A 115,343-nucleotide genomic window follows, 5' to 3' on the forward strand; every position below is an offset into this window, starting at 1 on the left:
TTTCACGCGCCGTGTTGTTGGCGGAGTCGATAGAAAACATACGTACAGGGCGGGTAAATCCCATGCCGACATGAAAATATTGTACGTCCAGCCGGCGATTTTCCAGCGAGTTCCAGAGCGAATGCCCGGCGTCATAGCGGATATCGTTGTAAGCCTGCGGCGTCAGCTTGGCCAGCGTGGGAGGAAGCGCCGCTGACTGGCCGTTATAAGGTTGCCTGGCGCGATCCGCCGCCATTTTCTTGAGCAGGGAAAAACTGAAAGGCGTCGCATTGCCGTCCGCGATTTGCTCTCCCGCGGCCAGGGCCGCGCGGGGAAAGACCGTGGCCAGCGCCGGAATGCCACAGCCGGCGGCCAGCGCCATGGAGGCTTTGAGAAATAATCTTCGATTCATAGCAGCATTACTTTCCTTAAGTTGCAGAAACCCCTTTGCGATGGCGAAACTTGCTGGAATAACCAACCGGCAGCAGTGTAACAAGGGTGCTAAGCATGGGCGATGCCGATATGTGCGCATGAAAAACATATTCATCTATTGTTATAAAAAACAGCAAAAACTCTTATTATCCTGAACTTTTTTTACTTTTCTTCACAATAGGGCCTGATTTTGGGGGCGCGGGGAAGGTATTGGCGGCGGTCATCGGGCTGCGAGGGGCGGCCACCGCTGTTGATACGCGGTGGCCCTCGCCTTTACGCCGGGGATTAAGGGATCAACCGCGGCAGAAATGTTGAATCAACTGCGATATCAGCGCCCGCGTGGGTTTGATAAAGGCGGTATCAAGGAATTCGTCCGGCTGATGCGCCTGATCGATGGAGCCGGGTCCCAGCACCAGCGTGGGGCAGAGCTGCTGAATAAACGGCGCTTCGGTACAGTAATTGACCACCTCCGTCGGCGTGCCCAATAATTTTTCCACCACCGACACCAAATGGTGATCCGCCGGGCATTCATAACCGGGGATCGGCGGGTGCAGTTCGGCAATATTCAACCGGCCGGGCCAGCGTTCGCTCACCGGCGCCAGCGCTTCGGACAACAGGCCGTTTAGATCGCCGAGCGTCAGCCCCGGCAGCGGGCGGATATCCATATGCAGTTCGCAGCAGCCGCAGATGCGGTTGGCGGCGTCGCCGCCGTGAATATGGCCGAGATTTATCGTCGGGTAGGGAATATGGAACGCCGGGTTGTGATAGCGCTCCTGCAGGGTATTGCGCAGCACCAGCAGATGGGAGACGGCCTCATGCATCAGCTCGATGGCGTTAACGCCGCGGGAGGGATCGCTGGAGTGCCCGGACTGCCCCTGAATCCGAATGGCGCTGGACATATGGCCCTTGTGGGCGCGCACCGGCTGTAGCGAGGTGGGTTCGCCGATAATGGCGCAGTCCGGTCTGACCTGCGTGGACCCGGCGAAATATTGGGCGCCGGCCATGGTGGTTTCTTCATCGGCGGTGGCGAGCACATAGAGCGGCTTGCTCAGCCGCGCCGGGTCGATATCGCGCAGAGTATCGAGAATAAAGGCGAAAAAGCCTTTCATATCGGCGGTGCCCAGGCCGTACAGCTTATTGTCGTGCTCGGTCAGCGTGAAGGGATCGCGCGTCCAGCGTCCGTCGTCGAACGGCACGGTATCCGTGTGCCCGGCCAGCAATAGTCCCCCTTTGCCTTCGCCTATTCTGGCCAGCATGTTAAATTTATGTTGCGTTCCGGGAACGGGCTGCACTTCGACATGAAAGCCCAAATCGCTGAACCAGCCGGACAGCAGGTTGATTAACGCCTGATTACTTTGATCGAGCGCGCTGTCGGTCGCGCTGATCGACGGCGTGGCGATCAACGCCCGGTATAGCTCAAGAAAAGGGGGTAAATTCATCTTCACTGTTGACAGCCTCTGGTTAGGATAGTATCAATATTCATGCATTTATTTTGAATAAAAATACAATAACGCCAGGCGAAAGGAAACCTCAAGGTCATCCGCGACGAGCAATCGTCATTTCGTCCGGCTTCGCGGGTGAACGGCGTGATGGCGCCGGTGAGCCCTGTAGCCTGGTCCGCAGATAAGTAAGAAGGTACGCAGAATCCCATGCTGAATACGCTGATTGTTGGTGCAAGCGGTTATACCGGCGCCGAACTTGCACTTTACCTGAACCGTCACCCACAGATGAACATAACCGCTTTAGCCGTTTCAGCGCAAAGCGTAGATGCGGGAAAATCAATATCCGATTTGCATCCGCAGCTGAAAGGCATCATTGACTTGCCGGTCCGGCCGTTGACCGATGTCGCTGAAGCCGCCAAAGGCGCGGACGTGGTCTTTCTGGCGACGGATCACAAGGTCAGTCACGATCTGGCGCCCGAGTTTCTGGCCGCGGGTTGCACCGTCTTCGATTTATCAGGCGCGTTTCGCGTTAACGATGCGGAATTTTACCGCCGCTATTATGGTTTTGAACACCAGCACGCCGACTGGCTGGCGCAGGCGGTCTACGGCCTGGCCGAATGGCGGGCCGAGGGCATCAAGCAGGCGCGGCTGATTGCCGTGCCGGGATGTTACCCCACCGCGTCGCAGCTGGCGCTGAAGCCGCTGGTGGACGGCCAGTTGCTGAACGCCGCGCAATGGCCGGTGATTAACGCCGTCAGCGGCGTCAGCGGCGCGGGACGCAAAGCCTCGATGACCAACAGTTTCTGTGAGGTCAGCCTGCAGCCTTACGGCATTTTCAACCATCGCCATGAGCCGGAAATTTCAACCCACCTCGGCACGCCGGTCATCTTTACGCCGCATCTGGGCAACTTCGCCCGTGGTATACTGGCGACCATCACCTGTCGGCTACGGCCGGGCGTCACGCAGCAGGACGTCGCCGAGGCTTATCACAACGCCTACCACGACAAACCGCTGGTGCGCCTGTATGAGAAGGGCGTGCCGGCGTTGAAATCCGTGGTGGGGCTGCCGTTCTGCGATATCGGTTTTTCCGTGCAGGGCGAACACCTGATCGCGGTCGCCGCGGAGGATAATCTGCTGAAAGGCGCGGCGGCGCAGGCCGTACAGTGTATGAATATTCGTTTTGGTTTCCCGGAAACCCAGTCTTTACTTTGATCGCAATTTACCATTCTGAGGCGCGAAGAAAACAATGAATCCGTTAATTATCAAGCTAGGCGGCGTTTTACTGGATAGCGAAGAGGCGCTGGAGCGCCTGTTTGGCGCGCTGGTGGCCTATCGCCGGCAACACCAGCGCCCGCTGTTGATCGTGCACGGCGGCGGCTGCCTGGTTGACGAACTGATGAAAAAACTGTCGTTGCCGGTGGTGAAGAAAAACGGCCTGCGGGTTACGCCGGCCGATCAGATCGACATCATTGTCGGGGCGCTGGCCGGTTCGGCGAATAAAACGCTGCTCTCGTGGGCTAAGAAGCACGGCATCGACGCCGTCGGCCTATGTCTGGCGGACGGCGGCAGCACCAGCGTGACGCAGTTGGATGAGGAGCTGGGATTCGTCGGTAAAGCGCAGGCGGGTTCACCGGCGTTGTTGAATACGCTATTGTCGTCCGGATATTTGCCGGTGGTCAGCTCTATCGGCATTACCGACGGCGGCGACCTGATGAATGTGAACGCCGACCAGGCGGCGACGGCGCTGGCGCAGACGCTGGGGGCGGATTTGATCCTGCTTTCCGACGTGAGCGGCATTCTGGACGGCAAAGGTCAGCGCATTGCGGAAATGACGGCGCAAAAAGCGCGGCAGCTCATTGAGCAGGGCATCATTACCGACGGTATGATCGTCAAGGTCAACGCGGCGCTGGACGCGGCTCGCACCCTGGGGCGGCCGGTGGATATCGCCAGTTGGCGCCATGCCGATCAACTTCCCGCGCTGTTCAACGGCGTGGCGATCGGCACGCGTATTTTAGCGTAAGCGGTTTGCGGGTATGGCATGATGCCATCCCGGTGTTTATTTGAATTTTGGGAGTAAGGGTTATGGCTTTGTGGGGCGGTCGGTTTAGTCAGGCGGCAGATCAACGTTTTAAACAGTTCAACGACTCGCTGCGGTTTGATTACCGTCTGGCGGAGCAGGATATCAGCGGCTCGATTGGCTGGTCGAAAGCATTGGTTACCGTCAATGTGCTCAGCGAGCATGAGCAGCAGCAACTGGAGCAGGCGCTGAACGCGCTGCTGGCCGAGGTACAGGCGGATCCCGAAGTGATTCTGCAAAGCGACGCGGAGGATATCCACAGCTGGGTCGAGCAACGTCTGATCGACAAAGTCGGCGATCTGGGGAAAAAACTGCACACCGGGCGCAGCCGTAACGATCAGGTCGCCACCGATCTGAAACTGTGGTGCAAGGCGCAGATTGGCGAACTGCTGCTGGCGGTGCGTCAGCTGCGTCAGGCGTTGGTCGCCACGGCGGAGGCCAATCAGGACGCCGTGATGCCGGGTTATACCCATCTGCAGCGCGCCCAGCCGGTGACTTTCGCCCACTGGTGTCTGGCCTATCACGAAATGCTGGTGCGTGACGAAAGCCGTCTGCAAGACACGCTGAAACGTCTGGACGTCAGCCCGCTGGGCTGCGGCGCATTGGCCGGCACCGCCTATCCTATCGATCGCGAACAGCTGGCCGGCTGGCTGGGGTTCGCCTCCGCCACGCGCAACAGCCTGGACACGGTATCCGACCGCGATCACGTGCTGGAACTGCTGTCTGACGCCTCGATCGGCATGATCCATTTATCCCGTTTCGCCGAAGATCTGATTTTCTTCAACAGCGGCGAGGCGGCGTTCGTGGAGCTTTCCGATCGGGTGACCTCAGGCTCCTCGCTGATGCCGCAGAAAAAAAACCCCGACGCGCTGGAGCTGATCCGCGGCAAGTGCGGCCGGGTTCAGGGGGCGTTGAGCGGCATGATGGTGACGCTGAAAGGGTTGCCGCTGGCGTATAACAAAGATATGCAGGAAGACAAGGAAGGGCTGTTCGACGCGCTGGATACGTGGCACGACTGCCTGATGATGGCCGGTCTGGTGCTGGAAGGGATTCAGGTGAAACGTCCGCGCTGCCGGGAAGCGGCGGAACAGGGTTACGCCAACGCCACGGAGCTGGCGGACTATCTGGTGGACAAAGGCATCCCGTTCCGCGAGGCGCACCATATCGTCGGCGAAGCGGTGGTGGAGGCCATCCGTCAGGGGAAAGCGCTGGAGGCGCTGTCGCTGGCCGATTTGCAGAAATTCAGCCCTATTATCGCCGAGGATGTGTATCCGATCCTGTCGCTGCAATCCTGCCTGGATAAACGCGCCGCGCAGGGCGGGGTTTCGCCGCAGCAGGTGGCGCAGGCCATTCGCGACGCGAAACGGCGTCTGGCGTAATTAATCGCGCCATCCCGCTCTCAGGCCGCTGAACCGGTCGGCCTGAGATAGCGGCGATTATCTTGAATGCCGCGCGCATTTTTCATCTTTTTCCCCGTAATTGTCCGCCAAACGCCCGCGTAACCCGAATTCTCTCTGGACATCCATACAGTATCATCTTACCTTGACGGGCAGCAGCGACGGTCAGCGGAGGCGGAGTGGATATCAGCATATTTTATGGATTGGGCGGCGGCGTCGTCGGCCTGTTGGTCGGCTGGCTGGTGAGCAGCGTAGCGCACCAGCGGCGGCAGGCGCGCCATGAAACCGAGTTGCGTCTACTTGAGCAGACGGCGCAGCAGACTCGGCAACTGCTGAGCGAGAGCCAGCAGAGCAACAAACAGTATGAACAGCGGCAGCGCGACCATGAACTGGCGCTGCGCGACCTTCACGCCCAACTGGCCGCCGGCCAGGAGAAGTTGCAGCAACTGGCGCAACTGCGTGAGGAGTGCGTTCAACTGAATCAGGAACTGCGCGCCCTGCGCGAGGTTAACAGCGCTCAGGAGGCGGAACTGCGCGAGGTGACCATCCGGCTGGAAGAGACGCGCATGGCGGCCGAAGAGAAGCAGCGCCTGCTGATGAACAGCGAGCAGCGGCTGACCACCCAGTTTGAAAATCTGGCCAACCGTATTTTTGAACACAGCGGGCGCAAGGTGGATGAGCAGAATAAACAGAGTCTGGATCGCCTGCTGATGCCGCTGCGCGAACAGCTTGATGGGTTCCGGCGTCAGGTGCAGGATAGCTTCGGCGCGGAAGCCCGTGAGCGCCACACCCTGACCCATGAAATCCGTAGTCTGCAACAGCTCAACGCCCAGATGGCCCGGGAAGCGATTAATCTCACCAAAGCGCTGAAAGGGGACAACAAGACGCAGGGTAACTGGGGCGAGGTGGTTCTCAGCCGGGTGCTGGAAGCCTCCGGGCTGCGCGAAGGGTATGAATACCAGACGCAGGTCAGCGTCCAGACCGGCGCCAACAACCGTCTGCAGCCCGACGTGATCGTCCGTCTGCCGCAGGGAAAGGACGTGGTTATCGACGCCAAAATGTCGCTGGTCGCCTATGAGCGCTATTTCAATAGCGAAGACGAAGCGGAGCGGTTAGCCGCCCTGAATGAACACCTGCTTTCCGTCCGCGGTCATATTCGTCAGTTGGGCGGCAAAGACTACCAGCAGCTGCCGGGGCTGCGCTCGCTGGATTACGTGCTGATGTTTATTCCCGTCGAACCGGCGTTTCTGGTGGCGATCGATCGCCAGCCGGAGTTGATCGGCGAAGCGCTGAAGCACAATATTATGCTGGTCAGCCCCACCACCTTGCTGGTGGCGCTGCGCACCATCAACAATCTGTGGCGCTATGAGCAACAGAGCCGCAACGCGCAGCAGATCGCCGAGCGGGCGGCGCGGTTGTACGATAAACTGCGGCTGTTCGTCGATGATATGGAAGCGCTGGGCCAGGGGCTGGATAAAGCCCACGGCAGCTACCGGCAGGCGATGAACAAACTCGTTTCCGGGCGGGGGAACCTTATCGGTCAGGCGGAGGGGTTCCGCGCGTTGGGCGTGGAGGTAAAGCGCCCGATCAGTCCAGCGCTGGCGGAGCAGGCCACCCGGCATGAAAGCGCCGCTCAGGATGCGCTGACCGAGACGCCCGCGGCGGCGGAACCCGGGAGCGACCCGGAAAAATCAGCGGCGGAAAAAGGCTAGATCGTTCCCCTGGCGCCGGCTTTACCCGGTTATCTCTATCCTGAAACGATCGGCATTAGGACGGTGGGCTTTTTATCCGGGTCTGTTACACTCTTTCCATTAAATGGCTAGACCCGATAGTTGACTAAAATAGTAGGCGGATAACATGGCAAATGAGCCGGAGAAAACAACCGATTTTGGTTTTCGCACTGTCGCCAAGGATGAAAAAGAAGTCATGGTGGCTGACGTCTTCCATTCTGTAGCAGCAAAATACGATCTGATGAATGACCTGATGTCGCTCGGCATTCACCGTATCTGGAAAAGATTCACCATTGAGTGCAGCGGCGTGCGGCGCGGTCAGCGGGTGCTGGACGTCGCCGGCGGCACCGGCGACCTGACGGCGAAATTCTCCCGCATTGTCGGCGATGAGGGGGAAGTGGTGCTGGCCGATATCAATGCCTCCATGCTGAAGGTCGGCCGCGAGAAACTGCGCAACAAAGGCATTATCAATAATGTCAGCTACGTGCAGGCGAACGCGGAAGAGTTGCCCTTTCCGGATGATTTCTTTGACTGCATCACCATCTCTTTCGGTTTGCGCAACGTTACCGATAAAAACAAGGCGCTGCGCTCCATGTACCGGGTACTGAAGCCGGGCGGCCGCCTGCTGGTGCTGGAATTCTCCAAACCGACGCTGAAACCGTTAAGCAAGGTTTACGATTTGTACTCGTTCCACGTCCTGCCGCGCATCGGCGAGATGGTGGCGCGCGATGCCGGCAGCTATCGCTATCTGGCGGAGTCAATCCGTATGCACCCCGATCAGGAAACCCTGAAGGGGATGATGAGCGAGGCCGGTTTCGACAGCGTCAATTATTTCAATCTTACCGGCGGCATTGTCGCGTTGCATCGTGGTTTTAAATTCTGATTGGATATGCCAATGCTGATAACCTCTGTGCTGACCGCCTCGCTGGAGACGGCGCTGAATCAGCTGCTTTTTCGCGACCGCGGTATGAAGGCGGCGCGTCAGCGCCTGCACGGGAAAACGCTGCAGGTCGAACTGTCTGAGCTGAGCGCGCCGCTGGTGTTGATCTTCAGCGAGCAGCAGCTCGACGTGGTAAGCCGGTGGGAGGAGCGCGCGGATTGCCGACTGAAAACGCGTTTATCCGTGTTGCTGAAGTTACGCGATCGGCAACAGCTTTCTTCACTGATACGCAGCGGCGATCTGATCGTCGAAGGCGATATTCAGGTGGCGCAGCAGTTTATCGCGCTGCTTGATTTGGCCGAATTCGACCCGGCGGAATGGCTGGCGCCCTATCTGGGGGATGTGGTCGCCCAGGGTCTGAGCCAGACGGCGCAAAAAACGCTGGGCGCAGTAAGCCGCATGGTGCGCGGCCAGCGGCGCGCCCTGTCCGAAGCGCTGACCGAAGAGTGGCGGCTGGCGCCGGGAAAACTCGAAAATGTCTGGTTCCAGGAGGAAATCGCCGCCGTGGAGAAATCAGCGGAAAGTCTGTCTGAACGCCTGGCGAAGTTGGAGACCCTGAGATGATGCCCGGTGAACTGCTCCGCCTTTACTGTATCGTCCGTGTGTTGCTGAGCTACGGTCTGGATGAGCTGATCCCTAAAATACGGTTGACCATCCCGCTGCGCTTTGGCCGCCGGCTGCTATTCTGGCTGCCGAATCGCCATGCCGACAGGCCGCTGGGGGAACGTATACGTCTGGCTTTGCAGGAACTTGGTCCGGTATGGATCAAGTTCGGTCAAATGATGTCGACGCGGCGCGACCTATTCCCGCCGGCGATCGCCGATCAACTGGCCATGCTGCAGGATCGGGTCGCCCCCTTTGACGGGCGGCTGGCGCGCAGGCAAATCGAGCTGTCGATGGGGGGGATCCCGCTGGAGAACTGGTTTGATGATTTCGATGTCAAGCCGCTGGCATCGGCGTCGATTGCGCAAGTACATACCGCCCGCCTGAAGGCGACGGGTAAGGAGATCGTCATCAAGGTCATCCGGCCGGATATTTTGCCGGTGATTAAAGCCGATATGCGCCTGATGCATCGCCTGGCCGGCTGGCTGCCGCGGCTGCTGCCGGACGGCCGGCGCCTGCGCCCGCGCGAAGTGGTGCGCGAATATGAAAAAACGCTGCTTGATGAGCTGAACCTGCTGCGAGAGGCGGCAAACGCCATTCAACTGCGGCGTAATTTTGAAAATAGCCGCATGCTGTACATTCCCGAGGTGTATTCGGATTACTGTAGTGAGAGTATGCTGGTGATGGAGCGTATCTACGGTATTCCGGTTTCCGATATTGAGGCGTTGAAAGCCAACGGCACCAATCTTCAACTGCTGGCGGAACGCGGCGTTCAGGTCTTTTTTACCCAGGTGTTCCGCGACAGTTTTTTCCATGCCGATATGCACCCCGGCAATATCTTTATTAACGACCAACACCCGGACGATCCGCAATACATCGGGATAGACTGCGGGATAGTCGGTTCGCTGAACAAAGAAGATAAACGCTATCTGGCGGAGAATTTTATCGCCTTCTTTAATCGTGACTATCGTAAAGTGGCCGAGTTGCATGTGGACTCAGGCTGGGTGCCGGCGGATACCAACGTCGAGGACTTCGAGTTCGCCATCCGCACCGTATGCGAGCCTATTTTTGAAAAGCCGTTGGCGGAAATTTCATTCGGCCATGTGCTATTGAATCTTTTTAACACCGCCCGCCGTTTTAATATGGAAGTACAGCCTCAGCTTGTCCTGTTGCAAAAAACGCTGCTGTATATCGAAGGCATCGGCCGCCAGCTCTATCCGCAACTGGACCTGTGGAAAACGGCGAAACCGTTTTTGGAAAACTGGCTGAAAGAGCAGGTCGGCCTGCCGGCGGTGATACGGGCCTTGAAAGAAAAGGCGCCGTTTTGGGCGGAAAAGCTGCCGGAGATCCCCGAATTGTTTTACGACGGTCTGCGCCAGCACAAGATGCTGCGCCAGAGCGTAGACCGGCTGGCGGAGGAGTTGCGCACCCAGCATGTTCGTCAGGGACAATCCCGTTATCTGTTGGGAATTGGCGCAACGCTATTGATAAGTGGTACGGTGTTACTGGTTAGCCACGCGGAGGCGGATATCGTACCTTCCGGACTGATGGCCGCGGGGGTTGTCGCCTGGATTATCGGTTGGCGGCGAACTCGTTGAAACAGATCGTGATGCATAGCAGGATTACCCTATATAATAGGGGTAATTTTGGTGACCCCCCTTTTGAAAGAGGTAAACGTTATGGGCGGTATTAGTATTTGGAACTTGTTGATTATCGCAGTCATCGTCGTATTACTGTTTGGTACCAACAAGCTGAGAACATTGGGTTCGGATCTGGGCGCTTCCATTAAGGGTTTTAAAAAAGCCATGGGCGATGATGCGTCGTCAGCCGACAAGGCGGATAAAACGCAGCAGGATGCTGATTTTGCAACCAAGTCGATTGCCGAGCCGCAGCCGGAAGTTAAACCGGATGAAACAAAGAGCCAGCATAAAGAGCAGGTATAAGCGGTGTTCGATATCGGGTTTAGCGAGCTGCTATTGGTAATGGTGATCGGCCTGGTGGTTCTTGGGCCGGAACGGTTGCCCGTAGCGGTAAAGACGGTGGTCGGTTGGATTAGAACGCTGCGCTCGCTGGCGTCTACGGTTCAGAATGAGCTGTCGCAGGAGTTGAAGCTGCAGGAGTTACAGGACAGCCTGAAGAAAGTGGAAAAAGCCAGCCTGCAAAATTTGTCGCCGGAATTGAAAGCCTCCATGGATGAGCTGAAAGAGGCGGCGGAGGCTATGAAGCGCGGCTATGCCGAAAAATCGCCTTCGGGCGAGGGCGATGCGCAGGAACCTCTGTCTTATCAGCCGCTAAACGACCCCGAGGCGGTTCATGACGGAGTGATTGATACCGAAAAAGCGCCGCCGCCGGCCGTGGCCAATCAACAGCCCGAGAGCGAGGGGATGGCAAGCGCTCCGCGCGCCGACAACAAAATCAAACCTGAACCGGCGCCTGCGATTTCTCCCCATCAACCAAGTGACGATCGTTAGTTTATGGCCGCTGAAGATACCCAACCGCTGATCAGTCACCTGATCGAACTGCGTAAGCGGTTGCTGAACAGTATTATTTGTGTGCTGGTGGTGTTCTTTTGTCTGGTGTATTTCGCCAACGATATCTACCAGATGGTTTCCGCGCCGCTGATCGCACAACTCCCGGCGGGCGCCAGTATGATCGCTACCGACGTGGCGTCACCGTTTTTTACGCCGATAAAGCTGACGATGATCGTATCGGTGTTCGTCTCCGCGCCGCTGATCCTGTACCAGGTTTGGGCGTTTGTCGCCCCGGCGCTGTACAAACATGAGCGCCGGTTGATGATGCCTTTGCTGGTTTCCAGCAGCCTGTTGTTCTACGCCGGGATGGCGTTCGCCTACTTCGTGGTTTTCCCGCTGGCGTTTGGCTTCTTTGCCAAAACAGCCCCCGAAGGGGTTTTGATTGCCACCGATATCAACAACTACCTCGATTTCGTCATGGCGCTGTTTATGGCGTTCGGCGTGTCGTTTGAAGTGCCGATTGCGATAGTATTGCTCTGCTGGAGCGGCGTGGTGACCCCGGAAGACCTGAAAAAGAAACGGCCTTATATGCTGGTCGGCGCTTTCGTGGTCGGCATGCTGTTGACGCCGCCGGATGTGTTCTCGCAGACGCTGCTGGCGCTTCCCATGTATCTGCTGTTTGAAATCGGCGTATTCTGCTCCCGGTTTTATGTTGGTAAAGGCCGCCGCGCTGAAACGGAAGAGCCGGCGCCGTAAGGCGCGGCTATCTGTCTTTGGGAAAGGAAATAGCCTCTCTTTGAGAGGTTTGAGGTTGCTGACAAAGTCGCCTGTAAATCGGCGATACCCGGGCCTACCGTACCGAGGGGCGCTCCGGCGGCTTATGCCGCTACGGCCCCTCGCCACGCTCTCCCTAATAACGAGCTTTGTCAATGGTCTGTAGCCTCTCTTGAGAGGTTTTGTTTTTTGCGCGTCCTGGCGGCGGCGTCACTGTAGCGATAGGCGGGTAAGTAGCCAATGTTCGATATCGGAGTCAATTTAACCAGCTCCCAGTTTGCCAAAGACCGGGAACAGGTGGTCGTGCGCGCAAAACAGGCTGGCGTCAGCGGGATGCTGATTACCGGGACCGGCGTTGCGGAAAGTCGGCAGGCATTGGCGCTGGCGCAACAGTACCCGGCTTACTGCTGGTCGACGGCGGGGGTTCATCCCCACGACGCCAGCCGCTGGGATGAGTCCGCCGCCGAGCAGATTTATCGCCTGGCGCAGTCGGACTCCGTGGCGGCGATCGGCGAATGCGGGCTTGATTTCAACCGCAACTTTTCCACTCCGCAACAGCAGGAACAGGCATTCAGCGCCCAACTGGCGCTGGCCGCCGAGCTGGCTTTGCCCGTTTTTCTGCACTGCCGCGATGCCCATGCCCGCTTTATCGCCTTGCTGCGCCCCTGGCTCGACAAACTTCCGACCGCGGTGGTCCATTGCTTTACCGGCGGCCGGGACGAGCTTGACGACTGCCTGGCCGCGGGTCTGATGGTCGGCATTACCGGCTGGGTGTGCGATGAACGACGCGGCCTGGCGCTGCGCGCCTTGCTGAAACATATCCCCGCCGATAGGCTGCTGCTGGAAACCGACGCCCCCTATCTACTGCCGCGGGATTTAACGCCCAAACCCGTATCCCGCCGTAACGAACCCTGTTTCCTGCCCTATATCGTCAATCAGGTTGCGGGCTGGCGCGACGAAGACGCCGCCTGGCTGGGGCAAAAAACAGATGAAAACGCCCGCCGGGTTTTCCGGCTGGTCTGATTCAGGAGATCAATGATATGAGCCATGCCTTTCCCGGTACTTTCCCCGGCCGACGTATGCGGCGTATTCGCCGCCACGATTTCAGCCGCCGTCTGGTGGCTGAAAACCAGCTGACGGTCAACGATCTGATCTATCCGGTTTTTGTTATGGAAGGGGAAAACCGCCGGCAGGAAGTTCCTTCCATGCCGGGGGTATACCGCATGACCATCGATGTGCTGTTGCGCGAGGCCGAAGAGAGCGCCAGGCTTGGCATCCCGGTGCTGTCGCTGTTTCCGGTCATCGAGGGCGACAAGAAATCGTTGAACGCCGAGGAAGCCTATAACTCGGACGGTCTGGTGCAGCGCACCGTCCGCGCCCTTAAGGACGCGGTGCCGGAACTGGGATTGCTGACGGATGTGGCGCTCGATCCCTACACCACGCACGGGCAGGACGGCATCATTGATGAAGACGGCTACGTGGTTAACGACGTCACCAAAGAGATTTTGGTGCGTCAGGCGCTGTCGCACGCCGAGGCCGGCGCGGAAATCGTGGCGCCCAGCGATATGATGGACGGGCGCATCGGCGCGATCCGCGAGACGCTGGAAGCGCGGAACCTGATTAATACGCAGATTATGGCGTATTCGGCGAAATACGCCTCTTGTTACTATGGTCCTTTCCGCGACGCGGTGGGTTCCGCCGGCAATCTGAAGGGCGGGGATAAAAAGACCTATCAGATGGACCCCGCCAACGGCGACGAAGCCCTACAGGAGATTGCGCAGGATCTGCAGGAAGGCGCCGATATGGTGATGGTCAAACCGGGTATGCCGTATCTGGACGTGGTCAGGCGCGTGAAGGAGACGTTCGGCGTGCCGACTTTCGCCTATCAGGTTTCCGGCGAGTACGCCATGCATATGGCGGCGATCCAGAACGGCTGGCTGCAGGAACAGCCGGTTATCATGGAGTCGCTGCTGTGCTTTAAACGCGCCGGGGCCGATGGCGTGCTGACCTACTTCGCCAAGCGCGTGGCGCAATGGCTGCACGACGGGCATTTACGGCGTTGATCGCCTTTCGTCAGGGCGGCTGGCGCCGTTTCTGACGATTACATTTTCTGAAACTGCCGGTTATCAATGCTCTGGCGAACCTGTTTATTCAACAAATTCAGCAGCAGCATTGAGCGGGCTTCCCCATCCGGCTCGGTATAGATAGCCTGCAGGCCGGTGAAAATCCCATCGGTAATCAGCACTTCATCACCCGGCTGCGGGGTTTGCGGATCGATAATGCCCTGCGTCGGACGCAGCGACAGGTCATCGATCACCTGCTGGGGGATGACGGCGGGCAGATTGCCGAAGCGCACGAAGTTACTGACCCCGCGCGTCGCGCTGACGGTGGTGGTATGGATGTGTTCCGGATCGAACTCCACAAACAGATAGTTCGGAAACAGCGGTTCACAAACCTCGGTACGTTTACCCCGTACAATTTTATCCAGTGTGATCATCGGGCTAAGACAGGTAACATCCTGACGCTCAAGATGCTCCTTAGCCCGCAGTAGTTGACCACGTTTACAATAGAGTAAGTACCAGGCTTCCATAATTTTGCAGACTTATGATTTCGGTCGATCAGCATATCAAATGCCGGCGTGGATAAAAAATTTTCGTGAGAAATTTTTAACGCCGGGTGGCAACGGCCTGCCGGCAGGATAAATAGCCGCACTAAGAAGCGACAGGTCGGTGAAGAGACTTTATAATAGCCAGTTCCACAGACTGCCCCGATGATCAGCATGAAATATCGTGACTTACGCGAATTCCTCTCTCTGCTGGAAGAGAGGGGTGAATTGAAACGCATCAGCCAGCCCATTGATCCCTATCTTGAAATGACGGAAATAGCCGACCGCACCCTGCGTGCCGACGGTCCGGCGCTGCTGTTTGAAAACCCGAAGGGTTACGAGATGCCGGTACTGTGCAATTTGTTCGGTACGGCGAAGCGCGTCGCCATGGGCATGGGGCAGGAGGATGTCGGCGCGTTGCGCGATGTCGGCAAACTGCTGGCCTTTCTTAAAGAGCCTGAACCGCCGAAGGGATTCCGCGATCTGGTGGATAAAATGCCTAAATTCCGCCAGGTGCTGAATATGCCGACCAAACGGCTGACTTCCGCGCCCTGTCAGGAACAGGTATGGCAGGGCGACGACGTCGACTTAAGCCGGATACCGGTGATGCATTGCTGGCCGGAAGACGCCGCGCCGCTGATTACCTGGGGACTGACGGTGACCCGCGGGCCGCATAAAGAGCGCCAGAATCTGGGAATTTACCGGCAGCAGGTGCTGGGGAAAAACCAGCTGATTATGCGCTGGCTGTCGCATCGCGGCGGCGCGTTGGATTTTCAGGAGTGGCGCCAGCAAAATCCGGGGCAGCGCTTCCCGGTTTCCGTCGCGCTGGGCGCCGACCCGGCCACGATTCTGGCCGCCGTCACGCCGGTTCCCGACTCGTTATCCGAATATGCCTTCGCCGGGCTGCTGCGCGGGCACAAAACCGAAGTGGTGAAATGCCTGTCCAACGATCTGGAAGTGCCGGCGGGTGCGGAAATCGTGCTGGAAGGCTATATTGAACCGGATGAGATGGCGGCGGAAGGGCCGTACGGCGACCACACCGGGTACTACAATGAAGTCGATAACTTCCCGGTTTTCACGGTGACGCATATTACCCAGCGGCGCGACGCGATTTATCACTCCACCTATACCGGGCGTCCGCCGGATGAACCGGCCGTATTGGGGGTGGCGCTCAATGAAGTCTTTGTGCCGATTTTGCAAAAGCAATTTCCGGAGATTGTCGATTTTTATTTGCCGCCGGAGGGTTGCTCTTACCGTCTGGCGATCGTTACCATGAAGAAGCAGTATGCCGGTCATGCCAAACGCGTCATGATGGGGGTGTGGTCTTTTTTACGGCAGTTTATGTACACCAAGTTTGTTATTGTCTGTGACGATGATATTAACGCCCGCGACTGGAAAGACGTTATCTGGGCGATCACCACGCGCATGGACCCGGCGCGCGATACCCTATTGGTGGAAAATACGCCGATAGACTATCTGGATTTCGCCTCTCCGGTTTCCGGTTTGGGTTCCAAAATGGGACTGGATGCCACCAACAAATGGCCGGGCGAAACGCAGCGCGAGTGGGGGCATCCGATCAGGAAAGATCCGCAGGTATGCGCCCGCATTGATGCCATATGGGATGAACTTGCCATTTTTAGCGACAGAGAACCCCGGTCTTAACCTGCTGTTGCTCTGTTCCCAGCTTTGCTTTGACGACCCTACAGAGGGAATGCATGACGACATTGAGCTGTAAAGTGACTTTGGTAGAGGCAATAACCGATACGGTTTATCGGGTGCGTTTATTACCTGAGGCGCCTTTTTCTTTCCGCGCCGGCCAGTATCTGATGGTGGTGATGGACGAACGTGACAAGCGTCCTTTCTCAATGGCGTCCACGCCGATGGAGAAGAACGCTATCGAGCTGCATATCGGCGCTTCCGAGCTTAATCTTTACGCCATGGCGGTGATGGAACGTATCCTGAAAGAGAAAACGCTGACGGTGGACATTCCCCACGGCGAAGCATGGCTGCGGGAAGAGAGCCAACGTCCGCTGGTGCTGATCGCCGGCGGCACGGGTTTTTCCTATGTGCGCTCTATTTTGCTGACGGCGCTGTCTCAGCAACCTGAGCGCGCCGTCGCCATCTATTGGGGAGGCCGGGAAACCAAACACCTTTACGATCTCGCCGAACTGGAAAAACTCGCCGCGCAATATCCCAACCTGCAGGTGATCCCGGTGGTTGAACAGCCGGAAGAGGGCTGGCGCGGCAGAACCGGCACGGTGCTAAGCGCGGTGCTGCAGGATTACGGTTCCCTGGCCGAGCAGGATATTTATATTGCCGGCCGTTTTGAAATGGCCAAAATCGCCCGCGAACGTTTTTGCAACGAACGCGGCGCGCTGGCGACGCATATGTACAGCGACGCGTTTTCGTTTATCTGATCTTGCCGCGGTTGCCATAGACGCGAATAAAAACCCCGCTTAAGCCTAGCGGGGTTTTTTATGGTGCTCTTATTCTTTGCGTGTTTATGGCCGCTCAAATACCGTGGCGATCCCCTGGCCCAGCCCGATGCACATCGCCGCTACGCCAAATTGCACGTCGCGGTTTTCCATCAGATTGAGCAGCGTGGCGGAAATACGGGCGCCGGAACAGCCCAGCGGATGCCCGAGCGCGATGGCCCCGCCGTTGAGGTTGACCTTTTCATCCATCTGCTCCATCAGCCCCAGATCTTGTATGCAGGGCAGGGTTTGCGCCGCGAAGGCCTCATTGAGCTCAAACAGGCCGATATCGGCAAGGCGAAGTCCGGCGCGTTTCAGGGCCAGCGTGGTCGCCGGCACCGGGCCGTATCCCATAATGGACGGTTCGCAACCGACCACCGCCATCGCCCTGATACGCGCCCGCGCCGTTAATCCCAATGAGGCGGCGCGCGATTCGCTCATGATTAACATCGCCGCCGCGCCGTCGGAAAGGGCGGAAGAACTGCCGGCGGTGACGGTGCCATTGACCGGATCAAAAGCCGGCTTGAGTTCCGCCAGGCCGGCGACGCTGGTTTCCGGCCGAATAACCTCGTCATGGTCAAAGCGGCGTAAAACGCCGTCCGCGTCATGGCCGGAGGTCGGGACGATCTCCTTGCGGAAAGCGCCTGACTTTGTGGCGCCGGCGGCGCGCTGATGAGAGCGGGCGGCAAACCGGTCCTGCATCTCCCGGCTGATATTATGCCTGCGCGCCAGCATTTCGGCGGTCAGTCCCATCATGGCGGCGGCTTTGGCGACAGTGCGGCCGAGTCCGGGATGGAAATCCACGCCGTGGCTCATGGGAACGTGCCCCATATGTTCAACGCCGCCAATCAGGCAGACGTGGGCGTCGCCGACCATAATGGCGCGGGCCGCATCATGCAGCGCCTGCATGGAGGAGCCGCATAGCCGGTTAACGGTGGTCGCCGGAACGGTCACCGGGATTTCCGCCAGGAGCGCGGCATTGCGGGCCACGTTGAAGCCCTGCTCCAGCGTTTGCTGCACGCAGCCCCAGTAAATATCGTCTATCTCGCCCGCTTCCAGCGCCGAGTTTCTGCCAAGCAGGCTGCGCATTAAATGCGCGGAGAGATCTTCGGCCCGCACCTGGCGGAATGCGCCGCCTTTGGAACGGCCCATCGGCGTGCGCACGGCATCAACAATCACTACGTTTTCCATCTTCTCTGACCTCATGCCGGTTGCCCTTGAGAAACGTCCGCGTGCGGCGCGGCGGGGGGATAATAACTTTCGTTGCGGCCGGCTTTCTGTTGCAGCCCGTCAGGAACCTGATAGATGGGGCCGAGATGCGCCAGTTGCCGCGCCATATCCAGGTAACGGGCGCTGCCCTGGGTGTCCAGATAGCGGCAGGCGCCGCCGCGGAAGGGCGGGAAGCCGAGTCCGTACACCAATGCCATATCCGCTTCCGCCGGGCTATCGATAATGCCTTCTTCCAGACAGCGGGCCACCTCGTTAATCATCGGGATCATCAGTCGGGCGATAATCTCCTCGGCGCTGAACGCCTTCCGTGGCCGGCTGATTTCCGCCAGCAGGCCGTCAACGCGTTCATCCTGCTCTTTGCGCGGTTTTCCTTTGCCGTCCGTCTGATAGCGATAGAAACCCAGCCCGTTTTTCTGACCGAAGCGTTGGTTGTCGAACAGCACGTCGATGGCGTCCCGATAGTCTTTACCCATGCGCTGCGGAAATCCTTCGGACATCACCGCCTGCGCGTGGTGGGCGGTATCGATGCCCACCACGTCCAGCAGGTACGCCGGCCCCATCGGCCAGCCGAACTGTTTCTCCATCACGCTATCAACGTCGCGAAAATCCGCGCCGTCGCGCACCAGCAGGTTAAACGCGCAAAAATAGGGAAATAGCACCCGGTTAACGAAGAAGCCGGGGCAGTCATTGACCACAATCGGCGTTTTCCCCATTTTGCCGGCGTAAGCCACCACGCGGGCGATGGTGGTTTCGGCTGTCTGCGGGCCGCGGATAATTTCCACCAGCGGCATGCGATGCACCGGGTTAAAAAAGTGCATGCCGCAAAAGTTTTGCGGCCGTTTTAAGGCGGCGGCCAGTTGGGCAATGGGAATGGTTGAGGTGTTGGAAGCCAGCACGGCGTGCGGGCCGACGTGAGCTTCGGTTTCCGCCAGCACCTCGGCCTTTACCCGCGGGTTTTCAACCACGGCCTCGACCACCATATCGAGGCGCTCAAAACCGGCGTAGTCCAGCGTCGGATGAATATTGGCCAGTATCCCCGCCATTTTGATGCCGTCCAGCCTGCCGCGCTCCAACTGCTTGTTCAGCAGTTTCGCCGCTTCGTTCATCCCCTGGGTAAGCGGTTTCTCATGGATATCCTTCAGGCGGATGGGCGTGCCTTTGTACGCCGACTGATAGGCAATGCCGCCGCCCATAATGCCCGCCCCCAGCACGGCGGCCTGCGCCGGCGGCGAGAGCTCGCCGACGCGCTTTTTCGCCTGGCCTTTTACATACTGATCGTTAAGGAAAAGGCCAACCAGCGCGCGAGCGGAATCGGTGCGGGTCAAGGGAATAAAGTTTTGCGTTTCCAACTGCAACGCCGCATTGCGCGGCATGGCGGCGGCGGCCTCAATGGTTTTGACTGCGGTCATCGGGGCCGGGTAATGTTTGCCCGCGGTTTGCAGCACCATGGCTTTGGCGGTGGCGAAACACATGGCGGCCTCGATGTTATTGAGCTTCAGCGCTTCCAGCTTGGGGCGCCGCGCCGCCCGCCAGTCAAGCTCGCCGGCGATGGCCTGTCGCAACATCTGCGCGGCGGCGGCGAGTAATTTTTCATTGGCGACCACCGCATCCACCAGGCCCGCTTTTAATGCTTCGGCCGCGCCGATATCTTTGCCCGCGGCGATAATTTCCAGCGCGCTATCCGCTCCCAGCAGGCGCGGCAGGCGCACCGTTCCGCCAAAACCCGGCATAATGCCCAGTTTGGTTTCCGGCAGGCCGATGCGGATATCGGCGGCGGCAAGACGAAAATCGGTGGCCAATACGCATTCGCAACCGCCGCCCAGCGCATACCCGTTAACGGCGGAAAGCGTGGGGACGGGCAGGTCTTCCAGGCGGCTAAAAATGCCGTTGGCAAAGTCCAGCCACTGGTGAAGTTTGTCTGCCGGCGCCGCAAACAACGAGAGAAACTCGCTGATATCGGCGCCGACGATAAAGGCGGGCTTGTCCGAGCGTAATAGCAGCCCTTGCAACTGTTTTTGTGCCGCCAGTATATCCAATGCCTTACCCAGGCTGGTCACCGTACGGGTATCCAGTTTATTGACGGAGCCGGGCGCCGCAAAGACCAGCTCCGCAATGCCGTCTTCAAGCCAGTCGAGGTAGAGGGTTTCGCCTTGATAGAGCATGGTGATCTCCGCGTTCAGGGTGGGGATCTGGTACGACCAGATGATTGAATTGTGGTTATAATGTTAAATTTTTGCAAACAAGGGATTGTTTTTTTGCCGGAGAGATCACAAAGCAGCCGACACTGCCGTTGAATCACGGCTGTGTTAAAATGGATGGATAATGCAGTGACAAACAGGGATACCCATGGAAAAGCTGGCTTCTTTATATCACCATCATCTGGTTACGTTGCAGCAGCGGGCGCAGGCGGTGCTGGCGCGCCATCAGCTTGACGCCTTGCTGATTCACTCCGGCGAACTGCTGACGGTATTCCTGGACGATCACGACTACCCATTCAAGGTCAATCCGCAGTTTAAAGCCTGGGTTCCGGTGACCCGAGTGCCGAATTGCTGGTTATGGATTGACGGCGTCAATGCGCCGAAACTGTGGTTCTACTCCCCGGTGGATTACTGGCATAACGTCGCGCCGGTTCCGGAAAGTTTCTGGACGGACGAGGTGGACATTACGGTTCTGCGCAACGCCGATGATATCGGTTCGCTGCTTCCCTCGGCGCGCCGGCGGGTCGCCTACCTCGGTTACGCTCCGCAGCGCGCCCTGAACCTGGGAATTGACGCCGCCAATATTAACCCGCAGGGCGTGCTGGATTATCTGCACTACTATCGCGCCTATAAAACAGACTATGAACTGGCCTGCATGCGCGAAGCCCAGAAAACCGCGGTCGTCGGGCACCGCGCCGCGCACGAGGCTTTTCTGTCCGGCATGAGCGAGTTCGATATCAATCTGGCTTATCTGACGGCCACCGGCCACCGAGATACCGACGTGCCCTACGGCAATATCGTGGCGCTGAATGAGCATGCCGCGGTACTGCATTACACCCAGTTGGAGCATCAGGCGCCGTCGGAAGCGCGCAGTTTCCTGATCGATGCGGGCGCGGAATATAATGGCTATGCGGCCGATCTTACCCGCACTTACTCCGCGCAGAGCGATAATGCATTTGCCGCGCTGGTGAAAGATTTGAATCAGGAACAGCTGAGCCTTATCGACACTATTCGCAGCGGAGTACGCTATACCGATTACCATATTCAGATGCATCAGCGCGTTGCCAAGTTGTTGACGTCACATCGATTGGTTCAGGAGATCAGCGAAGAGGCGATGGTGGAAAAAGGGCTTACCGCGCCGTTCCTGCCGCATGGCCTGGGGCACCCTCTGGGATTGCAGGTGCATGACGTGGCGGGCTTTATGCAGGACGACCACGGTAGCCACCTGGCCGCGCCCGCGCAGCATCCCTATCTGCGCTGCACCCGGATACTGGAGCCCGGCATGGTCGTGACTATCGAGCCGGGCATTTATTTTATCGACTCTCTGCTGGCGCCGTGGCGCGAGGGCGAATTCAGCCGGCATTTCGACTGGCAGAGGATTGATGCGCTGAAACCCTTTGGCGGCATCCGCATCGAAGATAATATCGTTATCCATGAAAAACGGGTGGAAAACATGACCCGCGATCTGAACCTATCCTGATGCAGGCCTACCCCGTACCGGCGGCGCCGGTCAGCATAAGTGAGGAAATCAAGAAAAGCCGTTTTATCACTTTACTTGCGCCGACCGAGGGCGTGGACGCCGCGAAAAACTTTGTGCAGCAGGTGAGGGCGCAGCATTTCGCTGCCAGGCATCACTGCTGGGCGTATGTCGCCGGGGCGCCGGACGATTCCCAACAGCTTGGATTTTCCGATGACGGCGAGCCTTCCGGCACCGCCGGCAAGCCGATGCTGGCGCAGTTGCTGGGGAGCGGCATCGGGGAGATTAGCGCCGTCGTGGTACGTTACTACGGCGGGATCCAGTTGGGGACCGGCGGGCTGGTGAAAGCCTATGGCGGCGGCGTCCAGCAGGCGCTGAAGATGGTATCGCTGCGGGAGAAAGTTTTACAGAAAGAATATGGCTTGCGATGCGACTATGCGTTATTACCTCAGGTTGAATCACTGCTATATCATTTCGGCGGGCGGATATTGCACGGTGATTATGGTGCGGAAGTGACATTGCGTCTGTCTATTCCCGTCAGGGGAGTAGAGGAAGCTGCGCAGAGGTTGCGTGATATCAGCCGCGGCTCGTTGCATTTATTGCCGATTTCACAATAATCCCAGCGCTGGTTTATGAATCATTAAGGAATTTTCTGCAATGCAGTTGCGTGCCATAACCCGTATTGTCGGCCTGCTGGTTATCCTGTTCTCCGGGACCATGTTTATTCCCGGCCTGGTGGCCTTGATCTATCGCGACGGCGCAGGACGGGCTTTCACCCAAACCTTTCTGGTCGCCCTGGCGATCGGCATCGTGCTGTGGCTGCCGAACAGAAAGCAGAAGCATGAGTTGAAATCGCGCGAAGGATTTTTGATCGTCGTATTGTTCTGGACGGTGCTGGGCAGCGTGGGAGCGCTTCCTTTTCTGTTTGCGGAGCATCCTAATCTCGGCGTGACCGATGCGTTTTTCGAGTCCTTCTCCGGGTTGACCACCACTGGAGCAACCACGCTGGTCGGGCTGGACTCACTGCCGAAGGCGATTCTTTTCTATCGGCAAATGCTGCAGTGGTTCGGCGGTATGGGGATCATTGTGCTGGCTGTCGCCATCCTGCCGATATTGGGCGTCGGCGGTATGCAGCTCTATCGCGCTGAAATGCCGGGGCCGCTGAAAGATAACAAAATGCGCCCGCGGATTGCCGATACCGCCAAAACGCTATGGCTGATCTATCTGCTGCTCACCGTCGCCTGCGCCGTATCGCTGTGGCTGGCGGGGATGCCGATTTTCGACGCCATCGGCCACAGCTTCTCAACGGTATCGGTAGGCGGTTTTTCTACCCACGACGCCAGTATCGGCTATTTTAACAACCCGACGATTAACAGCATCGTCGCGGTGTTTTTGTTGATTTCCGGCTGTAACTTTGGCCTGCACTTTGCGGTGTTGAGCGGACGCAGCCTCAAGGTTTACTGGCGCGATCCCGAATTCCGCATGTTTATTTTTATACAGATATCGCTGGTTGCGGTATGCACCTTGGTATTGTGGTTCCATAATGTCTACGCCAGCGGTATGCAAACGCTGAATCAGGCCTTTTTTCAGGTGGTGTCGATGGCGACCACGGCGGGGTTTACCACCGATAGCATCGCCTCCTGGCCGCTTTTTTTACCCGTATTGCTCCTGTGTTCCGCCTTTATCGGCGGGTGTGCCGGGTCGACCGGCGGCGGTTTGAAAGTCATCCGTATTCTGCTGCTTTTTCTGCAGGGTTCCCGTGAGTTGAAACGTCTGGTTCATCCCAATGCGGTATACACCATAAAACTGGGCCACCGTGCGCTGCCGGAGCGGATATTAGAGGCCGTTTGGGGCTTCTTTTCCGCCTATGCGCTGGTTTTTATCGTCAGTATGCTGGCGGTGATTGCGACGGGCGTGGATGATTTCTCCGCTTTTGCCGCCGTTGCCGCCACGCTGAATAATCTGGGGCCTGGGCTGGGGGTGGTGGCGGATAATTTCACTTCAATGAATGATGCGGCAAAGTGGATATTGATTCTGACCATGCTGTTCGGACGCTTGGAGGTGTTTACTCTTTTAGTCCTGTTTACGCCGACTTTCTGGCGGGAATAAAACAGACAAAGGAATAGCGTAATGAAAGCTTTGATATTGTTTTCCAGTACGGACGGGCAGACAAGAGAGATAGCCTCTTATATTGCCAACACGCTTAAAGGGACATTGGCGTGCGATGTCGTCAGCTTATTAAGTAAGCATGATATCGACGTAACTAAATACGATGCGATCCTGATCGGCGCTTCGGTACGCTATGGGCGTTTTAATCCGGCGGTAAACCAGTTTATTCGGCGGCACCTGACGCGCTTACAGCAATTGCCCAGCGCTTTCTTCTCGGTCAATCTTACGGCGCGCAAACCAGAAAAACGCACGTTACAAACCAACGCCTATACGCGTAAATTTTTGCTAAGTTCGCCGTGGCGGCCGGACTTATGCGGCGTTTTCGCCGGCGCGCTGCGCTATCCGCGCTATCGGTGGATTGACCGGGTGATGATTCAGTTGATTATGCGTATGACCGGTGGTGAAACGGATAGCAGTAAAGAGATTGAATACACCGACTGGGATCAGGTTGCGCGTTTTGCCCATGAGTTTGGGCAGATGGCGCGGAAAAAAAGCGCATAGTGCGCTCTTTTTCCGCGCGTTGCCGAAAAAAAACGCACTCAGTCACTTTTTTGCATTTAGCCCTTGTAAGCCGCCGAGAACGCCCTATAATGCGCCTCCACTGACACGGCAACGGCGGCAACGCGGTTGTGATGACGGTAGGAAGCCAGGCAATAATCACTTGACTTCACAGCGGAATTGCATAACATATGCGGCCCGCGCCACGGCGTAACGTGGCACTGCTCTTTAACAATTTAATCAGACAATCTGTGTGGGCACTCACAAGACGATATCCGCAAACGATATACAAAGTCTTGAAGAGTGACTGACAGTAAATTCATTACGAATAAACAGTTATAAATTCTTTGAGCATGCTATTAACGTAGCGAATCAAACAAATCTTAAATTGAAGAGTTTGATCATGGCTCAGATTGAACGCTGGCGGCAGGCCTAACACATGCAAGTCGAGCGGTAGCACAGAGGAGCTTGCTCCTTGGGTGACGAGCGGCGGACGGGTGAGTAATGTCTGGGAAACTGCCTGATGGAGGGGGATAACTACTGGAAACGGTAGCTAATACCGCATAACCTCGCAAGAGCAAAGTGGGGGACCTTATGGCCTCACGCCATCGGATGTGCCCAGATGGGATTAGCTGGTAGGTGGGGTAAAGGCTCACCTAGGCGACGATCCCTAGCTGGTCTGAGAGGATGACCAGCCACACTGGAACTGAGACACGGTCCAGACTCCTACGGGAGGCAGCAGTGGGGAATATTGCACAATGGGGGAAACCCTGATGCAGCCATGCCGCGTGTGTGAAGAAGGCCTTCGGGTTGTAAAGCACTTTCAGCGGGGAGGAAGGCAACAAGCTTAATAATCTTGTTGATTGACGTTACCCGCAGAAGAAGCACCGGCTAACTCCGTGCCAGCAGCCGCGGTAATACGGAGGGTGCAAGCGTTAATCGGAATGACTGGGCGTAAAGCGCACGCAGGCGGTCTGTTAAGTTGGATGTGAAATCCCCGGGCTTAACCTGGGAACTGCATTCAAAACTGACAGGCTAGAGTCTCGTAGAGGGGGGTAGAATTCCAGGTGTAGCGGTGAAATGCGTAGAGATCTGGAGGAATACCGGTGGCGAAGGCGGCCCCCTGGACGAAGACTGACGCTCAGGTGCGAAAGCGTGGGGAGCAAACAGGATTAGATACCCTGGTAGTCCACGCCGTAAACGATGTCGACTTGGAGGCTGTGGTCTTGAACCGTGGCTTCCGGAGCTAACGCGTTAAGTCGACCGCCTGGGGAGTACGGCCGCAAGGTTAAAACTCAAATGAATTGACGGGGGCCCGCACAAGCGGTGGAGCATGTGGTTTAATTCGATGCAACGCGAAGAACCTTACCTACTCTTGACATCCTCAGAAGAGACTGGAGACAGTCTTGTGCCTTCGGGAACTGAGAGACAGGTGCTGCATGGCTGTCGTCAGCTCGTGTTGTGAAATGTTGGGTTAAGTCCCGCAACGAGCGCAACCCTTATCCTTTGTTGCCAGCGATTCGGTCGGGAACTCAAAGGAGACTGCCGGTGATAAACCGGAGGAAGGTGGGGATGACGTCAAGTCATCATGGCCCTTACGAGTAGGGCTACACACGTGCTACAATGGCGCATACAAAGAGAAGCGAACTTGCGAGAGTAAGCGGACCTCATAAAGTGCGTCGTAGTCCGGATTGGAGTCTGCAACTCGACTCCATGAAGTCGGAATCGCTAGTAATCGTAGATCAGAATGCTACGGTGAATACGTTCCCGGGCCTTGTACACACCGCCCGTCACACCATGGGAGTGGGTTGCAAAAGAAGTAGGTAGCTTAACCTTAGGGGGGGCGCTTACCACTTTGTGATTCATGACTGGGGTGAAGTCGTAACAAGGTAACCGTAGGGGAACCTGCGGTTGGATCACCTCCTTAAACTGAAGTGAGATATTGGAAGGTGCAGTGTCCACAACAGATTGTCTGATGAAAATAACGAGCAGAAATACCTTAATAGGCTTGTAGCTCAGGTGGTTAGAGCGCACCCCTGATAAGGGTGAGGTCGGTGGTTCAAGTCCACTCAGGCCTACCAACTCTACTTATCCTTGAAATCTTCGCTGCTGCGTTGCTCATGTGCGTTTGCACACTGCGCTACTCGCAACGAACCTTTCGTCGGCTAAGCGAGTTGGCAGAGGTATGACTGATTTGGGGCTATAGCTCAGCTGGGAGAGCGCCTGCTTTGCACGCAGGAGGTCTGCGGTTCGATCCCGCATAGCTCCACCATTAAAAAGACTTCAGAGCGTATTGGCGACAGTATGCTGCGAAGTATTTGCTCTTTAACAATCCGGAACAAGCTGAAAATTGAAACGACGCAGCTGAACATTACCCGCGAGGGTAATGATTTTGTTGTGTCAGAGTCTCTCAAATAATCGCAGCACGACGTGTTCTCTGTAAGAGGCCCTAGGCCGTACAGAAAGAAACACCTTCGGGTTGTGAGGTTAAGCGACTAAGCGTACACGGTGGATGCCTAGGCAGTCAGAGGCGATGAAGGGCGTGCTAATCTGCGAAAAGCGTCGGCAAGGTGATATGAACCGTTACACCCGACGATACCCGAATGGGGAAACCCAGTGCAATACGTTGCACTATTTCATGGTGAATACATAGCCATGAAAGGCGAACCGGGGGAACTGAAACATCTCAGTACCCCGAGGAAAAGAAATCAACCGAGATTCCCCCAGTAGCGGCGAGCGAACGGGGAGGAGCCCAGAACCATCATCAGTTTGTGTGTCAGTGGAAGCGTCTGGAAAGTCGCGCAACAAAGGGTGATAGTCCCGTACACGAAGATGCACATGCTGTGAGTTCGATGAGTAGGGCGGGACACGAGATATCCTGTCTGAAGATGGGGGGACCATCCTCCAAGGCTAAATACTCCTGACTGACCGATAGTGAACCAGTACCGTGAGGGAAAGGCGAAAAGAACCCCGGCGAGGGGAGTGAAACAGAACCTGAAACCGTGTACGTACAAGCAGTGGGAGCCCCACCACCAAAACACTTCCGGGCCGAGAGGCGATGCGGATGTCGAGGTGACGGTTGTCATCGCGTTTTTTGCGATGAGCAACACACAAAACAAGCCGTGAGTGTTTTGGGGTGGGGTGACTGCGTACCTTTTGTATAATGGGTCAGCGACTTATATTCTGTAGCAAGGTTAACCGAATAGGGGAGCCGCAGGGAAACCGAGTCTTAACTGGGCGTCAAGTTGCAGGGTATAGACCCGAAACCCGGTGATCTAGCCATGGGCAGGTTGAAGGTTGGGTAACACTAACTGGAGGACCGAACCGACTAATGTTGAAAAATTAGCGGATGACTTGTGGCTGGGGGTGAAAGGCCAATCAAACCGGGAGATAGCTGGTTCTCCCCGAAAGCTATTTAGGTAGCGCCTCGTGAACTCATCTGCGGGGGTAGAGCACTGTTTCGACTAGGGGGTCATCCCGACTTACCAACTCGATGCAAACTGCGAATACCGTAGAATGTAATCACGGGAGACACACGGCGGGTGCTAACGTCCGTCGTGAAGAGGGAAACAACCCAGACCGCCAGCTAAGGTCCCAAAGTCATGGTTAAGTGGGAAACGATGTGGGAAGGCCCAGACAGCCAGGATGTTGGCTTAGAAGCAGCCATCATTTAAAGAAAGCGTAATAGCTCACTGGTCGAGTCGGCCTGCGCGGAAGATGTAACGGGGCTAAACCATGCACCGAAGCTGCGGCAGCGAACGTATCACTTAAAACGCTTAACGTGACGGCGAAGCTGGCACGTTCAAGCCACAAAAACGTTGAGTTGGCCTGAGCGCTGACAGACGGCAAGGCGTTTTAAGGATACGTTCGTTGGGTAGGGGAGCGTTCTGTAAGCCGTAGAAGGTGGCCTGTGAGGGCTGCTGGAGGTATCAGAAGTGCGAATGCTGACATAAGTAACGATAATGCGGGTGAAAAACCCGCACGCCGGAAGACCAAGGGTTCCTGTCCAACGTTAATCGGGGCAGGGTGAGTCGACCCCTAAGGCGAGGCCGAAAGGCGTAGTCGATGGGAAACGGGTTAATATTCCCGTACTGGTTGTTACTGCGAAGGGGGGACGGAGAAAGCTAGGTTGGCCGGGCGACGGTAGTCCCGGTTTAAGCGTGAAGGTGGGTGTTTTTGGAAAATCCGGAACACCGTTAACACTGAGGCGTGACGACGAGTCACTACGGTGACGAAGTAACCGATGCTACGCTTCCAGGAAAAGCCTCTAAGCACCAGGTAACAGTCAATCGTACCCCAAACCGACACAGGTGGTCAGGTAGAGAATACTCAGGCGCTTGAGAGAACTCGGGTGAAGGAACTAGGCAAAATGGTGCCGTAACTTCGGGAGAAGGCACGCTGGATTTGGTGAAGTCCCTTGCGGATGGAGCTGAGACCAGTCGCAGATACCAGCTGGCTGCAACTGTTTAATAAAAACACAGCACTGTGCAAACACGAAAGTGGACGTATACGGTGTGACGCCTGCCCGGTGCCGGAAGGTTAATTGATGGGGTCAGCCTTAGGGCGAAGCTCTTGATCGAAGCCCCGGTAAACGGCGGCCGTAACTATAACGGTCCTAAGGTAGCGAAATTCCTTGTCGGGTAAGTTCCGACCTGCACGAATGGCGTAATGATGGCCAGGCTGTCTCCACCCGAGACTCAGTGAAATTGAACTCGCTGTGAAGATGCAGTGTACCCGCGGCAAGACGGAAAGACCCCGTGAACCTTTACTATAGCTTGACACTGAACCTTGAGCCTTGATGTGTAGGATAGGTGGGAGGCTGTGAAGCGTGGACGCCAGTCTGCGTGGAGCCGACCTTGAAATACCACCCTTTGATGTTTGATGTTCTAACGTGGGCCCGTAATCCGGGTTGCGGACAGTGTCTGGTGGGTAGTTTGACTGGGGCGGTCTCCTCCCAAAGCGTAACGGAGGAGCACGAAGGTTAGCTAATCCTGGTCGGACATCAGGAGGTTAGTGCAAAGGCATAAGCTAGCTTGACTGCGAGAGTGACGGCTCGAGCAGGTGCGAAAGCAGGTCTTAGTGATCCGGTGGTTCTGAATGGAAGGGCCATCGCTCAACGGATAAAAGGTACTCCGGGGATAACAGGCTGATACCGCCCAAGAGTTCATATCGACGGCGGTGTTTGGCACCTCGATGTCGGCTCATCACATCCTGGGGCTGAAGTAGGTCCCAAGGGTATGGCTGTTCGCCATTTAAAGTGGTACGCGAGCTGGGTTTAGAACGTCGTGAGACAGTTCGGTCCCTATCTGCCGTGGGCGTTGGAAGATTGAGAGGGGTTGCTCCTAGTACGAGAGGACCGGAGTGAACGCACCACTGGTGTACGGGTTGTGATGCCAATTGCATTGCCCGGTAGCTAAGTGCGGAAGAGATAACCGCTGAAAGCATCTAAGCGGGAAACTTGCCTCGAGATGAGTCTTCCCTGGGACTTCGAGTCCCCTGAAGGGCCGTTGAAGACGACGACGTAGATAGGCCGGGTGTGTAAGCGCAGCGATGCGTTGAGCTGACCGGTACTAATGACCCGAGAGGCTTAACCTTACAACACCGAAGGTGTTTTGAGAGTAGACTCAAAGATAAACGATATTCAGCTTGTTCATGGATTGGTTCTGATGGTTACGGAAGTAACGGTTGGGATAAAATGAATTTGCCTGGCGGCGATAGCGCGGTGGTCCCACCTGACCCCATGCCGAACTCAGCAGTGAAACGCCGTAGCGCCGATGGTAGTGTGGGGTCTCCCCATGTGAGAGTAGGGAACTGCCAGGCATCAAATTAGAAGTAGCAGTGAAATCCAACGGGCAGTTCGCTACTCGATAGAGAGTAGGAAAAAAGCCGAAGGCTTTTAAACGTTGCGCAGCAATGGCCCGTAGGGTGGATCATGAAATGATTCATAAACTGCCAGGCATCAAACACGGATTACCGGGATGACATTCGGTAATCAGGCAAGGGAAAGCTGGCCCGAAAGGGTGGTATCAGGAAGATACACGTAACAGAATCGGTGGAGCGGTAGTTCAGTTGGTTAGAATACCTGCCTGTCACGCAGGGGGTCGCGGGTTCGAGTCCCGTCCGTTCCGCCACCCTATTTAGGGGCGTAGTTCAATTGGTAGAGCACCGGTCTCCAAAACCGGGTGTTGGGAGTTCGAGTCTCTCCGCCCCTGCCAGATAAAAACCCTTCACTTCATCGTGAAGGGTTTTTTGTTTTAATCTTTCGTCTCGCCATTATCCGTTCCATTCTAGCGCTGGCCATGGGTAAACGGAGTCGGCATGCCCGGATTAGCCAGAGCATGCTCAATATCCCCGATAATGCCGTTTATGCTAATTCAATGGGGTTTTTCAGCAACTGCCGAATCAACGCTTGCTGATCGCTGTTTTGCAGCCAAACCGCATAAAACGGACGCACAACGGCCGGCGTATCCCCCAGCACTTTCAAATGCCTGTATTTCTGTGCCCAGTGGCTGGGTAAAAATGCGCAACCGCCGGTCGTCGCCAATAATTTACGCGTCAGATGGGCTGAAGTCGTGGTGAGAACCGGATGCTGTTCGCTCGCCAGCAGGTTATTTTCCTGCTGATGGAAATCAGCCCCCCATTCCAGCTTGATATAAGGCAATTCCTGATTGATTTCATTCGTTGCCGAGGTAAACAGCGAGAGTGAGAAATCACCGAGCAGCTGGCTGGCTAACTCCTCCATTTTGGGCTGTTCCGTGGTAATGAGCAGATCCAACTGGCGTTCATGCAGTTGTTTTACCAGCGAATGGCGCAGGGCGATGCGCGCCTCCAGTTGCAGCAACGGGCGTTGGGCATAAATCGTTTGCAGCCACGGGGTTAAATACGCCTCCCATAGCGACGCGGTGGCCCCGATCGACAGAAGACTATGTTGCTGTGAACGCGCCACCTCTTTTTTAGCCAGCTGCCAGGTGCCGATCAGGCTTTCCGCATAGGGTAAAAGCCGTTCTCCCGCCGGCGTCAGACGGATATTGTTGCGGTGACGGGTGAATAAATTTGCGCCAAGCTGGGTCTCTAATTGACGGATGCGAAAACTGACCGCGGACTGCGTCAGGTAGAGAGATTCTGCGGCGCGACCAAAGTGTCTTGTCCTGCTGACTTCCAGAAAGGTTTTCAGTAATTCGGTATCCACGCCTATCTCCAAAAAAATTTGTCGTGATGATTTAAATGTTTTGTTTTACACATTGTCAAGCCTATCTAATACTCCGCGCCATAAACAGCACGACCATAAAAGAATTAGGAGCGTGTAAGATGGCGGAAAGCTTCTCTACCAGTAATCGTTTTTTTGATAACAAGTTTTACCCACGTGGTTTTTCCCGGCACGGCGACTTTACTATTAAAGAAGCACAACTGTTGGAGCGCCATGGTTATGCTTTTAACGAACTCGATCTGGGTAAACGCGAACCGGTCACTGAGGATGAGGTACAGTTTGTGGCGATGTGCCGCGGCGAACGTAAGGCCGAAACGGATATGGAAAAAATATGGTCCAAGTATATGGATCGTATCCGTCGTCCTAAGCGGTTCCACACGCTGTCAGGCGGTAAGCCGCAAATGGATGCGGTGGAAGAATACATCGAAAGCGACGATTAATAAAAACGGGGCGCAAGCTCAATGCCGATCGTTCAAGGATTGTTGAGCGATCCGCCGGTCGGTGCGAAAAGGGGTCATGGTCTTCCATGAGCCCTTTTTTATTGCGCCGACTGGCGTACCGTCTTCATTTTATTCCAGGTTTTTGTGCAGTTGTATAAGCAGACGATCCATACATCGGTAGTTAAGCGCTTCTGCAAGATGTTTTCTCTGTATATTATCCTGTTCGCCGAGATCGGCGATGGTTCGGGCGACTTTCAGTATTCTGTGCCAGGCGCGGACGGATAATCCCAGTTTACTCATCACCTCTTCCAGATAGGCCGCGTCATCCGATTCCAGCCGGCAATGTTTTTCTACCTCATGGGGATTTAACAGCGCGTTGGTTTTATTGGCCCGCTTAAGCTGCCTCTGCCGTGCGGCCAGAACTCGTTCCCTGACGATCGCGCTGCTTTCCCCCTGATAAACCTGCCGGCGCAATATGCCGGGCGGCAGCAAAGGAACCTCAATCGAAATATCAAAGCGATCCAGAAAGGGACCGGAAAGTTTGCCGAGATAACGTAAAATCTGCCGTGCGGGCAGGCGGTTATGAATGCCCTGATAATGACCGGAAGGGCTGGGGTTCATCGCCGCAACCAGCTGTACCCTGGCTGGATAGCAAACTTTTGCCCGGGTACGGGAGATAATGATTTCTCCTGACTCTAACGGTTCGCGCAGTGAGTCCAGCACGCGGCGCTCAAATTCGGGCAGTTCATCGAGAAACAGCACGCCGTTGTGCGCCAGGGAAATTTCACCCGGTTTAGGCAGCGAGCCGCCGCCGACCAGCGCCGCCATAGAGGCGCTGTGATGCGGCGCCCTGAACGGCCTGGTGCGCCATCGGGTCATGGTGGCGTCGATATTTATCAGGCTATTGATCGCCGCGCTTTCCAGCGCCTCTTCATCGCTCAACGGAGGCATCAGGTTGCCGAGCCGACTGGCTAGCATGGTTTTCCCCGTTCCCGGCGGCCCAAGCAACAGCAGGTTATGTCCGCCGGCCGCCGTGATCTCCAGCGCCCGCTTTGCCTGCTCCTGTCCGATAATATCTTTCAGGTCGGGCTCGTCGTTATTGAACGAGGGGGACTCGGGAATCGTGCTGCAACGCACCAACTCTTCCTCGCCTTGTAAAAACGCGCAAACCTGCAGCAGATGTCCCGCCATCAGCGCTCCTCCCTGCGGGATCAGCGCCATTTCCAGCTTATTGCCGTCCGGCAGGATGAGCTGACGGCCTGATTTTATCGCCTCCAACGCCGCCGGAATGGCGCCGTTGACCGACCGTAGCGCGCCTGAGAGGCCCAACTCGCCGAGAAACTCATAGTGGCTTAGCCTTTCCCCGCGGATTTGCTCCGAGGCCGCGAGAACGGCCAGGGCAATAGGGAGATCGTAACGGCCGCCCTCTTTGGGAAGGTCTGCTGGAGCCAGATTGACCGTAATACGTTTGGCGGGGAATGAGAATCCGCAATTGATAAGCGCGCTGCGTACGCGATCGCGCGCCTCTTTGACGGTGGTTTCCGGCAGGCCAACCAGCGTAAGGGCCGGTAATCCGCTGCTGATGTGCACCTCAATGGACACCTCCGGCGCCTGCACGCCTATCATTGCCCGTGTATAGGTAACTGCCAGTGACATACTGTTCTCCCTTCGATAAGGGAGGCATGATGCGAAATAACGGGTAAGAAAGGGATGAGGGGATGGTGTTTTTGCGCAGTGGTTTTGAAAAATAGTTCCTTTTCGCAATGCATTGCCTGAGGAATGCGTAACCTGTCGCAGAAACGCCTATGGAGCAGGGCGTTATGCGATCTTTACATTGACGTCACGCGGCGGCGAGAGAACTGATATAATCTTCGGACGCCATCCCGGTTGCGCCCGTTTCCCGCGTAACGGTGTTGCCATTAATATACTTATCAATCGCCGAAACGTTTAAATTCCCGGTTGTGCCGACATTAACCTGAATGCCTGCTACCGTAATGATTACATTATATTTTTTAGCAGGGTTTATTCTGAGTTACAGAAAAACACCGAAAAAATTGTTGTCATATCGTGCTGGAATGTGGTAACTCTGTATGTATTCGTTCGACAGTAGATTAATGAACACTCTATTTATGAAAGCTTTCTCCCTAGTGATTAGCCTAGTCGTGATTAGCGTGGTGGTGATTATTATCCCACCGTGCGGGGCAGCACTTGGACGAAGAATGGCTTAGAAATCAGGCCCGAATTCAAGAAAACCCCCGCACCGAAAGGTCGGGGGTTTTTTTTTCGGGCGTAATGTATAACGTAAGGGAGCAGAAAATGGTTAGTGGTACAGAATGCTGTTATTCCCGCAAGATGCTGGAGAAATAACGATGAATGGGGCTCAGTGGGTGGTACAAGCGTTGCGGGCGCAGGGAGTGGACGCCGTTTTCGGTTATCCCGGAGGCGCGATTATGCCGGTCTATGATGCACTTTATGACGGCGGCGTAGAACACCTACTGTGTCGCCATGAGCAAGGCGCCGCCATGGCGGCGATTGGCTATGCCCGCGCAACCGGCAAGGTTGGCGTATGTATCGCCACTTCAGGCCCCGGCGCGACGAACCTGATTACCGGGTTGGCGGATGCGTTGCTGGATTCCGTTCCTATTGTGGCGATCACCGGGCAGGTGGGGTCGGCGCTGATTGGTACCGATGCGTTTCAGGAGATCGACGTACTGGGGTTGTCGCTGGCCTGCACTAAGCACAGTTTCCTGATTGAGTCACTGGAGTCGCTGCCCGAAGTGATGGCCGAAGCTTTCGCCATTGCCGGCAGCGGGCGTCCTGGCCCTGTTCTGATTGATATTCCTAAAGATATTCAACTGGCCGACGGGGATTTCACGCCGTATATTACGCCTGTCGATAACCACGCCGACTTTCCCGCGGCGGATATCGCGCTGGCGCGCGCGATGCTGGCCAAAGCGCAGAAGCCGGTGTTGTACGTTGGCGGCGGCGTGGGTATGGCGCGGGCGGTTCCCGCTTTGCGCGAGTTTATCGCCGCTACCGAAATGCCCTCTGTCGTGACGCTTAAAGGGTTGGGAAGCGTGGATGCCAATCATCCCTGCTATCTGGGTATGATTGGCATGCACGGTACGAAAGCGGCCAACCTGATGGTTCAGCAATGCGACCTGCTGATCGCCGTCGGCGCCCGTTTTGACGACCGGGTGACGGGTAAGCTGAATACCTTTGCGCCCCATGCCGACGTTATCCATATGGATATCGATCCCGCCGAGCTGAGCAAGCTGCGTCAGGCCAACGTGGCGCTGCAAGGAGACCTGAACGCGCTGTTGCCCGCGTTGCAACAGCCGCTGAGTATTGAAGCGTGGCGGCAGCGGGCCGTGATGATGAAAGCCAAATACCCGTGGCGTTACGATCATCCGGGCCAGGCGATTTATGCCCCGGCGTTACTGAAAACGATTTCCGATCGCAAAGCGGCGAATACCGTGGTGACGACGGACGTCGGTCAGCATCAGATGTGGGCGGCTCAGCATATGGCGTTCAGCCGGCCTGAGAATTTCATCACCTCCAGCGGCCTGGGCTCCATGGGATTTGGCGTTCCCGCCGCCGTGGGCGCGCAGGTCGCCCGTCCCGACGATATGGTGATCTGTATTTCGGGTGACGGCTCTTTTATGATGAATATTCAGGAGTTGGGCACCATCAAGCGAAAACGGTTGCCGGTGAAGATCGTGCTGCTGGATAACCAACGATTAGGCATGGTTCGACAGTGGCAGCAGCTGTTTTTTGATCAACGCTATAGTGAAACCAACCTCTCCGATAACCCCGATTTCCTGACGCTGGCAAGCGCTTTTGATATTCCCGGCCAACGCATCACCCATAAAAACCAGATTGACGCTGCGCTGGATGCCCTGTTTAACAGTGAAGGGCCATACCTGCTGCACGTTTCCATCGATGAGTACGAGAATGTTTGGCCGCTGGTGCCGCCCGGCGCCGGTAACGAAACGATGTTAGATAAAACAGAATAATAGCTGGAGAAAACAGAATGACACGCCATCAGCTTTCGATTCAGGCCCGCTTCCGTCCAGAGATTCTGGAGCGTGTACTGCGCGTCGCCCGTCACCGCGGTTTTCAGGTCTGCGCCATGAATATGGCGCAGAGCGCCAATACCAACGATCACATTAATATTGAACTGACCGTTGCCAGTCATCGCCCGATAGATTTATTGTCGGCGCAATTAAGCAAGTTGCTGGATATTGCCTGCGTTGAAATCCAGCCAATGACCGCATCACAACCGTTCAGTGCCTAACACAGAGAGTAAGGAAAATAAAAAATGACCAAGAAAGCCGACTACATTTGGTTTAACGGGGAAATGGTTCCGTGGGCGGATGCTAAAGTTCATGTTATGTCGCACGCCTTGCATTATGGGACGTCGGTATTTGAAGGCGTCCGTTGCTATAACACGCATAAAGGACCCGCGGTGTTCCGTCACCGCGAGCATATGCAGCGCCTGCATGACTCGGCGAAAATTTACCGTATGCCCTTGCAGCAGAGCGTCGACGAACTGATGGAAGCGTGCCGCGCGACGTTACGCAAAAACAACCTCACCAGCGCCTATATTCGCCCGCTGGTGTTTGTGGGCGACGTCGGTATGGGCGTCAATCCGCCGGACGGCTATAAAACCGATGTGATTATCGCCGCCTTTCCGTGGGGCGCCTATCTGGGCGAAGAGGCGCTGGATCAGGGGATCGATGCGATGGTGTCTTCATGGCATCGCGTTGCGGCGAATACCATCCCCACCGCGGCGAAAGCCGGGGGCAACTATCTTTCGTCGCTGCTGGTGGGCAGCGAAGCCCGCCGCCATGGCTATCAGGAAGGGATTGCGCTGGATGTGCACGGCTATGTTTCCGAAGGCGCGGGTGAAAACCTGTTTGAGGTGAAAGACGGCATCATTTTCACCCCGCCGTTTACCTCTTCGGCGCTGCCGGGGATTACGCGCGATGCGATTATCAAACTGGCCAAAGCGTCGGGTTTTGAAGTTCGTGAGCAAGTGCTGTCGCGCGAGTCGCTGTATCTGGCGGATGAAGTATTTATGTCCGGCACCGCGGCGGAAATTACCCCGGTTCGCAGCGTTGACGGCATTCAGGTTGGTATTGGCAAATGCGGCCCGGTAACCAAAAAACTACAACAGGCGTTCTTCGGGCTATTTAGCGGTGAAACCGCGGATAAATGGGGCTGGCTGGATCCGGTAAACCCTTAATCAATACAAGATGACAGACAGAATCAGGTGATGGCGCGCTTCGCCATCGCCCACTAAGTTAATACTGGAGTAAACAAGAGTATGCCTAAGTACCGTTCAGCCACCACCACGCACGGCCGTAATATGGCCGGCGCCCGGGCTCTGTGGCGCGCCACCGGAATGACCGACGACGATTTTGGCAAGCCGATTATCGCGGTGGTTAACTCATTCACGCAGTTCGTTCCCGGCCATGTGCATTTGCGCGACCTGGGAAAACTGGTTGCAGAGCAAATCGAAGCTTCCGGCGGCGTGGCGAAGGAGTTCAATACCATTGCGGTTGACGACGGTATCGCCATGGGGCATGGCGGTATGCTCTATTCCCTGCCTTCGCGCGAGCTGATCGCCGACTCGGTTGAATACATGGTCAACGCGCACTGCGCCGACGCCATGGTGTGTATTTCCAACTGCGACAAAATCACCCCCGGCATGATGATGGCCGCGCTGCGCCTGAACATTCCGGTGATCTTTGTCTCCGGCGGGCCGATGGAAGCGGGGAAAACCAAGCTTTCCAATCAGATCATCAAGCTGGACCTGGTGGATGCGATGATCCAGGGGGCCAACCCCAACGTCAGCGACGCCGACAGCGATCAGATCGAGCGCTCCGCCTGTCCGACCTGCGGTTCCTGTTCCGGTATGTTCACCGCCAACTCGATGAACTGCCTGACCGAAGCATTGGGCCTGTCGCAGCCGGGCAACGGCTCGCTGCTGGCGACCCACGCCGATCGCAAACAGCTGTTCCTCAATGCCGGTACACGCATCGTCGAACTGGCGAAGCGCTACTACGAGCAGGATGACGATCGCGCGTTGCCGCGCAATATCGCCACCAAGGCGGCATTTGAAAACGCCATGACGCTGGATATCGCCATGGGGGGGTCGACCAATACCGTACTGCACCTGCTGGCGTCGGCGCAGGAAGGCGAGGTCGACTTCACGATGGAAGACATCGACCGCCTGTCGCGTAAGGTTCCGCACCTGTGCAAGGTCGCGCCGAGCACGCAGAAATACCATATGGAAGACGTGCACCGCGCCGGCGGCGTGATGGGTATCCTCGGCGAGTTGGATCGTGCCGGCCTGCTGCATCGCGACGTCTATAACGTGCTGGGCAAAACGCTGCCGGAAACGCTCGAAGCCTACGATGTGGTGCTGACGCAGGATGACGGCGTGAAAAAAATGTACTCCGCCGGGCCGGCCGGTATCCGCACCACGCAGGCGTTTTCGCAGGATTGCCGCTGGGATTCGCTGGACGTCGACCGCCGGGAAGGCTGTATCCGTTCCCGTGAGTTCGCCTACAGTCAGGACGGCGGTCTTGCCGTGCTGTACGGCAATCTGGCAGAAAACGGCTGCATCGTGAAGACGGCGGGCGTGGACAAGGGCAGCCTGGTATTCCGCGGTCCGGCGAAGGTTTATGAAAGCCAGGATGATGCGGTAAGCGCGATCCTGGGCGGAAAAGTGGTGGCGGGCGACGTGGTGGTCATTCGCTATGAAGGACCGAAAGGCGGGCCGGGGATGCAGGAAATGCTTTACCCCACCAGCTTCCTGAAGTCGATGGGGCTGGGCAAAGCCTGCGCGCTGATCACCGACGGCCGCTTCTCCGGCGGGACCTCCGGTTTGTCCATCGGCCACGCTTCGCCGGAAGCCGCCAGCGGCGGCACCATCGGCCTGGTGGAAGACGGCGATATGATCGCCATCGATATTCCCGGCCGCAGCATCGTGCTGGACGTGGCGGAAAAAGAGTTGGCGGCGCGCCGTGAAATCGAACTGGCGCGCGGCGACGCGGCCTGGACGCCGCGCAGCCGTGACCGTCAGGTCTCTTTTGCGCTGCGCGCTTACGCCAGTCTGGCAACCAGCGCCGATAAAGGCGCCGTTCGTGACAAGAGCAAGCTGGGAGGCTGATTATCATGGCTGTGTCACAACCTCTTCCCTCCGCGCCCTGTGGCGCGGAGTACTTGAGAGCGATCCTGCGTTCGCCGGTTTATGAAGTCACCCAGGTCACGCCGTTGGAGAAGATGGATAAACTCTCTTCGCGGCTGGGCAACGTCATTCTGGTGAAGCGTGAGGACCGGCATGCGGTGCATAGCTTTAAGCTGCGCGGCGCCTACGCGATGATGGCCGGTCTGACGGACGAGCAAAAATCGCACGGCGTGGTGACGGCGTCAGCCGGCAACCACGCTCAGGGCGTGGCGCTCTCCGCCAGCAAGCTGGGCATCAATTCGCTGATCGTGATGCCGGTGGCGACGGCGGATATCAAAGTCGACGCGGTGCGCGGCTTCGGCGGCGAAGTGCTGCTGCACGGCGCCAACTTCGATGAGGCGAAAGCCAAGGCGATTGAGCTGGCGCAGCAGCAGAAAATGACCTTTCTGCCGCCGTTCGATCACCCGGCGGTGATCGCCGGGCAGGGCACGCTGGCGCTGGAGCTGCTGCAACAGGACGCGCATCTGGACCGGGTTTTTGTGCCGGTCGGCGGCGGCGGTCTGGCCGCCGGGGTGGCGGTGCTGATTAAGCAACTGATGCCGCAAATCAAGGTCATCGGCGTGGAAGCGGAGGATTCGGCCTGCCTGCGCGCGGCGCTGGACGCCGGCCATCCGGTGGATCTGGCGCGCGTGGGGCTGTTTGCCGAAGGCGTGGCGGTCAAGCGCATCGGCGACGAAACCTTCCGTTTGTGCCGCGAGTATCTGGACGATGCGATCACCGTAGACAGCGACGCGATCTGCGCCGCGGTAAAAGATCTGTTTGAGGATGTGCGCGCCGTTGCCGAGCCGTCCGGCGCGCTGGCGCTGGCGGGGATGAAAAAGTACATCCAGCAGCATCAGATCCAGGGCGAGCGGCTGGCGCACGTGTTATCCGGCGCCAACGTTAACTTTCACGGTCTGCGCTATGTTTCCGAGCGCTGTGAACTGGGCGAACAGCGGGAGGCCCTGCTGGCGGTCACCATTCCGGAGAAAAAAGGCAGCTTCCTGACCTTTTGCCAACTGCTGGGCGGCCGTGCCGTTACCGAATTCAACTATCGCTATGCGGATGACCAGGACGCCTGCATTTTTGTCGGCGTGCGTCTGACGCGCGGTCACGCGGAGCGCCAGGAGATCATTGCCGAGCTGTCGGCGGGCGGCTATAAGGTGGTGGATTTATCCGACGACGAAATGGCCAAGCTGCATGTGCGCTACATGGTGGGCGGACGGCCGTCAAAACCCCTGCGGGAGCGGCTGTATAGCTTTGAATTTCCCGAATCGCCGGGCGCGTTGCTGAAGTTCCTGCATACCCTGGGCACCCATTGGAATATTTCGCTGTTCCACTACCGCAGCCACGGTATGGATTTTGGCCGGGTGCTGGCGGCGTTTGAACTGGAAGAGCGCGACCCGTCGTTCGAGCGCCATCTGCAGGAGCTGGGCTATGAGTGTCATGACGAGACCAGTAATCCGTCGTTCCGCTTCTTTCTGGCTGGCTAGCGACTGAATTTGTCTTGCCCGCGCTCCCGATGGCGTTTCATGGTCGGGAGCGTTATCTTTACGTTATTCAACGAGTCATACGGATAATGTAAAACCATGGCAACGCATTTCAACGGCTTTTCCCAGCGGGGATTGACCTTTCTTCAGCAGGTACGCCAATACAACGATAAAGCGTGGTTTGATGAACATCGTGAAATTTACGATCGGCAATTAGTGGCTCCCTTTCGGGCATTGGTTGATGAGCTCAGCCTGACCATGTTGCAGATTGACGATCATTTTGAAACCCGCCCGGCCATCGGCAAAACGCTGTCCCGCATTCACCGCGATACCCGCTTTTCCCATGATAAATCACGCTATCGCAGCCAAATGTGGCTGACGTTCAAGCGCACCCGTAAGGACTGGACGGATGCGCCGGTCTATTTCTTTGAGATAGCGCCGGATTTATGGCGCTATGGCCTGGGGTATTACAGCGCGACGCGCAACACCATGGAGCTGTTCCGCCAAACGCTGCGCGGCAATCCGCAGCGCTTTCTTGCGGCGGCGAGCTGTTTACAGGATCGGTTTAAGCTGGAAGGGGAAAGTTACAAACGTCCGCTGATAAAAGAGCTGCCGCCGGAACTGACCGACTGGTATAACCGCAAATCCTTAGCCGCCATTTGTACCCGCCAGGATATGGAAGCGCTCTTCTCCGCCGAGCTGGCCGCGACCCTGGCGCAGGGTTTTACCCAACTCGAACCGCTCTATCGCTATTTGATGGAAATCGAAACCATGAAAAAAGCCGCGCAGGAAACGCAGGCGTCAGGCGAGCGTTATCTTGGCTGAAACGACCCGTCAGTGCGTCCGGCGGTACTCCCAGGGGGCCTGCGGATAGGGGGGACGCCACAGACCCAGCCGTTGGCGGCGGGCGGCGTTTTCACTGCTCATTAACTGGCGGTCGTTACGGTAGTCTCGGTACACCCACGCGTGGCCGTTGCGCAGCAGATCCAGATTGATATTGTTATTCCGGTAATAGACCGTGCCGAGGTAGCGGCCGTAGCGATCCTTTTCCTCATACTGAATCGTCACCCGTTTTCCGCCGACCCGCCTGTCCAGCGCGCGGCGGGACGCCTTGCCGTACGGTTGGCGATATTCCGGCGCATCAATGCCCAACATGCGGATACGGTAGTCAACGCCGTTGTGGCGCACCAGGAGGGTGTCGCCGTCAACGACTTTCACCACCTTGCCGCTGAGCGTCGCCGCCGGCGCGGGGGCGGAGAACAGCAATATCGCCGCCAGCAAATACGATTTCATCGATACCTTCCTTGTGGCCGAGCGGACAAGATAAATAGCCTACGCCGCGAGGGGGGAAATTTTATGATTTTCCCCGCAGCGTTTCCCAGAACGCGGCGATTAACGGCTCGCTTAGCCGCTTTTTCTGCACGCATACGCCCAGGTCCAGCGGCTCCATCGCATTTTCGGCAAAAACCGAGACGCGGTTGCGCACCGGCTCCGGGCTGTTTTCCAGCACCACGTCCGGGATCAGCGCGATGCCGCAGCCCAGCGCCACCATCGACACCATCGCCTCGTGGCCAGACACGGTGGCGTAAATCTGCGGATTGGCGATATGGCGGCGGCGAAACCACAGTTCGATACGCTTCCGTACCGGCCCGTGTTCCGGCAGAATAAACGGGATTTGCGCCCAGTCGGTGTCGGGCTGCTTCACCTGCGCCTGAACCGGGCAGGGCAGCGCCGGAATAATCAATGACAGCGGGATGCTGCCGATGGGCATAAAGTCCACGCTGGCGGGCAGCGTCTCCGGATGTCCGGCGATACCCAAATCGGCGTCGTTGGATTGTACCTTATCGACGGCGTCGGCGGCGTCGCCGGTGGTCAGTTTAATCTCCACCAGCGGATGCTGGGCGCGGAAGCGATCCAGGATCGGCGGCAAATGGCTGTAGGCGGCGGTGACGGAGCAAAAAATACGCAGTTCGCCGCTTAGCGACGGCCCGCGCTGACCGATAAGGTGCCGCAACTGCTGGTATTGCAGCAGCGTCTGCTGGGCGAACAGTTTCAGATGTTCTCCCGCATCGGTTAGCTGCACGGTGCGGTTATCGCGCTGAAACAGGGTTTGACCGAGGTCTTCCTCCAGCCGTTGAATCTGTCGCGACAGCGTGGAAGGGCTGATATGCATCGCTTTGGCCGTGCGGCCGAAATGGCGGCTTTCCGCCAAATGGAGAAACAATTTGAGATCACGTAAATCCATGCGCGGCGAGCCTCGATTTTATCTTGCAGATCTTGCAATATGACGTTGTTAATATATCAATTTAAGCAACGCATTTCCTGTCATATGATGAGTGCCATCATGGTTTCCCATCTGGCGGGAAACCTTTCCCGAATAACAGACAAACAAAACAGTATACGGAGCATGACATGGCTAACTATTTCAACACATTGAACCTGCGTCAGCAGCTGGCGCAATTGGGTCAGTGTCGTTTTATGGGTCGTGACGAATTCGCCGATGAAGCGGGTTACCTGAAAGGTAAAAAAGTGGTGATCGTCGGCTGTGGCGCCCAGGGGCTGAACCAAGGGCTGAATATGCGTGACTCCGGTCTGGATATCGCTTACGCCTTGCGCCAGGAAGCAATCGCCGAGAAGCGCGCCTCATGGCGTAAAGCCACCGAAAACGGCTTTACCGTCGGCACTTATGAAGAACTGATCCCGCAGGCCGATCTGGTGGTTAACCTGACGCCGGACAAACAGCACTCCGCGGTGGTTCAGGCGGTTCAGCCGCTGATGAAGCAGGGCGCGGCGCTGGGTTACTCCCACGGCTTCAATATCGTTGAAGTGGGCGAGCAGATTCGTAAAGATATCACCGTGGTGATGGTGGCGCCGAAGTGCCCCGGCACCGAAGTGCGTGAAGAGTACAAACGCGGTTTCGGTGTGCCGACGCTGATCGCCGTCCACCCGGAAAACGATCCGCAGGGCGAAGGCATGGCGATCGCCAAAGCCTGGGCCGCGGCGACCGGCGGTCATCGCGCCGGCGTGCTGCAATCCTCTTTCGTGGCCGAAGTGAAGTCCGACCTGATGGGCGAGCAGACCATCCTGTGCGGCATGTTGCAGGCGGGTTCTCTGCTGAGCTTCGACAAGCTGGTGGCTGACGGCGCGGATGCCGCCTATGCGGAAAAACTGGTGCAGTTCGGCTGGGAAACCATTACCGAAGCGCTGAAGCAGGGCGGCATTACGCTGATGATGGACCGCCTGTCCAACCCGGCGAAACTGCGCGCTTATGCGCTGTCCGAACAGCTGAAAGAGATTATGGCGCCGCTGTTCCAGAAACATATGGACGACATCATCTCCGGCGAATTCTCCAGCGGCATGATGGCGGACTGGGCCAACGATGACGTCAAACTGCTGACCTGGCGCGAGGAAACCGGCAAAACGGCGTTTGAAAACGCGCCGCAGTTTGACGGTAAAATCGCCGAGCAGGAATACTTCGACCACGGCGTGTTGCTGATCGCCATGGTGAAAGCCGGGGTTGAGCTGGCGTTCGAAACCATGGTCAGCGCGGGCATCATCGAAGAGTCCGCCTACTACGAATCGCTGCATGAGCTGCCGCTGATTGCCAACACCATCGCCCGTAAGCGTCTGTACGAAATGAACGTGGTGATTTCCGATACCGCCGAGTACGGCAACTACCTGTTCGCCAACGCCGCGGTTCCGCTGCTGCAAGAGAAGTTCATGTCTTCGCTGCAGCCGGGCGATCTGGGTAAAGCCGTTGCGGCCACCGAAGTGGATAACGCCCAGCTGCGCGATGTCAATGAAGCCATCCGCAACCACCCGATCGAAGCGGTCGGCCGTACGCTGCGCGGCTATATGACCGATATGAAACGTATCGCCGTCGCCGGTTAAGTTTACCCCTCGGCTCAATACGTCAAGGCACCGCGTTCGCGGTGCCTCAGGCCATTGACAAAGCTCGTTATTAGGGAGAGCGTGGCGAGGGGCCGTAGCAGCGTAAGCCGCCGGAGCGCCCCTCGGTACGGTAGGCCCGGGTATCGCCGACTTACAGGCGACTTTGTCAGCAATCTCAGGCACCGCGTTCGCGGTGCCTTTTTGTATACAAGAAACGGGCGCGGCGGCGGATCAGACTTCCTTGATGGATCTGAATTCCGTTTCCGCTTGCTGGAAGCGTTCGGTAATCGCCTTGGACGGCGCCCGTCCCAGCAGGCTGACCACAAAGATGGTCACGCAGTTGAACAGGAAGCCGGGGATGATTTCATACAGCCCCAGAAAGCCGTAGTGTTTCCAGATTAGCACGGTGGCCGCGCCGACGATCATGCCGAACAGCGCGCCGTTGCGGGTCATGCGCGGCCACAGCAGCGAGATCAGGATAACCGGGCCGAATGCGGCGCCAAAACCGGCCCAGGCGTAGCTGACCAGCCCCAGCACGCGGTTTTCCGGGTTGGCGGACAGGGCGATAGCGATAACCGCCACCAGCAGCACCATGGCGCGGCCTACCCACACCAGCTCTTTCTGGCTGGCGTTTTTACGCAGGAAGGGTTTGTACAAATCCTCGGTGATGGCGCTGGAGCACACCAGCAGCTGGCAACTGAGGGTACTCATCACCGCCGCCAGGATGGCCGACAGCAATACGCCGGCGATCCACGGATTGAATAACAGCATGGCCAACTCGATAAACACGCGTTCACTGTTCTGCGAAACGTTGCCCGCCTGTTCCGGGTGGTTGGAAAAATAGGCGATGCCGAAGAAGCCGACGGTCACCGCCCCGGCCAGACAGAGGATCATCCAGGTCATGCTGATGCGTCTGGCGCTGTGAATGATGTGGTGGGAATCGGCGGCCATAAAGCGCGCCAGAATGTGCGGCTGGCCGAAATAGCCCAGTCCCCAGCCCATCAGTGAAATAATCGCAATGAAATTCAATCCCTTGAACATATCCAGATTGGCGGGATTTTTCGCTTCGATCACCATCAGCGAGGTATCGATGCCCCCCAGCGCCAGGATCACCATCACCGGCGTCAGGATCAGGGCGAAAATCATCAGGCTGGCCTGTACGGTGTCCGTCCAGCTTACGGCGAGAAACCCGCCGATAAAGGTGTAGGCGATGGTGGCGGCTGCGCCCGCCCACAGCGCGGCGCCGTAGCTCATGTTGAAGGTGCTTTCAAACAGGCGGGCGCCGGCCACCACGCCGGAGGCGCAGTAAATGGTGAAAAAGATCAGAATAACCACCGCGGAGATCACCCGCAGCAGCTTGCTGTTGTCCTCGAAGCGGTGAGTGAAATAGTCCGGCAGGGTCAGCGCGTTGTGGTTGACTTCGGTGTGCACGCGCAAACGGCCGGCCACCCACTTCCAGTTGAGGTAAGCGCCGATGATCAGGCCGATGGCGATCCAGCTTTCGGAAATGCCGGAAATGAAAATCGCCCCCGGCAGCCCCATCAATAGCCAGCCGCTCATATCCGACGCGCCGGCGGAGAGGGCGGTGACCAGGCTGCCCATGCGGCGTCCGCCCAGAATGTAATCGCCGAAATTGTGCGTGGCGCGATAGGCGAACAGGCCGATAAGTACCATCCCGAAAATATACACCAGAAAAGTCACCAGCATTGGTGTGCTCATTGTCATTTCACTCTCCACGTTCGTTATTATTCGCGCACCGTTGTGGTTGCGATAAACCCTGGCTTTCCACTCTGGCCGGAACGGGGCGCAGAGCAGAAGGGATGTGTTATCGGTTGCAATAAGTGCCACTCGTCTTGGCGGCCGTTGGTTATCCTAGTTGAGCGAGTGCGTTACCAACAGGATTTTTAACATATGAATTACATATTTCTCCCTCCACATCACATTTCCCATAATCGGTCCGGCCGCAAATCACACCGGCGATCGCACGTTATAATCCCTTGATAATGATACGGGTAAGAGCTTGTTATACGGGTACTTCTTTTCTTCGCCGGCGGTGCGAGCCGTTTCCCAGCGCGGCGAAATGTTAACAATGGCGAAAATAATTATCTTGTGTACGTCCCTTATTTAACAAGGTTGCACAAAGTTGCAACATGGCCGATATTGACGTGGCCGATATTTACTTTTAATCACTGGAGTGGAGCGAATGGGTTCTACCACGATGGGCGTCAAACTCGACGAGGCAACGCGCGACCGCATCAAGGCTGCTGCGCAGCGCATCGATCGCACGCCGCACTGGCTGATCAAACAGGCCGTTTTCAACTACCTCGAACGCCTGGAAAGCGACGCCGATACTCCTGAGATACCGCAATCGGCCACGTCCGGCCACATTGAAGCGGAAGAGATTATGCCGCAATCTCAGGAAGAAGAAACCCATCAACCGTTTTTGGATTTTGCCGAACAGGTTTTGCCCCAGTCGGTGATTCGCGCCGCCATCACCGCCTCCTACCGCCGTCCGGAAACGGAACTGGTGCCGATGTTGCTTGAACAGGCGAAACTTCCCGACGAAATGGCGCAATCTACCCATAAAATGGCCTATCGCCTCGCCGAGCGGCTGCGCGGGCAAAAAGGGGCCGCCGGCCGTGCAGGCATGGTGCAGGGGCTGCTACAGGAATTTTCGCTCTCCTCTCAGGAGGGCGTGGCGCTGATGTGCCTGGCCGAAGCCTTACTGCGCATTCCGGACAAGCCGACCCGCGATGCGCTGATCCGCGACAAAATCAGCGGCGGAGACTGGCACGCCCATCTCGGCAACAGCCCGTCGCTGTTCGTCAACGCCGCCACCTGGGGGCTGCTGTTTACCGGCAAGCTGGTCGCCACCCATAACGAAGCCAACCTGTCGAGCTCGCTTAACCGCATCATCGGCAAACGCGGCGAACCGCTGATCCGCAAAGGGGTGGATATGGCGATGCGCCTGATGGGGGAGCAGTTCGTCACCGGCGAAACCATCGCCGAGGCGCTGGCGAACGCCGGCAAGCTGGAAGCGCAGGGATTCCGCTACTCCTACGATATGCTGGGCGAAGCCGCGCTGACGGAAAAAGACGCCGCGGCTTACCTGGTCTCCTACCAACAGGCGATCCACGCCATCGGCAAAGCCTCCAACGGGCGCGGAATCTATGAGGGGCCGGGCATTTCCATCAAGCTCTCCGCCCTGCATCCCCGCTATAGCCGGGCGCAGTACCAGCGCGTGCTGGATGAGCTATACCCGCGTCTGCTGTCGCTGACGTTGCTGGCCCGCCATTACGATATCGGTATCAATATCGACGCGGAAGAGGCCGATCGGCTGGAGATTTCCCTCGATCTGCTGGAAAAACTCTGTTTCGAACCGCAGCTCGCCGGCTGGAACGGCATCGGGTTTGTTATTCAGGCCTATCAGAAGCGCTGTCCGTTCGTTATCGACGCCCTGATCGACATGGCGCAGCGCAGCCGCCGGCGGCTGATGATCCGCCTGGTGAAAGGCGCCTACTGGGACAGCGAAATCAAATGGGCGCAGGTGGACGGTCTGGAAGGCTATCCGGTCTATACGCGCAAGGTCTATACCGATGTCTCCTATCTGGCCTGCGCGCGTAAGCTGCTGGCGGCGCCGAATCTGATTTATCCCCAGTTCGCCACCCACAACGCCCACACCCTGAGCGCCATTTATCACCTGGCCGGCAACAACTACTACCCCGGCCAGTATGAGTTCCAGTGCCTGCACGGCATGGGTGAACCGCTGTATGAGCAGGTGGTGGGGAAGGCGGCGGACGGCAAACTGAACCGTCCGTGCCGCATCTACGCCCCGGTAGGTACCCATGAGACGTTGCTGGCCTATCTGGTGCGCCGCCTGCTGGAAAACGGCGCCAATACCTCTTTCGTCAACCGTATCGCCGACGCCGGCCTGCCGCTGGAAACGCTGGTGGCCGATCCGGTCAGCGATGTTGAAGCGCTGGCCGAGGCGGAAGGGCGTATCGGCCTGCCCCATCCGCGCATCCCGCTGCCGCGCCGGCTGTATGGCGACGGGCGCCCCAATTCCAGCGGGCTGGATTTGTCGAATGAGCACCGCCTTGCGTCCCTGTCCAGCGCGCTGCTGACCAGCGCGGCGCAGCCGTGGGAAGCGGGGCCGCTGATGGCCGACGAGTCTGAGCCGGGCGAGGCGCAGCCGATCGTCAACCCGGCGGACTCCGGCGATATTGTCGGCTATGTGCGCGAGGCCGGCGAAGCGGATGTCGAACGGGCGCTGGACGCCGCGCTAAACGGCGGCGCCATCTGGTTTGCCACGCCGCCGGCGGAGCGGGCGGCGGTGCTGAATAACGCGGCCTCGTTGATGGAGAGCCAATTGCAGCATCTGCTGGGGCTGCTGGTGCGCGAAGCGGGTAAAACCTTCGACAATGCGATAGCGGAAGTGCGTGAAGCTGTTGATTTTCTACGTTATTACGCCAATCAGACGCGCGATTCGTTCGCCAATGAGACTCATCGGCCGCTGGGGCCGGTGGTCTGTATCAGCCCGTGGAACTTTCCGCTGGCGATTTTTACCGGTCAGGTGGCGGCGGCGCTGGCCGCCGGCAATAGCGTGTTGGCCAAACCGGCGGAACAAACGCCGCTGATCGCCGCCCAGGCGGTGCGTATCCTGCTGGAGGCGGGGGTGCCCGCCGGGGTGCTGCAACTGCTGCCGGGACGGGGCGAAACCGTCGGCGCGGCGCTGGTCGACGACAGCCGGATCCGCGGCGTGATGTTTACCGGCTCGACGGCGGTCGCCGGTTTGTTGCAGCGCAGCATCGCCGGGCGTCTCGATGCGCAGGGGCATCCCATCCCGTTTATTGCCGAAACCGGCGGGCTGAACGCGATGATTGTCGACTCGTCCGCGCTGACGGAACAGGTGGTGACCGACGTTATCGCCTCGGCTTTCGACAGCGCCGGCCAGCGTTGTTCGGCGCTGCGGATATTGTGTATCCAGGAGGACGCGGCGGAGCATACCTTGCAGATGCTGCGCGGCGCGATGGCCGAATACCGCATGGGGAATCCCGAACGCCTCTCCACCGATATCGGGCCGCTGATCGACGCGGATGCCCGGCAGGCCGTCGAACGGCATATTCAGGCCATGCGGGCCAAAGGGCGCACGGTATTCCAGGCGGCGCGGCCGGAGGAGCGCCGGGAGTGGCAGCGCGGCACCTTCGTCAAGCCGACGCTGATTGAGCTGGAGAGTTTTGACGAATTGGAGCAGGAGGTATTCGGGCCGGTGTTGCATGTGGTGCGCTATCAGAGTCAGAACCTGAACGCGCTTATCGGGCAGATTAACGCGGCCGGCTACGGCCTGACGCTGGGCCTGCATACGCGCATTGATGAAACCATCGCCCGCGTGACCGGGGAAGCCCGCGTGGGGAATCAGTACGTCAACCGCAATATGGTGGGCGCGGTGGTGGGCGTTCAGCCGTTTGGCGGGGAGGGATTATCGGGCACCGGGCCGAAAGCGGGCGGGCCGCTGTATCTGTACCGCCTGCTGTCGCATCGCCCGGACGAGGCGGTGGCGCGGTGGCTGGCCGGACAGGATGGCGGCCAAACGGCGGATACCGCCGCGCGGGCGGCGTTGCAGGACGCGTTGCGGGCGTTTGAACAGTGGGCGCGGGACGAACAGCGCGACGATCTGGCCGCCCTTTGCCGGCGCTACGGCGAGAGCGGACTGGGCGGCACGACCTATCTGCTGCCGGGGCCGACTGGGGAGCGCAACAGCTATACGCTGGTGCCGCGCGAATGGGTGTTATGTCTGGCGGATGACGATCAGGATGCGCTGACGCAGCTCGCCGCCGTGCTGGCCGTCGGCGGCCGCGTCCTGTGGGTGGAGTCGACGGCGGGAAGAGGGTTGCACCGGCGTTTACCGCAGGCCGTGCAGTCGCGCATTCGCTTCAGTGACGACTGGCGGCAGGCGGAGCCGGCGTTTGACGCGGTGATCTATCACGGCGACGCCGATCGGCTGCGCCAGTTGAGCCAGCAATTGGCCGAGCGCGAGGGGCCGATCGTTTCCGTACAGGGATTTGCCCGCGGCGAGAGCGGAATTCTGCTGGAGCGGTTGCTGCATGAGCGGGCGCTGAGCATCAATACCGCCGCCGCCGGCGGCAATGCCAGCCTGATGACCATTGGCTAGGTCCGGGAGCTCTCGCGCCGGCTTTCTGCTACAATCGCCGTTCGTTTGATGAGTGAGCAATATCGTTATGCGTTTAAACCCCAGCCAACAACATGCTGTCGAATTCGTTACCGGCCCTTGTCTGGTGCTGGCGGGGGCCGGTTCGGGCAAGACGCGCGTCATCACCAATAAAATCGCCCATTTGATCCGCCAGTGCGGCTATCAGCCTCGGCACATCGCCGCGGTGACCTTCACCAACAAAGCGGCGCGCGAGATGAAAGAGCGGGTGGCGCAAACGCTGGGACGCAAGGAAACCCGCGGGCTGACCATCGCCACCTTCCATACGCTGGGTCTGGAGATCATCAAGCGGGAGTATGCGGCGCTGGGGATGAAAGCCAACTTTTCCCTGTTTGACGATCAGGATCAGATGGCCTTGCTGAAAGATCTGACCGAGCAGTGGCTGGAAAATGATAAAACGCTGTTGCAGCAGTTGACGTCAACGATCTCGAACTGGAAAAACGATCTTATCGATCCCGCCGGCGCGGCGTCAACGGCGCGTTCCGAGCGCGACCGGCTGTTTGTCCATTGCTACGCGCTGTACCACGACCATCTGCGCGCCTGCAACGTGCTGGATTTCGACGATCTTATCCTGCTGCCCACGCTGTTGCTTAAACGGAATGACGAGGTGCGTGAACGCTGGCAGAACCGCCTGCGCTATCTGCTGGTGGACGAATACCAGGACACCAACACCAGCCAGTATGAGCTGGTCAAATTGCTGGTAGGCAGCCGCGCCCGCTTTACCGTGGTGGGGGACGACGATCAGTCGATTTACTCCTGGCGCGGGGCGCGGCCGCAGAATCTGGTGCTGTTGCAGCAGGATTTCCCCAGGCTGGAAGTGATCAAGCTGGAGCAGAACTATCGCTCCTCGGGGCGGATCCTCAAGGCGGCCAATATCCTGATAGCCAATAACCCGCACGTGTTTGAAAAGCGCCTGTTCTCCGAGCTGGGCTATGGCGACGAATTAAAAATCATCACCGCCAATAACGAAGACCACGAAGCCGAACGGGTGGTCGGCGAGCTGATTGCGCACCATTTTATCAAGAAAACCGAGTATCGCGACTACGCCATTCTGTATCGCGGCAATCATCAGTCCCGGCTATTTGAAAAAATGCTGATGCAGAACCGCATCCCTTATCGCATTTCCGGCGGCACCTCATTTTTTTCCCGTCCTGAAATCAAGGATCTGCTGGCCTATCTGCGCGTCTTGACCAATCCGGACGACGACAGCGCTTTCTTGCGCATCGTCAATACGCCCAGACGCGAGATTGGCCCGGCGACGTTGAAGAAGCTGGGGGAGTGGGCCAACCAGCGCAATAAAAGCCTGTTCAGCGCCAGTTTTGATTTGGGATTAAGCCAGTCCCTGACCGGGCGCGGGCTGGAGTCTCTGCAACGCTTTACCCAGTGGATGGCGGAGGTCGCCCGGCGGGCGGAGTCTGAACCGATAGCGGCGGTTCGCGACCTGATCCACGGGCTGGACTACGAAAGCTGGCTGTACGAAACCTCGCCCAGCCCCAAGGCGGCGGAAATGCGCATGAAAAACGTCAATCAGCTGTTTAGCTGGATGACGGAAATGCTGCAAGGGTCGGATCTGGATGAGCCGATGACGCTGACCCAGGTGGTGGCGCGCTTTACCCTGCGGGATATGATGGAGCGGGGGGAAAATGAGGAAGAGCTGGATCAGGTGCAGTTAATGACGCTGCACGCGTCAAAAGGTCTGGAGTTTCCCTACGTTTTTCTGGTGGGCATGGAGGAAGGGCTGTTGCCGCACCAGAGCAGCATTGATGAAGATAATGTCGATGAGGAGCGCCGTCTGGCGTACGTCGGCATTACCCGCGCGCAGCGGGAGCTGATCTTTACCCTGTGCAAAGAGCGGCGCCAGTACGGGGAACTGGTGCGTCCGGGACCCAGCCGGTTCCTGCTTGAGTTGCCGCAGGACGACCTGATCTGGGAGACGGAGCGCAAGGTGGTCAGCCCACAGGAGCGGATGCAGAAGGGGCAAAGTCATCTGGCGAATATCCGTGAGCAGTTGGCGAAAGCGAAAGCAAGCAAGTGACGGTCAGGGCGGGGGGAGCCCGCCCTGTTCCGGTTTACGGATTGATAGCTTTACCGTCGACGCTCACATTTTCCGTGGCGCTGAAATTCCACGGCGCGTCGCCATCGCGCAGCCGGCTGAATACCACGCCATCGAACCGGCTGTTGCGTAAGTCGCCGATCGCCGTCGGCGGAACATTCTCCAGCTTGACGTTAGCGAAGTGGATGTCGCTGTGCCAGGCGTTTTTCGCGCTGTTCCCTTTGATTTCAATGGACGGAGAGTTACCCGTCGTGCCTTGTACCGTGACATTTTTTATCAGGAAATCATGGAACCGGGCGGGCGTCGTTGACGGCGGATAATCAATTTTCGCATTGACATCGGAGTAGCTCAGCGTGATCACCACCGCCTGTTTGGCGATATCCTTCATGGCGTTGTTGCGGAACAGAATATTGCGCGCGCCGCCGCCGATATCGGTGGTGCTTTTCGCCCGTAAACCGACGTCGGTCAGATACATGACGTTGTTTTCCGCGATGATATTTTCAATCCCGGCGCCGGTGTGGCTGCCGGTCACGATGGCGCCGTGCCCCATGCGGAAATAGTTATTGAACAGCCAGGCGCCGTTCATGGCTTCCTGCCGGCGGGCTTTTTCTCCCGTCCCGGCGGCGAAGTTGATGCAGTCATCGCCGGTGTCGAAAAAGTTATTGAATACCATTACGTTTTTGCTATTGCCGAATTCGATGCCGTCGCCGTTGTTGGCGTCATAGGTTTGATGGATCAAACCGTTTGCCACCACGTTATGGTTTTCCAGATTCATGATCCCGTGAAACGCCGGGTTGCGCACCGTAAAGTCGGCCAGATAGACATTTTCCACGCCGCGCAGGGTGATCAGGCTGGAGCGCCGTTGTCCGTAGGCGGTTTTGAGGTCCATTCCGCCGGCGACGGCCTGCTCGACCTGATGTTTAGCCAGGACGCCGTCTTCGTGTACCTTACTGTTTTTACTGGCGACGTACTGCGGCAACGTCCCGCCTAATTCGTCCTTTATTTCACCTTTTGCGGTTCGCCGCCAGCCGTTGCCGTCGATCATCCCTTTGCCGACGATGCGAATATTGCGAAACGTGCCGGGGTGCGAACTTTCGGCATCGATGGCATTAATCAACGACGCCGGGCGTTCGGTGGTGGAGTAAGGATAGAGCCGATAACCGGCCGGATAGTCGGCGGGATTATCCGAGCCCAGCAGAACGGCGCCGTCTTGCAGATTCAGCGTCATATCGCTTTTTAACCACAGCGCGCCGGTCTTGTAAATCCCGCGGGGAACATCGACCCGGCAACCGGGTTTACAGGCATCGATGGCCTGCTGGATCGCTGCGGTATTCAGCGTGTTACCGTCCGCTTTGGCGCCAAATTCATTAATATTCACCACCTGGGGGAAGACGGCGGTTTTCGCGCTCACGATATTGCTGGCGGCGGAAAGCGAGCCGTCCTCATAGACCGCTTTGACGGTGAAGCGGTATTCGGTGCCGGGTTGCAGCCCTTCAGCCTTAAAATTGTGTATCGCAATCTTATGATGAAAAGCGCGTTCGTCGCCGGCGTAAAATGCATTGATATAGGGCTTGGCCGGAGAGTGTCTATCGTTGTTCCGGCTGGCGAGTCCCAGGGATTTTCCATCCTGGTAAAGGTGATAATCAACAATATCGCCCTTTTCTTCCGGGGCTTCCCATACCAGAACGATGCTGCGATCGTCATAGGCCAGGGTGGGAACCTGCAAATTTTGCGGCGCCGGCGGCGAGGCTGCCGCAACAAGGGTAATCGGCGCGGCGGTCAGGCTTAATATCGCGGCAAACATACCGCACCGGTAACGGATAGAAGATCGCATGTTTATCCTTCCTCAGAGTGTATCGGGTTAAGGTTATTAGCCTTACAGAGGGAATGGCTATTTTATTTTTATAAAAGAAACGATGTTTTATAAAAATAAACCCAATGTTTCTTTTTGTACCTGAAGGGGATCACAGAACAACGGGCGAGAGTGCAAACGGAGAGGTTAATACGGGCGGACGAAGTCACAACCCGTTGAGATTAAATGGGGTTCTCTTCCAGAATCAACGGCCAGTGAACATAGCTTTGCCAGCGGCTTTCCTGTTCCAGCGCTTCCGCCCGCAGCGGATGCCGCGCCATCCAGCCGGCGGGCAGTGTAACGTGCAAGCCGTCGCTGGAGATATCCACCCGCAAGCGTATCGCGGGGAGGGTATCGTCGCGGCGGCGGCTGGCGAAAATAATCGCCAGACGCAGCAAACGGCACAGGCGTTGCGCCTGGATTGCCGGCAACGCGTTTTGCTGGCTCAGCGGCATCAGATCGACGGGGTTGCTCTGGTTTTGCAGCAGGGTGGCCAACAGTTTCTTTTGCGCGGGAGTAAAACCGGGAAGATCGCTATGGCGGATCAGATAGGCCGCATGCTGCGGCGACTGGCGAAAATCGATACTCAGACCAATTTCGTGTACCAGACAGGCATTATGCAGAAGCTCGCGACATCGGTCGTCCAACTGCCAGTCCCGGGCGACCTGCCTCAGGAAAGTATCGGCCACCGCGCTTACCCGTTCGGCCTGTTCGACGTCCAGCAGATAGCGGCGTTGCAGATGGTGCAGCGTGCGATGACGAATGTCCCGCTCAATCGGCAAATGCAGCATGCCGTAGACCAGACCCTCGCGCAGCGCGCCGCCGGCCAGCGTCATGCAGTTAATTTCGAGCTCATGAAAAACCGCCAGCAGAATGGCCAGCCCGCTGGGGAAAACCAGCGCCCGTTCCAGCGTCAGCCCTTCAATTTCCAGCTCCTCCAGCTTACCGCATTGGATCGCATGCTGTTTCAACTGCTGAAGCTTCGCCAGGGTAATATATTCATCCATCCCCTGGGCGACCATAATTTCCTGTAACGCCTGTACGGTGCCCGACGCCCCGACGCAGATCTGCCAACCCTGTTCACGCAGGGACGCCGCAACCGGCCGCAACATGTCGCGGGCGGCCTGTTCGGCGCGCTCGAAATTGCCGCTTTCCAGATGGCGATCGCCGAAGTAGCGCTCCAGCCAGGTTACGCACCCCATGGGCAGGCTGATTAACCGCGTGGCCTGCGCGCCGGTGCCGGCGGCCAGTTCGGTGCTGCCGCCGCCGATATCGACCACCAGACGTTTTTCCGGGCCGCCGGTGGTATGGGCTACGCCCTGATAGATAAGCCGGGCTTCTTCTTCGCCGCTGATAACCTGCACCGGCAGGCCCAGTATGCGACTGGCCTGTTGCAGGAATTCGTCGGCATTGGTGGCCAGCCGCAGGGTGGCGGTGGCGACGACGCGCACCTGCTCGCGCGGGATATCCTGCAGACGCTCTGCAAAGAGCTGCAGGCAGTGCCAACCTCGCTGCATCGCTTCCGGCGATAGCCGGTGCTGCTTATCCAGCCCGGCCGCCAGGCGGACTTTGCGCTTTACTTTCGCCAGCGTCTGAATACTGCCCGCGGCTTCCCTGACGACCAGCATATGAAAGCTGTTGGAGCCGAGATCGACGGCGGCATAAAGTGAAGAAGAGCTGGGCATTGGCGATCAACCCGGCCGTTTACGAGTATTGCGCGGCGGGCCGCTGCGGCGCGGCGAGTTGTGCCTGCGCGGGCCGCCATTGGAACGCGGAGGCCGCGTTAAACGCTTCGGCGCCGGCAAATCGTTAAGCAGCGCGTCGCTGTTGTATTTACTGACCGGAATGCCGTGGCCGATATAAGTTTCAATGGCCGGCAGGTTCAGCGCATATTCCTCGCAGGCCAGGCTGATGGAGAAGCCGCTTTCGCCTGCGCGGCCGGTGCGGCCGATACGGTGAACATAGTCTTCGCAATCATCCGGCAGATCGTAGTTGAAGACATGGGTCACCAACGGAATGTGCAGGCCGCGCGCCGCGACGTCGGTGGCGACCAGAATGTCCAGATTGCCATTGGTGAAATCATCCAGAATGCGCAGGCGTTTTTTCTGCGCCACGTCGCCGGTCAACAGACCGACGCGGTGGCCGTCGGCGGCCAAATGGCCCCAGATATCTTCGCAGCGGTGTTTGGTATTGGCGAAAATGATGCAGCGATCCGGCCACTCTTCCTCAAGAAGCGTTTGCAGCAGGCGCATTTTTTCTTCATTGGACGGATAAAACAGCTCTTCGGTGATGCGGTGGCCGGTTTTTTGGTCCGGTTCGACTTCCACGTATTCCGCATTGTTCATCTGTTCGAAGGCCAGTTCGCGCACGCGGTAGGAGAGCGTGGCGGAGAAAAGCATGTTCAGGCGCTGGGTAACGGGCGGCATGCGGCGGAACAGCCAGCGAATATCCTTGATAAAGCCGAGGTCGTACATGCGGTCGGCTTCATCGAGAATAACGACCTGGATGGCGCCCAGATTAATATGGTTCTGTTTGGCGTAGTCGATCAGGCGACCTGTGGTGCCAACCAGAATATCGACGCCGCTTTCCAGCACCTTGAGTTGTTTATCGTAACCGTCGCCGCCGTAGGCGAGACCGAGTTTTAATCCGGTCTGACGGGAAAGCGCTTCCGCGTCGGCGTGAATCTGTACGGCTAATTCACGGGTCGGCGCCATAATCAACGCCCGCGGTTGATTGGTCTGACGCTCCGCGTTGGCGGGGTGTGAAAGCAGATAATGGAAAGTAGACGCCAAAAAAGCCAGCGTCTTGCCGGTACCGGTTTGCGCCTGACCCGCGACATCACGTCCTGACAAAGCCAGGGGTAATGTTAACGCCTGAATCGGCGTACAGTTATGAAACCCTTTACTTTCAAGAGCTTCTATAACCTGCGGGTGCAGGGCGAAGTCGGAAAACTTCTGTTCGGTTAAGTGTGTTTTGCTCATAGTGTGGTAGAATATCAGCTAACTATTGCTTTACGAAAGCGTATCCAGTGAAATAAAGTCAACCTTATTGTTGGTTAATCTACACCAACAAGGTTGAGATAATCCTGTGGAGTAAAACATGAGCGATAAAATTATTCACCTGACTGACGGCAGTTTCGATACGGAAGTATTGCAGGCTGAGGGCGTAACCCTGGTTGATTTCTGGGCTGAGTGGTGCGGTCCCTGTAAAATGATCGCTCCTATTCTGAATGAGATCGCCGAGGAGTTCGACGGTAAATTGACCGTCGCCAAACTCAACATTGACGAGAACCCGGCCACCGCGCCGAAATACGGCATCCGCGGTATTCCCACGCTGCTGCTGTTCAAGAACGGCGAAGTCGCGGCAACCAAAGTGGGCGCCTTGTCCAAAGGGCAACTGAAAGAGTTCCTGACCGCTAATTTGTAAATCCCCATGGGGGCAATCGGCCAATGAGCAATTCTCATATTGACCGCTTGCCGCCCGTCGTGAAGCGTGCTAGATTCGTCAACACTGCATATCGTACTTACCTATGTTTAAGCCCTTAAGCTTAAGCCTGAAAGTTTGAGTCTAAAGCATTACTCTGTGTCAAAATCGGAAAGTCATTGATTTACAAAAAATGTTCGTCATCCGATTTGGGCAATCTAATAGTTTTAAAATAATTGGTTTTATGTGTCTTCGATCTCTTGCCGTCGTTTTGTGCAGATTCTGCGCCTCTTAAGTGTGAAACAAAACAGGTACTCAGCGATTGAAGGCCGTTATAGAGGCACGGATGATCCTGCCATACCATTCACGTTACTAGTTCGAGATTTACCCCGAGTTTAAGAACCCACCACTATGAATCTTACCGAATTAAAGAATACGCCAGTTTCCGAGTTAATTACTCTTGGCGAAAATATGGGGCTGGAAAACCTGGCCCGCATGCGCAAACAGGACATTATCTTCGCCATTCTGAAACAGCATGCTAAAAGCGGCGAAGATATTTTCGGCGACGGCGTGCTGGAAATATTGCAGGATGGATTTGGTTTCCTCCGTTCAGGAGACAGCTCCTACCTCGCCGGTCCTGATGATATCTACGTTTCCCCCAGCCAGATTCGCCGTTTCAACCTTCGTACCGGTGATACCATTTCCGGCAAGATCCGCCCGCCGAAAGAAGGCGAACGCTACTTTGCGCTGCTGAAAGTCAATGAAGTCAACTACGATAAGCCTGAAAACGCCCGCAACAAGATCCTGTTTGAAAACCTTACCCCTCTGCATGCGAACTCCCGCCTGCGTATGGAGCGCGGTAACGGCTCAACCGAAGACTTGACCGCCCGCGTACTGGATCTGGCATCCCCCATCGGCCGCGGCCAGCGCGGACTGATCGTGGCGCCGCCGAAAGCCGGTAAAACCATGCTGTTGCAGAACATTGCGCAAAGCATCGCCTATAATCATCCCGACTGCGTGCTGATGGTGCTGCTGATTGATGAACGTCCGGAAGAAGTGACCGAAATGCAGCGTCTGGTGAAAGGCGAAGTGATTGCCTCTACCTTTGACGAGCCGGCCTCCCGCCACGTTCAGGTCGCCGAAATGGTGATCGAAAAAGCGAAGCGTCTGGTCGAGCATAAAAAAGACGTCATCATTCTGCTGGACTCCATCACCCGTCTGGCGCGCGCCTACAACACCGTGGTGCCGGCGTCGGGCAAGGTGCTGACCGGTGGTGTGGACGCCAACGCCCTGCATCGTCCCAAACGTTTCTTCGGCGCGGCGCGTAACGTTGAAGAAGGCGGTAGTTTGACTATCATTGCCACAGCGCTGGTGGATACCGGTTCCAAGATGGATGAAGTGATTTACGAAGAGTTCAAGGGCACCGGTAACATGGAACTGCATCTGGCGCGTAAGATCGCTGAAAAACGCGTTTTCCCGGCCATCGACTACAATCGTTCCGGTACGCGTAAAGAAGAGTTGCTTACCACGTCTGAAGAACTGCAGAAGATGTGGATTTTGCGTAAAATTATCCACCCCATGGGTGAGATTGACGCGATGGAGTTCCTGATTAACAAGTTGGCGATGACCAAAACCAACGATGAATTCTTCGATATGATGAAGCGTTCATAAATCACGGATGAACTCGGGGAACGCCACGCTGGGTCGTGGCGTTTTTTATATTTGTGCGTCCAACATGGTTATGCAGCGCGTTAATCTTATAAATATAGCGTTCTTGTATGCCGTCCAATAGACTGGTAGTGCTGTGAGCTGGCATATACCGCGAGGACGACGGGACTCAAGGCGTAAACCGAGCGTATATCAGCAGCCACGGCGCAGCCAGAAGCTGTGAACGGTGAATTTACTCACGATGAGTATCGAATTATTAATCATTTTTCTGTTTTCTCTGTGCTTCCTGTTTATTGCTCGCCAGGTAGCGAGAAAAATAGGATTTGTCGATCGCCCCAATTACCGTAAACGGCATCAGGGACTGGTTCCGCTTGTCGGCGGAATCTCGGTGTACGCCGGGATTTGCTTTACCTACCTGATCACCGATCAATACATCCCCAATTTCCGTCTCTACCTGCTTTGCGCCGGCGTGCTGGTGTTGGTCGGCGCGCTGGACGATCGCTTTGATGTCAGCGTGAAAATCCGTGCGGTCGTCCAGGCGTGCGTGGCGGTTATCATGATGGCGTTCGCCGGCCTCTCTTTGCATAATCTCGGTCATATTTTCGGTCCGTGGCAAATGGAGCTGGGGCCGTTTGGTTATCTGGTGACGCTGTTCGCCGTCTGGGCCGCCATCAACGCTTTCAATATGGTGGATGGCATCGACGGCCTGCTGGGCGGATTGTCCTGCGTTTCATTTGGCGCGCTGGGCATACTGCTGTATCACAGCGGCCATGCCAATCTGGCGCTGTGGTGTTTCGCCATGATTGCCGCCACCCTGCCTTACATCCTGCTTAATCTGGGCGTTTTCGGTAAACGCTATAAGGTTTTCATGGGGGATGCCGGGAGTACCATGATTGGCTTTACGGCTATCTGGATCCTGATCCAGACCACCCAGGGACAACAGCATCCGGTCAATCCGGTCACCGCGTTGTGGATTATCGCCATTCCGCTGATTGATATGATTGCCATCATGTATCGCCGCCTGCGTAAAGGGATGAGCCCGTTTTCGCCCGATCGCCAGCATATCCACCACATAATGATGCGGGCGGGGTTTACTTCCCGGCAGGCTTTTGTGCTGATCACGCTGGCGGCGGGGCTGCTGGCCGCCATCGGCGTGTTGGGGGAGTATCTCCCTTTTGTTCCTGAATGGGTTATGTTGGCATTGTTCTTGCTTGCATTCTTGCTGTATGGCTACTGCCTGAAACGCGCGTGGCGCGTCGCCCGCTTAGTGAAGCGCATCAAACGTCGCATACGGCACGCCGACGAGCAGAAGCCGTCGTCTTGACCAAATAATTTTGGGGAAGTAATGAAATCAGAGAATCGCTCCACCGGCAATGCGTTAGTTGATAATGAGCTGGATATCCGCGGTTTATTCCGCACGCTGTGGCGTGGGAAGCTCGGCATCCTGTCTATTGCCCTGTTGTTTAGCGTTAGCGCGCTACTCTATTCCTACCTGGTAACGCCGCAATGGAGTGCGACGGCGATTACCGATAAGCCGACGGTCAACATGCTGGGCGGATACTACTCGCAGCAGCAGTTTCTGCGTAACCTGGATGCCAAATCTTTCGCTACGCCGCAGCCTGAGCAGCCCTCCATCTCTTCGGCGGCTTACGATGAATTCATCATGCAATTAGCGGCTTACGATACCCGCCGCGATTTCTGGCTGCAGACCGACTATTATAAACAGCGTCAGGAGGGGGATGCCAAAGCCGATGCCGCCCTGCTGGATGAGCTGGTGAACAATATTCAGTTTACGCCGCGCGACGACGCCAAGAAGACCAATGACGGCGTGAAGCTGGTGGCGGAAACCTCAGCTGACGCCAATACATTGCTGCGTCACTATGTTACGTTTGCCAGCCGGCATGCGGCCGGTCATCTGAACGAGGAGATTAACGGCGCATGGGCCGCCAGAACCATCTTTATGAAATCGCAGATTAAACGCCAGGAAGCGGTGGCCAAGGCCATTTACGAACGCGATGTTCGCAGCGTCGAACGGGCGCTGAAAATCGCCCAGCAGCAGGGCATCAGCCGCAGCCAGACCGATACGCCGGCGGATGAACTGCCGGCGTCGGAGATGTTTTTACTGGGCAGGCCGATGCTGCAGGCGCGTCTGGAGTCGTTGCAGGCCAGCGGACCGCACTACGATCTCGACTACGATCAGAACCGCGCCATGCTGGCCACCCTGAATGTCGGGCCGACGCTTGACAGCAATTTCCAGACTTACCGTTATTTGCGTACGCCGGAAGAGCCGGTAAAACGCGACAGTCCGCGCCGGGCTTTCCTGATGGTGATGTGGGGGGCTATTGGGGCGTTGGTGGGCGCGGGAGTCGCTCTGGTTCGTCGTCCACGCTAATCAGCCTGCTGATTAGCGTCCGATTCGCAGCGTAAGTCTGCGTCTAACCTGATTAAAGAGATTCACTGTGAAAGTGTTGACTGTTTTCGGCACCCGGCCGGAGGCCATCAAGATGGCCCCGCTGGTTCATGCCCTGGCCCAGGATGAAGCCTTTGAATCAAGAATTTGCGTAACGGCCCAGCATCGGGAGATGCTTGATCAGGTGTTGCGCCTATTCAGTATTACCCCTGACTACGACCTGGATATCATGCGGCCGGGCCAGTCTCTCAGCGAGATATCCTGCCGGATTCTGGCCGGCCTTGAACCGGTGATGGCGGGGTTCAAGCCGGACCTGGTGCTGGTGCATGGCGATACCACCACCACGTTGACCACCAGTCTGGCCGCTTTTTATCAACGTATTCCGGTCGGACATGTGGAAGCCGGGCTGCGCACCGGCAATCTCTATTCGCCCTGGCCGGAAGAGGCCAACCGTAGGCTGACCGGACATCTGGCGATGCTCCATTTCGCCCCGACGGAAAATTCCCGTCAAAACCTGCTGCGCGAGCACCTGTCGGACCGGCAGATTTTCGTCACCGGGAACACGGTGATCGACGCCTTATTCTGGGTGCGGGACTGCATCGTCAACAACGAGGACCTGCGCCGCAGGCTGGATGAAAAATACGCTTTCCTCGACGCCGACAAAAAACTGATTCTGGTTACCGGGCACCGGCGCGAAAGTTTCGGCGGCGGTTTTGAGCGCATATGCGGCGCGCTGGCGGATATCGCCCGGCGGCATCCGGAAGCGCAGATTGTCTATCCGGTCCATCTTAATCCCAACGTCGGCGAGCCGGTGAACCGCATTCTGAGCGGCATCGGCAACGTGATGCTGATTGCGCCGCAGGATTACCTGCCCTTTGTTTATCTGATGAATCGTTCCTATCTTATCCTGACGGACTCCGGCGGCATTCAGGAAGAGGCGCCGTCGCTGGGCAAACCGGTGCTGGTGATGCGCGACGCCACCGAGCGGCCCGAAGCCGTTGAAGCCGGCACGGTCAGGCTGGTGGGCACGGACGTGGTAAAAATCGTCGACACCGTTTCGCGGCTGCTGACGGACGACAATGAATATCAGGCCATGAGTCGGGCGCATAACCCTTATGGCGACGGCCATGCCTGTCGGCGTATTATTGACGCGCTCAAGAACTATCAGGAAAACCATCGGGTGACGCTATGAGTTTTGACACGATTTCCATTATCGGGTTGGGTTATATCGGTTTACCGACGGCGGCGGCGTTCGCTTCGCGCAAGAAAAAAGTGATCGGCATCGATGTAAACCGGCAGGCGGTAGAGACCATTAACCGCGGTGAAATTCACATCGTCGAGCCGGATTTGGCGGCGCTGGTAAAAACCGCCGTGGAAAACGGCTACTTACAGGCGTCGACCAAGCCGGCGGCGGCGGACGCGTTTCTGATTGCGGTTCCCACGCCCTTCAAGGGCGACCATGAGCCGGATATCGCCTATGTGCGGGCGGCGGCGGAGTCCATCGCGCCGGTGCTGAAAGCGGGCGATCTGGTTATTCTGGAGTCGACGTCGCCGGTGGGCGCCACCGAGCAAATGGCGGAGTGGCTGGCGCAGGCGCGCCCGGACTTAACCTTTCCGCAGCAGTCGGGCGAGGCCGCCGATATCCATATCGCCTACTGCCCGGAGCGCGTGCTGCCCGGGCAGGTGATGGTGGAACTGATTAAAAACGATCGGGTCATCGGCGGCATGACCCCGGCGTGCTCGGCGCTAGCCAGCGAACTGTACAAGATCTTTCTGGAAGGTGAGTGTGTGGTTACTAACGCCCGCACGGCCGAAATGTGCAAACTGACGGAAAACAGTTTCCGTGACGTTAACATTGCCTTCGCCAATGAGCTGTCGCTGATCTGCGCGGAACAAAATATTAACGTATGGGAACTTATCCGATTGGCAAACCGCCATCCGCGCGTCAATATTCTGCAACCCGGTCCCGGCGTCGGCGGACACTGCATCGCGGTGGACCCCTGGTTTATCGTGGCGCAGAACCCGCAACAGGCGCGGTTGATTCACACCGCCAGGCTGGTGAATGACGGCAAGCCGCTGTGGGTTGTCGATCGGGTGAAAACGGCGGTGGCGGATTTTCTGGCGCAGAGCGATAAACGCGCTAGCGATGTGACGGTGGCCTGTTTCGGTCTGGCGTTCAAGCCGGATATTGACGATTTGCGGGAAAGTCCGGCGGTGGAAATTACGGCGATGATCGCCCAGTGGAATACGGGCGCCACCTTAGTGGTGGAACCGAACGTCAAACAGCTGCCGGCCGCCCTGGCGGGGCCGGTGACGTTGGTCGATACCAACACCGCGCTGCAACAGGCGGATGTGCTGGTCATGCTGGTCGATCACCGTCAGTTCCGGGCCATCAGCCCCGATGATATTAAACAAAACTGGGTTATTGATACCAAAGGAGTGTGGCGTTGAAACGTATTTTGATCACCGGCGGCGCCGGATTTATCGGTTCGGCCCTGGTCCGGCATATTGTTACCGAGACGCCGGACAGCGTGGTGGTGGTGGATAAGCTCACCTATGCCGGTAATCTCGCCTCCCTGGCGCCGGTCGCCGACAGCGACCGTTTCGCCTTTGAACAGGTGGATATCGGCGATCGCCCGGCGCTGGATCGGCTGTTTGCCGAGTATCAGCCGGCGCTGGTGATGCATCTGGCGGCGGAAAGTCACGTTGATCGCTCCATCGACGGCCCGGCGGCGTTTATTGAAACCAATATCGTGGGCACTTACACGCTGCTGGAGGCCGCCCGCCATTACTGGCAAAGCCTGGCCTCCGCGGAACAAGCGGCGTTCCGCTTCCACCATATTTCCACCGATGAGGTATTCGGCGATCTGCACGGCAGCGACGATCTGTTCACCGAAACGACGCCCTATGCGCCCAGCAGCCCTTATTCGGCGTCAAAGGCGTCGAGCGATCATCTGGTGCGCGCCTGGCTGCGCACCTACGGGCTGCCGACCATTATCACCAACTGCTCCAACAACTACGGCCCTTATCACTTCCCCGAAAAACTGATCCCGCTGGTGATCCTGAACGCCATCGCCGGTAAACCGCTGCCGGTGTATGGCGACGGGGCGCAGATTCGCGACTGGCTGTTCGTCGAGGATCACGCCCGGGCGCTGTATAAGGTGGTGACGCAGGGCGTTGTCGGGGAAACCTATAATATTGGCGGCCACAACGAGCGTAAAAACATTGAAGTGGTGCAGACCATCTGCGATTTGCTGGAAGAGCTGGCGCCGAATAAACCGGACGGCGTGCAGCGTTATCGCGACTTGATCACCTATGTCAAAGATCGCCCCGGTCACGATATGCGTTACGCCATCGATGCCGGAAAAATCGAGCGTGAATTGGGCTGGCGCCCGGAAGAAACCTTTGAAAGCGGGATGCGAAAAACCGTGCGCTGGTATCTGGATAATGAAGCATGGTGGCGCAGCGTACAGGATGGATCCTACACCGGCGAGCGTCTGGGTCTGAACCGCTGAGGCCGTTCGCCCGGGCGAACGCGCCGTACAGGAGCAGGTATGACAGAGATAACGCTTTCCGCGGGCGAACCGTCGCCGGCGCGCATCCACGCCAATATTGAACCGCTAAGCTGGGAAAGCCGTTTTTTCAACCTGAACAGCGGCAAACTGGATTTCTCGCCGTCGGCGCCGTTGTTGACGGCGGATGCGCTGAACGCCTACGCGCTGACCCAGGCCAAGATACCGGCGGATAATATGCAACTGGCCGACGCCCTGGCGGATTGCGGTTTCCGCCTGGTTGAAGGGGAGGTCGATCTCTGCCTGGATCTGGAGGCGCTTCCGACCGCGGAGGAGCTTTCTCGTCCGCGGGTCGCGGAGAGCGCCGATATCCCGGCGCTGCGGGAGGCGGCGGCCCAGGTTTTCGCCCTGAGCCGTTTTCGCGCCCCCTGGTATCGGCCCGAAGACAGCGGGCGTTTTTATGCGCAGTGGGCGGAAAACGCCGTTCTGGGCGTCTTCGATCACCAGTGTCTGTTGCTGGAGAACGCGGCCGGGGAGCCGCAAGGCTGGGTGACGCTGCGCCGGTTGAACGCCGTCGAAGCCCGCATCGGCCTGCTGGCCGTCTGGCCGGGCGCCGCCGCCCGCGGCATCGGCACGCAGCTGATGTCGGCCGCGGAAACCTGGTGCCGGCGGCAGGAAATACAACGCTTATGGGTCGCGACGCAGACAGGCAACGTGGCGGCTCTCCGTCTTTATCTTCGTCGCGGTGCCAGAATTATGAGCACGGCCTATTGGTTATACAGGTGATCAAATGATTCCGTTTAATGCGCCACCGATTGTGGGCACCGAACTCGACTATATGCAGGCCGCCATGAGCAGCGGCAAGCTGTGCGGCGACGGCGGCTTTACCCGCCGTTGTCAGCAGTGGCTGGAACACTATTCCGGCAGTAAAAAAGTGTTGCTGACCCCCTCCTGCACCGCGTCTCTGGAGATGGCGGCGATTTTGCTGGATATCAAACCCGGCGACGAAGTCATTATGCCGAGCTACACCTTTGTCTCCACCGCCAACGCCTTTGTGCTGCGCGGGGCGAAAGTGGTGTTTGTCGATATCCGTCCCGACACCATGAATATCGATGAGACTAAAATCGAAGCGGCGATCACCGATAAGACCCGGATTATCGTGCCGGTGCACTATGCCGGCGTGGCCTGCGAGATGGACGTCATCATGGCGCTGGCGAAGCAGTACGATCTGTTTGTGGTGGAAGACGCCGCGCAGGGGATGATGTCCCGCTACAAGGGGCGGGCGCTGGGGTCCATCGGCCATATCGGTTGTTTCAGTTTCCATGAAACCAAAAATTACACCTCCGGCGGCGAGGGCGGGGCGACGCTGATTAACGACCCGCGGCTGATTGACCGGGCGGAGATCGTGCGTGAAAAAGGCACCAACCGCAGCCAGTTTTTCCGCGGGCAGGTGGACAAATACACCTGGCGCGATATCGGCTCCAGCTATTTGATGGCCGACATTCAGGCCGCCTATCTGTGGGCGCAACTGGAAGCGGCCGCGGCGATTAATGAACGCCGCCTGCGCCTGTGGCAGAACTATTATACGGCTTTCCAGCCGCTGGCGGACGCGGGACGCATCACTCTGCCGACGGTGCCGGCGCACTGCGTCCACAATGCGCATATGTTTTATATCAAACTGCGCGATGCCGAAGATCGCGCCGCGTTTATCCGTTATATGAAAGAGGCCGAGATCCTGACCGTCTTTCATTATATTCCGCTGCATAGCTGCCCCGCCGGGCAGAACTTCGGCCGCTTCAGCGGCGAAGATCGCTACACCACGCCGGAAAGCGAGCGTCTGGTGCGCCTGCCGCTGTTCTATAATCTGTCTGACGTCAATCAGCGAACGGTCATCAACACCATTCTGAGTTTCTTCTCCTGATATGTCGCTGGCGAAAGCATCAGTCTGGACGGCCGGCTCCACGCTGATAAAAATCGGCGCCGGGCTGGTGGTGGTCAAACTGCTGGCGGTGGCGTTCGGTCCCGCCGGCGTCGGGCAGGCGGGCAATTTCCGCCAGTTGATCACCGTATTGGGCGTCCTGTCCGGCGCGGGTATTTTTAACGGCGTCACCAAGTATGTCGCGGAATATCAGCAGCAGCCGGATCGGCTGCGGCCGCTGCTGGGCACCTCGGTTGCTCTGGTGCTGGGGTTTTCCACGCTGCTGGCGGCGGTATTCGTACTGGCCGCCGCGCCGATCGCCCATGCGCTGTTCGGCCATGACGAATATCGCGAGGTGATCCGCGCGCTGGCGCTGATCCAGATGGCCATCGCCTACGCCAACCTTTTTCTGGCGATCCTGAAAGGCTACCGCGATGCCGTCGGCAATGCGCTGGCCGTCATCGGCGGCAGCCTGATCGGTCTGGCGGCCTATTGGCTGTGCTTTACCCTGGGCGGATACCGCGGCGCGCTGGCCGGGCTGGCGCTGGTGCCCGCGCTGGCGGCGCTGCCGGCCGGCTGGCTGATGCTGCGGCGTACGCCGCTCACGTTGGCGTGGCTAAAACCGGCCTGGGACAAGGCGATGGCCGGGCACCTGGGCAAATTCACCCTGATGGCGCTGATGACGGCGGTCACGCTGCCGGTAGCCTATATCATGATGCGCAACTTGCTGGCGGCGCACTACGGCTGGGACGATGTCGGCATCTGGCAGGGGGTCAGCACTATTTCGGATGCCTATCTGCAATTTATCACCGCGTCGTTCACCGTTTACCTGTTGCCGACGCTCTCCCGGCTGACGGACAAGACGTTGCTGGCGCAGGAGATCGTCCGTTCGCTGAAGTTCGTGCTTCCGGCGGTGGCCGCGGTCAGCTTGGGCGTCTGGCTGCTGCGCGACTTTGCCATCTGGCTGCTGTTCTCCAGCCAGTTTACCGCGATGAGAGACCTGTTCGCCTGGCAGCTGGTGGGCGATGTGATGAAAGTGGGCGCTTACGTTTTTGGTTATCTGGTGATCGCCAAGGCGGCGCTGCGTTTTTATCTGCTCACCGAGGTCAGCCAGTTTCTGCTGCTTACCGGGTTCGCCCACTGGCTGATCCCGGTCAACGGCGCGCTGGGCGCCGCGCAGGCGTATATGGCGACCTACCTGGTCTATTTTTTGCTTTGTTGTAGCGTATTCATTATTTACCGTAGGCGAGCATGACGACGACACTGATCCATGTCCTGGGATCCGATATCCCGCATCATAACCGCACGGTTCTGCGTTTCTTTAACGACACGCTGGCCGCGGAGCTGCCCGCGTCGCAGGTCGGCCGTTTTATGGTGGCCGCCCGCGATCCCCTGCCGGCGGCGGATTTTCCCGCGCTGAATATTACGACCCACGCCGATAAAAAAACGCTGGCCCAGGCGGTGATCGCCCAGGCCAAAGCGGATCGCCGCACGCGTTTCTTCTTCCACGGTCAGTTTAACCCCCGGCTGTGGCTGGCGTTATTGAGCGGTAAAATCAGGCCGTCGCAGGCGTACTGGCATATCTGGGGGGCGGACCTGTATGAAGAGGCGAGCAGCCTGCGGTATCGTCTGTTTTATCTGCTGCGCCGCGTGGCGCAAAACCGCATCGGACATGTGTTCGCCACGCGCGGCGATCTGACATATTATCAACAGCGGCATCCCCGGGTGCCGGCGTCGCTGCTCTATTTCCCGACGCGGATGGATCCGGCGCTGACCGCGGTCGAGGCGGATAAACCGCTGGCGGGGCCGCTGACCATTCTGGTCGGCAACTCCGGCGATCGCACCAACCGTCATCAGGAAGCGCTGCGGGCCATCCATCAGCAGTTCGGCGCCGGCGTGCGGGTGATCGTGCCGATGGGCTATCCCGCCGATAACGGACGCTATATCGCGCAGGTAGAGAAGGAAGGGCTGGCGCTGTTCGGCGTCAAAAACTTCCAGTTGCTGAAAGAGCAACTGCGGTTTGAGGATTACCTGAACATGCTGCGCACCTGCGATTTGGGCTACTTTATTTTTGACCGCCAGCAGGGTATCGGCACGCTGTGCTTATTGATTCAATTCGGCGTACCCTTTGTGATTAGCCGGCAAAATCCTTTCTGGCGGGATTTGACGGAGCAGCATCTGCCGGTGCTGTTTTATGGCGATAGCCTGGATGAAGCGCTGGTGCGCGAGGCGCAGCGTCAGCTGGCCTCGGTTGATAAGCGGCAGATCGCTTTCTTTAACCCCAATTATCTGCAAGGCTGGCGGCAGGCGCTGACGCTGGCGGCGGGAGAACCGACATGACGCTGGGAGAGTTTGGTGGTCTGTTAGTGGTTTACCTGATGGCGATCATTTTTATTCTGACGCTGACCTGGCAGGAGTTCCGGCGCGTCCGTTTTAATTTTAACGTGTTGTTTTCTCTTCTTTATCTACTGACGTTCTATTTCGGTTTTCCGTTTACCTGCCTGCTGGCGTTTCGCTTTGGCGTCGAGGTGGTTCCGGTGGAGTATCTGCTCCAGGCGCTGCTCGCTTCCACGGCGTTTTACGCCATCTATTACGTCAGCTATAAAACCCGCCTGCGCCCGAACACGCTATCGACCCGCCCGCCGCTGTTTACCATGAATCGGGTGGAAACCAATCTGACCTGGATCCTGCTGGCGCTGATAGCGGCGGCCACGGTGGGCCTGTTTTTCCTCAACAACGGCTTTTTGCTGTTTAAGCTGCGCTCTTACAGCCAGATTTTTTCCAGCGAAGTGTCCGGCGTGGCGCTGAAGCGCTTCTTCTATTTCTTTATTCCCGCCATGCTGGTGGTCTATTTTCTGCGGCAGACGCCGCGCGCCTGGCTGCTATTTCTTATCGGCACGGTGGCGTTCGGCATGCTGACCTATGTCATCGTCGGCGGCACCCGGGCGAATGTGATCATCGCGTTTGCCCTGTTCCTGTTTATCGGCATCGTACGCGGCTGGATCTCCCTGTGGATGCTGGCCGCCGCCGGCGTATTCGGCGTGGTGGGCATGTTCTGGCTGGCGCTTAAGCGCTACGGGATGGATGTTAGCGGCGACGAGGCGCTGTATACTTTCCTCTATCTGACCCGCGACACCTTTTCCCCCTGGGAGAACCTGGCGCTGCTATTGCAGAACTACGATAAAATCGAGTTCCAGGGATTAGCGCCGATCGTGCGTGATTTCTACGTGTTTATTCCTTCCTGGCTGTGGCCCGACCGCCCCAATCTGGTGTTGAACAGCGCCAACTATTTCACCTGGGAAGTGCTGAATAACCACTCCGGGCTGGCGATATCCCCCACGTTATTGGGTTCGCTGGTAATTATGGGCGGCGTGCTGTTTATTCCACTGGGCGCCATCGCCGTCGGCTTGATTATCAAATGGTTCGACTGGGTGTATGAACTGGGGAAAAACGATGCCAACCGCTACAAGGCGGCGATTTTACAGGCGTTCTGCTTCGGCGCGGTGTTCAATATCATCGTGCTGGCGCGCGAAGGGGTTGATGCCTTCGTCTCCCGCGTGGTGTTTTTCTGCCTGATCTTCGGCCTGTGCCTGCTGATGGCGAAATTACTCTACTGGCTGCTGGAAAGCGCCGGATTGATCAGGCAGCGTTTATTGCGCCCCCGGCCCGCCGCGGCGCCGTCCGCCCCCGCAGCACCCACGCACGACGTGCCGTAAAGGATTTAATATGGCAGAACAAGAGACGATCCCCGCCTATTCCATTCGCGGTTTATCCATTCACGGATTCCGTCATGTGGCGCAGTTTGTCGATTACCTGTTTACCGGCGAGCGGCTTAAAACGGGAACGCTGGTGGCCGTCAACGCCGAAAAAGTGCTGACCGCCGAGCAGGATGGCGCCCTGCGGGCGCTGCTGGACCAGGCGGAATATAAGTACGCCGACGGCATCAGTATCGTACGCTCCATTCGCCGCAAATATCCCCATGCCGAGGTGACCCGCATCGCCGGGGCGGATTTATGGCAAGCGCTAATGCAGCGGGCGGGCAAAGAGGGCACGCCGGTGTTTCTCATCGGCGGCCTACCTGAGGTACTGGCGCAGGCGGAAGCTAAACTGCGGGCGCAGTGGCAGGTGAATATCGTCGGCAGTCAGGACGGCTATTTCGCGCCCGACCAGCGTGAGGCGCTGTTTCAGCGTATTCGCGCCAGCGGCGCGCAAATAGTGACGGTGGCGATGGGGTCGCCGCGGCAGGAGATGCTGATGCGTGACTGCCGTCAGTATTACCCGGATGCGCTCTATATGGGCGTCGGCGGCACCTATGATGTGTTTACCGGCCATGTGAAGCGCGCGCCGCTCGCCTGGCAGAATTTGGGTTTGGAGTGGCTTTACCGCCTGCTGGCGCAGCCAAGCCGCATTACTCGTCAGCTCAACTTGTTGAAATATCTTGCTTATCATTACAGCGGACGTCTGTAGCCACGCCGGTTGGGCGCGACGGGAGTTCGTTCGCGCCTCCTGTGAATAAAAAATATTTTATTATTCCTATTCCGTTTTAATGACCCGTTTGCCAATGGCATGACAAATGCTGAACCATATTCCCCTTCCGCGGATCGGGATGGCACGGTGTTATTCCCGCCCGCATTGTTGTATCTTCACGGCCGCTGATTTACCCAATGGCTCACTGACCGTAGGGTGAGTCAGGCGAGCAATAACAATAAGAACCGGTAATCGCCCGGATATAATCAATGTATTAAAGACAGATGATTTATGGCGGAAGATGTAAAAAAGGACAAGCTCCACAGGGGATAGAGGCCAGGCATATCGAGTTGATCGCGCTGGTCGGCATGGTGTTTCTGGCCGTTGTCAGCCTCTGCTATCGGGTGCTGGAATTGGGTAAAAAACAGGCGTCGATAGCGGCTAAAATGTAGCGATTAGCGGAGGGGAGAGCGGTTTTGTAGTAATTTAACGCGAAATGAGCAAAGCATAAGCAAACGCATCATTTCGATAAAAAAGCACTAGACAGGCACCGGTTAAATACGTAGTATCCCCTCCCGCAACGGCGCTATGCGCCCGTAGCTCAGCTGGATAGAGCGCTGCCCTCCGGAGGCAGAGGTCTCAGGTTCGAATCCTGTCGGGCGCACCATTAAATTGTGTGCAAGAGCTGCGGTGGTACATTTACCCCGTAAAGGAAGTACCCGTCAAAAAGCAGTAACAGCGTGGTATATGGTGGCTATAGCTCAGTTGGTAGAGCCCTGGATTGTGATTCCAGTTGTCGTGGGTTCGAGTCCCATTAGCCACCCCAGATTCAAACGTTTGTGAGTTATGCGAAGGTGGCGGAATTGGTAGACGCGCTAGCTTCAGGTGTTAGTGTCTTAACGGACGTGAGGGTTCAAGTCCCTCTCTTCGCACCACACAGACGAAAGCATCCGTAATGCTTAAGCAGTATATTCGGCGAGTAGCGCAGCTTGGTAGCGCAACTGGTTTGGGACCAGTGGGTCGGAGGTTCGAATCCTCTCTCGCCGACCAGCTTATTTACAGGTTTTGTCCATAGTCGTGCGGACAAGGCCGCTACAACAAAAAACAGCAAGTCGTTATGGCTTGCTGTTTTTGTCGTCTGTCCTGTTATTTCCTTGCTACAGTAAAATCCACCATTTATTTTTTAGGCATAGCCAAAGGCGGTCCCCCTTGCGCCCGGAGGGAGGATGGCTGCAATGCCGCGTTCTGGAATGCACATCCGGAAATTAAAAGGGATGAGAATCCCTGTCGGCGTCGTGTTGTTCTATTATTGGCAAACGCTATTTTTGTATTTCTCGCCGGTTTTGTTTTTAGCGGTTTCTTAAAGGTTCAGTATGGTTTTGCAATAATTATTGCTCGACGCTTTGATGATAGGTATTGGTAGGTTATTAGCAAGTAAAGCGGCATCTTCCTCATGAGGAATTTTCTTTGAAATGAATTATGACTGTGCGGGAAATCTATGAAAAAAAGAGTACTACGACTAATTTTAATTCTGTGCGGCGCGGTGCCGGGCGGTATTAGTCTGTTTGCCTTATTTCCACTGATTCCCCATAGCTTCCCCCCGTTGGTTATAAGCTATAACCATTCAGTCATTGTCTGGCCGCGCCGCGTTCCCGTAAACATATAACCGAATAGTTTCGCGTAGAGAGGCGCTTAGCGCGTTTGCGACGCTATTGGATGAGGGAGAGCGACTCCCCTTGCACCGGCTATTTTCGGAGGAAGTATGCATCTGGATCTACGGCAACTGCGTAATTTTCTGGCGCTGGTGGAGCAGAAGAGTTTTGTGCAGGCGGCGGAGGCGGTCTATTTGTCGCAATCGGCATTTAGCCGCAGTATTCAAGGGCTGGAACAGGCCGTGGGCTGTCAGTTGATAGAGCGCCAGAGCAAACAGTTTGCGCTGACCTGGCAAGGGGAGAGATTGCTTCCCCTGGCGCGGCGCATGCAGGAATTATCCGGCGAGCTGCTTAAAGATATGCGTCATATGAGCGACGAGCAGGGAGGACACCTGTTTTTCGGCTGCGGTCCCGCCCCTTCTTCCATGCTGATTCCGCGGGCGCTGGCAAACTTTCACCGCCAGCGCCCTGGTGTGCGGATAGCCTACAGCGTCGATAACTGGCAATCGCTGCACCAGCGGCTGATAGCGGATGAGTTTTCCTTTTTCGTCGCCGATATCTGGCAGGCGGAAATCAACCCCGAACTGCGGGTGCAGCCGCTGCGCAGCCAACGCTGTCTTTTCGTCTGTCACCAAACGCATCCATTGGTCGGGCAGGATAGCGTGACGCCCGCCCAACTGCTGAGCTATCCTTTCGCCGCCCCTTACCTGCCGACAGGCATACGCAAGGTGCTGGCGGCGCTGAGCCAGCAGCCGGATTTCACTCCGCATATTCAGTGCGATTATATTTGCTCGCTGTTCGGCGTACTGCGCCACAGCAATGCCATCAGCTTCGTCAGTGAGGATACTTTCCTGCTGTTGCAAAAAAGCCACGGACTGGTGGGCATCAACTTGACGGAAGTCCCGCCGGAATGGGCGAAAATGCGTACCCACTTCGGCATTATTTCCCCGATGAACAAGCCTCTGCCGCCGCTGGCGCAGTTGATGGTCGACACGATTATCGACGCCGACCGCGATGAGCCGCCTGACCGGCAAGATACCCATTAAGCGCCGCAGCGCGGTCGGGCGATGTTTGTCGCCGGCAAGCCGGCGGCGCTATTTCTGCGTCAATAGCGACAGGCGGGCAATCCCCGCTTTTTCCATCTCGGCCAGTATGGCCGCCACTGCACCATAGCTGGCGTCGGCATCCGCCTGCAATTGCACGATCAGGTCGGCGTTGTCCGCCTTGGCACGCTGTAACTGCGGGATCAGCGGCGCGTCTTCTTCTATGATCTGCGGCGCTTCCTCGCTGGCCTGCTGCGCTTTTTCCTCCGGCGCGGGCGACGGCGCCAACTCGATGGTAACGGCCGCCGGCTCAGGCGGAGGCGGCAGTACGGCCTGGCGTGTTCCCAGCGCCACGATGACCGCGGCGTGCAGAGATAGGGTAAGCATGCCCAATAGCAGCCACTCGTACGCACGGAGTCTGTACGCGCCGGGAGCCCCTCAAAAGGCCGTGCTGTGTCCGCTCCGCAAGCGCATCGCCCCTGACTTCAACGGGATGCCGTCGATACGCGCCCGCTTCAGCCACGGTGTTTTCCCTTATTGGCGACCCGGAATTCCGCATTGGACGGCGGAATTACCGCCTGTTCGCTGTGCGGCGTGCCATCCGGCGCCCAGTCATAGGGGATCGGGGTGGCGCGATACAGCGAATTGCGGCCATTGGAGAAGAAGGGGCTGACGTACTCCCATACGGTTTCGCCTTCCGCCGTCACCTGGAATACCCGGCCACTCTGTCCCTCGGTAATCAGGGTGTTGCCGTTGGGCAGGCGCCGCGCAAGGCTGGTGAAGGCGCTGAAGAATGAAGGGCCGGGACGATATTCCCAGACGATCTGTTTGGTCGACGGGTCTATTTCGACCACCCGCGACGTGCCGGTGGCGATGCGGAAAGCCACCGCCGGGTAGCCGGAACCGCCCTGATTGTCGAACACCAGGATATTGCCCGCGCCCGGCAGGCCTTTGGGAATGATTTTGGCGTCATGCAGGCCGCTCAGCTGATCCACCGGACGCGGCAGCTGTGCGCCCGTGCCGGCAAAAGGATTGGAGCGCTCGGAGGAGACATAGTTCGGCCCCAGGCTCCAGGCCACCCCGCCGGTTTTTTTGTCGATGATGGCGATAAAGTTGGCCTGCCGCGAATCGATGATGATGTTGTCCGGGTGGAAGCGCGCGTCGCCGGCGTCGTACCATTTGTTTGCGCCGAGCGTACGGGCGTTGTTGAGGTGCAGGTAGTCGGCCAGATCGGTGTCGCGCACCAGATCGAGCTGTTCGGCGGTGAAGCCGAACTCATCCAGATGCTCGGAAGCCAGCCAGCGCCAGACCACCTTGCCGCCCGGATCCACTTCGTAGATCGCATCGTCGATCAGCTCATCCAGTTTGAAACCCGTTACTTTGTGCAGCTTGTTGGCCAGCACCAGGGTATTGCCGTTGGCCAGTCGCGATATCTCGTGATGCTGGTGGGCGTTGCCCACATTTTTCTCCCCGGCCCAGCGCCAGACCACTTTGCCATTCCAGTCCAGTTCGGCGACGGCATGGTTGTTCACGCCGTTGCCGAAGGAGCGCCGGTCGCGTTCTTTGCGCGCTTCCAATTGCACGAACGCGTGTCCCTTGCGTCCCTGGTTGACGGCGGGGTCGAGCACCTCCGTGGGGAAGCCGCGATAGGGCCAACTGCGCGCCACGTTGCCGTTCATGTCGATCAGATAGCTGTTGTGGTCCGCGCCGCTGAAGACGGTGTAGTGGCCCCAGGCTTTTTGCGGATCGTACAGGGTGACGCCGGTGGGGAAGATCGTCGGCGCGGCCAATACGTTGGCGCTGACCAGCAGGGCGGCGGCGAGATTGAGAACTTTCATCATCGTGGCTCCTTTCAGAAATCGTAACGGATATTGAGATTGAGAGTGCGCGGGGCGCCGACCGCCAGCGCGTTGCTCGATGCGATCCAGTAATCCTTGTTCAGCAAGTTGTTCAATTCTGCGCGGTAGATGAGCTTCCCCTTGGCGAGGGGTACGCGGTAGCTGGCGCCGATGCTGTATACCTCATAGGATGGCGTTTGCAAGGTATTGGCGGTGTTGATGTACTGCCTGCCTATATGGGTGACGCCGCCGTGCACGCGCAGCCCGGGCAGCGCGGCGATCTCTTTTTCCACGCTGAGGCTGCCCTGGAAAGTCGGCACCGCGGCGGCTTTTTTGCCGATGACGGAAGCCGCGGCCTCCCGATATTCGGCGTGCATCCACGTGCTGCCCAGGGAAAAGGTCAGCCCGGACAACGGCCGGTAACTGCCGTTGAACTCCAAACCGTCGTAACGCACCGCGCCGTCGTCGACGTAGTAGTTATCCGCATTGGCGTAGCCTGTGCCGCGTTCGATACGGAATAGCGCGGAAGCCAGCGACCAGTTCTCCCGCTCGCTCTTGACGCCCAGTTCATATTGTTTGCTCTCGATGGGCGACAGCTGCTGGTAGGCGTTGGCATAAGCGCTGCCCACGGTGCCGCCGTCTTCCAGCGCCTCCACGTAGCTGGCGTAGAACGTCGTGTCGGGACGGGGAGTGAACATCAGCGCCATCGTGGGCGTAAGCGGCTTCTCGCGATAGGCGGTGCGTCGCGCCCCGGAAACGTAGTAGTTATTGTTCTCGTAATCGAATTTACGTAGCCCCAACAACAACGACCAGTTTTCGCCCAATCCCAGGGTGTCGCTGAAATAGGCTGATTTGGTCGTCCAGTCGGAGATCCTGAAATAACGGCGCGGAGAGTAACCGTCGTAAGTCAGATTGAGCGAGGAGCCATAAAGATTGCCGCTCGGATAGGCGCCGGAAGACGGATAGACATGGTTCTGGCCGCCGCTGCTGGTGGAGGGATCAAGCGATGGATTGCCGATGTTGAGATCGCGGGTCTGCTGCTGCCACTCCAGACCGGTGACGATACTGTGTGTCAGCCAGCCGGTCTCGAAATCGCCTTCCAGGCGTAGCTGCACCGAATCGTAGTTCAGCGTCGGGCGGTAGAACTGGCGCAGGGCCACGTTGTAATCCCCCTGAGCGTTGCGCAGATAGAGGGTTTCGTCGCGCGAGTTGATGCGCTTGAAGGTATGCGAATAGCTGGCGTCCAGCGTCCAGCTGTCGTTGATTGACCACGCCAATCCGCTGGCGCCGACCCACACCGTCGAGTTGTAGTAGGAGGAATCGTAGGCGGTCAGGTTTTTACGTCCGCCGATCGCCGCGGGCAGAGTGGTGCCGGAATAGGCGTAGTTGCCTGAACCGGTGACGCTGATGGCGGTGATGCCGCCTTCCAGATCGCGCTCCTGATACAGCCCGTTGGCCCGCCATGTCAGCGAGGGAGTGAGCCGCGCATCCAGGAACAGGGAAGCGGCCTGCCGGTCAACCTTGGTGCCATTGTAGGCTTCGCCTTGTTCATTAACCGCGTTGAAGCGGTAGCCGAAGCGATCGTCTTCGCCAAAGCGGCCGCCGGTATCGAGATGCTGGCTGAAGATGTCGTCCGCCGAATAACCGGCCGCCAGCGACAGCGTTTGCGTCGTGGTCGGTTTTTTCGAGATGTAGTTGACGATGCCGCCGGGCGATCCGATGCCGTAGAGGAAGCCCGTCGCCCCTTTGAGCAGTTGCACTTGCTCGAACATTTCCAGCGGCAGTTCCACCCCGTACATCTGGAACGGATGGCCGTCTATCTTGTAGCCGTTGACGAAGTCCAGGGACAAACCGCGCACCGTCAGGGCGTACGCGTCCAGCCCGTAGGAACTGCCTTTGGCTGCAACGCCCGCCTCGCCCTCGAACAGCTTGCCGATGGTTTTGGCCTGGCGCTCCTCGATCTTCTCGCTATCGACGCTGTGGGTGGCGAACGGCGTCTGCAAATCGCTGCGCGCGCCCAACGTACCGCCGCTTACGATCTCGCGGCGCTGGGCGCTGACCGTGATCGTCTCCAGCACCCGGGTTTCAGTACCCGCCGTCTGCCGCTCGGTTTCTTCGGGATGAGTCTCGTCATTGACGATTGTCTCCCGATTCTGAGTGGCGCCGTCGCCGGTCTGAGCGAGGACGGCGCCCGATTCGCCGCCAAGAATGGCCGCGATGGCGAAAGAAATATATTTGAGTTTGATGGCTGAATAAGTAGACGGCATATAAATTATTCTCCTAATATCTCCGATAAATTTCCGGATTATTTCCCGACCATAACGGCGAAAAATATTGCAATCCTTTCTGCAAAAAATAAATAATTCCGTAAGTAAAATTTAATATTAATAATGAAATTTTCACGCCTTTCTTTAATTTGATGTTTACTGAATATGGCAAGAAAAATAAACCAATAATAAAAGGAGTAACGAGTAAAACCATCCCGTTACGCCGGCGTGAAGTATAATAAAAAGCCATACCGAAGATTGAAACGCCAATGCATTGGATCGATAGTAAGTGTGCAATAAACGCATACATTCCTATGAGGCAGGTTATTACTGGTTTATCTTTTTTTCAAAAAAGATAAAGCAAAAAAGTTATTTTGATGCGTCGATTGATTAAGGTTCGGTAATTTAGTAATAAAAAATTTGGCGAATCGAATGATGTGATGAAAAACTAATGGCGTCGATAATGCGATATTTTATACGGCCCGTTCGCCTGTCTCGTTGGTTCCCGGCGTCATAACCGAAGGTGTGTCATATTGACAGATGCCGCCGAAACGCAGCGCCAAGCAAACTTTTCGATCTAAAATAGATCCCAAAGGTATAAGCAGCCCCCTTGCCATATGTGATAATCGTCGACATTAAAAAGACGATATAAATCCCGCCTTATAAATCCAAACGAGTAAATTATGGCATCGCATCTTATTGATTTTCTTCTTATAGGGAATAATTTTGGCACGCCCGAAATGCGCGGCGTGTGGTCGGAACATAATCGCCTGACCAAACAGGTTGAGGTGGAAATCGCCCTGGCGCTGGCTGAAGGGGAGCTGGGCGTTATTCCGCAGGACGCGGCCCAAACGATAGCCGAAAAAGCGGACGCCGGCGCGCTGAACGTGGAAGATATCGCCCAGGATGCGGCGCGCATGAAGCACTCGCTGATGCCGACCCTCGCCGCGATCCAGAAACAGTGCGGCGCGGCGGGCGAATTTATCCACTATGGCGTCACCACGCAGGATATTGTCGATACCGCCACCGTATTGCAGCTAAAACAGTCATTCGACATTGTGGTCAGAGACACCCAACTGCTGGCCCTGGAACTGAAACGCCTGGCGAAAAAGTATCAATACACGCTGATAACCGGCCGCACCCACGGCATGCAGGCCCTGCCCACCACCTTCGGTTTTAAGCTGGCGGTGTGGCTGGATGAGTTTATCCGCCATCTTGAGCGCCTGAGCGAAATCAAGGCGCGCGTGTTGGTCGGCAATATCAACGGCGCCATCGGCACCTACGCCTCCTTCGGCGAGAAAGGACCGGAAATCGAGCGCCTGACGCTGGATAAGCTGGGCTTGAACACCCCTAACATCAGCTGGCAGTCCGCCCGCGATCGTTTTTCCGAATATGCCTCCGTCGTGGTGCTGATTAGCGGCACGCTGGGCAAGATCGGTAACGAGCTGTATAACCTGATGCGCACGGAAATCAACGAGATCGAAGAGCCTTTTTCGCCAGGCAAGATCGGTTCGACGACCATGCCGCACAAGCGTAATCCGGCGGCGATTGAAGGCCTGGCGAGTTTGACCGCGCCGGTGTTCAAAAGCGCGGCGCTGATCCATGAATCAATGAAAGTGGAACATGAGCGCGATGCGATGAGCTGGCGCGCGGAATGGATCGCCCTGCCGGAAATCAATATCTATCTGTCCGCCCAGTTGCAGAATGCGCTGGGTATCCTGCGCGGCATGTCGGTGAACGAAGAGCGGATGCGGGCTAATCTGGAACAGCAAAACGGTTTGCTGCTGTCTGAAAAGGTGATGTTTGAGATTGGCAAGCGCTTGGGTAAACAGACCGCGCATCAGCTGGTTTACGAGTGTTCCATGCGGGCATTCGAGCAGAACCTGTCATTCAAATCGGTATTGCTGGAACACCCGGCGCTGTCCGCGCAGCTGACCGCAGCCGAGCTGGATGAGTGGCTGAACCCGGCCAACTATCTGGGTAGCGCGCCGCAGAAAGTGGATGAGGTTATCCGCTTTGCGGATCATTCGGGCCTGTTGCCGGCGTAATAAGGTGGGATCATGAGTACGGTATTTCGCCAGGCCACGTTGGAGGATGACGCGGCGTTTCTGGCATTGGCGTTGGCGGCTTTTGAGCCGATACGCCGGTTGGGGATCAATTTTTCCGCCGCCCATGCGGATATTGATATGGTGCGCAGGCATATCTCGTCGCACGGCGTGTATGTCATGGAGAGGGATGGCCATCTGGTATCGTCATTCTCTATCCGTTACCCCTGGGGGCCGGAGCCAGGCCCTTACGGTTTGCCGCATCTGGGCTGGTTCGCCACCCATCCGGACTATAAACAGCAGGGGCTGGGCCGGCAGATGATGGCCTGGCTGGAGCGGCATATTCTGATCGACCAGCTCAAGGCGCCGGCGGTGTCGTTGGGCACCGCGCAAAGCCACCCGTGGCTGCTTGAAATGTATAAACATTATGGTTTCAAAGAGGTCGGGCAGGCGGATTTAGGCAAAGGCCATCTGACCATTTTTATGGAAAAGATCCTTGATAACCATTCGTATAACCAGTGGAAAGAGAGAAATTCAAAATGATAAGGAAAAAATCAACGTTGTCCGTTTTAGCATTGGCCGCGGTCTTCCTGGTGGCGGGCTGTGATTCTCAGGATAAAGCCGCGCCCCAGGGCGAAAAAGTGTTGAGAGCCGGGTCCACCGGGCAGAGCTATCCCAGCGGCTTCAAGCAGGATAACAAGCTGATCGGTTTCGATATTGAAATCACCGAAGCCATCGCCAAGGAGCTGAACTATAAGGTCGAGTGGGTGACCGCCGATTTCAGCGGCCTGATGGGGCAGTTTGAAGCCGGCAAGCTGGATACGGTCGCCAACGTGGTGGCGATTACGCCGGTGCGTAAGGAGAAATATAACTTTGCCCAGCCCTATAGCTACTACGGCAGCCAGATCGTCACCCATAAGGACAACGCCGATATCAACACGCTGGATGACCTGAAAGGGAAAACGGTGGCGGGCGTGCTGGGGTCCAACCATATCAACAATCTGAAAAAAGCGTTTCCGGACGGCAGCGTAACCATCCGTACCTATGAAACCCGCGACGGCGCAATGAACGATGCGCTGTCCAAACGTGTGGAAGGCTATGTGAATTCCCGTCCGATTCTGCTGGCGGAAATCAACAAGCGTAACCTGCCGTTTAAGCTGGTGGGGGATTCGCTGGTGGTGGAAGAGGTCAGTTTCCCGTTCCATAAAACCGAGCAGGGCGACGTTCTGCGTAAACAGTTTGATGAACAACTGAGCAAAATGCGCGACGACGGACGACTGAAGGAGCTGTCGATTAAATATTTCGGTGAAGATATTACCACACCGCCGGCCGGGCATTAATCGCGCCGCCTCTCGACAATCTTAACGCCATCGGCGCGGCCTGCGCCGCACGATGGCGGTATCAATGGTATTACTGATGAATATCGATCTTGCCTACCTGCTAAAAGTCTTTCCCCAGGTGCTGCTTTATCTGCCGATGACGCTGTTGCTGGCGGTGGTTTCCATGTTTTTCGCCATGATCATCGGTCTGGTGCTGGCGCTAATCAGGGAAAGCAAGATAACGCTGGTGGTCAAACTGGTTGAGCTGTATATCTCGCTATTCCGCGGCATACCCTCTCTGGTGCAGCTGTTTATTATCTATTTCGGCTTGCCGCAGCTTTTCCCCGCGTTATCCGACCTGAGCGCCATGTCCGCGGCGATTATCGGCTTCAGTCTGAAAACGTCGGCCTACATGGCGGAGATATTCCGCGCGGCGCTGGCCTCGGTGGATTTCGGTCAAACGGAGGCCGGGTTATCGGTAGGGATGAGCAAAGCGCAGATTTACCGGCGGATTGTGCTGCCTCAGGCCATGCTCAATGCGTTGCCCGCCACCGGCAATACCTTTATCTCGCTGATCAAGGATACCTCGGTCGCGTTCGCGCTCGGCGTTTCCGAACTGTTCGCGGAAGGCAAGATGATCGCCGCGGAGTCGTTACGTTTCTTTGAGACCTTCCTGGTGGTCGGTCTAATTTACTGGCTGGTGATCATTGTTTACGCCTGGCTGCAAAAGCAGCTGGAAAAGAAACTGAATCACTCGCTGCAGCGATAGGGAGCTGAAATGATCAGTGTAAAGCATCTGACTAAACGCTTTGGCGATCAGGTGGTATTGGATGATATCAGTCTGAATATCGCCCAGGGAGAAGTGGTGGCCGTTATCGGCCCGTCCGGCTCGGGCAAATCCACCCTGCTGCGCTGCCTGAACCTGCTGGAAAAGCCGCAGGCGGGGACGATAGAGATTGGCGGGCAAGTGCTGGATACGCGCCGCTACTCCGGCAAAGAGGCGTACGCGCTGCGCCGCCAGACCGCCATGGTGTTCCAGAACTACAACCTGTTCAAGAATAAGACGGCGCTGGAAAATATCACCGAAGCGCTGATCGTGGTGAAGAAAATGGCTAAAAAGCAGGCCGATGAGCTAGGCATGGCGCTGCTGGAACAGGTGGGTTTATTGCCGCAGGCGGCGCAGTATCCGGTGACGCTGTCCGGCGGACAGCAGCAGCGCGTCGGCATCGCCCGGGCGCTGGCGGTGGATCCGAAAGCCATCCTGTTTGATGAACCGACCTCGGCGCTGGATCCGGAACGGGTGCACGAAGTGTTGCAGGTGATTAAAAAACTGGCGAAAAACAACACCACCATGGTCATCGTCACCCATGAGATGCAGTTCGCGCAGGAGGTGGCGGACCGGGTTATCTTTATGGCGGACGGCCATATCGTTGAAGAAGGCCCGGCGGAAAAAGTGATCAGCTTTTCCGATAATCCGCAGACGCAGCGTTTCTTACGCCAGTTGACCAATCTTCCCGATCCGGTCGAGTTCGACATTTAACCGAAAAATAAAGCAGCACCTGCACGCCCCTGAGCGGGCGGCTCTGTTAAGCGGAGCAGACAATGTGGAGTAAGCATTAATGAAAACAGCATCTCAGCATCAGCCGTTGGCGCAGTTTATTCAGGCATTTCGCCACGACCTGCATCAACACCCGGAATTATCGAATCAGGAATTTGAGACCACCGCAAAAATCAGAGCCGCACTGGAAAAGGAAGGGATTCGCGTGCTCGATCTGCCGCTGAAGACCGGCCTGGTGGCGGAAGTCGGCGGGCAGCAGGACGGCCCGCTGGTGGTGGTGCGCTCTGATATCGACGCCCTGCCGATTGAAGAAGAGTCCGGCGTGGACTTTTCCTCAACCCGTAAAGGGGTAATGCATGCCTGCGGGCACGATTTCCACTCTTCCGCCGCGCTGGGCGCCGCCATTCTGCTGAAAAAAATCGAGCCGGAACTGAAAGGCACGGTGCGCATTTTGTTTCAGGCCGCCGAGGAAACGGGACTGGGGGCGCCGGAGGTGATTGCCACAGGCGCGCTGGACGACGCGGCGGCGATCTTCGGCATTCATAACGATCCCACGCTGCCGGTGGGGGTGATCGGCGGTAAAGAGGGCGCGCTGACCGCCGGCGTGGACCGCTTTGAAATCAAAATCGCCGCCAAAGGCTGTCATGCGGCGAAACCGCACGAAGGCAACGATCCCATCGTTATTCTGGGCCAGTTGATTTCCGCGACGCAGACGATTATCAGCCGCAGCGTCCCGTCGGACAACAATGCGGTGGTGTCGATAACGCAGGTGCACAGCGGCAGCACCTGGAACGTGATCCCGGATACCGCCTATGTGGAAGGCACGGTAAGAACCTTCAGCCAGGATGTGCGCGAGTTGATTGAACAGCGCTTTCGCCAGATTGCGGCCGGGATTGCCGCGACCTTTGGCGCGGAAATCGAGTTTATCTGGCATGCCGGGCCGCCGTCGGTGGTCAATACGGCGCAGTGGGTCGACTTCGCGCTGAACGTGGCGGACCAAGAGGGGTTCGAAGCGCGGCGCATTGAGGCCAGCCCCATCGGCGAGGATTTCGCCTTCTATCAGCAGAAGCTGCCGGGAACCTTTATGATGGTGGGTTCCGGCGGCCCGTACGCGCTGCATCACCCCAAATTCCGCGTTGACGATCGCGCGCTGTTCCCCACGGCGCACTACCTGTATCAGCTGGCGAAGCAGAGTCTGGAACAGCTGGCGTCCCGCTGAGTTCCGGCATTGATTACTATTCTGTCGCGAGATGGAGACGATTAACTTATTGATATAACATAAATTAATCGCTCCATTCTGATTCCGTCTCCGCCGGGCGACAGTTCGCCTCGCCGTTAATGGCTGAGTATCTGATCGAGGAACTGACGGGTACGCGGGCTGGTTGAAGAAGGTTTGCGGCGGCGCGGATTCGGTCACGCCGCCGTCGGCCATCAGGATCACCTTATCCGCCACCGTTTTGGCAAAGCCCATTTCATGGGTGACCACGATCATGGTCATACCGCTCTCCGCCAGGTCGAGCATCACGTCCAGCACTTCTTTAATCATTTCCGGGTCCAGCGCCGAGGTCGGTTCGTCAAACAGCATGATTTCCGGCTGCCATACATAAGGCGCGCGCAATCACCACGCGTTCCCCTTTGGCCACGTTCAGCGATACGTTGTTCAGCGCCTGAAACCCGCCATACCATTTGCTGACGGATGTGATTTCAATCACCGGCGCGGCGGAAAGCGAACTACTCATGACAAGGATCCGTGGTTAAGCGTTTCAGGATTGCGGCCGGCATCAATGCGTTTTTCCACCCACAGCTGTATTTATTTATTTTTTGTTTATGGTGCTCCTTTGTATACCAATGTTCTTAATGCCCTATTTAAATAGCAAATTTCACTATGCAAAGAAAAATAGTGGATATAGCAAGAAAAGCTTTGGTTGATATAGGAAAATTACCGTGGCATGCCGCGAATTACGCCCAGCCCTTGATGCCCTGCCAGAGTAGCTGAGCGCTGAGGATGACCATCGTCAGGCGAAAGGCGGTGCGAAACGACCTTTCGGGCAGGTTATCCAGCAGCCGGGTGCCGAGCCAGGTGCCCAGCACGCCGCTGGCGATCATGGCGATCAGCATCGGCAACCAACTGGCGTAGGCAAAGCCCATCAGGCCGAAGGCGAGGATTTTCAGGCTGTGTTGCAGCACCATACAGGTGGCGTGGGTGGCGATCAGCGGTTGTTTGGTCAGCCCCTGCGAACCGATCAGCGCGGCGACCAGCGGGCCGGTCGCCCCGACGATCATGGTGCCGATACTGGTCACCGCCCCGCCGAGAATAAAGAACGGACGGTTTATCTTTTTGGGCGGCGCGCGCTTATGAAACACCGACCACAGAATAAACAGCGCCAGAGCGATTTTGGCCACGCTGTCCGGGATCCAGGCCGCGACCGGCGCGCCGAGCGCGATGCCCGCGGCGCTGCCGATAAAAAACCACAGCACCAGCGGCCATACCACGTACAGACGTTGCATCAGCGTACGGCTTAGATTCGAACCGAGCTGCACAATGCCGTGTACCGGCAACAGGCTGCTGACCGGCATACCCAATCCCATGATCGCCAGCAGCGTCACGCCCCCGCCCAGCCCCAGCGCGGCGGTCAACGCCGAGGTGAGAAAACTGCAAAACACCAGTATACCGGCAAACAGCGGTGAAATTTCCGGCGGGATCAGGTTAAGCATCATAAACAGTCTCGTAATAATGCGACGGACCATGCCGTCGCCTGCCGTCGGGCAGATGAATAAGATTAGCGAAAATTATCCTGCAACAGACGTTGATACAGCGCCTGGGCCGCTTCAGACGGCATCGCCCGGCTGGCGCAATCGAGGAATTTCTGTTTAATCAGGCCGTCCGGCAACGGATTGTCGGCGCTGGAGCCGCGCGCTCCCGCCACGTAATGGCTAAGGCGCCGTCCATCCTCGGTAATTAGCGTAACCTGCGCGCTGTGGGTAATGCTTTCATCGTGGCAGGTTAGCCCGACTTTTGCCATCAGCGCGTTGGTGGCGGGTTCGTTGAACGCGGCGGCGTCGATAAAGTCATCCAGCGTCAGCCGGCCGTCTCAAAATGGAGACATTTAACTCATTGATAACTATAAATAGTCTGTTTGTTTTTTTGAAACGTCGCTGAATGGCGACGATTGACGCGGACCAGGTCCGATTTTCCCGTTAAGCCTGCACGGTGCAGGGGGGAGCCATAATAAATAATTATATCGTTTTCAGCGGCTAATCCGCCGCCTGTTTCTTTTCCCGATATGATTGAATATATGGCATGGAAAGTGCATAATTCTCGACGTAGATGCTCATTCCACCTTCTATGTTTGCTCCGGCTTCATAATCCTGGGAATGACGCAGAGCCAATTTAAGGTGCCTATGGTCCAATTCCAGATGAAGATGCGAATCTCCAGCGGATTTTTCGGACACAACGTTGAGTGAGGCACCAATCGTTGTCTTAAAGACCTGATTTTTTCAACGCTTACCGTTAACGGTAAGCGTTTTTTTTTGGGGCTTTACAGGCGCCGGTCAGGCGCCCTGTTGCGGCGGTTCGGCGGCGGATTGCAGCGTCAGCATCAGGCCTGTTTGCCGCATTTGCGCCGCTTCGTCGGGCAGATGCAGGCGATCGAGCGCATCGGCGCGCCAGGCGTAATCATAGGCGTCCGGGCGCTGCTCCAGCGCGGCGCGGAAAGCGTCGCTGGCCTGCTGCCATTCGCCATGCTTCATCAATAGCTGTCCCAGCGTGCTGTTCAGCAGCGGCGTGGCGCCCTGCTGTTTGATCTGCTGGTGCAGCATTTTTTCCAGCTGATCGGGGTTGCCCGTCTTCAGCCGCGGCATCAGCAACACCAGCCGCTCGTCGTACTGGCGCTTTAGCCCGTCGAGAATGATTTTCTGGGCGGTATCGTGATCGTCGCATTCGATAAGGTGCTCCGCCATCGCCACCTGCAAGGGAACTTCATGGCGCACTTTACGGCTTTGGTTATTCCACCACTGTTTCAGCCCTTCGCTGCCGCCGTCCGCCATGGACTGATTCATCAGGCCGATGTAGGCCTGTTGCTGCAGGCTTTGCAACTGCTCTTCATCATGCAGGTGCGTTTTGCGCATCGCGGGCAGAATATCCAGCAGCGCGCCGTAGGCGCTGGTGCGCAGAAAAGCCTGCTCGGCCAGACGCAGCACTTCCGGGTGGCGCGGGGCGACTTCCAGCAGGCGGTCGACGCCATGACGGGCCGCGTGATCCTCATGCCGCGCCAGTTGGATGCGCACGCGGGTAATATCCACCGGCAGTTGATCGCTATCGGCGATTTCCGCGGCGCGCTCCAGATATTGTTTGGTGCGGAAATCATCGCCGCGCTGCTGAGCCGCTTCCGCGGCCAGCAGGTAGTTAACCACCGGCTGCTCGGCGTGATCGGCATTGCGGGTGAGTAATTTTTCCACCTGGAGATAATCGCCTTCCGCCAGCTTGAGCAGCGCGGCCTTGGTCTGTTTTCTGGCCCGGCTGCGTTTGCGCCCCAGAAGCCAGCCGCGGGTGCGGGCGCCGGTATGGAAAATACGGCGGATAATCCATTCGATGACCAGCAGAGCGAGGAACGCCAATACCAGGATGATCGCCAGGCCCGTTACGCTGGTTTCAATATTGTAGCTGTCCGTTTGAATCAGTACGTATCCCTGGTGGCCCGCGACCATCGGTCCGAGTACTACACCGGCGATCAGGATAAGAAACAACAGCAGAAGCTTCAGCATGTTCAGCCCTCCTGCCGTGTCGCTGGCGACTGAGTCAGTAAGTTGCGTACCCGCGTCTGCATCAGTTTTTCCAGTAACGGCTGGCTTTGCAGTTCGGTGGGAACATCCATCGACACCGATTGCTGGCTTAGTTCATCGAGCTGATCGAGAAACGCCTGGGTGCTGGGATCGCTGGTATCGAAGTAGGCTCTCACCCAGGTAGAGGCGGTTTCCAGCGATTGTTTATAGGTTTCGTTCTGATGACGCGGGATCGCCTGGGCGGCGACCAGCAGGCGCGAGCGGATATTCTCACGCAGATAAACGTCCTGGCTCGGCGCCAGCAACGGTTCGGCGGCGCTGTCGCGGCGGCGAATGGTGATAAACTCCGCCAGGAAGTTATGCCAGCTTTTGCTGAGGTTTTGCCGCCATTCGCTGAGGGAGGCGGAGAGTTCGGTGCTGTTTTCATCCATCGGCGCTTCATCGCTGTTGTTGTCGGCAAGGCGCAGGTTATCCACCTGATCGGTCAGCTGATTAACCTTAAGGATGATGCCGTCGAAATCTATCTGGCTGACGCCCGCCAGCGCGCTGATATCGCCGGTGAGCGCGCGGCGGATTTCAATCACGCTGGGGTCATTCATTTCCGCCAGGCTGGCGTCCGCGCTTTTCAGCAGCGCGCCGGCGGTGGTGACGTCCTTGTCGCTCCACAGCTTGCGGCCCGCCAGTTTCACCAGAAAATCCGCCTGCGCCAGCAGCCAGACGTTGGTGTCCTGATTGGACAAGGCCGCCAGTTTTTCGCTCATTTCATCCGTCTGCCGGGTCAGGGCGTTAAGGCGCTGCCCGGCGGCATCCTGTGCTTTGGTCTGCTGTTGCAGCGCGTCCTGCCACTGCTGCTGTTGCTGTTTGTGCTGCTGTTGCAGCGCGCTCAACTGTGACTCCAGACTCTGGATGGCGGCCGCTTCCTGCCGATCTTGTTGATGAGTGTAGTAATAAAGTCCGCCGCTAAGCGCCAGCGCGATAATGATAGCCAGCGTTCCCAGCACGATTCCGCTTCGTTTGGCCGGCTGCGGCGCGGGTTCCTGCTGATGCGCGGGTTCAACCCGTTCTGCAACCTCTTCAGATGGGGTCGTGGGGGTATTGTGTTCCGTCATAAAAGGTACATCCCATGATCAGGTTTATTGTAGTGCGCGCATAAGCGCATCGTTGTCGGCATTATCTGCTACCCGAATATTACGCCAGCCTAACCGGCGGGCCTGGGCGGCCAGACGTTCGCTAACCACTATCAACTGGCAACCCAGTAACCAGGAAGCCCGATAGTAATCAGGAACTAAAGTATAGATCCGTTGCAGCATTTCTCCGCTGGTGATCACCAGTTTGTCGACGCCGGCCTGCTGCCAGTGGCGGCTTTGCTCCGCTCCGTCGTAATAAACCGGGCTGCGCTGATAGCATTCACAGTAACTGACCTGCGCTCCCCGCTCGGCGAGCGTGCCGCCCAGCAATTCCCTGCCGCCGTTACCCCGTAATAATAGCGCCTGTTTGCCATTAACATGCCGTAGTTCGGGTAATTGCAGTAACGTTTCGCTGGTTTCGCTTGGCGACGGGTAGGCGACGGGCCGGGCGGTGACGGTATGCAGCGCCAACGCGGTGGTCCGGCCGATGGCGAAATAGGCCGCCGCTTGCGGCCAGCCCGTCCCGCTTCGGGCCAGCAGCGGGTCGGCGTAGTCGATGGCGTGCCGCGACAGCGCAAACAGCAGATCGCCGGGGCGCAACGCCGCCAGCCGCGCGGGCAGTTGCGCCAGTTCGCGGCCCGGTGAAAATTCAATCAGCGGGCTGTGGTAAGCGCTGTAGCCCAGCTTTCTCAAACGGGTCACCAGTTGCTCACCGGCCGGTGACGGACGGGTAACCAGAATCGTCATGATGAAGGGGTTTCCTGATAGATCGCCTGAAGGATCTCCCCGGCGCCCTGCGCCAGCAAATCTTCCGCCAGCGCGGTGCCGATCCGCTCCGCGTCGGCGGTTTTTCCTCTACGCTCGCCGCTAATGATTCTGCTGCCGTCCGGCGCGCCGACCAGCGCGCGCAGCCACAGAGTATCGCCGTCCAGTTCGGCGTAGCTGCCGATGGGAACCTGGCACCCTCCTTCCAGGCGCAGGTTCATCGCCCGCTCGGCCAGCACGCGCGAGGCGGTATCGGCGTGATTCAGCGGGGCCAGAAGCCGGCGGGTGCGTTTATCGTCCAACCGGCATTCAATGCCGATCGCCCCTTGCCCCACCGCCGGCAACGACGTTTCCGGGCTTAACGGGCAGCGGATGCGCTCTTCCAGCTTCAGGCGTTTTAATCCGGCCACCGCCAGGATAATCGCATCATACTCGCCCGCGTCCAGCCTGGCTAAGCGGGTTCCCACGTTCCCCCGCAAATTGCCGATGATCAGGTCGGGGCGCCCCGCCCGCAGCTGGCACTGGCGGCGCAGGCTGGACGTCCCCACGCGGCTGCCGGCGGGAAGCTGCTCAAGGCCGGCATAGCGATTGGAGACAAAGGCGTCGCGCGGGTCGTCACGCTCACAGATGGTCGCCAGGCCAAGGCCTTCAGGGAATTCGGCCGGCACGTCTTTCATGGAGTGAACGGCGATATCGGCGCGGCCTTCAAGCAGCGCCAGTTCCAGTTCTTTAACAAATAACCCCTTGCCGCCGACTTTGGCTAACGGGGTATCCAGAATGATGTCGCCGCGGGTCACCATCGGCACCAATTCGACCTGAAGCTCCGGATGGGCGACGTTCAGGCGCTGTTGAACATATTGTGCTTGCCACAGCGCAAGCGGGCTCTGGCGAGTAGCAATTCTAATAATATTGTCTAACATGCTTGATACCGTTTTTATCTTTTCCACCATCGTATCACCGATGGTGCGCCAGTGTCAGGTTGCGGACACCGGTGTAGCGCTTTAAAACGAAAGGGGCAAAACGGTGTCTGAAAAGTATGTGGCGGGTTGGATTGAGCGGACGAGAACTAAAATCGTAGTGAAAGCAAGATAAAACGCGCTTGCTTTCTTTACTTTCTTTACGCGTAATCCGCAAGGTGTTAAATTGATCACGTTTCCAGCAATATTTTGTCAAACATTCCTATAATTTTACTTTTGGCAAAGTGGAAATACGGGGTTTTTTCTAGGCACTGGGACAATCATCAGGCGAAACGTCTTGTACTTTTACATCGAGACTTTGAAGCAAAGACTGGATGCGATCAACCAACTGCGCGTTGACCGTGCTCTGGCCGCAATGAAGCCCGCTTTTCAGCAGGTTTACAGTCTTTTGCCGATTTTACTACATCATCATCACCCATTGATGCCGGGCTACGTTGAGGGCAAGGTTCCTCACGGCGTCTGTTTTTACACGCCTGATGAAAAGCAGCGGCGCTACCTGGATAATATCGAATTAAGGTGGGGGCCCTGTGCGGATTCGCATGAGCAGGGCGAACTGCCGATTACCGGCGTCTACTCCATGGGCAGCACCTCATCCATCGGCCAGAGCTGTAGCTCCGATCTGGATATCTGGGTTTGCCATCAATCCTGGCTGGACAACGAAGAGCGCCAGCGGTTGCAGAAAAAATGCACGCTGCTGGAAGAGTGGGCGGCGGTGCAGGGAGTGGACGTCAGCTTCTTCCTGATGGATGAAAACCGTTTCCGCCACAATGAAAGCGGCAGTCTGGGCGGCGAAGACTGCGGCTCCACCCAGCATATTCTGTTGCTCGACGAATTCTATCGCACGGCGGTCCGCATGGCGGGCAAGCGTATTTTGTGGAATATGGTGCCGGTGGAAGAAGAACCCCATTACGATGAGTATGTGCTGTCGCTGTATGCGCAGGGCGTACTGGCGCCGAACGAGTGGCTGGACCTGGGCGGGCTGAGTACGCTTTCCGCGGAAGAGTATTTCGGCGCCAGCCTGTGGCAGCTGTATAAAAGTATCGACTCCCCCTACAAGGCCGTGTTGAAAACGCTGCTGCTGGAAGCCTATTCCTGGGAGTATCCCGATACGCATCTGCTGTCCATGGATATCAAAAAACGGCTGCATAACGGCGAGATCGTCTCTTTCGGTCTGGATCCTTACTGCATGATGCTGGAGCGGGTGACGAACTATCTTACGCAGATAAATGATCAAACCCGGCTGGATCTGGTGCGCCGATGTTTCTACTTAAAAGTCTGTGAAAAACTCTCGCGCGAGCGCGCCTGCGTGGGCTGGCGCCGCCAGATTCTGCAGCAACTGGTGCAGGAGTGGGGCTGGAGCGATGAGCATCTGGCGATGTTGGACAATCGGGCAAACTGGAAAATAGAACGGGTACGGGAAGCGCACAACGAACTGCTGGATGCGATGATGCAAACCTACCGCAACCTGATCCGCTTCGCCCGCCGTAATAATCTGAGCGTCAGCGCCAGCCCGCAGGACATCGGGGTGTTGACCCGTAAGCTGTATGCCGCATTCGAAGCGTTGCCGGGCAAGGTGACGCTGCTCAATCCGCAGATTTCCCCCGATTTGTCCGAGCCGGATCTCACCTTTATCTACGTACCGGCGGGGCGCGCCAACCGTTCCGGCTGGTATCTGTACAATCAGGCGCCCTCGATGGATGCCATCATCAGCCATCAGCCGCTGGAATATAACCGCTACCTGAATAAACTGGTGGCCTGGGCCTACTTTAACGGACTGTTGACGCCGAGTACGCGCCTGCATATCAAAGGCAGCGATCTGTGCGATATTACCCGCCTGCAGGCGCTGGTGGCCGACGTCGCGCGGCATTTCCCGCTGCGTCAGCCCGCGCCGACGCCGAAGGCGCTGTACAGCCCGTGTGAAATTCGCCATTTGGCGATCATCGTCAATCTGGAATACGATCCCACCGCGGCTTTCCGCAATCAGGTGGTGCATTTTGATTTCCGGCAGATGGACGTTTTCAGCTTCGGCCAGCAGCAGCAATGCCTGATCGGCAGCATTGATTTGCTGTACCGCAACTCATGGAATGAAGTGCGTACGCTGCATTTCAGCGGCGAGCAGGCGATGCTGGAGGCGCTGAAAACCATTCTGGGCAAGATGCACCAGGATGCCGCGTTGCCGGAGTCGCTGGAGGTGTTCTGCTACAGCCAGCATTTGCGCGGGCTTATCCGCACCCGGGTGCAGCAGCTGGTCTCGGAGTGCATCGAGTCGCGCCTGACCAGCACGCGTCAGGAGCCGGGCCGCTTTAAAGCGGTGAAAGTGGCCGGCCAAACCTGGGGACTGTTTTTCGAACGGCTGAGCGTGTCGGTGCAGAAGCTGGAAAACGCCGTTGAATTCTATGGCGCGATTTCCAACAACAAGCTGCAGGGCGTACAGGTCGAAACCAACCACGTACACCTGCCGCCGGTTATCGATGGCGTCGCCAGCGAAGGCATCATCCAGTTCTTCTTTGAGGACGTGGTCGAGAATCAGGACTTTAATATCTATATTCTCGACGAGTCCAACCGGGTTGAGGTGTATCACCACTGCGAGGGCAGCAAGGAGGAACTGGTGCGTGACGTCAGCCGTTTCTACTCGTCGTCTCATGACCGCTTTACCTACGGTTCCAGCTTTATCAACTTCAACCTGCCGCAGTTTTATCAGATTGTGCAACTGGACGGCAGAACCCAGGTGATCCCGTTCCGCAGTAGCGCGCTTTCTCACCTGTGCATTACCCCGGTGGTCAATGATGCTTCCAGGGCGATGCCGCAGCGGCTGCAAATACTTTAATTTTCTCAACAACGATTTTTCAGCGCATTCACCAAGGGAATCGCCATGGATAGGTTGCAACGCAGAAACTTGATATTGCTGGCGCTGGGACAGGGGCTGACGGGCAGCATCATCTCGCTGATGACCCTCTCTTCCACCCTGGTCGGTATCCTGATGGCGCCGATCCCGCTGCTGACCACCCTGCCGATTACCGCCACCGTCTGCGGCGCCACGCTGATGATTTACTCGGTTTCTTCGCTGATGGCGAAATACGGCAGAAAAAACGCCTTTATCATCGGCACGGCGCTGGGCGTCGCCGGATCGCTGCTGGCTGCGTTGGCGATCGTGCTGAAAAACTTTCCCCTGTTTGTGCTGGCGGCCTTTGTGCTGGGGATGTCCTGTGCCTTTAATCAATATTACCGCTTTGCCGCCGCCGAGGTGTTCAGCGATAACCACCAGAAAAACGGCGCGATTTCCTGGGTGATCAGCGGCGGCATCCTGGGCGGTTTTCTCGGTCCGGCCGCCGCCAGCCACTCTTCCGATTTCTGGCCGCTGTATCCGTTTCTCGGCAGTTTTCTGGTCGCGGCGCTGATCTGCATCGTAACGGCCCTGCTGCTGCTGGGCCTGAAGCTGCCGCAGGCGGCGGTGAACATCGGAACCGAAAAAAGCGCGGAGCCGCTCTCTGCGGTTTTGAAAAGCCGGGCGTTTATCCTCGGCACGGCCAGCTGTACCGCCGGTTTTGTGGTGATGACGCTATTGATGAATTCCGCTCCGCTGGCGATGCATCGGCACCATTTTTCCGTCAGCAGCAGCGCCATGGTGCTGCAGTGGCACTTTGTCGCTATGTATGCCCCGGCGCTGGTGCTGGCGCTGCTGGCCAAAAGATTGAGCGCCGGCACGGTGGTAGCGACGGGGATTATCTGTAACTTAATCGGCATCGCGCTGGCGATGAACGGCCTCACCTTCTGGCACTTCCTCTCCTCGCTGATTATGTTCGGCGTGGGCTGGGCGTTTATGTTCAACGGCGGCACATTTATGCTGAATGCGTTTTCCCATTCGGCGCATAAGGCCCGGATTCAGGGCATCAACTCGCTGGTTATCAGCCTGCCCAATGCGCTGGCCTCGCTGTCGGCGGGCAGCATGATGGCGTTCGCCAGCGGCTGGCCGCTGGTGAATATCGTGAGCGTGGTCATTCTGCTGGCAACGGTGCTGATGCTGTTGCTGATGCGACGTAAATAGTAGGGTCCGGGGGCTAGCTGAAGTGCACGCTTTCCCCGGCCTGCGTTGAGCAGGCGCGGGACAGCAGCGCCCAAAAATCCTCCCCGCCGCGATCGCACACCCAGCGCCGATCTTGGTAATTGAAATGATATCCCCCCGACCTGGCGGCCAGCCAGATCTGGTGCAGCGGCTCCTGCCGGTTAATCACGATTTTGCTGCCGTTTTCAAAGGTTAGCGTCATCACGCCGCCGTTGGTTTCATAATCGATATCGGCATCGCCGGCAAATTGATCCAGCCTTTCTTCCAGCTGAAGCAGCAATTCGTCGGCTAATTGGTGGAACTCGCTATCGTTCATTTTCGATTCCTATTGATTTTCATGATCCACCTGCGATTATAGAGAGCATGCATGTATGAATTACAGGTCTTAATGTTATGAAAAAAGTATTTCGCCGGTTTTTTCTGGCGTTATCGTTGCTGAGTCTGTTCGGATGCGGCTTGAAAGGGCCGCTTTATTTTCCGCCGGAGCAACAATCGGCAGCGCCGAACGCTCAGCAGCAGGATGCGAATCACGCACGGCAACACTCGTCCGTGCAGCGGTAGTCGGCGATGGCGCGTCTACGCCCCATCGCTTTTAAGGGGTATATACGCCGCTGCAGCCGAAAAGGGTGCAGAGTAATCATAATTTTATAACAGGTCACGATAGCGTTTTTACCGCGCCCGGTTAAGCCAGCGGAGTCAGGATAATGCAGTTCGCTAAAATGCACGGATTAGGCAATGATTTCATGGTTGTTGATGCCGTTACGCAAAATGTTTATTTTTCACCCGAACTGATCCGCCGTTTGGCGGATCGGCATTGTGGCGTCGGCTTCGATCAACTTCTTGTGGTGGAGCCGCCGTACGATCCCGAGCTGGATTTTCATTACCGTATTTTTAACGCCGACGGCAGCGAGGTGGCGCAGTGCGGCAACGGCGCCCGCTGTTTTGCCCGTTTTGTGCGCCTGAAAGGGTTGACCAGCAAGCGCGATATCGCGGTGAGCACCCAGACGGGGAGAATGGTGCTCAGCGTCACCGACGACGATCTGGTCCGCGTCAATATGGGAGAACCCAATTTTGATCCGCAGCAGATCCCGTTTCGCGCCATAAAAGCGGAAAAAACCTACATTATGCGCGCCGAAGAGCACACCGTACTCTGTGGCGCGGTATCCATGGGCAACCCGCACTGCGTGATCCAGGTCGAGGATGTGGCGACCGCCAACGTCGAGGTGCTGGGGCCGCTGCTGGAAAATCATGAGCGTTTCCCGGAACGTGCTAATATCGGATTTATGCAGGTTATCGATCGCCAAAACATTCGCCTGCGGGTGTATGAGCGCGGCGCCGGCGAAACCCAGGCCTGCGGCAGCGGCGCTTGCGCCGCCGTGGCGGTGGGCATTCAACAGGGTCTGTTGTCCGCGCAGGTCCGGGTGTCGCTGCCGGGCGGCGATTTGCAGATCCACTGGGAGGGGCCGGGGCATCCGCTATTTATGACCGGTCCTGCAACGCATGTTTACGATGGATTTATTCATTTATGAAGAATGTCGAGGAGCAGGCAGAGCGCCGGGTCGCACTCAGTGACGATATGGTTTTGCAGTTCCTGCAACAGAATCCCGATTTTTTTATCCGTAATGCCCGGCAAATCGAGCAGATGCGCATACCGCATCCCGTCAGGGGAACGGTATCGCTGGTGGAGTGGCAGCTGGCGCGCCAGCGGCACCACATCACCCAGCTTGAGGAGGAAATCACGCTGTTGATGGAACAGGCCGGGGCGAACGAATTGTTGTTTAACCGCTTACTGAACCTGCAAACGGAACTGGCCTCCGCGGATAGCCTGCTGGATATGCTCGACCGGCTGCAGCGCTGGGCGCGCAAGCTGGGGCTGGCGGGGGCGTCGGTTCGCCTGTTCAGCGACAAATGGCGGATCGGCGCGCCCTCCGACTTTACCCATTTATCCCTGAATCGTTCCCTGTTCGAGCCCCTGCGTATTCAGCGCCTCGGCCAGGCCAGCCATTATCTGGGCAGCCTGAACGGCCCGGAACTGCTGCTGCTGTTGCCGCAGGCGAAGCAGATTGGTTCGGTGGCCTTGTCGATGATGGGTGAAAACCACGATCTGGGGCTGCTTATTTTTTCCAGCCGCGACAGCCATCACTACCAGGATGGTATGGGGACCGTGCTGCTGCAACAGCTGGCGACGACCATGCTGCCGGCCATGCTGGAGCGCTGGGTTGAACGGATATGAGCCAGCCTGACTCACCGGCCGCTTCATCGCTATCGCCGTTGCAGTCGCCGGTTGACGACTTCCTGCGCTACCTGAAGGTCGAGCGCCAACTGAGCGGGTTGACGCAAATCAGCTATGCGCGCCAGTTGACGGCGGCGATCGCCATCGTCGCGGCGACCGGCGTCGATGACTGGCGGCGCCTGGACGCGGCCGGCGTGCGCGCGGTGGTCTCCCGCAGTAAACGGGATGGGCTGCACGCCGCCAGTCTGGCGCTGCGCCTGTCCGCCCTGCGCAGCTTTCTCGACTGGATGGTGTCGCGCGGCGTACTGGGCGCGAATCCGGCCAGGGGGGTGTCTACGCCCCGCGCCGGACGCCATCTGCCCAAAAATATGGATGTGGATGAGATGAACCGCCTGCTGGATATCGATCTTGACGATCCGCTGGCGGTGCGCGATCGGGCCATGTTGGAGGTGATGTATGGCGCCGGACTGCGTCTGGCCGAGCTGGTGGGGATGGATTGCCGCCACGTCGACCTGGATAGCGGCGAAGTATGGGTAATGGGCAAGGGCAGCAAAGAGCGCAGGCTGCCGATGGGGAAAACGGCGGTCGCTTGGCTGGCGCGCTGGCTGGAGCTGCGCGAGCTGTTCGGGCCGCAGGATGAGGCGATTTTTATTTCCAATCAGGGGCGGCGCATCTCCATGCGCAATGTGCAAAAGCGCTTTGCCGAGTGGGGGGTAAAACAGGGGGTAAACAGCCATGTTCACCCGCATAAGCTGCGGCACTCTTTCGCCACCCATATGCTGGAGTCCAGCGGCGATTTACGGGCGGTGCAGGAATTGCTCGGCCATGCCAACCTTTCCACCACGCAGATTTATACCCATCTGGACTTTCAGCATTTAGCTTCCGTGTATGATGCCGCGCATCCACGCGCCAAACGGGGAAAAACCTGATGCATTTTTACCGACCGCTGGGTGAAATTCGGGCGATCACTTTCGATCTGGACGACACGCTATACGATAACCATGATGTGATACGGCGTACCGAGCGGGAGTCGATAGACTTTCTGCAGCGCTACCATCCCGCCCTGCAGGATTTTCAGCTAACGGATTTCCACCGCCTGCGCAACGAACTACGGCAACGGGAGCCGGAAATCTATCATGACGTTACCGAATGGCGGCGGCGTACGGTCGAGCGGGCGCTGACGGACATCGGCCTGAACGCCGACCAGGCGGCGCGGGGCGCGCAGGCGTCGATGGAAAACTTCGCTTTCTGGCGCAGCCGGATCGGCGTGACGCAAGAGACGCACCGCACGCTGGCGGCGCTGGCCGCGCGTCTGCCGCTGGCGGCGATCACCAACGGCAATGCCGAACCGCATCTGTTCGGTCTGGACGGCTACTTCAGGTTTATTCTGCGCGCCGGCCCGCACGGCCGCGCCAAGCCGTTCGCCGATATGTACCGTCTGGCGGCGGAAAAACTCGATCTGCCGCCGAGCGGTATTTTGCATGTGGGGGACGATCTCACCGCCGACGTCGCCGGCGCGCTGCGCTGCGGGCTACAGGCGTGCTGGATCAACCTGCGGCAAGGCAACCTGATGCGCATTGATGACGCGCGCCTGCTACCGCATCTTGAAATTTCCCGGTTGGCATCGCTGACGGCGTTGTTATAATCACCGGTATAGATGCTGTATAAATAATCAGTGGGAATCGGTCTCCTTGGCGGCGATCCGGTTTCCCGTCAACGGATAACCGATACCTATGGACGTTTCTGCTCTGCTCGATGGCCTCAACGACAAACAGCGTGACGCGGTAGCCGCGCCGCGCGGCAATTTATTGGTGCTGGCCGGGGCGGGCAGCGGCAAGACGCGGGTGCTGGTGCATCGTATCGCCTGGCTGCTGGCGGTGGAAAACTGTTCGCCGTACTCCATTATGGCGGTGACCTTTACCAACAAGGCGGCGGCGGAAATGCGCCACCGCATCGAACACTTGATCGGCACCAGCCAGGGCGGCATGTGGATCGGCACTTTCCACGGGCTGGCTCACCGTCTGCTGCGCGCCCACCATCTGGACGCCGGACTGCCGCAGGATTTCCAGATTCTCGACAGCGAAGATCAGCTGCGTTTGCTCAAGCGTCTGATTCGGGCGCTGAATCTGGATGAGAAGCAGTGGCCGCCGCGTCAGGCGATGTGGTACATCAACGGCAAAAAAGACGAAGGTTTGCGTCCCCAACATATCGAAAGCTACGGCAATCCGATAGAGCAGACCTGGCAACGGGTTTATCAGGCCTATCAGGAAGCCTGCGACCGCGCCGGGCTGGTGGATTTCGCCGAGTTGCTGCTGCGAGCGCACGAGCTGTGGCTGAATAAACCGCATATCCTGAACCATTACCGCGAGCGCTTCGGCAATATTCTGGTGGACGAATTTCAGGATACCAATCGCATTCAATACGCCTGGATCCGCATGCTGGCGGGCGACAGCGCCCGGGTGATGATTGTGGGCGACGACGATCAGTCGATTTACGGCTGGCGCGGCGCGCAGGTGGAAAATATTCAGCTGTTCTTGCAGGATTTCTCCGGCGCGGAAACTATCCGCCTGGAGCAGAACTACCGTTCCACCAGCAATATCCTCAAGGCCGCCAATGCGCTTATCGCCCATAACGGCGGCCGGCTGGGCAAAAATCTGTGGACGGACGGGGCGGACGGCGAACCGATTTCTCTCTACTGCGCGTTTAACGAACTGGACGAAGCGCGCTTTGTGGTCAACCGGATTAAAGTCTGGCAGGAAAACGGCGGCGCGCTGAACGATAACGCCATTTTATACCGCAGTAACGCCCAGTCGCGCGTGCTGGAAGAGGCGCTGCTGCAGCAGAATATGCCGTACCGTATCTATGGCGGCATGCGCTTCTTCGAACGTCAGGAAATCAAGGACGCCCTGTCGTACCTGCGTCTGATCGCCAACCGTAATGACGACGCCGCGTTTGAACGGGTGGTGAATACGCCGACGCGCGGCATCGGCGACCGCACGCTGGACGTGGTGCGTCACACCGCCCGTGACCGGCAGTTGACGCTATGGCAGACTACCCGCGCGTTGTTGCAGGAAAAAGTGCTGGCGGGCAGGGCGTCCGCCTCGCTGCAGCGCTTTATCGAACTGATTGACGCGCTGGCTGATGAAACCGCCGAACTGCCGCTGCACGTGCAGACCGACCGGGTGATCAAGGATTCCGGCCTGTGGAGCATGTACGAACAGGAAAAAGGCGAAAAAGGGCAGGCGCGGGTGGAAAACCTGGAAGAGCTGGTTACCGCGACGCGGCAGTACAGCTATCAGGATGAAGATCAGGACCTGATGCCGCTACAGGCGTTTTTGTCCCATGCGGCGCTGGAAGCGGGCGAGGGGCAGGCGGACGCCTATCAGGACGCGGTACAGCTGATGACGCTGCACTCGGCCAAAGGGCTGGAGTTCCCGCAGGTATTTATCGTCGGGATGGAAGAGGGCATGTTCCCCAGCCAGATGTCGCTCGACGAAGGCGGACGGCTGGAAGAGGAGCGGCGTCTGGCCTATGTGGGGGTGACGCGCGCCATGCGGAAACTGACCCTGACGTATGCGGAAACCCGCCGTTTATACGGCAAAGAGGCCTATCACCGCCCCTCGCGTTTCGTCGGGGAACTGCCGGCGGAGTGCGTCGAGGAAGTCCGGCTGCGCGCCAGCGTGTCGCGCCCGGTGAACCATCAGCGCCTCGGCACGCCGATAAGCGACAGCGACAGCGGCTACCGGCTGGGCCAGCGGGTGCGGCACGGCAAATTCGGCGACGGCACCATCGTCAATCTGGAAGGCAGCGGCGACCATTGCCGCATTCAGGTGGCCTTTCAGGGGCAGGGCATTAAATGGCTGGTGGCGGCCTATGCCCGGCTGGAAGTGGTGTGAAACGATAAATCGCGCATCGTTGCATTATTCGCCGCTCTTCGAGTTGACAGCCTTTTTCATCTCGGCGTAACATGCGCGCATCATTATTCCCGGAGGACCCACGCCTTGGACGCACCCAGTCGATGCTGGCTCAATAACCTGATCATTAGGTACAACTTCTAAGGCTATCTTCCCGTTGCTGATAGCCTTCGTGGTTGTCGGCGATGTCGTTCATCATGTCGCTACGAGTCAGCTCCGTCGAACGGACTGAAACCTGCCGGTGACGTTTTCACCTCTGTTTCTGTGTTTCAAGCGCGCGTTGTCCATCTCTGTTACTGAAAAGGGAGCTATGGCCTATGCTGAGCGCATTTAAACTGGACAACTGTCGTCTATCCCGTCTGGAACTGGATGATGCCGACGATCTGACCTCGTCCGTCTGGGTCGATTTAATCGAGCCGGAAGACGGCGAGCGCGAAAAAGTACAACAAGAGCTGGGACAGAGTCTGGCGACCCGGCCGGAACTGGAGGACATCGAGGCGTCCGCGCGTTTCTTCGAGGATGAGGACGGCTTGCATATCCACTCCTTCTTCTTTTTTGAAGACGCCGAAGATCATGCCGGCAACGCCACCGTGGCGTTTACCATCCGCGAGGGACGCCTGTATACGCTGCGCGAGCGCGAACTGCCGGCGTTTCGCCTGTACCGCATGCGCGCCCGCAGCCAAACGATGGTCGACGGCAATGCCTATGAACTGCTGCTGGATTTGTTTGAAACCAAAATCGAACAGCTGGCCGATGAAATCGAGAACATCTACAGCGATCTGGAATCCCTGAGCCGCATCATCATGGAAGGGCGCCAGGGAGACGAATACGACGATGCGCTGTCCACGCTGGCCGAACTGGAAGACGTGGGCTGGAAGGTGCGCCTGTGTCTGATGGATACCCAGCGCGCGCTGAACTTTCTGGTGCGCAAGGCCCGTTTGCCCTCCGGCCAACTGGAACAGGCGCGCGAGATCCTGCGCGATATCGAATCCCTGCTGCCGCACAACGAATCGCTGTTCCAGAAGGTCAACTTCCTGATGCAGGCGGCGATGGGCTTCATCAATATTGAACAGAGCCGCATTATCAAGATCTTCTCGGTGGTTTCCGTGGTGTTCCTGCCGCCGACGCTGGTGGCGTCCAGCTACGGGATGAACTTTGAATTTATGCCGGAGCTGAAGTGGTCGTTCGGCTATCCGGGGGCGATTGTGCTGATGATCCTGGCGGGTCTGGCGCCTTATCTCTATTTCAAACGCAAGAACTGGCTCTGAAGCCCGTGGCGCGCGATGTGGTTCGGTAACTTGATTAATTTTATATTAATTATTCGGCTAATCTGTTTAGAATGACGGCAATGGTTTATTGCAGAAATAGGTTGTGCGCATGAGAAGGGTTTCACCCTTGATGCAATGGGGGATCCTGCTGTCGGTCTCGCTGATACTGGGCTTCGGACTGCAGATCTACCACGTTCCGGCGGCCCTGTTGCTCGGCCCCATGCTGATTGGCGCGGCGATGGGGCTGAACGGCGCCACCATCCGCATTCCCCCCGCCTTCTTTTCCGCCAGCAATGCGGTGCTGGGCTGCCTGGTGGCGCAAAGCCTCTCCCTTTCCATTCTGAGTCCCCTACTCGACAGCTGGCTGCTGGTGCTGTTTATTTTGCTGGCGACCCTTGCCGGCAGCGGACTTTCCGGCTGGCTGCTGGTGAAATTCAGCGATTTGCCCGGCACCACGGGCACCTGGGGCGCTTCTCCCGGCGGCGCGTCGGCTATGGTCGCCATGGCGGGGGAGTTTGGCGCGGATGTGCGGCTGGTCGCCTTTATGCAGTATCTGCGGGTGCTGATGGTGACGGCGGCGGCGGCTTTTGTCGCCCGTATCAGCCTGGGAGAGGAAGCGGCGGAGAACAGCGCCATGCTGGTGTGGTTTCCGATGCTGGACTGGCGTTTTCCCGCCACCCTGTGCGTCGCGTTCGGCAGCGCCTGGCTCGGCAAACTTTTACATATTCCCTCGGCCGCCCTGCTGGCGCCGATAATTGTCGGTTCGCTGTTGCATTCAAACGGCATATTGGCGTTGCAGACCCCGGAATGGCTGCTGGCCCTGGCCTATGCGTTTATCGGCTGGAGCGTCGGGCTGTGTTTTACCCGCCCGATATTTCTGCTGGCGATACGCACGCTGCCGCAGATGATGGCGTCGATTGTCGGACTGATGCTGCTGTGCGGCGCGTTGGCGCTGATGATTACCCGCTTTCTGCCGGTCGATCTGCTGACGGCCTATCTGGCCACCAGCCCGGGCGGGCTGGATTCCATCGCCATTATCGCCGCCGGCAGCCGGGTCGATATGGCGTTTGTGATTGCCATGCAGACGCTGCGGCTGTTCTCCACCTTGATTTTCAGTCCGCTGCTGTCGCGTTTTATCTCGCGCCGCGTAGATCTCGTTGCGACCTGATATCAGACCGCCGCCGTTTACGCTGGGTATAAAGCGCATCGAGAATAAACAGCGCCAGCGCGCTCCAGATAAAGGCAAAGGTCACCAGTTTGTCGCTGCTGAAGGTTTCGCCATAAAAAACGACCGCCAGCAAAAACATCATCGTCGGTCCGAGATACTGGAAAAACCCCAGCGTGGAGAGGCGCAGATAAGAGGCCGCGGCGGTAAAAAACAGCAGCGGTACGGTGGTGATGATCCCCGCGGAGACGAACAGCGTATTCAGCGTCCAGCTATTGTCCGTCATATGGCTGCTGGGGCTGTCGACAATAAAAAACAGGTAGATGGCGGCCATCGGCAGCAGCCACAGCGTTTCAATCAGCATTCCGGTCTGGCTGTCGACGCCGATTTTTTTACGCAGCAGGCCGTAGAAGGCGAAGCTGAACGCCAGCCCCAGGGCAACCAGCGGCAGCGAGCCAAAGGTCCAGAGCTGGACCAGCACGCCGGAAACGGCCAGTAAAACCGCCAGCCATTGCAGACGGCGCAAGCGCTCGCCCAGAAAGATGACCCCCAGCATGACGTTGACCAGCGGGTTGATGAAGTAGCCCAGACTGGCTTCCAGCATATGGTGGTTATTGACCGCCCAGATATACAGCAGCCAGTTGCTGGCGATTAATATGGCGGAGAGCGCCAGTAGCAGCAGGTGTTTGACGTTGCGGCAGGCATAACGCACCTGATGCCATTTCCAGCTGATGCTCAACAGGATCAGCATAAAGAAAAACGACCAGATAATCCGGTGGGCCAGTATTTCATCGGCGGGGATATGTTCAAGCAGCTTGAAATAAACCGGGGCGATCCCCCAGATAAGATAAGCGCCGAGAGCGAAAAAGATCCCCTTGCGGGCTTGCTGCGCATCCATTGATGATGACTCGATAAAACGGCGGAAAAAGAGAAGTTTACCCAAAACGGCGGCGGTTTTCACCCTTGGCGTCAGCCAATGAGGTAGGTCGCGGTGGCGCTGGCGATGTGCGATTGCCGTTCATTGTGCAGGTCGGCCCGCGCCACGGCGACTTTATTGCCGCCGCGCAGCAGCTGGCTGGTGATAGTGAAATGTTCTCCGTGGCCCGGCCGCAGATAGTCCACCCGCATATCAATCGTTCCCATCCGGGCAAGCAGCTGGCGAACGCGCTCCCTGGTTAACATGGCGCCTGGCGTTAGTGGTGAGCTGGGCATGATGTTCTTCCCGTATGCTTTGGTTGGCTGAGGTTGCCGCGCGCTTGCTATTGCATCGAAAGGTTGGTTAATGGTTTATTTTATGCGGTAATTTTGTTTCTTTCCAGAAAAGACCGAGAAAGGGTCTAAGGTTGATTCAAATGTCGCCGAACCGTGTAAAATGGCGCGTTTATCAGATCGGATAATTAGCATGATCGCTCAGGAGAGAAAGTAAATGCGTAAAATCGTTGGCATGTTGATTATGCTGCTGGCAACACACGCTCAGGCGCAAGAGGCGAAAATAGAGCCAGTGCATGATAGGCCCGCGGTGCGCGGCAGCATCATCGCCAGCCTGTTACAGCAACATGATAGTCCGTTTATTCTCTATCCGTATGAGAGTAACTATATGCTGTATACCTACACCAGCAATATCAATAAAACCGCGATAGGGAGCTACAACTGGGCGGATGAGGCACGCAAGGATGAGGTGAATTTCCAGCTTAGCCTGGGTTTCCCGCTCTGGCGCGGTATTCTCGGCGACAATTCCCTGCTGGGCGCTTCCTATACGCAACGTTCCTGGTGGCAGTTGTCCAATAGAGGTGAGTCTTCGCCGTTTCGCGAAACCAACTATGAGCCGCAGCTTTTTCTCGGCTGGGCGACGGATTACACCTTTGCCGGCTGGACGCTGCGCGATGTGGAAGTCGGATTCAACCACCAGTCCAACGGGCGTTCCGAACCCACATCGCGCAGTTGGAATCGCGCCTATGTCCGGCTGATGGCGCAAAACGGCGACTGGCAGGTGGATTTGAAACCCTGGATTCGCTTTTCCGACAGCGAGGACGATAATCCGGATATCGCCAAATATATGGGGTACTACCGTCTGCGCGTCGGCTACGTCTGGGGCGACAGCGTATTCAGCGCGGAAGGTCGCTATAACTGGAACAGCGGCTACGGCGGCGGTGAACTGGGCTGGAGCTATCCGCTGACGGATCATGTGCGCTTTTACACCAAGGTATTCAGCGGCTATGGCGAATCGCTGATTGACTATAATCACCGCCAGACCCGTTTCGGCATTGGGGTAACGCTGAACGATATGTTCTAGCGATAACCGGCGCCGAATCTAGGGAGCCGGTCCGTGAACGAATCATGGCTGCGTTGTCAAGGCGCGCTCTGCGACATTGCGCGCGTCAATCAGCATTTAACACATAAGCGGGTAAAACGTTGCAGTTTTACCGCATGACGCCGAAAATGGCGTCTGTTTGATTTCAGCGGATGGGGAAGGCGTGTCTACGGCGGAAGTATTAAATAAAGAAGCGCTGGCCGTTCAGGTTTTGCGGGATACGTTCGGCTACCAGCAATTCCGGCCGGGCCAGCAGGAAATTATCAATGCGACCATCAGCGGGCGGGATTGTCTGGTGATTATGCCCACCGGCGGGGGGAAATCCCTGTGCTATCAAATTCCCGCTCTGGTGATGGACGGCCTGACGCTGGTGGTTTCCCCGCTGATTTCACTGATGAAGGATCAGGTCGATCAGCTCCAGGCTTATGGCGTGTCGGCGGCCTGCCTCAACTCGACGCAAACCCGCGAACAGCAGCACGAGGTGATGGCCGGCTGCCGTTCCGGGCAGATCAAGCTGCTGTATATCGCCCCCGAACGCCTGACCACCGACAGCTTCCTCGACCACCTTATCCACTGGCGGCCGTCGCTGATTGCGGTGGATGAAGCGCACTGTATTTCCCAATGGGGTCACGACTTCCGCCCCGAATACCGGGCGCTGGGGCAGGTGAAGCAGCATTTCCCCGGCCTGCCGGTGATAGCGCTGACCGCCACCGCCGATGAAACCACGCGGAGCGATATCGTACGCCTGCTCGATCTGCAATCGCCGCTGGTGCAGATCAGCAGTTTTGACCGGCCGAATATCCGCTATACGCTGGTGGAAAAATTCAAGCCGCTCGATCAGCTGTGGATGTTCGTTCAGGGGCAGCGCGGCAAAAGCGGCATTATCTACTGCAACAGCCGGGCCAAGGTGGAGGATATCAGCGCCCGCCTGCAAAGCCGCGGGCTGAGCGTGGCGGCATACCATGCCGGGCTGGACAACGAGCGCCGGGCGCAGGTGCAGGAAGCCTTCCAGCGCGACGATCTGCAGGTGGTGGTGGCGACCGTGGCCTTCGGCATGGGCATCAACAAGCCCAACGTGCGCTTTGTGGTGCATTTCGATATTCCGCGCAATATTGAATCCTACTATCAGGAAACCGGGCGCGCCGGGCGGGACGGCCTGGCGGCGGAAGCGGCGCTGTTTTACGACCCGGCAGATATGGCATGGCTGCGGCGCTGTCTGGAAGAGAAACCGGCCGGACAGCAACTGGACATTGAACGCCATAAACTGAATGCGATGGGCGCGTTTGCCGAGGCGCAAACCTGCCGCCGTCTGGTCTTGCTCAACTATTTCGGCGAGGGCCGCCAGCAGGCGTGCGGCAACTGCGACATCTGCCTCGACCCTCCCAAGCGCTATGACGGACTGGTGGAGGCGCAAAAAGCGCTCTCCTGCGTGTATCGGGTCGGGCAGCGCTTTGGGATGGGGTATATCGTCGAAGTGTTGCGCGGGGCGAATAACCAGCGCATCCGTGAATTCGCTCATGACAAGCTGCCGGTGTACGGCATCGGGCGCGATAAATCTCAGGAGCACTGGGTCAGCGTGTTGCGCCAGCTGATTCATCTGGGGCTGCTGCAGCAGAATATCGCCCAGTACTCGGCGTTACAGCTCACCGAGTCGGCCCGTCCGGTGCTGCGCGGCGAAGTGCCGTTGCAGCTGGCGGTGCCGCGGGTGATTAACCTGAAGCCGCGCGCCGCCAGCCAGAAGTCTTACGGCGGAAACTACGATCGTAAGCTGTTCGCCAAACTGCGCAAATTGCGCAAGTCCATTGCCGATGAGGCCAACATTCCGCCTTACGTGGTGTTCAGCGACGCCACCCTGCTGGAGATGGCCGAACTGATGCCGATCACCGCCGCGGAGCTGTTGAATATCAACGGCGTCGGACATCGCAAGCTGGAGCGTTTCGGCGCGCCGTTTATGTCGGTGATCCGCGATCACGTTGATAATGGCGACGACGAGTAGCGTCCGGCAGCCGGCACGCTCACGCTTTTCTGGCGCTTGCCAGCAGCGCGCCGACCAGGATAAACAGCGAGCCAAAAATCCGATTCAGCATCCGCATCTGCCGGGCGCCTCTCAGCCAGCCGGCGATGCGCTTGGCCAGCGTGGCATAACCGATCATCACCATGATATCGACGATAATGGTGGTGGCGCCCAAAACCAGATACTGTGCGGCTTGTGGTTGATGCTGGATGATAAACTGCGGAAACAGCGCCGCCAGAAACACGATGCTTTTCGGGTTGGTCAGATTAACCAGCACCGCGCGCTTCAATAGCCTGCGGCGCGGCATGGCGCCGGCCAGCGCATGCATATCCAGCGAGCCTGCCGCGCGCCACTGCTGGATCCCCAGCCAGATCAGGTACGCAGCCCCCAGCCATTTCAGCAGGTCGAAAATCAGCACGGACTGCGCCAGCAGCGCCCCCAGCCCGACGCCCACCAGCACGATGTGTACCGCCAGACCGATCTGTAAACCGGTTATCGAGGCGATGGTGCCGCGATAACCGTGGCTGATGCCGGTACTCATGGTATTGATGGCGCCCGAACCGGGCGAAAGGCTGAGGATAAGCGTCGTCAGTAAATAGGTTAACCACCAGTCTATGGTCACTTGCGAATGCTCCCGGAAATTTTTGATGGCGGGCTTATCCCTGCCCGCCACCCTACGGGCCAACGCATTGCGTTGTTGAAAATCGCTCCCTGCGATTTTTTATGCCACAATACGCCGATGCATATATTTTCGCTATAGCTCAAAATCCGTTCCGATAGCTTTACTGGCCTGCGCCGGAGTGTGTGGATGACTCGGTATCTCAATAGCCTGTTAACGCGTGAAGCGCAGTTTTCTGCCTTTGCTACCGGGGCGTTGCTGGATTTCTGGCGTCAGCGCGAAGAAGGGGAATTTATCGGCGTCGATAATGTGCCGATCCGCTTTGTGCGTTTTAGCGCGCCGCAGCACGATAAAATCGTCGTGGTGTTCCCCGGACGTATTGAAAGCTATGTAAAATACGGCGAAGTGGCTTACGATCTCTTCCATAACGGCTATGACGTACTGATGATGGATCATCGCGGGCAGGGGCGTTCCGGGCGCCTGCTCGAAGATAGCCACCGCGGGCATGTCGTACGTTTCAGCGACTATGTGGATGATGTCGAACTGCTGTGGCAACGGCAGATTGCCCCGCAGGCGCATAGCCGTCGATTTGCGCTGGCTCATTCGATGGGCGGCGCGATCCTGGCCCGGTTTCTGGCGCGCCGGCCGCGGGCTTTCGATGCCGTGGCGCTCTGCGCGCCGATGTGCGGCATTCATCTGCCGATGCCAAACTGGCTGGCATGGCGCATCGTCGACTGGGCGGAACGCCGCCCCGCGATACGCGACTATTATGCCATCGGCACCGGGCAGTGGCGGCCGTTGCCTTATGTGGTCAATATGCTGACCCACAGCCGCGAGCGCTACCGGCGCAGCGTCAGATTTTATGCGGATTCCCCGGAGCTGCGTGTTGGCGGCCCGACCTACCATTGGGTACGCGAAGCGCTGACGGTAGGCCGGGAGTTGCTGGAGCAGGCCGCAGATATCACTACGCCGTTGCTGTTGTTGCAGGCGGAAGAAGATCGGGTGGTGGATAACCGCAGCCAGGATCGGTTTTGTCAGGCTCTGGCGCAGAGCGGCCACCCCTGTGCGGGCGGGACACCCCGGATTATCAAAGGGGCGCGGCATGAGATTCTGTTTGAGAAAGATAACATTCGTGCTCAGGCATTCGAGCTGATTCTGGAGCATTTTGCTCGCTATTATTAAATTACCACCAGAGGTTGGATCTCACCGTTATGTACCATGTCGTAGCTTCCGATTTAGATGGCACCCTGTTATCGCCCGACCATACGCTCTCCTCCTATGCGAAAGAAACCCTCAGGCTATTGACCGAAAAGGGGATTCATTTTGTCTTTGCGACGGGGCGGCACCATATGGATGTGGCGCAAATCCGCGACGGTCTGGGCATCAGCGCCTTTATGATCACCTCCAACGGCGCGCGGGTGCACAACACCCGGGGCGATCTGATCTTCAGCCATAATCTGGATCAGGACATCGCCCGCGATCTTTACGGCGTGGCGCACCACAACCCGGATATGCTGACGCACGTTTACCGCGACGATGAGTGGTTTATGAACCGTCAGAGTCCGGAGGAGGAGCGTTTTTTTAAAGAGTCGGTGTTTAAGTACCAACTGTTCGAACCCGGCCTGCTGGAGACCGGTGGCGTCAGCAAGATCTTCTTCACCTGCGATTCCCACGAGCAGTTGCTGACGCTGGAAGAGGCGATCAACGCGCGCTGGGGCGATCGCGTCAATGTGAGCTTTTCCACGCTGACCTGCCTGGAAGTGATGGCCGGCGGGGTATCCAAAGGTCACGCGCTGGAGCAGGTGGCGAAGATCATCGGTTTTTCGCTGCGCGAGTGCATCGCTTTCGGCGACGGTATGAACGACTACGAAATGCTGTCGATGGCGGGCAAAGGCTGCATCATGCAAAACGCCCATCAGCGTTTGAAGAATTTGCTGCCTGAGCTGGAGGTGATCGGTAGCAACGCGGAAAGCGCGGTGCCGAACTACCTGCGGGATTTGTTTCTGAGATAACGCTTTTCTCTGTCGAGAGAAAGGCGGCGTCGACGGGACGCCGCCAGAGGGATGCTTACAAAACGGGATTATGCCTGCCTGGCTAACTCTTCCTTATGCTTTTTCTCACTGAACATCACTATGATAAGCAAAGCCACCGCCAGAATACTGCCGCCGATCATCACCATAAAGCCGCCGTCCCAGCCGAAAAAGTCCACGGTGTAGCCGACGATGGCGCTGGCGGCGACGGAACCGCCGAGATAACCGAACAGACCGGTGAACCCAGCCGCCGTGCCCGCGGCTTTCTTCGGCGCCAGTTCCAGCGCATGCAGGCCGATCAGCATCACCGGTCCGTAGATCAGGAAGCCGATGATAATCATGCACGCCATATCCACATGCGGATTGCCCGCCGGGTTCATCCAGTATACGACGGTGGCGATGGTGACCAGGGTCATAAAGAACACGCCGGTTGCGCCGCGGTTGCCTTTAAACACCTTGTCGGACATCCAGCCGCACAGCAGCGTGCCGGGAATGCCTGCATATTCGTAGAAGAAATAGGCCCAGGAGGATTTGTCCAGCGCGAAATGTTTTACCTCTTTCAGATAGGTCGGAGACCAGTCGAGAATGCCATAGCGCAGCAGGTAAACAAATACGTTGGCGATGGCGATGTACCACAGCAGCCGGTTGGGAAAAACGTACTGCATAAAGATTTGCTTTGCGGTCAGCTCCTCTTCGTTTTTCTCATTATAATCAACAGGATAGTCGTTTTTATACTCTTCGATCGAGGGTAAGCCGCAGGATTGCGGCGTATCTCGCATCAGGGCAAAAGCGATCAGCGCGACCAGAATGGCGGCAAACGCGGGCATATACAGGGCGGCTTTCCAGTCGTTAAACCAGGCCATCCCCAGCAGAAACAGCAGCGGTGGAATACCGCCGCCGACGTTATGCGCGCAGTTCCAGATGGAAACGATGCCGCCGCGTTCCTTTTTCGACCACCAGTGCACCATGGTGCGTCCGCACGGCGGCCAACCCATGCCTTGAAACCAGCCGCACAGGAACAGCAGCACGAACATGATCGCAATGCTGGAGGTGGCCCAGGGCACGAACCCCATAAACAGCATGACCGCCGACGCCAGTATCAGGCCCGCGGGCAGGAACACGCGCGGATTGGAGCGGTCGGAGACCGAACCCATGATAAATTTGGAAAAGCCGTAGGCGATCGAAATGCCGGATAGCGCGAAACCGAGATCGCCGCGCGAGAACCCTTGTTCGATCAGGAATGGCATCGCCAGAGCGAAATTTTTGCGCACCAGATAGTATGCGGCATAGCCAAAGAAGATGCCCATGAAAATTTGCCAGCGCAGACGACGATACAGTGGATCGACCCGATCTGCCGCGACGCGGGGCTGGTGTGTGGCGGGTTTAAAAATACTCAGCATTGCTGTCTCCAATACGCCCAAAAACGATAATTTTTTGTTCTATAACGAAGGTGATTTTATTTAATTCCGCCCTTTTCATCTGTGAGTTATCGCTCAAATGTTACATTTTTATGAAGGTATGACATTTTTCCGTACTTAAATTAACAATGCTTATGCAATTGCGGAATTGATTTTGGTGATGTCAATCACATATATGACTTTTAATGACTATTTCATTTTCGTTTTATGTTCGTTTTTGCTCTTTATCAAACGTTAACCTTATATTTTGTGTCCCAATAGCACTATGTAACGAGTCGCAGATAAGAGGGCGTATGCAAAATAGTGGGTCATACCGGGAAACCGACGTCATTGTGATTGGCGGTGGGGCGACGGGCGCGGGAACCGTACGGGATTGCGCGCTGCGGGGGTTACGCTGCCTGTTGATCGAACGCTTTGACATCGCCACCGGCGCCACCGGGCGCAACCATGGTTTGTTGCACAGCGGATCGCGCTATGCGGTGACGGACGGCGAGTCCGCGCGTGAATGTATTGAAGAAAACCAGGTGCTCAAACGCATAGCCCGCCACTGCGTGGAACCGACGGACGGCCTGTTTCTGACCTTGCCGGAAGACGATCTCGCCTATCAGGGCCAATTTATCGCCGCCTGCCGACAGGCGGGGATCAACGCCCAGGCGATTGATCCCCAGGAGGCGCTGCGTCTGGAGCCTGCCGCCAACCCGACGCTGATTGGCGCGGTTCGGGTGCCGGACGGCACCATCGATCCTTTCCGCCTGACCTCGGCCAATATCATCGACGCCGCTGAGCACGGCGCCGAGGTGCTGACTTATCATGAGGTTATCGGTTTGATCCGCCAGGGCGACCGCATCACCGGAGTGCGCGTTTTCGACCATAAAAACGCCGTCGCCGTCGAGATACACGCCCAGGTGGTGGTCAACGCCGCGGGTATCTGGGGACAACATATCGCCGAGTATGCCGATCTGCGCGTACGCATGTTCCCGGCGAAAGGGGCGCTGCTGATTTTGGGACACCGCATCAACAACATGGTGATTAACCGCTGCCGCAAACCGGCCGATGCCGACATTCTGGTGCCGGGAGACACCATTTCTCTGATCGGCACCACCTCGACCCATATCGATTACGATCAGATCGATAATATGACGGTCACGCCCGCGGAAGTGGAAATCCTGATGCGCGAAGGCGCCAAATTGGCGCCGCAGTTGGCGGACACGCGCATTCTCCGCGCCTATGCGGGGGTGCGCCCGCTGGTGGCGAACGACAGTGACCCCAGCGGACGCAGCGTCAGCCGCGGCATTGTGCTGCTCGACCATGCCAGCCGCGATGGTCTGGAGGGGTTTGTTACCATCACCGGCGGTAAGCTGATGACCTATCGGCTGATGGCCGAGTGGGTGACGGATAAAATCTGTGAAAAGCTGGGCTGCGACGTGGCCTGTACCACGGCGCAGACGCCGTTGCCCGGTTCGGAACCCGGCACGGAGCGCGCGGCCCCTCAATCCACCGCGCGCCGCTCCGCCTCCGCCGGGCATTTCTCCGCGCCCAAAAGCCCGTTATCGGAACCCAAAAACAGCGTGTTTCCGTTGTCCGCGCCGCTGCGCGGATCGGCGATTTACCGCCATGGCGAACGCGCCGGGCGTTTGCTGTCCGGCGAGCGTCTGGACGGCAGTCTGGTCTGCGAGTGCGAAGCCGTTACCGCCGGCGAAGTGCGTTACGCGGTGGAATCGCTCCAGGTTAATAATCTGATTGATTTACGCCGCCGCACCCGCGTCGGAATGGGAACCTGCCAGGGCGAGCTTTGCGCCTGCCGGGCCGCGGGATTGCTGTGCCGGCTGGGGCGGTCGGCGCCGGAGCAATCCATCGTCCAGCTCAGCCAGTTTCTCAATGAGCGCTGGAAAGGCATTCGCCCGGTCGCCTGGGGCAATACCCTGCGTGAAAGCGAGTTTACCAGCTGGGTATATCAGGGATTGTGCGGCCTGACGGCCGATGACGCGCGGGAGGAACAGCATGCGGTATGACGCGGTTATTATCGGCGGCGGGCTGGCGGGGTTGACCTGCGGCATCAGGCTGTCCGAGCAGGGCAAACGTTGCGCTATCGTCAGCGCCGGGCAAAGCGCCCTGCATTTTTCTTCGGGCGCTCTGGATTTGCTCGCCAGTCTGCCGGACGGGCAGGCCGTCGACCAACCGCTAAGCGCGCTGGATGAGCTGGCCCGGCAGGCGCCTCGCCATCCCTATGCGCTGATGGGCGCCGAGCGGATCGCCGCCCTGTTGCCGGAAGCTCAGGCGCTGCTGGTTCGCTGCGCCATGCCGATGCTGGGAGACTATCGGCACAATCATCTGCGGATGACGCCGCTGGGCAAGTTTCGCCCCTGCTGGCTCAGCCAGCCGGACAGCGTGACCCGCGGCCTGACCGGCACCGCCCGCTGGGAGCGTCCGCTGGTGGCCGGTATTGAAGGCTTTCTGGATTTCCAGTCGCGTATTGTGGCCGGGACGCTGCAGTCGCAGGGCATCGCCGCCCGCAGCGATGATGTCAAACTGCCGGTGCTGGATCGGCTGCGCCGCAACCCCAGCGAGTTCCGGGCGGTGAATATTTCCCGGGTGCTCGATCTGCCGGAAAATCTGGCGGCGCTGGCGGAAGAGCTGACGGT

92 protein-coding genes, 8 tRNA genes, 3 rRNA genes and 2 pseudogenes (2 of these 105 running past the window's edge) are annotated in these 115,343 nt (G+C 57.6%); 77 read left to right on the forward strand and 28 right to left on the reverse strand.

Going from position 1 to position 115,343, the window contains the following annotated elements; all coding sequences use genetic code 11:
• Together EH206_RS01035 and argE are read right to left on the reverse strand one after the other, a co-directional pair.
• Positions 1-391: the beginning of a glucan biosynthesis protein D gene (locus EH206_RS01035; RefSeq protein ID WP_009110983.1), read on the reverse strand. It extends 1,265 nt beyond the left edge of the window; 391 of the gene's 1,656 nt are visible here — the first part of the coding sequence; the start codon lies at positions 389-391; the stop codon falls past the left edge of the window.
• Between the two features lie 313 nt (positions 392-704).
• Positions 705-1,856, reverse strand: a complete 1,152-nt coding sequence (argE, locus tag EH206_RS01040; RefSeq protein ID WP_009110984.1) for an acetylornithine deacetylase — start codon at positions 1,854-1,856, stop codon at positions 705-707.
• Between the two features lie 204 nt (positions 1,857-2,060).
• On the opposite strand from argE, the gene argC reads away from it, so the two are divergent.
• From argC to hemB, 12 genes are all read left to right on the forward strand, one after another.
• A complete protein-coding gene (gene argC / locus EH206_RS01045) occupies positions 2,061-3,065 on the forward strand; it encodes an N-acetyl-gamma-glutamyl-phosphate reductase (RefSeq protein WP_009110985.1) in 1,005 nt (334 codons plus the stop codon).
• Between the two features lie 34 nt (positions 3,066-3,099).
• Entirely contained in the window at positions 3,100-3,873 is a 774-nt protein-coding gene (gene argB, locus EH206_RS01050; RefSeq protein ID WP_009110986.1) for an acetylglutamate kinase, read from the forward strand.
• A gap of 62 nt (positions 3,874-3,935) precedes the next feature.
• Positions 3,936-5,309 (forward strand): argininosuccinate lyase, encoded by a 1,374-nt coding sequence (argH, locus tag EH206_RS01055; protein WP_009110987.1) that lies wholly within the window; start codon positions 3,936-3,938, stop codon positions 5,307-5,309.
• 197 nt (positions 5,310-5,506) lie between these two features.
• Positions 5,507-7,039 carry a DNA recombination protein RmuC gene (rmuC, locus tag EH206_RS01060; RefSeq protein WP_009110988.1) on the forward strand — a complete coding sequence of 511 codons (1,533 nt, stop codon included), beginning with the start codon at positions 5,507-5,509 and terminating at the stop codon, positions 7,037-7,039.
• Positions 7,040-7,184: 145 nt separating this feature from the next.
• Positions 7,185-7,940, forward strand: a complete 756-nt coding sequence (gene ubiE, locus EH206_RS01065; RefSeq protein WP_009110989.1) for a bifunctional demethylmenaquinone methyltransferase/2-methoxy-6-polyprenyl-1,4-benzoquinol methylase UbiE — start codon at positions 7,185-7,187, stop codon at positions 7,938-7,940.
• A 12-nt stretch (positions 7,941-7,952) separates the two neighbouring features.
• Positions 7,953-8,561, forward strand: a complete 609-nt coding sequence (ubiJ, locus tag EH206_RS01070; RefSeq protein ID WP_009110990.1) for a ubiquinone biosynthesis protein UbiJ — start codon at positions 7,953-7,955, stop codon at positions 8,559-8,561.
• Entirely contained in the window at positions 8,558-10,198 is a 1,641-nt protein-coding gene (gene ubiB / locus EH206_RS01075; RefSeq protein WP_009110991.1) for a ubiquinone biosynthesis regulatory protein kinase UbiB, read from the forward strand. Before ubiJ ends, ubiB begins: the two co-directional genes overlap by 4 nt.
• 81 nt (positions 10,199-10,279) lie before the next feature.
• A complete protein-coding gene (tatA, locus tag EH206_RS01080) occupies positions 10,280-10,543 on the forward strand; it encodes a Sec-independent protein translocase subunit TatA (protein ID WP_009110992.1) in 264 nt (87 codons plus the stop codon).
• A gap of 3 nt (positions 10,544-10,546) precedes the next feature.
• Positions 10,547-11,071 (forward strand): Sec-independent protein translocase protein TatB, encoded by a 525-nt coding sequence (gene tatB / locus EH206_RS01085; RefSeq protein ID WP_009110993.1) that lies wholly within the window; start codon positions 10,547-10,549, stop codon positions 11,069-11,071.
• Between the two features lie 3 nt (positions 11,072-11,074).
• Complete coding sequence (tatC, locus tag EH206_RS01090) at positions 11,075-11,827, forward strand: Sec-independent protein translocase subunit TatC (protein ID WP_009110994.1); 753 nt, start codon at positions 11,075-11,077, stop codon at positions 11,825-11,827.
• Between the two features lie 258 nt (positions 11,828-12,085).
• Entirely contained in the window at positions 12,086-12,868 is a 783-nt protein-coding gene (gene tatD, locus EH206_RS01095) for a 3'-5' ssDNA/RNA exonuclease TatD (RefSeq protein WP_009110995.1), read from the forward strand.
• A gap of 17 nt (positions 12,869-12,885) precedes the next feature.
• Entirely contained in the window at positions 12,886-13,908 is a 1,023-nt protein-coding gene (gene hemB / locus EH206_RS01100) for a porphobilinogen synthase (protein WP_009110996.1), read from the forward strand.
• A 38-nt stretch (positions 13,909-13,946) separates the two neighbouring features.
• On the opposite strand, the gene rfaH is transcribed toward hemB, so the two are convergent.
• Positions 13,947-14,435, reverse strand: coding sequence for a transcription/translation regulatory transformer protein RfaH (gene rfaH / locus EH206_RS01105; RefSeq protein WP_009110997.1), 489 nt, complete (start codon positions 14,433-14,435; stop codon positions 13,947-13,949).
• A gap of 180 nt (positions 14,436-14,615) precedes the next feature.
• On the opposite strand from rfaH, the gene ubiD reads away from it, so the two are divergent.
• Together ubiD and fre are read left to right on the forward strand one after the other, a co-directional pair.
• Complete coding sequence (ubiD, locus tag EH206_RS01110) at positions 14,616-16,112, forward strand: 4-hydroxy-3-polyprenylbenzoate decarboxylase (protein ID WP_009110998.1); 1,497 nt, start codon at positions 14,616-14,618, stop codon at positions 16,110-16,112.
• A gap of 53 nt (positions 16,113-16,165) precedes the next feature.
• On the forward strand, positions 16,166-16,867 hold the full coding sequence (gene fre / locus EH206_RS01115; protein ID WP_009110999.1) for an NAD(P)H-flavin reductase: 702 nt from the start codon (positions 16,166-16,168) through the stop codon (positions 16,865-16,867).
• A gap of 84 nt (positions 16,868-16,951) precedes the next feature.
• On the opposite strand, the gene fadA is transcribed toward fre, so the two are convergent.
• Positions 16,952-18,115 (reverse strand): acetyl-CoA C-acyltransferase FadA, encoded by a 1,164-nt coding sequence (gene fadA, locus EH206_RS01120; RefSeq protein ID WP_009111000.1) that lies wholly within the window; start codon positions 18,113-18,115, stop codon positions 16,952-16,954.
• Between the two features lie 11 nt (positions 18,116-18,126).
• Positions 18,127-20,316 (reverse strand): fatty acid oxidation complex subunit alpha FadB, encoded by a 2,190-nt coding sequence (gene fadB / locus EH206_RS01125; RefSeq protein ID WP_009111001.1) that lies wholly within the window; start codon positions 20,314-20,316, stop codon positions 18,127-18,129.
• Positions 20,317-20,500: 184 nt separating this feature from the next.
• Here fadB and pepQ point away from each other — a divergent pair, with 184 nt between their 5' ends.
• From pepQ to EH206_RS01180, 11 genes are all read left to right on the forward strand, one after another.
• Positions 20,501-21,832, forward strand: coding sequence for a Xaa-Pro dipeptidase (gene pepQ, locus EH206_RS01130; protein WP_009111002.1), 1,332 nt, complete (start codon positions 20,501-20,503; stop codon positions 21,830-21,832).
• The gene (locus EH206_RS01135; RefSeq protein WP_009111003.1) at positions 21,832-22,446 is read left to right on the forward strand and encodes an IMPACT family protein; all 615 of its coding nucleotides are present in this window, start codon (positions 21,832-21,834) and stop codon (positions 22,444-22,446) included. The genes pepQ and EH206_RS01135 overlap by 1 nt, the downstream gene beginning before the upstream one ends.
• Before the next feature lie 40 nt (positions 22,447-22,486).
• Entirely contained in the window at positions 22,487-23,938 is a 1,452-nt protein-coding gene (gene trkH, locus EH206_RS01140) for a Trk system potassium transporter TrkH (RefSeq protein ID WP_009111004.1), read from the forward strand.
• A 21-nt stretch (positions 23,939-23,959) separates the two neighbouring features.
• Complete coding sequence (hemG, locus tag EH206_RS01145) at positions 23,960-24,499, forward strand: menaquinone-dependent protoporphyrinogen IX dehydrogenase (RefSeq protein ID WP_009111005.1); 540 nt, start codon at positions 23,960-23,962, stop codon at positions 24,497-24,499.
• Positions 24,500-24,881: 382 nt separating this feature from the next.
• Positions 24,882-26,423: ribosomal RNA gene (locus EH206_RS01150) — 16S ribosomal RNA — on the forward strand.
• A 77-nt stretch (positions 26,424-26,500) separates the two neighbouring features.
• A tRNA-Ile gene (locus EH206_RS01155) sits at positions 26,501-26,577 on the forward strand.
• A gap of 115 nt (positions 26,578-26,692) precedes the next feature.
• Positions 26,693-26,768, forward strand: a tRNA-Ala gene (locus tag EH206_RS01160).
• 213 nt (positions 26,769-26,981) lie between these two features.
• A 23S ribosomal RNA gene (locus EH206_RS01165) occupies positions 26,982-30,091 on the forward strand.
• A gap of 109 nt (positions 30,092-30,200) precedes the next feature.
• Positions 30,201-30,316 (forward strand): 5S ribosomal RNA (rrf, locus tag EH206_RS01170).
• The 16S, 23S and 5S rRNA genes sit together here with 4 tRNA genes alongside, the layout of an rRNA operon.
• Before the next feature lie 234 nt (positions 30,317-30,550).
• A tRNA-Asp gene (locus tag EH206_RS01175) sits at positions 30,551-30,627 on the forward strand.
• A gap of 8 nt (positions 30,628-30,635) precedes the next feature.
• Positions 30,636-30,711: transfer RNA gene (locus tag EH206_RS01180), tRNA-Trp, on the forward strand.
• 149 nt (positions 30,712-30,860) lie between these two features.
• On the opposite strand, the gene hdfR is transcribed toward EH206_RS01180, so the two are convergent.
• On the reverse strand, positions 30,861-31,685 hold the full coding sequence (hdfR, locus tag EH206_RS01185) for an HTH-type transcriptional regulator HdfR (RefSeq protein ID WP_009111006.1): 825 nt from the start codon (positions 31,683-31,685) through the stop codon (positions 30,861-30,863).
• A 119-nt stretch (positions 31,686-31,804) separates the two neighbouring features.
• Here hdfR and EH206_RS01190 point away from each other — a divergent pair, with 119 nt between their 5' ends.
• Entirely contained in the window at positions 31,805-32,143 is a 339-nt protein-coding gene (locus EH206_RS01190) for a MaoP family protein (RefSeq protein WP_009111007.1), read from the forward strand.
• Between the two features lie 129 nt (positions 32,144-32,272).
• Here the strand turns inward: EH206_RS01190 and EH206_RS01195 are convergent, their stop codons facing one another.
• Positions 32,273-33,799: a YifB family Mg chelatase-like AAA ATPase gene (locus EH206_RS01195; RefSeq protein ID WP_009111008.1), complete on the reverse strand. Its 1,527-nt coding sequence runs from the start codon at positions 33,797-33,799 to the stop codon at positions 32,273-32,275.
• A 473-nt stretch (positions 33,800-34,272) separates the two neighbouring features.
• On the opposite strand from EH206_RS01195, the gene ilvL reads away from it, so the two are divergent.
• From ilvL to EH206_RS01230, 7 genes are all read left to right on the forward strand, one after another.
• Entirely contained in the window at positions 34,273-34,371 is a 99-nt protein-coding gene (ilvL, locus tag EH206_RS01200; protein WP_071778504.1) for an ilv operon leader peptide, read from the forward strand.
• Positions 34,372-34,512: 141 nt separating this feature from the next.
• Complete coding sequence (gene ilvG / locus EH206_RS01205; protein WP_009111009.1) at positions 34,513-36,159, forward strand: acetolactate synthase 2 catalytic subunit; 1,647 nt, start codon at positions 34,513-34,515, stop codon at positions 36,157-36,159.
• Positions 36,160-36,176: 17 nt separating this feature from the next.
• The gene (ilvM, locus tag EH206_RS01210; RefSeq protein ID WP_009111010.1) at positions 36,177-36,440 is read left to right on the forward strand and encodes an acetolactate synthase 2 small subunit; all 264 of its coding nucleotides are present in this window, start codon (positions 36,177-36,179) and stop codon (positions 36,438-36,440) included.
• A gap of 24 nt (positions 36,441-36,464) precedes the next feature.
• Positions 36,465-37,391: a branched-chain amino acid transaminase gene (locus EH206_RS01215; RefSeq protein WP_009111011.1), complete on the forward strand. Its 927-nt coding sequence runs from the start codon at positions 36,465-36,467 to the stop codon at positions 37,389-37,391.
• An 81-nt stretch (positions 37,392-37,472) separates the two neighbouring features.
• Positions 37,473-39,323, forward strand: coding sequence for a dihydroxy-acid dehydratase (gene ilvD / locus EH206_RS01220; RefSeq protein ID WP_009111012.1), 1,851 nt, complete (start codon positions 37,473-37,475; stop codon positions 39,321-39,323).
• A 5-nt stretch (positions 39,324-39,328) separates the two neighbouring features.
• On the forward strand, positions 39,329-40,873 hold the full coding sequence (ilvA, locus tag EH206_RS01225) for a threonine ammonia-lyase, biosynthetic (RefSeq protein ID WP_009111013.1): 1,545 nt from the start codon (positions 39,329-39,331) through the stop codon (positions 40,871-40,873).
• Between the two features lie 96 nt (positions 40,874-40,969).
• A complete protein-coding gene (locus EH206_RS01230; protein WP_009111014.1) occupies positions 40,970-41,695 on the forward strand; it encodes a DUF2461 domain-containing protein in 726 nt (241 codons plus the stop codon).
• A 9-nt stretch (positions 41,696-41,704) separates the two neighbouring features.
• Here EH206_RS01230 and EH206_RS01235 read toward each other — a convergent pair whose 3' ends face one another.
• The gene (locus tag EH206_RS01235) at positions 41,705-42,163 is read right to left on the reverse strand and encodes a thermonuclease family protein (RefSeq protein WP_009111015.1); all 459 of its coding nucleotides are present in this window, start codon (positions 42,161-42,163) and stop codon (positions 41,705-41,707) included.
• 61 nt (positions 42,164-42,224) lie between these two features.
• On the reverse strand, positions 42,225-43,115 hold the full coding sequence (gene ilvY, locus EH206_RS01240) for an HTH-type transcriptional activator IlvY (RefSeq protein ID WP_009111016.1): 891 nt from the start codon (positions 43,113-43,115) through the stop codon (positions 42,225-42,227).
• Between the two features lie 167 nt (positions 43,116-43,282).
• Here ilvY and ilvC point away from each other — a divergent pair, with 167 nt between their 5' ends.
• Positions 43,283-44,761: a ketol-acid reductoisomerase gene (gene ilvC / locus EH206_RS01245; protein ID WP_009111017.1), complete on the forward strand. Its 1,479-nt coding sequence runs from the start codon at positions 43,283-43,285 to the stop codon at positions 44,759-44,761.
• A 231-nt stretch (positions 44,762-44,992) separates the two neighbouring features.
• On the opposite strand, the gene putP is transcribed toward ilvC, so the two are convergent.
• Complete coding sequence (putP, locus tag EH206_RS01250) at positions 44,993-46,486, reverse strand: sodium/proline symporter PutP (RefSeq protein ID WP_009111018.1); 1,494 nt, start codon at positions 46,484-46,486, stop codon at positions 44,993-44,995.
• 478 nt (positions 46,487-46,964) lie between these two features.
• Here putP and putA point away from each other — a divergent pair, with 478 nt between their 5' ends.
• Both putA and rep read left to right on the forward strand, forming a co-directional pair.
• Positions 46,965-50,933, forward strand: a complete 3,969-nt coding sequence (putA, locus tag EH206_RS01255; RefSeq protein ID WP_009111019.1) for a trifunctional transcriptional regulator/proline dehydrogenase/L-glutamate gamma-semialdehyde dehydrogenase — start codon at positions 46,965-46,967, stop codon at positions 50,931-50,933.
• Positions 50,934-51,000: 67 nt separating this feature from the next.
• Positions 51,001-53,025: a DNA helicase Rep gene (gene rep, locus EH206_RS01260; RefSeq protein ID WP_009111020.1), complete on the forward strand. Its 2,025-nt coding sequence runs from the start codon at positions 51,001-51,003 to the stop codon at positions 53,023-53,025.
• A 34-nt stretch (positions 53,026-53,059) separates the two neighbouring features.
• On the opposite strand, the gene EH206_RS01265 is transcribed toward rep, so the two are convergent.
• From EH206_RS01265 to rhlB, 3 genes are all read right to left on the reverse strand, one after another.
• Entirely contained in the window at positions 53,060-54,877 is a 1,818-nt protein-coding gene (locus EH206_RS01265) for a glycosyl hydrolase family 28 protein (RefSeq protein WP_009111021.1), read from the reverse strand.
• Positions 54,878-55,077: 200 nt separating this feature from the next.
• Positions 55,078-56,580: an exopolyphosphatase gene (gene ppx, locus EH206_RS01270; protein WP_009111022.1), complete on the reverse strand. Its 1,503-nt coding sequence runs from the start codon at positions 56,578-56,580 to the stop codon at positions 55,078-55,080.
• Positions 56,581-56,586: 6 nt separating this feature from the next.
• Entirely contained in the window at positions 56,587-57,876 is a 1,290-nt protein-coding gene (gene rhlB / locus EH206_RS01275; protein ID WP_009111023.1) for an ATP-dependent RNA helicase RhlB, read from the reverse strand.
• Positions 57,877-57,994: 118 nt separating this feature from the next.
• Between rhlB and trxA the strand changes: the two genes are divergently transcribed.
• The 19 genes from trxA (at position 57,995) to EH206_RS01365 (ending at position 74,991) form a co-directional block, all read left to right on the forward strand.
• A complete protein-coding gene (gene trxA / locus EH206_RS01280) occupies positions 57,995-58,321 on the forward strand; it encodes a thioredoxin TrxA (RefSeq protein WP_009111024.1) in 327 nt (108 codons plus the stop codon).
• A gap of 408 nt (positions 58,322-58,729) precedes the next feature.
• Positions 58,730-59,989: a transcription termination factor Rho gene (gene rho / locus EH206_RS01285; protein WP_009111025.1), complete on the forward strand. Its 1,260-nt coding sequence runs from the start codon at positions 58,730-58,732 to the stop codon at positions 59,987-59,989.
• Between the two features lie 238 nt (positions 59,990-60,227).
• A complete protein-coding gene (wecA, locus tag EH206_RS01290) occupies positions 60,228-61,310 on the forward strand; it encodes a UDP-N-acetylglucosamine--undecaprenyl-phosphate N-acetylglucosaminephosphotransferase (protein WP_009111026.1) in 1,083 nt (360 codons plus the stop codon).
• A gap of 21 nt (positions 61,311-61,331) precedes the next feature.
• Entirely contained in the window at positions 61,332-62,378 is a 1,047-nt protein-coding gene (wzzE, locus tag EH206_RS01295) for an ECA polysaccharide chain length modulation protein (RefSeq protein WP_009111027.1), read from the forward strand.
• Between the two features lie 67 nt (positions 62,379-62,445).
• The gene (gene wecB / locus EH206_RS01300) at positions 62,446-63,588 is read left to right on the forward strand and encodes a non-hydrolyzing UDP-N-acetylglucosamine 2-epimerase (RefSeq protein ID WP_009111028.1); all 1,143 of its coding nucleotides are present in this window, start codon (positions 62,446-62,448) and stop codon (positions 63,586-63,588) included.
• Positions 63,585-64,847: a UDP-N-acetyl-D-mannosamine dehydrogenase gene (gene wecC, locus EH206_RS01305; protein ID WP_009111029.1), complete on the forward strand. Its 1,263-nt coding sequence runs from the start codon at positions 63,585-63,587 to the stop codon at positions 64,845-64,847. Before wecB ends, wecC begins: the two co-directional genes overlap by 4 nt.
• Positions 64,844-65,911 carry a dTDP-glucose 4,6-dehydratase gene (gene rffG / locus EH206_RS01310; RefSeq protein WP_009111030.1) on the forward strand — a complete coding sequence of 356 codons (1,068 nt, stop codon included), beginning with the start codon at positions 64,844-64,846 and terminating at the stop codon, positions 65,909-65,911. Before wecC ends, rffG begins: the two co-directional genes overlap by 4 nt.
• 39 nt (positions 65,912-65,950) lie before the next feature.
• Positions 65,951-66,694: a dTDP-4-amino-4,6-dideoxy-D-galactose acyltransferase gene (gene rffC, locus EH206_RS01315; protein WP_009111031.1), complete on the forward strand. Its 744-nt coding sequence runs from the start codon at positions 65,951-65,953 to the stop codon at positions 66,692-66,694.
• Between the two features lie 4 nt (positions 66,695-66,698).
• The gene (gene rffA, locus EH206_RS01320) at positions 66,699-67,829 is read left to right on the forward strand and encodes a dTDP-4-amino-4,6-dideoxygalactose transaminase (protein WP_009111032.1); all 1,131 of its coding nucleotides are present in this window, start codon (positions 66,699-66,701) and stop codon (positions 67,827-67,829) included.
• A gap of 1 nt (position 67,830) precedes the next feature.
• Complete coding sequence (gene wzxE, locus EH206_RS01325; protein WP_009111033.1) at positions 67,831-69,081, forward strand: lipid III flippase WzxE; 1,251 nt, start codon at positions 67,831-67,833, stop codon at positions 69,079-69,081.
• Positions 69,078-70,166, forward strand: coding sequence for a TDP-N-acetylfucosamine:lipid II N-acetylfucosaminyltransferase (locus EH206_RS01330; protein WP_009111034.1), 1,089 nt, complete (start codon positions 69,078-69,080; stop codon positions 70,164-70,166). The genes wzxE and EH206_RS01330 overlap by 4 nt, the downstream gene beginning before the upstream one ends.
• Positions 70,163-71,542, forward strand: coding sequence for an ECA oligosaccharide polymerase (wzyE, locus tag EH206_RS01335; protein ID WP_009111035.1), 1,380 nt, complete (start codon positions 70,163-70,165; stop codon positions 71,540-71,542). The genes EH206_RS01330 and wzyE overlap by 4 nt, the downstream gene beginning before the upstream one ends.
• A 10-nt stretch (positions 71,543-71,552) precedes the next feature.
• Complete coding sequence (wecG, locus tag EH206_RS01340) at positions 71,553-72,293, forward strand: lipopolysaccharide N-acetylmannosaminouronosyltransferase (RefSeq protein WP_009111036.1); 741 nt, start codon at positions 71,553-71,555, stop codon at positions 72,291-72,293.
• A 284-nt stretch (positions 72,294-72,577) separates the two neighbouring features.
• Positions 72,578-72,745 carry a hypothetical protein gene (locus EH206_RS22990; protein WP_156803270.1) on the forward strand — a complete coding sequence of 56 codons (168 nt, stop codon included), beginning with the start codon at positions 72,578-72,580 and terminating at the stop codon, positions 72,743-72,745.
• Between the two features lie 138 nt (positions 72,746-72,883).
• Positions 72,884-72,960 (forward strand) — tRNA-Arg (locus EH206_RS01345).
• 83 nt (positions 72,961-73,043) lie between these two features.
• Positions 73,044-73,119 (forward strand) — tRNA-His (locus tag EH206_RS01350).
• Positions 73,120-73,141: 22 nt separating this feature from the next.
• Positions 73,142-73,228, forward strand: a tRNA-Leu gene (locus EH206_RS01355).
• Positions 73,229-73,266: 38 nt separating this feature from the next.
• A tRNA-Pro gene (locus EH206_RS01360) sits at positions 73,267-73,343 on the forward strand.
• A 712-nt stretch (positions 73,344-74,055) separates the two neighbouring features.
• The gene (locus EH206_RS01365; RefSeq protein ID WP_009111038.1) at positions 74,056-74,991 is read left to right on the forward strand and encodes a LysR family transcriptional regulator; all 936 of its coding nucleotides are present in this window, start codon (positions 74,056-74,058) and stop codon (positions 74,989-74,991) included.
• Positions 74,992-75,039: 48 nt separating this feature from the next.
• Here the strand turns inward: EH206_RS01365 and EH206_RS01370 are convergent, their stop codons facing one another.
• The 3 genes from EH206_RS01370 to EH206_RS01380 all read right to left on the reverse strand — a co-directional run bounded on the left by EH206_RS01370 (position 75,040) and on the right by EH206_RS01380 (position 79,093).
• Positions 75,040-75,375, reverse strand: a complete 336-nt coding sequence (locus EH206_RS01370; protein ID WP_009111039.1) for an ExbD/TolR family protein — start codon at positions 75,373-75,375, stop codon at positions 75,040-75,042.
• A 128-nt stretch (positions 75,376-75,503) separates the two neighbouring features.
• Complete coding sequence (locus EH206_RS01375; protein ID WP_009111040.1) at positions 75,504-76,829, reverse strand: aryl-sulfate sulfotransferase; 1,326 nt, start codon at positions 76,827-76,829, stop codon at positions 75,504-75,506.
• 11 nt (positions 76,830-76,840) lie between these two features.
• Positions 76,841-79,093, reverse strand: coding sequence for a TonB-dependent siderophore receptor (locus EH206_RS01380; RefSeq protein WP_009111041.1), 2,253 nt, complete (start codon positions 79,091-79,093; stop codon positions 76,841-76,843).
• Positions 79,094-79,776: 683 nt separating this feature from the next.
• Here EH206_RS01380 and purB point away from each other — a divergent pair.
• From purB to EH206_RS01410, 6 genes are all read left to right on the forward strand, one after another.
• Complete coding sequence (purB, locus tag EH206_RS01385) at positions 79,777-81,141, forward strand: adenylosuccinate lyase (RefSeq protein WP_009111042.1); 1,365 nt, start codon at positions 79,777-79,779, stop codon at positions 81,139-81,141.
• 12 nt (positions 81,142-81,153) lie between these two features.
• A complete protein-coding gene (locus EH206_RS01390; RefSeq protein ID WP_009111043.1) occupies positions 81,154-81,681 on the forward strand; it encodes a GNAT family N-acetyltransferase in 528 nt (175 codons plus the stop codon).
• Positions 81,678-82,478, forward strand: a complete 801-nt coding sequence (locus EH206_RS01395) for an amino acid ABC transporter substrate-binding protein (protein WP_009111044.1) — start codon at positions 81,678-81,680, stop codon at positions 82,476-82,478. Before EH206_RS01390 ends, EH206_RS01395 begins: the two co-directional genes overlap by 4 nt.
• A 76-nt stretch (positions 82,479-82,554) precedes the next feature.
• Complete coding sequence (locus EH206_RS01400; RefSeq protein ID WP_040343583.1) at positions 82,555-83,226, forward strand: amino acid ABC transporter permease; 672 nt, start codon at positions 82,555-82,557, stop codon at positions 83,224-83,226.
• A 9-nt stretch (positions 83,227-83,235) separates the two neighbouring features.
• Entirely contained in the window at positions 83,236-83,997 is a 762-nt protein-coding gene (locus EH206_RS01405) for an amino acid ABC transporter ATP-binding protein (protein ID WP_009111046.1), read from the forward strand.
• 79 nt (positions 83,998-84,076) lie between these two features.
• Positions 84,077-85,234 carry a M20 peptidase aminoacylase family protein gene (locus EH206_RS01410; protein WP_009111047.1) on the forward strand — a complete coding sequence of 386 codons (1,158 nt, stop codon included), beginning with the start codon at positions 84,077-84,079 and terminating at the stop codon, positions 85,232-85,234.
• Between the two features lie 116 nt (positions 85,235-85,350).
• On the opposite strand, the pseudogene EH206_RS01415 reads toward EH206_RS01410, so the two are convergent.
• The 7 genes and pseudogenes from EH206_RS01415 to hemC all read right to left on the reverse strand — a co-directional run.
• Positions 85,351-85,646 (reverse strand): annotated as a pseudogene (locus EH206_RS01415) (AAA family ATPase); the annotation flags it as partial.
• Positions 85,647-85,974: 328 nt separating this feature from the next.
• The gene (locus EH206_RS01420; protein ID WP_040343584.1) at positions 85,975-86,733 is read right to left on the reverse strand and encodes a sulfite exporter TauE/SafE family protein; all 759 of its coding nucleotides are present in this window, start codon (positions 86,731-86,733) and stop codon (positions 85,975-85,977) included.
• A 62-nt stretch (positions 86,734-86,795) separates the two neighbouring features.
• Entirely contained in the window at positions 86,796-87,098 is a 303-nt protein-coding gene (locus tag EH206_RS01425; RefSeq protein ID WP_136163875.1) for an MmgE/PrpD family protein, read from the reverse strand.
• A gap of 469 nt (positions 87,099-87,567) precedes the next feature.
• Entirely contained in the window at positions 87,568-88,779 is a 1,212-nt protein-coding gene (hemY, locus tag EH206_RS01430; RefSeq protein ID WP_009111049.1) for a protoheme IX biogenesis protein HemY, read from the reverse strand.
• 2 nt (positions 88,780-88,781) lie between these two features.
• Entirely contained in the window at positions 88,782-89,906 is a 1,125-nt protein-coding gene (hemX, locus tag EH206_RS01435) for a uroporphyrinogen-III C-methyltransferase (RefSeq protein WP_009111050.1), read from the reverse strand.
• A gap of 24 nt (positions 89,907-89,930) precedes the next feature.
• Positions 89,931-90,671: a uroporphyrinogen-III synthase gene (hemD, locus tag EH206_RS01440; RefSeq protein ID WP_009111051.1), complete on the reverse strand. Its 741-nt coding sequence runs from the start codon at positions 90,669-90,671 to the stop codon at positions 89,931-89,933.
• Positions 90,668-91,609, reverse strand: coding sequence for a hydroxymethylbilane synthase (gene hemC, locus EH206_RS01445; protein ID WP_040343586.1), 942 nt, complete (start codon positions 91,607-91,609; stop codon positions 90,668-90,670). Before hemC ends, hemD begins: the two co-directional genes overlap by 4 nt.
• A 334-nt stretch (positions 91,610-91,943) precedes the next feature.
• Between hemC and EH206_RS01450 the strand changes: the two genes are divergently transcribed.
• A complete protein-coding gene (locus EH206_RS01450) occupies positions 91,944-94,493 on the forward strand; it encodes a class I adenylate cyclase (RefSeq protein ID WP_009111053.1) in 2,550 nt (849 codons plus the stop codon).
• Positions 94,494-94,538: 45 nt separating this feature from the next.
• Positions 94,539-95,711, forward strand: a complete 1,173-nt coding sequence (locus EH206_RS01455) for an MFS transporter (RefSeq protein ID WP_009111054.1) — start codon at positions 94,539-94,541, stop codon at positions 95,709-95,711.
• Positions 95,712-95,724: 13 nt separating this feature from the next.
• Here the strand turns inward: EH206_RS01455 and cyaY are convergent, their stop codons facing one another.
• Entirely contained in the window at positions 95,725-96,045 is a 321-nt protein-coding gene (cyaY, locus tag EH206_RS01460) for an iron donor protein CyaY (protein ID WP_009111055.1), read from the reverse strand.
• Positions 96,046-96,122: 77 nt separating this feature from the next.
• On the opposite strand from cyaY, the gene lptM reads away from it, so the two are divergent.
• The 8 genes from lptM (at position 96,123) to EH206_RS01500 (ending at position 104,312) form a co-directional block, all read left to right on the forward strand.
• On the forward strand, positions 96,123-96,290 hold the full coding sequence (gene lptM, locus EH206_RS01465) for an LPS translocon maturation chaperone LptM (protein ID WP_009111056.1): 168 nt from the start codon (positions 96,123-96,125) through the stop codon (positions 96,288-96,290).
• A 143-nt stretch (positions 96,291-96,433) separates the two neighbouring features.
• Positions 96,434-97,258: a diaminopimelate epimerase gene (dapF, locus tag EH206_RS01470; protein ID WP_009111057.1), complete on the forward strand. Its 825-nt coding sequence runs from the start codon at positions 96,434-96,436 to the stop codon at positions 97,256-97,258.
• Positions 97,255-97,962, forward strand: a complete 708-nt coding sequence (locus tag EH206_RS01475; RefSeq protein WP_009111058.1) for a DUF484 domain-containing protein — start codon at positions 97,255-97,257, stop codon at positions 97,960-97,962. Before dapF ends, EH206_RS01475 begins: the two co-directional genes overlap by 4 nt.
• Entirely contained in the window at positions 97,959-98,891 is a 933-nt protein-coding gene (gene xerC, locus EH206_RS01480) for a tyrosine recombinase XerC (RefSeq protein WP_009111059.1), read from the forward strand. The genes EH206_RS01475 and xerC overlap by 4 nt, the downstream gene beginning before the upstream one ends.
• The gene (gene yigB, locus EH206_RS01485) at positions 98,891-99,607 is read left to right on the forward strand and encodes a 5-amino-6-(5-phospho-D-ribitylamino)uracil phosphatase YigB (RefSeq protein WP_009111060.1); all 717 of its coding nucleotides are present in this window, start codon (positions 98,891-98,893) and stop codon (positions 99,605-99,607) included. Before xerC ends, yigB begins: the two co-directional genes overlap by 1 nt.
• 88 nt (positions 99,608-99,695) lie before the next feature.
• Positions 99,696-101,858 (forward strand): DNA helicase II, encoded by a 2,163-nt coding sequence (gene uvrD, locus EH206_RS01490; protein ID WP_009111061.1) that lies wholly within the window; start codon positions 99,696-99,698, stop codon positions 101,856-101,858.
• Positions 101,859-102,193: 335 nt separating this feature from the next.
• Positions 102,194-103,144: a magnesium/cobalt transporter CorA gene (gene corA, locus EH206_RS01495; protein ID WP_009111062.1), complete on the forward strand. Its 951-nt coding sequence runs from the start codon at positions 102,194-102,196 to the stop codon at positions 103,142-103,144.
• Positions 103,145-103,253: 109 nt separating this feature from the next.
• The gene (locus EH206_RS01500; RefSeq protein ID WP_009111063.1) at positions 103,254-104,312 is read left to right on the forward strand and encodes an AbrB family transcriptional regulator; all 1,059 of its coding nucleotides are present in this window, start codon (positions 103,254-103,256) and stop codon (positions 104,310-104,312) included.
• Here EH206_RS01500 and rarD read toward each other — a convergent pair.
• Together rarD and EH206_RS01510 are read right to left on the reverse strand one after the other, a co-directional pair.
• A complete protein-coding gene (gene rarD / locus EH206_RS01505; RefSeq protein WP_009111064.1) occupies positions 104,278-105,207 on the reverse strand; it encodes an EamA family transporter RarD in 930 nt (309 codons plus the stop codon). The genes EH206_RS01500 and rarD overlap by 35 nt on opposite strands.
• Before the next feature lie 71 nt (positions 105,208-105,278).
• Positions 105,279-105,470, reverse strand: a pseudogene (locus EH206_RS01510) (hotdog domain-containing protein); the annotation flags it as partial.
• A 265-nt stretch (positions 105,471-105,735) separates the two neighbouring features.
• Here EH206_RS01510 and pldA point away from each other — a divergent pair.
• Together pldA and recQ are read left to right on the forward strand one after the other, a co-directional pair.
• On the forward strand, positions 105,736-106,602 hold the full coding sequence (gene pldA / locus EH206_RS01515; protein WP_009111065.1) for a phospholipase A: 867 nt from the start codon (positions 105,736-105,738) through the stop codon (positions 106,600-106,602).
• A 181-nt stretch (positions 106,603-106,783) separates the two neighbouring features.
• Entirely contained in the window at positions 106,784-108,616 is a 1,833-nt protein-coding gene (gene recQ, locus EH206_RS01520) for an ATP-dependent DNA helicase RecQ (RefSeq protein ID WP_009111066.1), read from the forward strand.
• A gap of 19 nt (positions 108,617-108,635) precedes the next feature.
• On the opposite strand, the gene rhtB is transcribed toward recQ, so the two are convergent.
• Positions 108,636-109,256 carry a homoserine/homoserine lactone efflux protein gene (rhtB, locus tag EH206_RS01525; protein ID WP_009111067.1) on the reverse strand — a complete coding sequence of 207 codons (621 nt, stop codon included), beginning with the start codon at positions 109,254-109,256 and terminating at the stop codon, positions 108,636-108,638.
• A 186-nt stretch (positions 109,257-109,442) separates the two neighbouring features.
• Here rhtB and pldB point away from each other — a divergent pair, with 186 nt between their 5' ends.
• On the forward strand, positions 109,443-110,435 hold the full coding sequence (pldB, locus tag EH206_RS01530) for a lysophospholipase L2 (protein ID WP_009111068.1): 993 nt from the start codon (positions 109,443-109,445) through the stop codon (positions 110,433-110,435).
• 29 nt (positions 110,436-110,464) lie between these two features.
• Positions 110,465-111,265 (forward strand): sugar/pyridoxal phosphate phosphatase YigL, encoded by an 801-nt coding sequence (yigL, locus tag EH206_RS01535; RefSeq protein WP_009111069.1) that lies wholly within the window; start codon positions 110,465-110,467, stop codon positions 111,263-111,265.
• 68 nt (positions 111,266-111,333) lie between these two features.
• Here the strand turns inward: yigL and glpT are convergent, their stop codons facing one another.
• Positions 111,334-112,683, reverse strand: coding sequence for a glycerol-3-phosphate transporter (gene glpT / locus EH206_RS01540; RefSeq protein WP_009111070.1), 1,350 nt, complete (start codon positions 112,681-112,683; stop codon positions 111,334-111,336).
• 311 nt (positions 112,684-112,994) lie between these two features.
• On the opposite strand from glpT, the gene glpA reads away from it, so the two are divergent.
• Together glpA and glpB are read left to right on the forward strand one after the other, a co-directional pair.
• Entirely contained in the window at positions 112,995-114,713 is a 1,719-nt protein-coding gene (gene glpA / locus EH206_RS01545; protein ID WP_009111071.1) for an anaerobic glycerol-3-phosphate dehydrogenase subunit A, read from the forward strand.
• Positions 114,703-115,343, forward strand: the 5' portion of a protein-coding gene (glpB, locus tag EH206_RS01550; RefSeq protein ID WP_009111072.1) for a glycerol-3-phosphate dehydrogenase subunit GlpB. 622 nt of this gene lie beyond the right edge of the window; only the first 641 of its 1,263 coding nucleotides appear in the window; the start codon lies at positions 114,703-114,705; its stop codon lies beyond the right edge, outside the window. The genes glpA and glpB overlap by 11 nt, the downstream gene beginning before the upstream one ends.

The sequence above is a fragment of the Brenneria nigrifluens DSM 30175 = ATCC 13028 genome (assembly GCF_005484965.1).
GTDB classification, from domain to species: Bacteria; Pseudomonadota; Gammaproteobacteria; order Enterobacterales; family Enterobacteriaceae; genus Brenneria; species Brenneria nigrifluens.

What these genes read in the sequence shown, in the direction of transcription:
- argC (WP_009110985.1), top strand. Translation starts at nt 2,061, where the DNA reads ATGCTGAATACGCTGATTGTTGGTGCAAGCGGTTATACCGGCGCCGAA.
- argB (WP_009110986.1), top strand. Translation starts at nt 3,100, where the DNA reads ATGAATCCGTTAATTATCAAGCTAGGCGGCGTTTTACTGGATAGCGAA.
- argH (WP_009110987.1), top strand. Translation starts at nt 3,936, where the DNA reads ATGGCTTTGTGGGGCGGTCGGTTTAGTCAGGCGGCAGATCAACGTTTT.
- ubiE (WP_009110989.1), top strand. Translation starts at nt 7,185, where the DNA reads ATGGCAAATGAGCCGGAGAAAACAACCGATTTTGGTTTTCGCACTGTC.
- ubiJ (WP_009110990.1), top strand. Translation starts at nt 7,953, where the DNA reads ATGCTGATAACCTCTGTGCTGACCGCCTCGCTGGAGACGGCGCTGAAT.
- ubiB (WP_009110991.1), top strand. Translation starts at nt 8,558, where the DNA reads ATGATGCCCGGTGAACTGCTCCGCCTTTACTGTATCGTCCGTGTGTTG.
- tatA (WP_009110992.1), top strand. Translation starts at nt 10,280, where the DNA reads ATGGGCGGTATTAGTATTTGGAACTTGTTGATTATCGCAGTCATCGTC.
- tatC (WP_009110994.1), top strand. Translation starts at nt 11,075, where the DNA reads ATGGCCGCTGAAGATACCCAACCGCTGATCAGTCACCTGATCGAACTG.
- tatD (WP_009110995.1), top strand. Translation starts at nt 12,086, where the DNA reads ATGTTCGATATCGGAGTCAATTTAACCAGCTCCCAGTTTGCCAAAGAC.
- hemB (WP_009110996.1), top strand. Translation starts at nt 12,886, where the DNA reads ATGAGCCATGCCTTTCCCGGTACTTTCCCCGGCCGACGTATGCGGCGT.
- rfaH (WP_009110997.1), bottom strand. Translation starts at nt 14,435, where the DNA reads ATGGAAGCCTGGTACTTACTCTATTGTAAACGTGGTCAACTACTGCGG.
- ubiD (WP_009110998.1), top strand. Translation starts at nt 14,616, where the DNA reads ATGATCAGCATGAAATATCGTGACTTACGCGAATTCCTCTCTCTGCTG.
- fre (WP_009110999.1), top strand. Translation starts at nt 16,166, where the DNA reads ATGACGACATTGAGCTGTAAAGTGACTTTGGTAGAGGCAATAACCGAT.
- fadA (WP_009111000.1), bottom strand. Translation starts at nt 18,115, where the DNA reads ATGGAAAACGTAGTGATTGTTGATGCCGTGCGCACGCCGATGGGCCGT.
- fadB (WP_009111001.1), bottom strand. Translation starts at nt 20,316, where the DNA reads ATGCTCTATCAAGGCGAAACCCTCTACCTCGACTGGCTTGAAGACGGC.
- pepQ (WP_009111002.1), top strand. Translation starts at nt 20,501, where the DNA reads ATGGAAAAGCTGGCTTCTTTATATCACCATCATCTGGTTACGTTGCAG.
- EH206_RS01135 (WP_009111003.1), top strand. Translation starts at nt 21,832, where the DNA reads ATGCAGGCCTACCCCGTACCGGCGGCGCCGGTCAGCATAAGTGAGGAA.
- trkH (WP_009111004.1), top strand. Translation starts at nt 22,487, where the DNA reads ATGCAGTTGCGTGCCATAACCCGTATTGTCGGCCTGCTGGTTATCCTG.
- hemG (WP_009111005.1), top strand. Translation starts at nt 23,960, where the DNA reads ATGAAAGCTTTGATATTGTTTTCCAGTACGGACGGGCAGACAAGAGAG.
- EH206_RS01190 (WP_009111007.1), top strand. Translation starts at nt 31,805, where the DNA reads ATGGCGGAAAGCTTCTCTACCAGTAATCGTTTTTTTGATAACAAGTTT.
- EH206_RS01195 (WP_009111008.1), bottom strand. Translation starts at nt 33,799, where the DNA reads ATGTCACTGGCAGTTACCTATACACGGGCAATGATAGGCGTGCAGGCG.
- ilvL (WP_071778504.1), top strand. Translation starts at nt 34,273, where the DNA reads ATGAAAGCTTTCTCCCTAGTGATTAGCCTAGTCGTGATTAGCGTGGTG.
- ilvG (WP_009111009.1), top strand. Translation starts at nt 34,513, where the DNA reads ATGAATGGGGCTCAGTGGGTGGTACAAGCGTTGCGGGCGCAGGGAGTG.
- ilvM (WP_009111010.1), top strand. Translation starts at nt 36,177, where the DNA reads ATGACACGCCATCAGCTTTCGATTCAGGCCCGCTTCCGTCCAGAGATT.
- EH206_RS01215 (WP_009111011.1), top strand. Translation starts at nt 36,465, where the DNA reads ATGACCAAGAAAGCCGACTACATTTGGTTTAACGGGGAAATGGTTCCG.
- ilvD (WP_009111012.1), top strand. Translation starts at nt 37,473, where the DNA reads ATGCCTAAGTACCGTTCAGCCACCACCACGCACGGCCGTAATATGGCC.
- ilvA (WP_009111013.1), top strand. Translation starts at nt 39,329, where the DNA reads ATGGCTGTGTCACAACCTCTTCCCTCCGCGCCCTGTGGCGCGGAGTAC.
- EH206_RS01230 (WP_009111014.1), top strand. Translation starts at nt 40,970, where the DNA reads ATGGCAACGCATTTCAACGGCTTTTCCCAGCGGGGATTGACCTTTCTT.
- EH206_RS01235 (WP_009111015.1), bottom strand. Translation starts at nt 42,163, where the DNA reads ATGAAATCGTATTTGCTGGCGGCGATATTGCTGTTCTCCGCCCCCGCG.
- ilvY (WP_009111016.1), bottom strand. Translation starts at nt 43,115, where the DNA reads ATGGATTTACGTGATCTCAAATTGTTTCTCCATTTGGCGGAAAGCCGC.
- ilvC (WP_009111017.1), top strand. Translation starts at nt 43,283, where the DNA reads ATGGCTAACTATTTCAACACATTGAACCTGCGTCAGCAGCTGGCGCAA.
- putP (WP_009111018.1), bottom strand. Translation starts at nt 46,486, where the DNA reads ATGACAATGAGCACACCAATGCTGGTGACTTTTCTGGTGTATATTTTC.
- putA (WP_009111019.1), top strand. Translation starts at nt 46,965, where the DNA reads ATGGGTTCTACCACGATGGGCGTCAAACTCGACGAGGCAACGCGCGAC.
- rep (WP_009111020.1), top strand. Translation starts at nt 51,001, where the DNA reads ATGCGTTTAAACCCCAGCCAACAACATGCTGTCGAATTCGTTACCGGC.
- EH206_RS01265 (WP_009111021.1), bottom strand. Translation starts at nt 54,877, where the DNA reads ATGCGATCTTCTATCCGTTACCGGTGCGGTATGTTTGCCGCGATATTA.
- ppx (WP_009111022.1), bottom strand. Translation starts at nt 56,580, where the DNA reads ATGCCCAGCTCTTCTTCACTTTATGCCGCCGTCGATCTCGGCTCCAAC.
- rhlB (WP_009111023.1), bottom strand. Translation starts at nt 57,876, where the DNA reads ATGAGCAAAACACACTTAACCGAACAGAAGTTTTCCGACTTCGCCCTG.
- trxA (WP_009111024.1), top strand. Translation starts at nt 57,995, where the DNA reads ATGAGCGATAAAATTATTCACCTGACTGACGGCAGTTTCGATACGGAA.
- rho (WP_009111025.1), top strand. Translation starts at nt 58,730, where the DNA reads ATGAATCTTACCGAATTAAAGAATACGCCAGTTTCCGAGTTAATTACT.
- wecA (WP_009111026.1), top strand. Translation starts at nt 60,228, where the DNA reads ATGAGTATCGAATTATTAATCATTTTTCTGTTTTCTCTGTGCTTCCTG.
- wzzE (WP_009111027.1), top strand. Translation starts at nt 61,332, where the DNA reads ATGAAATCAGAGAATCGCTCCACCGGCAATGCGTTAGTTGATAATGAG.
- wecC (WP_009111029.1), top strand. Translation starts at nt 63,585, where the DNA reads ATGAGTTTTGACACGATTTCCATTATCGGGTTGGGTTATATCGGTTTA.
- rffC (WP_009111031.1), top strand. Translation starts at nt 65,951, where the DNA reads ATGACAGAGATAACGCTTTCCGCGGGCGAACCGTCGCCGGCGCGCATC.
- rffA (WP_009111032.1), top strand. Translation starts at nt 66,699, where the DNA reads ATGATTCCGTTTAATGCGCCACCGATTGTGGGCACCGAACTCGACTAT.
- wzxE (WP_009111033.1), top strand. Translation starts at nt 67,831, where the DNA reads ATGTCGCTGGCGAAAGCATCAGTCTGGACGGCCGGCTCCACGCTGATA.
- EH206_RS01330 (WP_009111034.1), top strand. Translation starts at nt 69,078, where the DNA reads ATGACGACGACACTGATCCATGTCCTGGGATCCGATATCCCGCATCAT.
- wzyE (WP_009111035.1), top strand. Translation starts at nt 70,163, where the DNA reads ATGACGCTGGGAGAGTTTGGTGGTCTGTTAGTGGTTTACCTGATGGCG.
- wecG (WP_009111036.1), top strand. Translation starts at nt 71,553, where the DNA reads ATGGCAGAACAAGAGACGATCCCCGCCTATTCCATTCGCGGTTTATCC.
- EH206_RS22990 (WP_156803270.1), top strand. Translation starts at nt 72,578, where the DNA reads ATGATTTATGGCGGAAGATGTAAAAAAGGACAAGCTCCACAGGGGATA.
- EH206_RS01365 (WP_009111038.1), top strand. Translation starts at nt 74,056, where the DNA reads ATGCATCTGGATCTACGGCAACTGCGTAATTTTCTGGCGCTGGTGGAG.
- EH206_RS01370 (WP_009111039.1), bottom strand. Translation starts at nt 75,375, where the DNA reads ATGCTTACCCTATCTCTGCACGCCGCGGTCATCGTGGCGCTGGGAACA.
- EH206_RS01375 (WP_009111040.1), bottom strand. Translation starts at nt 76,829, where the DNA reads ATGATGAAAGTTCTCAATCTCGCCGCCGCCCTGCTGGTCAGCGCCAAC.
- EH206_RS01380 (WP_009111041.1), bottom strand. Translation starts at nt 79,093, where the DNA reads ATGCCGTCTACTTATTCAGCCATCAAACTCAAATATATTTCTTTCGCC.
- purB (WP_009111042.1), top strand. Translation starts at nt 79,777, where the DNA reads ATGGCATCGCATCTTATTGATTTTCTTCTTATAGGGAATAATTTTGGC.
- EH206_RS01390 (WP_009111043.1), top strand. Translation starts at nt 81,154, where the DNA reads ATGAGTACGGTATTTCGCCAGGCCACGTTGGAGGATGACGCGGCGTTT.
- EH206_RS01395 (WP_009111044.1), top strand. Translation starts at nt 81,678, where the DNA reads ATGATAAGGAAAAAATCAACGTTGTCCGTTTTAGCATTGGCCGCGGTC.
- EH206_RS01400 (WP_040343583.1), top strand. Translation starts at nt 82,555, where the DNA reads ATGAATATCGATCTTGCCTACCTGCTAAAAGTCTTTCCCCAGGTGCTG.
- EH206_RS01405 (WP_009111046.1), top strand. Translation starts at nt 83,236, where the DNA reads ATGATCAGTGTAAAGCATCTGACTAAACGCTTTGGCGATCAGGTGGTA.
- EH206_RS01410 (WP_009111047.1), top strand. Translation starts at nt 84,077, where the DNA reads ATGAAAACAGCATCTCAGCATCAGCCGTTGGCGCAGTTTATTCAGGCA.
- EH206_RS01420 (WP_040343584.1), bottom strand. Translation starts at nt 86,733, where the DNA reads ATGATGCTTAACCTGATCCCGCCGGAAATTTCACCGCTGTTTGCCGGT.
- hemY (WP_009111049.1), bottom strand. Translation starts at nt 88,779, where the DNA reads ATGCTGAAGCTTCTGCTGTTGTTTCTTATCCTGATCGCCGGTGTAGTA.
- hemX (WP_009111050.1), bottom strand. Translation starts at nt 89,906, where the DNA reads ATGACGGAACACAATACCCCCACGACCCCATCTGAAGAGGTTGCAGAA.
- hemD (WP_009111051.1), bottom strand. Translation starts at nt 90,671, where the DNA reads ATGACGATTCTGGTTACCCGTCCGTCACCGGCCGGTGAGCAACTGGTG.
- hemC (WP_040343586.1), bottom strand. Translation starts at nt 91,609, where the DNA reads ATGTTAGACAATATTATTAGAATTGCTACTCGCCAGAGCCCGCTTGCG.
- EH206_RS01455 (WP_009111054.1), top strand. Translation starts at nt 94,539, where the DNA reads ATGGATAGGTTGCAACGCAGAAACTTGATATTGCTGGCGCTGGGACAG.
- cyaY (WP_009111055.1), bottom strand. Translation starts at nt 96,045, where the DNA reads ATGAACGATAGCGAGTTCCACCAATTAGCCGACGAATTGCTGCTTCAG.
- lptM (WP_009111056.1), top strand. Translation starts at nt 96,123, where the DNA reads ATGAAAAAAGTATTTCGCCGGTTTTTTCTGGCGTTATCGTTGCTGAGT.
- dapF (WP_009111057.1), top strand. Translation starts at nt 96,434, where the DNA reads ATGCAGTTCGCTAAAATGCACGGATTAGGCAATGATTTCATGGTTGTT.
- EH206_RS01475 (WP_009111058.1), top strand. Translation starts at nt 97,255, where the DNA reads ATGAAGAATGTCGAGGAGCAGGCAGAGCGCCGGGTCGCACTCAGTGAC.
- xerC (WP_009111059.1), top strand. Translation starts at nt 97,959, where the DNA reads ATGAGCCAGCCTGACTCACCGGCCGCTTCATCGCTATCGCCGTTGCAG.
- yigB (WP_009111060.1), top strand. Translation starts at nt 98,891, where the DNA reads ATGCATTTTTACCGACCGCTGGGTGAAATTCGGGCGATCACTTTCGAT.
- uvrD (WP_009111061.1), top strand. Translation starts at nt 99,696, where the DNA reads ATGGACGTTTCTGCTCTGCTCGATGGCCTCAACGACAAACAGCGTGAC.
- corA (WP_009111062.1), top strand. Translation starts at nt 102,194, where the DNA reads ATGCTGAGCGCATTTAAACTGGACAACTGTCGTCTATCCCGTCTGGAA.
- EH206_RS01500 (WP_009111063.1), top strand. Translation starts at nt 103,254, where the DNA reads ATGAGAAGGGTTTCACCCTTGATGCAATGGGGGATCCTGCTGTCGGTC.
- rarD (WP_009111064.1), bottom strand. Translation starts at nt 105,207, where the DNA reads ATGGATGCGCAGCAAGCCCGCAAGGGGATCTTTTTCGCTCTCGGCGCT.
- pldA (WP_009111065.1), top strand. Translation starts at nt 105,736, where the DNA reads ATGCGTAAAATCGTTGGCATGTTGATTATGCTGCTGGCAACACACGCT.
- pldB (WP_009111068.1), top strand. Translation starts at nt 109,443, where the DNA reads ATGACTCGGTATCTCAATAGCCTGTTAACGCGTGAAGCGCAGTTTTCT.
- yigL (WP_009111069.1), top strand. Translation starts at nt 110,465, where the DNA reads ATGTACCATGTCGTAGCTTCCGATTTAGATGGCACCCTGTTATCGCCC.
- glpT (WP_009111070.1), bottom strand. Translation starts at nt 112,683, where the DNA reads ATGCTGAGTATTTTTAAACCCGCCACACACCAGCCCCGCGTCGCGGCA.
- glpA (WP_009111071.1), top strand. Translation starts at nt 112,995, where the DNA reads ATGCAAAATAGTGGGTCATACCGGGAAACCGACGTCATTGTGATTGGC.